The sequence below is a fragment of the Janthinobacterium sp. SUN118 genome, assembly GCF_030397695.1.
GTDB lineage: Bacteria > Pseudomonadota > Gammaproteobacteria > Burkholderiales > Burkholderiaceae_D > Janthinobacterium.
The window spans coordinates 1-115,343 of record NZ_JAPUBV010000002.1; the positions used below are offsets into that span (position 1 = coordinate 1).

At 64.7% G+C, this 115,343-nt stretch carries 96 protein-coding genes, 2 tRNA genes and 1 rRNA gene (1 of these 99 running past the window's edge); 54 read left to right on the forward strand and 45 right to left on the reverse strand.

Going from position 1 to position 115,343, the window contains the following annotated elements; genetic code table 11:
• Both O0880_RS15640 and O0880_RS15645 read right to left on the reverse strand, forming a co-directional pair.
• Positions 1-113 (reverse strand): 16S ribosomal RNA (locus O0880_RS15640); the annotation flags it as partial.
• A 380-nt stretch (positions 114-493) separates the two neighbouring features.
• Entirely contained in the window at positions 494-1,270 is a 777-nt protein-coding gene (locus tag O0880_RS15645; RefSeq protein ID WP_131689924.1) for an enoyl-CoA hydratase, read from the reverse strand.
• A 79-nt stretch (positions 1,271-1,349) separates the two neighbouring features.
• On the opposite strand from O0880_RS15645, the gene O0880_RS15650 reads away from it, so the two are divergent.
• Both O0880_RS15650 and O0880_RS15655 read left to right on the forward strand, forming a co-directional pair.
• Positions 1,350-2,654, forward strand: coding sequence for an MFS transporter (locus O0880_RS15650; protein WP_289887369.1), 1,305 nt, complete (start codon positions 1,350-1,352; stop codon positions 2,652-2,654).
• 136 nt (positions 2,655-2,790) lie between these two features.
• Positions 2,791-3,228 carry a universal stress protein gene (locus O0880_RS15655; protein ID WP_289887370.1) on the forward strand — a complete coding sequence of 146 codons (438 nt, stop codon included), beginning with the start codon at positions 2,791-2,793 and terminating at the stop codon, positions 3,226-3,228.
• Between the two features lie 31 nt (positions 3,229-3,259).
• Here O0880_RS15655 and O0880_RS15660 read toward each other — a convergent pair whose 3' ends face one another.
• Positions 3,260-4,363, reverse strand: a complete 1,104-nt coding sequence (locus O0880_RS15660; protein WP_354669893.1) for a murein transglycosylase A — start codon at positions 4,361-4,363, stop codon at positions 3,260-3,262.
• On the opposite strand from O0880_RS15660, the gene O0880_RS15665 reads away from it, so the two are divergent.
• Positions 4,353-4,688, forward strand: coding sequence for a hypothetical protein (locus tag O0880_RS15665; protein ID WP_289887371.1), 336 nt, complete (start codon positions 4,353-4,355; stop codon positions 4,686-4,688). The genes O0880_RS15660 and O0880_RS15665 overlap by 11 nt on opposite strands.
• A 28-nt stretch (positions 4,689-4,716) precedes the next feature.
• Here the strand turns inward: O0880_RS15665 and apaG are convergent, their stop codons facing one another.
• Positions 4,717-5,091, reverse strand: coding sequence for a Co2+/Mg2+ efflux protein ApaG (gene apaG, locus O0880_RS15670; RefSeq protein WP_071326722.1), 375 nt, complete (start codon positions 5,089-5,091; stop codon positions 4,717-4,719).
• 166 nt (positions 5,092-5,257) lie between these two features.
• Here apaG and rpe point away from each other — a divergent pair, with 166 nt between their 5' ends.
• From rpe to O0880_RS15705, 7 genes are all read left to right on the forward strand, one after another.
• Positions 5,258-5,932 (forward strand): ribulose-phosphate 3-epimerase, encoded by a 675-nt coding sequence (gene rpe, locus O0880_RS15675; protein ID WP_071325468.1) that lies wholly within the window; start codon positions 5,258-5,260, stop codon positions 5,930-5,932.
• Complete coding sequence (locus O0880_RS15680; protein WP_289887372.1) at positions 5,932-6,636, forward strand: phosphoglycolate phosphatase; 705 nt, start codon at positions 5,932-5,934, stop codon at positions 6,634-6,636. The genes rpe and O0880_RS15680 overlap by 1 nt, the downstream gene beginning before the upstream one ends.
• Before the next feature lie 260 nt (positions 6,637-6,896).
• Complete coding sequence (trpE, locus tag O0880_RS15685; protein WP_071325470.1) at positions 6,897-8,393, forward strand: anthranilate synthase component I; 1,497 nt, start codon at positions 6,897-6,899, stop codon at positions 8,391-8,393.
• A 1-nt stretch (position 8,394) separates the two neighbouring features.
• Positions 8,395-8,958, forward strand: coding sequence for an aminodeoxychorismate/anthranilate synthase component II (locus O0880_RS15690; RefSeq protein ID WP_289887373.1), 564 nt, complete (start codon positions 8,395-8,397; stop codon positions 8,956-8,958).
• 65 nt (positions 8,959-9,023) lie between these two features.
• Positions 9,024-10,067: an anthranilate phosphoribosyltransferase gene (trpD, locus tag O0880_RS15695; protein ID WP_289887374.1), complete on the forward strand. Its 1,044-nt coding sequence runs from the start codon at positions 9,024-9,026 to the stop codon at positions 10,065-10,067.
• A 32-nt stretch (positions 10,068-10,099) separates the two neighbouring features.
• On the forward strand, positions 10,100-10,900 hold the full coding sequence (trpC, locus tag O0880_RS15700; RefSeq protein ID WP_289887375.1) for an indole-3-glycerol phosphate synthase TrpC: 801 nt from the start codon (positions 10,100-10,102) through the stop codon (positions 10,898-10,900).
• A gap of 20 nt (positions 10,901-10,920) precedes the next feature.
• Complete coding sequence (locus O0880_RS15705) at positions 10,921-11,394, forward strand: energy transducer TonB (RefSeq protein ID WP_289887376.1); 474 nt, start codon at positions 10,921-10,923, stop codon at positions 11,392-11,394.
• Here O0880_RS15705 and O0880_RS15710 read toward each other — a convergent pair.
• The 10 genes from O0880_RS15710 to dkgB all read right to left on the reverse strand — a co-directional run bounded on the left by O0880_RS15710 (position 11,345) and on the right by dkgB (position 23,356).
• Positions 11,345-12,550 carry a GGDEF domain-containing protein gene (locus O0880_RS15710; protein ID WP_289887377.1) on the reverse strand — a complete coding sequence of 402 codons (1,206 nt, stop codon included), beginning with the start codon at positions 12,548-12,550 and terminating at the stop codon, positions 11,345-11,347. The two genes, O0880_RS15705 and O0880_RS15710, sit on opposite strands and share 50 nt — an antisense overlap.
• Before the next feature lie 105 nt (positions 12,551-12,655).
• Positions 12,656-13,849, reverse strand: a complete 1,194-nt coding sequence (locus tag O0880_RS15715) for a GGDEF domain-containing protein (protein WP_289887378.1) — start codon at positions 13,847-13,849, stop codon at positions 12,656-12,658.
• Between the two features lie 165 nt (positions 13,850-14,014).
• The gene (locus tag O0880_RS15720) at positions 14,015-15,814 is read right to left on the reverse strand and encodes a PDZ domain-containing protein (protein ID WP_289888120.1); all 1,800 of its coding nucleotides are present in this window, start codon (positions 15,812-15,814) and stop codon (positions 14,015-14,017) included.
• A 147-nt stretch (positions 15,815-15,961) separates the two neighbouring features.
• The gene (locus tag O0880_RS15725) at positions 15,962-16,540 is read right to left on the reverse strand and encodes a nucleotidyltransferase family protein (protein WP_289887379.1); all 579 of its coding nucleotides are present in this window, start codon (positions 16,538-16,540) and stop codon (positions 15,962-15,964) included.
• 13 nt (positions 16,541-16,553) lie between these two features.
• Positions 16,554-18,818: a xanthine dehydrogenase family protein molybdopterin-binding subunit gene (locus O0880_RS15730; RefSeq protein ID WP_289887380.1), complete on the reverse strand. Its 2,265-nt coding sequence runs from the start codon at positions 18,816-18,818 to the stop codon at positions 16,554-16,556.
• 10 nt (positions 18,819-18,828) lie between these two features.
• On the reverse strand, positions 18,829-19,287 hold the full coding sequence (locus tag O0880_RS15735) for a (2Fe-2S)-binding protein (RefSeq protein ID WP_071325478.1): 459 nt from the start codon (positions 19,285-19,287) through the stop codon (positions 18,829-18,831).
• A gap of 130 nt (positions 19,288-19,417) precedes the next feature.
• Positions 19,418-20,134, reverse strand: coding sequence for a DsbC family protein (locus tag O0880_RS15740; RefSeq protein WP_034785648.1), 717 nt, complete (start codon positions 20,132-20,134; stop codon positions 19,418-19,420).
• Between the two features lie 149 nt (positions 20,135-20,283).
• Positions 20,284-21,486 carry an FAD-dependent monooxygenase gene (locus O0880_RS15745; protein WP_289887381.1) on the reverse strand — a complete coding sequence of 401 codons (1,203 nt, stop codon included), beginning with the start codon at positions 21,484-21,486 and terminating at the stop codon, positions 20,284-20,286.
• A 102-nt stretch (positions 21,487-21,588) separates the two neighbouring features.
• Positions 21,589-22,521 carry an LLM class oxidoreductase gene (locus O0880_RS15750; protein ID WP_071326725.1) on the reverse strand — a complete coding sequence of 311 codons (933 nt, stop codon included), beginning with the start codon at positions 22,519-22,521 and terminating at the stop codon, positions 21,589-21,591.
• Between the two features lie 10 nt (positions 22,522-22,531).
• Positions 22,532-23,356, reverse strand: a complete 825-nt coding sequence (gene dkgB, locus O0880_RS15755; RefSeq protein WP_289887382.1) for a 2,5-didehydrogluconate reductase DkgB — start codon at positions 23,354-23,356, stop codon at positions 22,532-22,534.
• A 216-nt stretch (positions 23,357-23,572) separates the two neighbouring features.
• On the opposite strand from dkgB, the gene O0880_RS15760 reads away from it, so the two are divergent.
• Positions 23,573-23,648, forward strand: a tRNA-Phe gene (locus O0880_RS15760).
• Between the two features lie 131 nt (positions 23,649-23,779).
• Here the strand turns inward: O0880_RS15760 and O0880_RS15765 are convergent.
• Positions 23,780-24,319 carry a DUF2058 domain-containing protein gene (locus O0880_RS15765; RefSeq protein WP_071325481.1) on the reverse strand — a complete coding sequence of 180 codons (540 nt, stop codon included), beginning with the start codon at positions 24,317-24,319 and terminating at the stop codon, positions 23,780-23,782.
• 277 nt (positions 24,320-24,596) lie between these two features.
• On the opposite strand from O0880_RS15765, the gene O0880_RS15770 reads away from it, so the two are divergent.
• The 4 genes from O0880_RS15770 (at position 24,597) to O0880_RS15785 (ending at position 30,241) form a co-directional block, all read left to right on the forward strand.
• On the forward strand, positions 24,597-24,902 hold the full coding sequence (locus O0880_RS15770) for a PsiF family protein (protein ID WP_071325482.1): 306 nt from the start codon (positions 24,597-24,599) through the stop codon (positions 24,900-24,902).
• A 74-nt stretch (positions 24,903-24,976) separates the two neighbouring features.
• Positions 24,977-25,372, forward strand: coding sequence for an energy transducer TonB (locus tag O0880_RS15775; protein WP_289887383.1), 396 nt, complete (start codon positions 24,977-24,979; stop codon positions 25,370-25,372).
• 123 nt (positions 25,373-25,495) lie between these two features.
• Positions 25,496-27,748 (forward strand): EAL domain-containing protein, encoded by a 2,253-nt coding sequence (locus tag O0880_RS15780; RefSeq protein ID WP_289887384.1) that lies wholly within the window; start codon positions 25,496-25,498, stop codon positions 27,746-27,748.
• Positions 27,749-27,838: 90 nt separating this feature from the next.
• A complete protein-coding gene (locus O0880_RS15785; RefSeq protein WP_289887385.1) occupies positions 27,839-30,241 on the forward strand; it encodes a S9 family peptidase in 2,403 nt (800 codons plus the stop codon).
• A gap of 106 nt (positions 30,242-30,347) precedes the next feature.
• Here O0880_RS15785 and O0880_RS15790 read toward each other — a convergent pair whose 3' ends face one another.
• Positions 30,348-31,343, reverse strand: a complete 996-nt coding sequence (locus tag O0880_RS15790; RefSeq protein WP_289887386.1) for a cytochrome-c peroxidase — start codon at positions 31,341-31,343, stop codon at positions 30,348-30,350.
• A gap of 208 nt (positions 31,344-31,551) precedes the next feature.
• Between O0880_RS15790 and O0880_RS15795 the strand changes: the two genes are divergently transcribed.
• On the forward strand, positions 31,552-31,983 hold the full coding sequence (locus O0880_RS15795) for a hypothetical protein (RefSeq protein ID WP_289887387.1): 432 nt from the start codon (positions 31,552-31,554) through the stop codon (positions 31,981-31,983).
• 36 nt (positions 31,984-32,019) lie between these two features.
• On the opposite strand, the gene O0880_RS15800 is transcribed toward O0880_RS15795, so the two are convergent.
• Positions 32,020-32,790: a hypothetical protein gene (locus tag O0880_RS15800; protein ID WP_289887388.1), complete on the reverse strand. Its 771-nt coding sequence runs from the start codon at positions 32,788-32,790 to the stop codon at positions 32,020-32,022.
• A gap of 117 nt (positions 32,791-32,907) precedes the next feature.
• Between O0880_RS15800 and O0880_RS15805 the strand changes: the two genes are divergently transcribed.
• From O0880_RS15805 to O0880_RS15820, 4 genes are all read left to right on the forward strand, one after another.
• A tRNA-Phe gene (locus O0880_RS15805) sits at positions 32,908-32,983 on the forward strand.
• Between the two features lie 142 nt (positions 32,984-33,125).
• Complete coding sequence (locus tag O0880_RS15810) at positions 33,126-34,268, forward strand: serine hydrolase domain-containing protein (protein ID WP_289887389.1); 1,143 nt, start codon at positions 33,126-33,128, stop codon at positions 34,266-34,268.
• 225 nt (positions 34,269-34,493) lie between these two features.
• On the forward strand, positions 34,494-36,875 hold the full coding sequence (locus tag O0880_RS15815) for an acyl-CoA dehydrogenase (RefSeq protein ID WP_289887391.1): 2,382 nt from the start codon (positions 34,494-34,496) through the stop codon (positions 36,873-36,875).
• A gap of 71 nt (positions 36,876-36,946) precedes the next feature.
• Positions 36,947-37,192, forward strand: coding sequence for a DUF1059 domain-containing protein (locus O0880_RS15820; protein WP_289887392.1), 246 nt, complete (start codon positions 36,947-36,949; stop codon positions 37,190-37,192).
• Here O0880_RS15820 and O0880_RS15825 read toward each other — a convergent pair.
• Positions 37,189-38,409, reverse strand: a complete 1,221-nt coding sequence (locus tag O0880_RS15825; protein WP_289887393.1) for a TCR/Tet family MFS transporter — start codon at positions 38,407-38,409, stop codon at positions 37,189-37,191. The two genes, O0880_RS15820 and O0880_RS15825, sit on opposite strands and share 4 nt — an antisense overlap.
• Before the next feature lie 105 nt (positions 38,410-38,514).
• On the opposite strand from O0880_RS15825, the gene O0880_RS15830 reads away from it, so the two are divergent.
• The 4 genes from O0880_RS15830 to gdhA all read left to right on the forward strand — a co-directional run bounded on the left by O0880_RS15830 (position 38,515) and on the right by gdhA (position 43,772).
• Positions 38,515-39,153, forward strand: coding sequence for a TetR/AcrR family transcriptional regulator (locus tag O0880_RS15830; protein ID WP_289887394.1), 639 nt, complete (start codon positions 38,515-38,517; stop codon positions 39,151-39,153).
• A gap of 95 nt (positions 39,154-39,248) precedes the next feature.
• On the forward strand, positions 39,249-40,610 hold the full coding sequence (gene yegQ / locus O0880_RS15835; RefSeq protein ID WP_289887395.1) for a tRNA 5-hydroxyuridine modification protein YegQ: 1,362 nt from the start codon (positions 39,249-39,251) through the stop codon (positions 40,608-40,610).
• Between the two features lie 183 nt (positions 40,611-40,793).
• Complete coding sequence (locus tag O0880_RS15840) at positions 40,794-42,041, forward strand: DUF819 family protein (protein ID WP_071325493.1); 1,248 nt, start codon at positions 40,794-40,796, stop codon at positions 42,039-42,041.
• A gap of 387 nt (positions 42,042-42,428) precedes the next feature.
• Positions 42,429-43,772 carry an NADP-specific glutamate dehydrogenase gene (gene gdhA, locus O0880_RS15845; RefSeq protein WP_289887396.1) on the forward strand — a complete coding sequence of 448 codons (1,344 nt, stop codon included), beginning with the start codon at positions 42,429-42,431 and terminating at the stop codon, positions 43,770-43,772.
• A gap of 101 nt (positions 43,773-43,873) precedes the next feature.
• Here gdhA and O0880_RS15850 read toward each other — a convergent pair whose 3' ends face one another.
• A complete protein-coding gene (locus O0880_RS15850) occupies positions 43,874-44,431 on the reverse strand; it encodes a flavin reductase family protein (RefSeq protein WP_071325495.1) in 558 nt (185 codons plus the stop codon).
• 179 nt (positions 44,432-44,610) lie between these two features.
• On the opposite strand from O0880_RS15850, the gene O0880_RS15855 reads away from it, so the two are divergent.
• Both O0880_RS15855 and O0880_RS15860 read left to right on the forward strand, forming a co-directional pair.
• Positions 44,611-45,231, forward strand: a complete 621-nt coding sequence (locus O0880_RS15855; protein ID WP_071325496.1) for a head GIN domain-containing protein — start codon at positions 44,611-44,613, stop codon at positions 45,229-45,231.
• A 42-nt stretch (positions 45,232-45,273) separates the two neighbouring features.
• Entirely contained in the window at positions 45,274-46,071 is a 798-nt protein-coding gene (locus O0880_RS15860; RefSeq protein ID WP_289887397.1) for an enoyl-CoA hydratase, read from the forward strand.
• Positions 46,072-46,081: 10 nt separating this feature from the next.
• Here the strand turns inward: O0880_RS15860 and O0880_RS15865 are convergent, their stop codons facing one another.
• From O0880_RS15865 to O0880_RS15885, 5 genes are all read right to left on the reverse strand, one after another.
• The gene (locus O0880_RS15865) at positions 46,082-46,819 is read right to left on the reverse strand and encodes an AIM24 family protein (protein ID WP_071325498.1); all 738 of its coding nucleotides are present in this window, start codon (positions 46,817-46,819) and stop codon (positions 46,082-46,084) included.
• A 3-nt stretch (positions 46,820-46,822) separates the two neighbouring features.
• Positions 46,823-47,464, reverse strand: a complete 642-nt coding sequence (locus O0880_RS15870; RefSeq protein WP_289887398.1) for an AIM24 family protein — start codon at positions 47,462-47,464, stop codon at positions 46,823-46,825.
• 17 nt (positions 47,465-47,481) lie between these two features.
• Positions 47,482-48,099 carry an AIM24 family protein gene (locus O0880_RS15875; protein ID WP_198043804.1) on the reverse strand — a complete coding sequence of 206 codons (618 nt, stop codon included), beginning with the start codon at positions 48,097-48,099 and terminating at the stop codon, positions 47,482-47,484.
• Positions 48,100-48,254: 155 nt separating this feature from the next.
• On the reverse strand, positions 48,255-51,419 hold the full coding sequence (locus O0880_RS15880) for a S8 family peptidase (protein ID WP_071325500.1): 3,165 nt from the start codon (positions 51,417-51,419) through the stop codon (positions 48,255-48,257).
• A 2-nt stretch (positions 51,420-51,421) separates the two neighbouring features.
• Positions 51,422-52,120 carry an NF038120 family PEP-CTERM protein gene (locus O0880_RS15885; RefSeq protein WP_289887399.1) on the reverse strand — a complete coding sequence of 233 codons (699 nt, stop codon included), beginning with the start codon at positions 52,118-52,120 and terminating at the stop codon, positions 51,422-51,424.
• Between the two features lie 580 nt (positions 52,121-52,700).
• On the opposite strand from O0880_RS15885, the gene O0880_RS15890 reads away from it, so the two are divergent.
• A complete protein-coding gene (locus O0880_RS15890; RefSeq protein ID WP_289887400.1) occupies positions 52,701-53,630 on the forward strand; it encodes a histidine kinase in 930 nt (309 codons plus the stop codon).
• Positions 53,627-54,298, forward strand: a complete 672-nt coding sequence (locus O0880_RS15895) for a response regulator transcription factor (protein WP_289887401.1) — start codon at positions 53,627-53,629, stop codon at positions 54,296-54,298. The genes O0880_RS15890 and O0880_RS15895 overlap by 4 nt, the downstream gene beginning before the upstream one ends.
• Here the strand turns inward: O0880_RS15895 and O0880_RS15900 are convergent.
• Both O0880_RS15900 and O0880_RS15905 read right to left on the reverse strand, forming a co-directional pair.
• Positions 54,295-56,790: a TonB-dependent receptor gene (locus O0880_RS15900; RefSeq protein ID WP_289887402.1), complete on the reverse strand. Its 2,496-nt coding sequence runs from the start codon at positions 56,788-56,790 to the stop codon at positions 54,295-54,297. The two genes, O0880_RS15895 and O0880_RS15900, sit on opposite strands and share 4 nt — an antisense overlap.
• A 104-nt stretch (positions 56,791-56,894) precedes the next feature.
• Positions 56,895-57,356 (reverse strand): Lrp/AsnC family transcriptional regulator, encoded by a 462-nt coding sequence (locus O0880_RS15905; protein ID WP_071325505.1) that lies wholly within the window; start codon positions 57,354-57,356, stop codon positions 56,895-56,897.
• 99 nt (positions 57,357-57,455) lie between these two features.
• Between O0880_RS15905 and ilvB the strand changes: the two genes are divergently transcribed.
• Positions 57,456-59,210, forward strand: a complete 1,755-nt coding sequence (gene ilvB, locus O0880_RS15910; RefSeq protein WP_289887403.1) for a biosynthetic-type acetolactate synthase large subunit — start codon at positions 57,456-57,458, stop codon at positions 59,208-59,210.
• A gap of 85 nt (positions 59,211-59,295) precedes the next feature.
• On the opposite strand, the gene O0880_RS15915 is transcribed toward ilvB, so the two are convergent.
• Positions 59,296-60,165, reverse strand: coding sequence for an AraC family transcriptional regulator (locus O0880_RS15915; protein WP_289887404.1), 870 nt, complete (start codon positions 60,163-60,165; stop codon positions 59,296-59,298).
• Positions 60,166-60,300: 135 nt separating this feature from the next.
• Here O0880_RS15915 and O0880_RS15920 point away from each other — a divergent pair, with 135 nt between their 5' ends.
• The 5 genes from O0880_RS15920 (at position 60,301) to bamE (ending at position 63,902) form a co-directional block, all read left to right on the forward strand.
• Complete coding sequence (locus O0880_RS15920; protein WP_289887405.1) at positions 60,301-61,743, forward strand: cytochrome P450; 1,443 nt, start codon at positions 60,301-60,303, stop codon at positions 61,741-61,743.
• A 36-nt stretch (positions 61,744-61,779) separates the two neighbouring features.
• The gene (locus tag O0880_RS15925) at positions 61,780-62,241 is read left to right on the forward strand and encodes a GNAT family N-acetyltransferase (protein WP_071325508.1); all 462 of its coding nucleotides are present in this window, start codon (positions 61,780-61,782) and stop codon (positions 62,239-62,241) included.
• Complete coding sequence (locus O0880_RS15930; protein WP_071325509.1) at positions 62,238-62,597, forward strand: nucleotide pyrophosphohydrolase; 360 nt, start codon at positions 62,238-62,240, stop codon at positions 62,595-62,597. The genes O0880_RS15925 and O0880_RS15930 overlap by 4 nt, the downstream gene beginning before the upstream one ends.
• 211 nt (positions 62,598-62,808) lie before the next feature.
• A complete protein-coding gene (locus tag O0880_RS15935; protein WP_071325510.1) occupies positions 62,809-63,597 on the forward strand; it encodes a hypothetical protein in 789 nt (262 codons plus the stop codon).
• Complete coding sequence (bamE, locus tag O0880_RS15940) at positions 63,594-63,902, forward strand: outer membrane protein assembly factor BamE (protein ID WP_289887407.1); 309 nt, start codon at positions 63,594-63,596, stop codon at positions 63,900-63,902. Before O0880_RS15935 ends, bamE begins: the two co-directional genes overlap by 4 nt.
• Positions 63,903-63,992: 90 nt before the next feature.
• Here bamE and O0880_RS15945 read toward each other — a convergent pair whose 3' ends face one another.
• Positions 63,993-65,648 carry a PAS domain-containing methyl-accepting chemotaxis protein gene (locus O0880_RS15945; protein WP_289887408.1) on the reverse strand — a complete coding sequence of 552 codons (1,656 nt, stop codon included), beginning with the start codon at positions 65,646-65,648 and terminating at the stop codon, positions 63,993-63,995.
• A 441-nt stretch (positions 65,649-66,089) separates the two neighbouring features.
• Positions 66,090-68,234 carry a DEAD/DEAH box helicase gene (locus O0880_RS15950; RefSeq protein ID WP_289887409.1) on the reverse strand — a complete coding sequence of 715 codons (2,145 nt, stop codon included), beginning with the start codon at positions 68,232-68,234 and terminating at the stop codon, positions 66,090-66,092.
• 326 nt (positions 68,235-68,560) lie between these two features.
• On the opposite strand from O0880_RS15950, the gene O0880_RS15955 reads away from it, so the two are divergent.
• The gene (locus tag O0880_RS15955) at positions 68,561-70,177 is read left to right on the forward strand and encodes a M28 family peptidase (protein WP_289887410.1); all 1,617 of its coding nucleotides are present in this window, start codon (positions 68,561-68,563) and stop codon (positions 70,175-70,177) included.
• A gap of 147 nt (positions 70,178-70,324) precedes the next feature.
• Here the strand turns inward: O0880_RS15955 and O0880_RS15960 are convergent, their stop codons facing one another.
• From O0880_RS15960 to O0880_RS15970, 3 genes are all read right to left on the reverse strand, one after another.
• The gene (locus O0880_RS15960) at positions 70,325-70,741 is read right to left on the reverse strand and encodes an SRPBCC family protein (RefSeq protein WP_071325515.1); all 417 of its coding nucleotides are present in this window, start codon (positions 70,739-70,741) and stop codon (positions 70,325-70,327) included.
• 152 nt (positions 70,742-70,893) lie between these two features.
• Positions 70,894-71,592, reverse strand: a complete 699-nt coding sequence (locus O0880_RS15965) for a dienelactone hydrolase family protein (RefSeq protein ID WP_071325516.1) — start codon at positions 71,590-71,592, stop codon at positions 70,894-70,896.
• Positions 71,593-71,717: 125 nt separating this feature from the next.
• Positions 71,718-74,660, reverse strand: coding sequence for a DUF6701 domain-containing protein (locus O0880_RS15970; RefSeq protein ID WP_289887411.1), 2,943 nt, complete (start codon positions 74,658-74,660; stop codon positions 71,718-71,720).
• A 115-nt stretch (positions 74,661-74,775) separates the two neighbouring features.
• On the opposite strand from O0880_RS15970, the gene O0880_RS15975 reads away from it, so the two are divergent.
• Positions 74,776-75,780 carry a helix-turn-helix domain-containing protein gene (locus tag O0880_RS15975; protein WP_289887413.1) on the forward strand — a complete coding sequence of 335 codons (1,005 nt, stop codon included), beginning with the start codon at positions 74,776-74,778 and terminating at the stop codon, positions 75,778-75,780.
• Positions 75,781-75,792: 12 nt separating this feature from the next.
• On the opposite strand, the gene O0880_RS15980 is transcribed toward O0880_RS15975, so the two are convergent.
• Complete coding sequence (locus O0880_RS15980; protein WP_071325519.1) at positions 75,793-76,026, reverse strand: hypothetical protein; 234 nt, start codon at positions 76,024-76,026, stop codon at positions 75,793-75,795.
• 125 nt (positions 76,027-76,151) lie between these two features.
• A complete protein-coding gene (locus tag O0880_RS15985) occupies positions 76,152-77,258 on the reverse strand; it encodes an S-(hydroxymethyl)glutathione dehydrogenase/class III alcohol dehydrogenase (RefSeq protein ID WP_289887415.1) in 1,107 nt (368 codons plus the stop codon).
• A 270-nt stretch (positions 77,259-77,528) separates the two neighbouring features.
• On the opposite strand from O0880_RS15985, the gene O0880_RS15990 reads away from it, so the two are divergent.
• From O0880_RS15990 to O0880_RS16000, 3 genes are all read left to right on the forward strand, one after another.
• Positions 77,529-78,980 (forward strand): PQQ-dependent sugar dehydrogenase, encoded by a 1,452-nt coding sequence (locus O0880_RS15990; protein ID WP_289887418.1) that lies wholly within the window; start codon positions 77,529-77,531, stop codon positions 78,978-78,980.
• A gap of 131 nt (positions 78,981-79,111) precedes the next feature.
• The gene (locus tag O0880_RS15995) at positions 79,112-79,555 is read left to right on the forward strand and encodes a thioesterase family protein (RefSeq protein WP_034784316.1); all 444 of its coding nucleotides are present in this window, start codon (positions 79,112-79,114) and stop codon (positions 79,553-79,555) included.
• A gap of 52 nt (positions 79,556-79,607) precedes the next feature.
• A complete protein-coding gene (locus O0880_RS16000; RefSeq protein WP_289887420.1) occupies positions 79,608-80,393 on the forward strand; it encodes a transporter substrate-binding domain-containing protein in 786 nt (261 codons plus the stop codon).
• Here the strand turns inward: O0880_RS16000 and O0880_RS16005 are convergent, their stop codons facing one another.
• Entirely contained in the window at positions 80,394-80,936 is a 543-nt protein-coding gene (locus tag O0880_RS16005; RefSeq protein WP_071326730.1) for a DUF3016 domain-containing protein, read from the reverse strand.
• Positions 80,937-81,094: 158 nt separating this feature from the next.
• Positions 81,095-81,598, reverse strand: coding sequence for a DUF3016 domain-containing protein (locus O0880_RS16010; protein ID WP_071326731.1), 504 nt, complete (start codon positions 81,596-81,598; stop codon positions 81,095-81,097).
• Between the two features lie 438 nt (positions 81,599-82,036).
• Between O0880_RS16010 and O0880_RS16015 the strand changes: the two genes are divergently transcribed.
• Positions 82,037-83,548 carry a DUF3369 domain-containing protein gene (locus O0880_RS16015; RefSeq protein WP_071325523.1) on the forward strand — a complete coding sequence of 504 codons (1,512 nt, stop codon included), beginning with the start codon at positions 82,037-82,039 and terminating at the stop codon, positions 83,546-83,548.
• A 502-nt stretch (positions 83,549-84,050) separates the two neighbouring features.
• Here the strand turns inward: O0880_RS16015 and O0880_RS16020 are convergent.
• Positions 84,051-85,994 carry a GAF domain-containing sensor histidine kinase gene (locus tag O0880_RS16020; RefSeq protein WP_289887422.1) on the reverse strand — a complete coding sequence of 648 codons (1,944 nt, stop codon included), beginning with the start codon at positions 85,992-85,994 and terminating at the stop codon, positions 84,051-84,053.
• A gap of 181 nt (positions 85,995-86,175) precedes the next feature.
• Between O0880_RS16020 and O0880_RS16025 the strand changes: the two genes are divergently transcribed.
• The 5 genes from O0880_RS16025 (at position 86,176) to O0880_RS16045 (ending at position 93,916) form a co-directional block, all read left to right on the forward strand.
• Positions 86,176-87,726, forward strand: a complete 1,551-nt coding sequence (locus O0880_RS16025) for a C13 family peptidase (protein WP_289887423.1) — start codon at positions 86,176-86,178, stop codon at positions 87,724-87,726.
• Positions 87,727-87,768: 42 nt separating this feature from the next.
• Positions 87,769-88,149 carry a cation efflux protein, CzcI family gene (gene czcI, locus O0880_RS16030; protein WP_289887424.1) on the forward strand — a complete coding sequence of 127 codons (381 nt, stop codon included), beginning with the start codon at positions 87,769-87,771 and terminating at the stop codon, positions 88,147-88,149.
• Between the two features lie 106 nt (positions 88,150-88,255).
• Entirely contained in the window at positions 88,256-89,494 is a 1,239-nt protein-coding gene (locus O0880_RS16035; protein WP_289887425.1) for a TolC family protein, read from the forward strand.
• A gap of 10 nt (positions 89,495-89,504) precedes the next feature.
• A complete protein-coding gene (locus O0880_RS16040) occupies positions 89,505-90,710 on the forward strand; it encodes an efflux RND transporter periplasmic adaptor subunit (RefSeq protein WP_071325528.1) in 1,206 nt (401 codons plus the stop codon).
• A gap of 23 nt (positions 90,711-90,733) precedes the next feature.
• Positions 90,734-93,916, forward strand: coding sequence for a CusA/CzcA family heavy metal efflux RND transporter (locus tag O0880_RS16045; RefSeq protein WP_289887426.1), 3,183 nt, complete (start codon positions 90,734-90,736; stop codon positions 93,914-93,916).
• A 27-nt stretch (positions 93,917-93,943) separates the two neighbouring features.
• Here O0880_RS16045 and O0880_RS16050 read toward each other — a convergent pair whose 3' ends face one another.
• Positions 93,944-94,456 (reverse strand): hypothetical protein, encoded by a 513-nt coding sequence (locus tag O0880_RS16050; protein WP_071325530.1) that lies wholly within the window; start codon positions 94,454-94,456, stop codon positions 93,944-93,946.
• A 365-nt stretch (positions 94,457-94,821) separates the two neighbouring features.
• Here O0880_RS16050 and O0880_RS16055 point away from each other — a divergent pair, with 365 nt between their 5' ends.
• Positions 94,822-95,460, forward strand: coding sequence for a PEP-CTERM sorting domain-containing protein (locus tag O0880_RS16055; RefSeq protein WP_289887427.1), 639 nt, complete (start codon positions 94,822-94,824; stop codon positions 95,458-95,460).
• Positions 95,461-95,544: 84 nt separating this feature from the next.
• On the opposite strand, the gene O0880_RS16060 is transcribed toward O0880_RS16055, so the two are convergent.
• The gene (locus tag O0880_RS16060) at positions 95,545-95,781 is read right to left on the reverse strand and encodes a hypothetical protein (RefSeq protein ID WP_071325532.1); all 237 of its coding nucleotides are present in this window, start codon (positions 95,779-95,781) and stop codon (positions 95,545-95,547) included.
• A gap of 210 nt (positions 95,782-95,991) precedes the next feature.
• On the opposite strand from O0880_RS16060, the gene O0880_RS16065 reads away from it, so the two are divergent.
• Entirely contained in the window at positions 95,992-96,366 is a 375-nt protein-coding gene (locus O0880_RS16065) for a hypothetical protein (RefSeq protein WP_071325533.1), read from the forward strand.
• Here O0880_RS16065 and O0880_RS16070 read toward each other — a convergent pair whose 3' ends face one another.
• The gene (locus O0880_RS16070; protein ID WP_289887428.1) at positions 96,367-99,411 is read right to left on the reverse strand and encodes a CHASE domain-containing protein; all 3,045 of its coding nucleotides are present in this window, start codon (positions 99,409-99,411) and stop codon (positions 96,367-96,369) included. It abuts the gene before it with no gap.
• Positions 99,412-99,671: 260 nt separating this feature from the next.
• On the opposite strand from O0880_RS16070, the gene O0880_RS16075 reads away from it, so the two are divergent.
• From O0880_RS16075 to O0880_RS16095, 5 genes are all read left to right on the forward strand, one after another.
• Positions 99,672-100,547, forward strand: a complete 876-nt coding sequence (locus O0880_RS16075; RefSeq protein WP_289887429.1) for an AraC family transcriptional regulator — start codon at positions 99,672-99,674, stop codon at positions 100,545-100,547.
• Positions 100,548-100,654: 107 nt separating this feature from the next.
• Positions 100,655-102,775: a TonB-dependent siderophore receptor gene (locus O0880_RS16080; protein ID WP_289887430.1), complete on the forward strand. Its 2,121-nt coding sequence runs from the start codon at positions 100,655-100,657 to the stop codon at positions 102,773-102,775.
• An 8-nt stretch (positions 102,776-102,783) separates the two neighbouring features.
• Entirely contained in the window at positions 102,784-103,182 is a 399-nt protein-coding gene (locus O0880_RS16085; protein ID WP_289887431.1) for a cupin domain-containing protein, read from the forward strand.
• The gene (locus O0880_RS16090; protein WP_289887432.1) at positions 103,179-104,405 is read left to right on the forward strand and encodes a RhtX/FptX family siderophore transporter; all 1,227 of its coding nucleotides are present in this window, start codon (positions 103,179-103,181) and stop codon (positions 104,403-104,405) included. The genes O0880_RS16085 and O0880_RS16090 overlap by 4 nt, the downstream gene beginning before the upstream one ends.
• Before the next feature lie 46 nt (positions 104,406-104,451).
• Positions 104,452-105,135 carry a helix-turn-helix domain-containing protein gene (locus O0880_RS16095; protein WP_289887433.1) on the forward strand — a complete coding sequence of 228 codons (684 nt, stop codon included), beginning with the start codon at positions 104,452-104,454 and terminating at the stop codon, positions 105,133-105,135.
• Here O0880_RS16095 and O0880_RS16100 read toward each other — a convergent pair.
• Positions 105,119-106,021, reverse strand: coding sequence for a sterol desaturase family protein (locus O0880_RS16100; RefSeq protein WP_289887434.1), 903 nt, complete (start codon positions 106,019-106,021; stop codon positions 105,119-105,121). The two genes, O0880_RS16095 and O0880_RS16100, sit on opposite strands and share 17 nt — an antisense overlap.
• 102 nt (positions 106,022-106,123) lie before the next feature.
• A complete protein-coding gene (gene queC, locus O0880_RS16105; protein ID WP_071325541.1) occupies positions 106,124-106,837 on the reverse strand; it encodes a 7-cyano-7-deazaguanine synthase QueC in 714 nt (237 codons plus the stop codon).
• Positions 106,838-107,059: 222 nt separating this feature from the next.
• Between queC and O0880_RS16110 the strand changes: the two genes are divergently transcribed.
• Both O0880_RS16110 and O0880_RS16115 read left to right on the forward strand, forming a co-directional pair.
• Positions 107,060-108,955: an autotransporter assembly complex family protein gene (locus tag O0880_RS16110; protein WP_071325542.1), complete on the forward strand. Its 1,896-nt coding sequence runs from the start codon at positions 107,060-107,062 to the stop codon at positions 108,953-108,955.
• Entirely contained in the window at positions 108,955-113,379 is a 4,425-nt protein-coding gene (locus O0880_RS16115) for a translocation/assembly module TamB domain-containing protein (protein ID WP_289887435.1), read from the forward strand. Before O0880_RS16110 ends, O0880_RS16115 begins: the two co-directional genes overlap by 1 nt.
• Positions 113,380-113,454: 75 nt before the next feature.
• Here O0880_RS16115 and O0880_RS16120 read toward each other — a convergent pair whose 3' ends face one another.
• The 3 genes from O0880_RS16120 to O0880_RS16130 form a co-directional block, all read right to left on the reverse strand.
• Positions 113,455-113,694 (reverse strand): hypothetical protein, encoded by a 240-nt coding sequence (locus O0880_RS16120; RefSeq protein WP_071325544.1) that lies wholly within the window; start codon positions 113,692-113,694, stop codon positions 113,455-113,457.
• 24 nt (positions 113,695-113,718) lie between these two features.
• A complete protein-coding gene (locus O0880_RS16125; RefSeq protein WP_198043807.1) occupies positions 113,719-113,877 on the reverse strand; it encodes a hypothetical protein in 159 nt (52 codons plus the stop codon).
• Between the two features lie 63 nt (positions 113,878-113,940).
• Positions 113,941-115,343 carry the 3' portion of a prolyl oligopeptidase family serine peptidase gene (locus O0880_RS16130; protein WP_289887436.1) on the reverse strand. The gene runs 1,102 nt beyond the window's last position, so only the last 1,403 of its 2,505 coding nucleotides appear in the window; its start codon lies off the right edge, out of view; it ends in the stop codon at positions 113,941-113,943.

Genomic DNA, 115,343 nt, shown 5'->3' on the forward strand with positions numbered 1-115,343 from the left:
TACTCACCCGTTCGCCACTCGCCACCAGAGCAAGCTCCGTGCTGCCGTTCGACTTGCATGTGTAAGGCATGCCGCCAGCGTTCAATCTGAGCCAGGATCAAACTCTTCAGTTTAATCTCTGTTACTTTGCCGTTTTACCGGCACCATCATTTCTGATGGGTCGCTCACTCAAAAAACTGACAGGCTACTTCCGAAGAAGTATCCTATTTCATTATTTCTTGTGAACATTTGATATTTTAAGTATTACGCCAATCCGAAGATTGACGCTGCACCTACATCAAATGCCCACACTTATCGACTGTTAATTGTTAAAGAACTGTATTCGGTTACTGCTTTCGCGCTATTGACAAAGCGTTGTGTTTGTCAGCTGCGAAGAAGGAAGAGTATGAAGCGTTTGCAGCATTTCGTCAACCTTCTTTTTTACTACCCAGCCCCGGAAGGCCGTCCCTTTTGTGCCGCAAACTAGTGCGTCTCATCGGGGAGGCGAATCATATCAAAGACCGTCGAAGTTTGGCAAGCGCTTTTCCAGGAAAGCGTGCATGCCTTCTTTTTGTGCTGGCGTGCCGAAGGCGGCCTGGAACAAACGGCGCTCGTAGGCGACGCCATCGGTCAAGGTCGTTTCAAAGGCGCGGTTGACGCAATCCTTGATCATCATGGCAACCGAGGTCGGCATGGCGGCAATGGTCTTGGCGGCAGCCAGGGTTTCTTCCAGCAATTTATCGGCAGGCACGACGCGCGACACGAGACCGATGCGCTCAGCTTCTGCCGCGTCGATAGTACGTGCCGTCAACAGCAAGTCCATGGCCTTGGCCTTGCCGATGGCGCGCGGCAAGCGCTGCGTGCCGCCCGCGCCTGGCGTGACGCCGACCTTGATTTCCGGCTGGCCAAATTTGGCGCTGTCGGCAGCGATCAGGAAATCGCACATCATGGCCAGTTCGCAGCCACCACCCAAGGCATAGCCGGCCACCGCGCCCACCACTGGTTTGCGCACGCGCAAGATATGCTCCCAGTTGCGGCTGATGTAGCCCTGCGTAAAAGTATCTGGATATGTATAGTCGGCCATGGCCGCGATATCGGCGCCGGCAGCAAACGCTTTTTCGCTGCCCGTCAGCACGATGCAGCCGATATTGTCATCCGCGTCGAATTTGAGCAAGGCATCGCCCAGCTCATTCATCATATTGTCGTTCAATGCGTTGAGCGCCTTCGGGCGGTTCAGGCGGATAACCGCCACTTTGTCCTGGATGTCGATGATCAGGTCTTCGTATTGCATATGGTCTCCTCTGGATGAACACGGTAGCGACGATTGTAGCGGCTAATGGCAGCGGCGCGGCAGGCGCGCTGCTATTATTGTGAGCCTGATCACCACTTATATTGAGCGGCAAATTCTCTCCTCTTTCCTCCAGTCTTGCGCTAGTCGCCTGCGCGGCGACGGCAGCGCCGCCAGCGTCAATTTTCGCCGCCTGTGGTTCAGCAATGGCCTCAATTGCTTCGGCGCCCAGATCACCTCGCTGGCCCTGCCCCTGTGCGCGGTACTGCTGCTGCATGCGACACCGGAACAGATGGGCCTGCTGGTCGCCCTGCAGGCGCTGCCGTTCGCCCTCTTTGGCCTGCCCGTCGGCGTGCTGCTGGACCGGCGCAGCAAACACCCGATCATGCTGTTCAGCGAAACCATGTCGGGCCTGGCCCTGGCCAGCGTGGCCGTCGCGTATTGGTGCGGCGTACTATCGATGCCCTGGTTATATATAGTGGGATTCATTATCGGCACGGGCTTCGTCGTGGGCGGCGGTGCCGAACAGGTTTTTCTGACCTTCCTCGTGGGCCGCGATGGCTTGATCGACGCCCAGTCGAAATTTGCCGCGACAGAATCGGCCTCGCGCCTGATCGGCCCCGGCCTGGCTGGCGTACTGGTGCAAGTCTTGTCCGCACCGGTCGCCATCCTGTGCACGGCGTGCGGCTACCTTGTTTCCGTATGCAATCTGCGCGCCATGAGCGTGCGCGACCCGCGACCGGCGCCATCCGACAAGCACGCCCTGCGCGACATCGCCGACGGTTTGCTGTTTGTCTGGCGCGAGCCACTGCTGCGCGCGCTGGCCTGGGGCGCCGGCATCTGGCATTTCCTGTTTTACGCCAGCATGGCCTTGACGGTCCTGTTTGCCACGCGCGACCTGGGCATGAGTCCGGGCGTGCTGGGCATGACGCAGATGCTCGGCGGCGCCGGCGTGCTGCTGAGCGCCTTCATCGTCAAGCCGCTGACGCGCCGCTACGGCGCCGGCCGTACCATCCTGATCGGACTGGCGTCGACTTCGCTATGCTTTGCGTTGACGCCATGCATCCCTGCCCTGCTATTCGGCAGCGCGGCCGCCAGCGCCGTGGCCTATGCCATCCTGATGTTCTTTTTCGATTGCGGCGTGATGCTGTTCTTTATTCCCTACCTGGGTTTGCGCCAGAAGGTCACGCCGGATCCCATGCTGGGCCGGATGACCTCGACCATGCGCTTCCTGACGGTGGCGACGGCGCCGCTGGGCGCGCTGGCCGCCGGCTGGGTGGCCGAACACTTCGGCGTGCGCAGCGGCCTGGCCTGCATTGCGGCCGGCAGCATTGCGCTGACCATTGCCATGGTGTGGGGCACGCCGCTGCGTAGCGTGCGCACCTGAAGCGAAGAACGGGCATACACTGTGAAAGATTGCCTTGACGACACTATTCACGTCTAAGCCTGCGAGGTTTGATTTACATCAAGGTTTTGCTTGAGGTAAATCCATAAGCTGTCTGACATCACTTGAGGAGCACGCCATGTTTAACACCATCTTATTTCCCACCGACGGCTCGCCGCTGTCCGACAAGGCCGCCGAAACGGCCATCACCTTCGCGCAATTGAACAAGGCCAAGCTGATCGCCATCAGCGTGGTGCAGCCGTTCCCGTTTTCGCCGATGGCGGACGGCGGCATCGTGCTCGACGCCAGCCTGTATGAACAGCAAATGCAGGAAGCATCGCAGCGCGCCATCGACAAGATCAGCGTTGCCGCGCGCGCCGCGGGCATTCCCTTCGAGGGCGTCGTGGCCGTCTCGCCCAGCCCGCACGAAGAAATCGTCAACGCGGCGCAAACCTATCATTGCGACATCATCCTGATGGCTTCGCATGGACGCAAGGGCTTGAACAAGCTGTTCGTCGGCAGCGAGACGCAGAAAGTGCTGGCGCATACCCACCTGCCAGTCATGGTCCTGCGCTAAACCATCACCTTCCGGCGCCGCCAAGGCAACCTTAGCGCGCCGGCGCCTGCTTGGGCAGCAACACCCACACGGCGCCGCTCTGCTTCATGCGGCCCGCATTCTCCGCCGCTTCCGCGCCAAAACCAAAGAAGTAGTCAACACGGATGGGGCCGCGAATGGCGCCGCCCGTATCCTGCGCCATCACCAGGCGTTGCATGGGGATATCGCTATTGGCTTGCGTGGTCGACAGGAAGACGGGCGCACCGAGCGGCAGGAAGCGCGAATCGACGGCCACCGAGCGCTGCGGCGTCAGCGGTACGCCCAGCGCGCCTTTCGGCCCCACCTTCGGATCGGGCAAGCGCTCTTCCTTGAAGAATACATAGCTGGGGTTGGCATTGAACAATTCATCCTTGCGCGTGGGATGGCCGGCGATCCATGCCTTGATGCCCTGCGCGGACGCCTGGCTCAGGGTCAGCTCGCCCTTGTCGACCAGGTAGCGGCCGATCGACTTGTACGGATGGCCATTCTGCTCCGCATACGCCACGCGCACGGTTTCCTGGGTGTCGGTCAGCTGTACGCGACCGGAACCCTGTACTTGCAGGAAGAATGCCTCCACTTCATCATCAACCCACAGCAACTCCTTGCCGGTGACGGACGTGGCCCGCTCGATATCGGCGCGGGTCGCGTATGGCACGACTTTCTTGCCGACCAGCTTGCCGCGCAGGCGCATGTTTTTCAGTTCCGGATACACGCTGGCCAAGTCCACCGAAATCAGGTCATCCGGCACCTTGTACAGCGGCGTCTGGTATGGGCCGCCACGCTTGCGCGCGCCATGCAGCAACGGTTCGTAATAACCGGTCACCAAGCCAGTATTGACGCCATCGGCGGCCACGACTTGATTTGGCACAAAGAAAGTTTCGAAAAACAGGCGGATCGCCTTGTCGCTGTCGGCATTCACCTGGCGCGCGATCGTGCACGATTCCTTCCAGTCGGGACGCTTCACCAGCACGCCGCACGAAGCCATGAAGGCAGGCCAGGCGGCGCGCAAGTCATCGCGGGTCCAGCCAGGCAAGGCGGCAAACTTGGCGGGCACGAACGTGGGCGCCGCCGCATCCGTGGCATCCTTCGCTTCAGGCGTACCGGGCTTGGACGGCACGGGCTTGACGACGCTCGGGGCGATGGCGGGCGCCTTGCCGCCGGCGGCAGCGGGCGCCGTGGGCGGCGTGGTACAGGCAGAAAGGGCAAGCGCGACGGCGCCGATTGAAACGAGTAGACTACCGCGTGTAAATGCGCTGCGGGTATGGAAGCTGCGAGTAAATAACATAGGGGTGCGTATGTGGATCTTGATGATTGAGGCGTTGGTGGCGTTCTTCTTGCTGGTATTTATTGTCTGGTGGACCATGTATTCAGGCAAGAAACCCACGCCGCCAGCACGCAAACAAGTGAGCGAAGAAAAAAACGCCACTGAAAAACTGAAATGACAGGCGACGGCCCGCAGGCCTGACGCTCTTAATGCAGGGTGCGCGGCAGCGACAGCACGAATTCCGGAATGGCCGCCACGAACTGGTGCCCGTCTTCGGCCACGCAGAAGTACTCGCCGCGCATCGAGCCTTGCGGCGTGGCCAGCATGGTGCCGCTCGTGTATTCGAACTGCTCGCCCGGCTGCAGCAGCGGCTGGTGGCCGACGGCGCCCAGGCCGCGCACTTCCTCCACCTTGTCATTCGCATCCGTGATGACCCAGTGGCGCGAAATCAGTTGCGCGCCGACGGTCCCCGTGTTGACGACGCGAATCGTGTAGCTGAACACATGGCGGCCCTGCTCGGGCGCCGATTGCTCAGGCAGGTACTGCGTCTTGACCGTTACCGTAAATTCATAAGTCGCCATCATCGTTCCTATTCAGACATTGCCAGTCATATTGTGTGTCGCGCGCGCCTCACCGGGCATCGCGCGATGCGTATTCTGTGTTTCACCGTGCTGCAATCAGGCATGGCAGCGGCGTCAAGCGTAAAATAGCGCAACTTTGCATTTTCTATCCTTTGGCTACTTCACCATGACTACATTCCGTATCGCTCCCAGCATCCTGTCCGCCGACTTTGCCCGCCTGGGCGAGGAAGTGCGCAACGTCGTTACCGCCGGCGCCGACATCATCCATTTCGACGTGATGGATAACCATTACGTGCCGAACCTGACCATCGGCCCGCTCGTGTGCGAAGCCATTCGCCCGCACGTGCAAGTGCCCATCGATGTGCACCTGATGGTCGAACCAGTCGATCGCATTATCCCGGATTTCGCCAAGGCTGGCGCGAACATCATCACCTTCCATCCGGAAGCGTCGCATCATATCGACCGTTCGCTGCAGCTGATCCGCGATAACGGCTGCAAATCGGGCCTGGTTTTCAACCCGGGCACGCCGCTGCACTACCTGGAACACGTGATGGACAAGATCGACATCATCCTGATCATGTCCGTCAACCCGGGCTTCGGCGGCCAGTCCTTCATTCCGCAAGCGCTGAAGAAAATCGCCGAAGCGCGCCGCATGATCGACGAATCGGGCCGTGACATCATGCTGGAAGTCGACGGCGGCATCAAGATCGACAACATCGCCGCCGCCGCCGCCGCCGGCGCCGACACCTTCGTCGCCGGCTCGGCCATCTTCGGCAAGCCGGACTACAAGGCCGTCATCGACGCCATGCGCGCCGAGCTGGCAGCGGTAGCGGGCGCCTGATGCAAGCGGGCACGGCGAAGCACCATGTACTGGCCGGCGTGCGCGCCGCCATCATCGACCTCGATGGCACGATGCTCGACACCGTGCCCGATTTCCACGTCGCCATCAATGGCATGCGCGCCGAATTCGATCTCGCGCCCATCAGCGCCGACGCCATCGAGCTGATGGTGGGCAAGGGCTCGGAAAACCTGATCCGCACCGTGCTCGCCCTCGACTTCGATGCGGCCGGCGTGGAGCAGCGCTTCGAACAGGCGATGGAAGCCTATCAGCGCCACTATCTGGCCATCAATGGCCAGTACAGCACCCTGTACCCGGACGTGGAAGCGGGATTGGCGGCGATGAAGGCGGCGGGCCTGCGCCTGGCCTGCGTCACCAACAAGCCGATCGCCTTCGCCCTGCCCCTGCTGAAACTGAAAAATCTGGACCAGTATTTCGAGATCGTCTACGGCGGCGATTCGCTGCCGAGGAAGAAACCGGACCCGCTGCCGCTGCTGCAAGTGTGCGCGGACTTCGACCTGGCGCCGGCCAAAGTGGTGGCCATCGGCGACTCGTCGAATGACGCGCAAGCGGCCCGGGCTGCGGCTTGCCCCGTATTGACGGTACCTTATGGCTACAATCACGGACACTCTATACACGATACCGATTCCGATGGTATAGTAAAGACACTGCTCGAAGCAGCCCGTTTTATTAGCATGCAAAATTAACCGGCATACTGACCAAACCCAACACCATATCGTGAACACGTTTCTCATCAAAAAACACAATGTCACCCAAACCGGCTCGATTGAGGCCTGGCTTTGGCGACGCTGGCAATCCTGGCAGGCCTAAGGGCCGAGCCGTTACGATTGCTGCCGGCTGCACACGCGTACTTTGCGCATTTAGCGTGCACCGGCAAGTTTTTTGATAACCCACCGCAGGGTTTGTGCACTATGCACACGCATACCCTGACGGCATGGAGAGAAACATGACCGAACTCGAATTCAAATCGCTGGCCCAGCAAGGCTACAACCGCATCCCCCTGATCGCGGAAGCGTTCGCCGACCTGGAAACCCCGCTCACCCTGTACCTGAAACTGGCACAGGCCCAACAAGGCGGCAAGAACACCTTCCTGCTCGAATCCGTCGTCGGCGGCGAACGCTTCGGCCGCTATTCCTTCATCGGTTTGCCCGCCACGACCGTGCTGCGCAGCTATGGCAAGCGCACCGAAATCGTCAAGAACGGCGTCGTGATCGAAGAACACGAAGGCAATCCGCTCGACTTCATCGAACAGTTCCAGTCGCGCTTCAAGGTGGCCCTGCGCCCCGGCATGCCGCGCTTCTGCGGCGGTCTGGCCGGCTACTTCGGCTACGACACCGTGCGCCACATCGAGAAGAAACTCGCCGGCGGCGCGCCGAAAGACGACTTGAAGCTGCCCGACATCCAGCTGATGGTGACGGAAGAACTGGCCGTCATCGACAACCTGTCCGGCAAGCTCTACCTGATCGTGTATGCCGACACCACGCAGCCCGAATCGTTTTCGAAAGCGCAGCAACGCCTGAAGGACTTGCGCATGATGCTGCGCCGCGGCGTCGATGCCCCCGTCACCAGCGCTTCCGTGCGCACGGAAACCATCCGCGATTTTTCCAAGGAAGACTACCTGAAGGCGGTCGCCAAGGCGCATGAATACGTGATGGCGGGCGACCTGATGCAGGTACAGATCGGCCAGCGCATCCGCAAGCCATATGTCGATTCGCCGCTGACCCTGTACCGCGCCTTGCGTTCGCTCAATCCGTCGCCGTATATGTACTTCTATAATTTCGGTGACATGCAGATCATCGGCGCCTCGCCGGAAATTCTGGTGCGCAACGAAAAGACGGCGGACGGCGGCAAGAAAGTCACCTTGCGCCCGATCGCCGGCACCCGTCCGCGCGGCGCCACGCCGGAGCGCGACGCCGAGCTGTCGGCCGAGCTGCTGGCCGATCCGAAAGAGATCGCCGAGCACGTGATGCTGATCGACCTGGCGCGCAACGATATCGGCCGCATCGCCGAAACGGGCAGCGTGCAAGTCACCGACCGCATGGTCATTGAAAAATACTCGCATGTGCAGCACATCGTCTCGAACGTGGAAGGCAAGCTGAAGGATGGCCTGTCGAACCTGGACGTGCTGCGCGCGACCTTCCCCGCCGGCACCCTGACGGGCGCGCCGAAAGTGCGCGCCATGGAAGTGATCGACGAACTGGAAATCACCAAGCGCGGCATCTACGGCGGCGCCTGCGGCTACCTGTCGTTTGGCGGCGAAATGGATGTGGCGATCGCCATCCGCACGGGCGTGGTCAAGGACGGCATGCTGTACGTGCAGGCCGCGGCCGGCATCGTCGCCGACTCGATCCCCGAGATGGAATGGCAGGAAACCGAAAACAAGGCGCGTGCCGTGCTGCGCGCCGCCGAACAAGTGCAAGATGGCCTGGATGGAGGGTTTTAAGATGCTGCTGATGATCGACAACTACGACTCCTTCACCTACAACATCGTGCAGTATTTCGGTGAACTGGGCGAAGACATGCGGGTCTACCGCAACGATGAAATCACGATCGCACAGATCGAGGCGCTGAACCCGGACCGCATCTGCATCTCGCCCGGGCCGAAAGCGCCGGCACAGGCGGGCATTTCGGTGGAAGTGCTCAAGCACTTCGCCGGCAAGAAACCGATATTGGGCGTCTGCCTGGGCCACCAGGCCATCGGCGAAGCGTTTGGGGGCAAGGTCATCCGCGCCAAGCAAGTCATGCATGGCAAGACTTCCCTCATCGCGCATACGGGCGTGGGCGTTTTCAAAGGCATGCCCAGCCCCTTCACAGTGATCCGCTACCACTCTTTGGCGATCGAACGCGCCTCGCTGCCTTCCTGCCTGGAAGTGACGGCCTGGACGGACGACGGCGAAATCATGGGCGTGCGCCACCGGGAATTCGATATCGAGGGCGTGCAGTTCCACCCCGAATCGATCCTCTCGGAGCACGGCCACGCCCTGCTGAAGAATTTTCTCGAGCGCTGATTCCATGCGCACGCCCCGGCGTGCCGTCAGTGTCCTCCTGCGCCATCATTGAAGAAGGAAGCATCATGCCGATCACCCCACAAGAAGCCCTGCTGCGCTGCATCGAACACCGCGAAATCTTTCACGACGAAATGCTGTACCTGTTCCGCCAGATCATGTCCGGCGAAATGTCGCCCACCATGATCGCCGCCCTGACCGTGGGTTTGCGCGTGAAGAAGGAAACCATCGGCGAAATCGCCGCCGCCGCGCAAGTGATGCGCGAATTTTCCACCAAGGTGCCCATGGCCGACACCACCAACCTGCTCGACATCGTCGGCACGGGCGGCGACGGCGCGCACACCTTCAACATTTCCACCGCCTCGATGTTCGTGGCGGCGGCGGCCGGCGCGCGCGTGGCCAAGCATGGCGGGCGCAGCGTGTCGTCCTCGTCCGGCAGCGCCGACGTGCTCGACTCGCTGGGCGTCAACATCAACCTGCAACCCGAGCAGATCGCCCAGTCGATCGCGCAAACGGGCATCGGCTTCATGTACGCGCCGAACCACCACGCGGCCATGAAGCATGCGGCGCCCGTGCGCAAGGAACTCGGCGTGCGCACGATCTTCAATATCCTCGGCCCCTTGACCAATCCGGCCGGCGCGCCGAACATTCTGATGGGCGTGTTTCACGCCGACCTGGTCGGCATCCAGGTGCGCGTGCTGCAGCGCCTCGGTGCGCAGCATGCGATCGTCGTGTATGGCCGCGACAATATGGATGAAGTGTCGCTCGGCGCCTCCACCCTCGTGGGCGAGCTGGTCAACGGCGAAATCCGCGAATATGAAATCCATCCCGAAGATTTCGGCTTGCAGATGATCGCCAGCCGCAACCTGAAAGTGGCCGATGCCGTCGAATCGAAAGCCAAGATGATGGAAGCGCTGCGCGGCGAACCCGGCGCGGCAAGCGACATCGTCGCCCTCAACGCGGGCACGGCACTGTACGCGGCCGGCATCGCCAGCTCGATCGAAGATGGCCTGGCGCGCGCGCGCGCCGCCGTCAGCTCGGGCGCCGCCATAGCAAAACTCGACCAATTCGTGCAGGTGACGCAGCAGCTGGGCACCCCGGCGCAAGCATAACCTCCCGCCACCTTGATAGAACAGCGACCATCATGTCCGACATACTCGATAAAATCCTGGCCGTGAAAGCCGACGAAGTGGCCAAGGCGAAAGCCCATCGCAGCCTGGCCAGCCTGCGCGGCGACGTGGAAAACGACCGTGCCCTGCGCGCCGACCTGCGCAATTTCGAGGCCAGCCTGCGCCAGCATATCGGCGACGGCAAACCCGGCATCATCGCCGAAGTCAAAAAAGCATCGCCGTCAAAAGGCGTCATCCGTGCCGATTTCCGCCCGGCCGACATCGCCGCCAGCTATGCCGCCCATGGCGCGGCCTGCCTGTCCGTGCTGACGGACGAACAGTTCTTCCAGGGCACCGTGGACTACCTGAAGCAGGCGCGCGCCGCCTGCGCCATTCCCGTGCTGCGCAAGGACTTCATGGTCGACATGTACCAGATCTATGAAGCGCGCGCCATGGGCGCCGACTGCATCCTCCTGATCGTCGCAGCGCTCGACCATGGCTTGATGGCCGAGATGGAAGCGTGCGCCCACGAACTGGGCATGGGCGTGCTGATCGAAAGCCACGACGGTGAAGAACTCGATGCGGCGCTAAAGCTCAAGAGCGCCCTGATCGGCATCAACAACCGCAACCTGCGCACGTTTGACACGTCGCTGGAGACCACCATCGGCCTGCTGCCGCGCATTCCGCAAGACAAATTGATCATCACGGAATCGGGCATCCACAGCACGGCCGACGTCCAGCGCATGCGCGAGGCAAGCGTCCATAGCTTCCTCGTGGGCGAAGCCTTCATGCGCGCGCCCGACCCTGGCGTGGAACTGGAACGCCTGTTCGCCTGAGAAGTGGTAGTCTGGCGGTCATGAGACAGCTACTGACCGTCCTTGCCGCCGCCACGCTGCTGGCCGCATGCCAGAAGGCCCCCGCGCCCATCGCGCAGGCGCCAGCCAGCCCGCCGACGGCGAGCACGCCGCGGCCAGGGCCGGTCCAGCCACCGGCCACCATCGATGCCTACAAGCTGCTGGTGGCGCAGCAAATCATGGACGCCAATCCCCAGCATACCTTCAGCGGACGCCTGCCGCCCATGCTGCCGGCCATCGTCGTGCTGGACCTCAGCGTGGAACGCGATGGCAGCCTGAAAAATGTCCGCGTGCACCGTTCGCGCGACAACGAAGCGTCGAAGGCGGCGCTGGCCGCCGTGCGGCGCGTGCCCGCTGCCTTCCCGCCCGCAGCCCAATTGATGCGCGGCCGCGACAAGACGCTCGATTTCTCCGAAACCTTCTTGTTCAACGACGAGTATCGCTTCCAGCTGCGGACGTTGTCCGGACCACAGTAGTCACTTCGCAGACATCGACTTCGATGCGGTCGCGGCCATTTTCCTTGGCCTGGTACAGGGCCGCATCGGCGCGCGACAGCAACTGGTCCAGTTCCTCCTGCACCGACGCCTGGCAGGCGATGCCGATGCTGACCGTGCATGGCGGCAATCCCCGTCCATTCGGTTCGCGCAGCAGGGCGCGGATGCGTTCGGCCACGCCGAGCGCGTTGTGCGGCGCCATGTCGGGCATCAGCACGATGAATTCCTCGCCGCCAAACCGCGCCACGCAATCCGATTCGCGCAGGGCGCCGCCGATGATGGTGGCCACATGCGCCAGCACCTTGTCGCCCGTCGCATGGCCATAGCGGTCGTTGATCGACTTGAAAAAATCCAGGTCGATGCTGAGCAAGGTCAAGGGCCGGAGATTGCGCCGTGAATTGGCCTTTTCGCGCTCGTAGACATCGCCGAAACCGCGCCGGTTCAACACCTGCGTCAACGGGTCATGCGTCGAACGGCGCTCGAGTATCATCTGCAGGCGGCGCGTCGCCACCGTCATGAAGCCCACCGTCAGCAGCAGTGCCATGAAATTGGCCACCGCCAGGTAAATGCTGGCCAGCGTGCCCGTCACCAGCAAGTCCACGCTGGTGCCGCCATGCAGCAGGGCCGAGCAGCCGCGCGCCAGCACCACGCCCGCCTGCACCAGCATCAGGGAGCCGAAGAACAGGCTGGAAAAATGGCGTTCGCCGTACGCGTACACCAGCTGCGCCTGGCGCGCATAGAAAAAGAAAACAATGCAGGAAAAAACCGCCACGCGCCGCGAAAAGTCGGGCGTCACAAGCAGCCACCAGGCGATGCCGGCGGTGCCGAGGCAGCACGCCGCAAGATAGAAGCGCACGCTGGGCGCCTGCTCGTAGAATTTTTCCGTGCCCAGCATCGACAGGCCGATGCCCAGCATCAGGGTCACGTTCGCCCCCAGCAGCGCCACCGCGTCGGGCAGGGTGCCGCGCGCGCCAAACAGGAACGAGGCGCACACCAGCAGCAGCAAGCCGGCCGACCAGTGGCCCAGCCCATGCACCTCGCGCCGGAAGCTGCGGTACACGGAAAACATGACCACGCTCATGGCCCCGCACATCAGGGTCGTCATCAACATGATGGTGCGGGGGTCGAGAGTTTCCACGGTCTGGCAAAGTCCAAGAAATCAATAGGGACGCCTGTCCAACTCGAGACTACGATTTTGCAAGGCGCTGTAGAGCAATTTTAGTTCAGTTATGGAAAATTTAGTTCAGTGAAGGCAAATATGATGTTGCTGTTGCAACGATGCCGACGCCTTGTCCGCCACTTCGACACGGTCGCGTCCCAGCTGCTTGGCGCGGTACAACGCCTTGTCCGAACGCAGCAGCAGGCTGTCCAGCGTTTCCCCACCTCCAGCCTGGCAGGCGATGCCGATGCTCAGCGTATAGCGCGGCAAGCCGGCATCGGGGCGCGGCTGGCGCAAGGTGTCCTGGAGGCGCTGCGCCACCAGTTCGGCGCGCGCCAGCTGCGTATCGGGCAGCAGCACGACAAATTCCTCGCCGCCGAAACGCGCCACCGCGTCGCTGTCGCGCAAGACGCTGCGGATGACGCCGGCCACGTCGACCAGCACCAGGTCGCCCACGGCATGGCCATGGCGGTCATTGATGGCCTTGAAAAAATCGAGGTCGATGCTCAGCACGGCCAGCGACTGCTCCGCACGCCGCAAACGCGCGCTGACGCGCGCATGGAATTGAGCGAAACCGCGCCGGTTCAGGACGGCCGTCAGCGGGTCGTGGTTGGAGTGCTGCTCGAGTATCATCTGCAGACGGCGCGTGGCCACCGCCATGAAGCCGACCGGCAGCAGCAGGGTCATGAAAGCGAGTATCGCCAGATACAGGCTGTGGTGCGGGCCGCCATGCAGGATGTCGCTGCCGGCGCCCCCCTCTTGCAGTGCGCTCAAGCCGCGATGCAGCATCGACAGTGTTTGCACCAGGGCCAGCAGGCCAAAAAAAACCGTGGAAATATGGCGCTCGCCATGCCGCGCGATGACGAGAAATTGCGCGGCATGCAAGGCCAGCATGAGAAAGGAGAACAGCGCCACGCGCATGGCAAAGTCGGGGCGCAGGTACAGCCAGCACAGCATGACCAGCAGTCCCAGCAGCCACACGAGGTGAAACAAACGCCAGCTGGGGCGCACGCCATAGAAGCGCTGCGTGCCGATCAGCAGCATGCCGACACCGCACAGCAGGACGGAATTAGCCACCGGCAACAGGAGTTCCGGCACGATCAGGCTGCGCAAGGCAAACAGGCCGCTGGCCAATATCAGGCCCAGCATGCCGGTCACCCATTCGCGCAGCCCCTGCACACTGTGGGGGAAGCTGCGCTGCGCGGAAAACATCACCACGCACATGGCGCCCGTCATCAGGGTGGACATCAGGACGATGGTGGCGGGATCAAGTTTCACGGAGGAATCGGGACGGTCAACGGATGGATCGCGCCGCACATGCTTGCAGGCACGAGGAATTTCGTGCGAGAAATTGTACCGTGAAAAACAGGCTGGCAACCGCCGGCAGGGAAATCTTGTGCGTAGCACTATCCTCCCTGCCGGCCCAGGCAACAGATGCCAGAATTACGCGGCGCTTGGACGCTTCGGTCCCGTGGCTTTTTTCGGCGCCGGCAACAGGGCCAGGCTGACGCCCGGCACGCGGTCGCCCTGCAACACGGCCGTCAGCGTCATCAGCTCGTCACGGCGGAAGGCGTGGATGGCCACCTTGGCGCCGACCGCGTAGCGGCCCAGCAAGGTGTCGAGGTTGGCCGGGTTGCCCGTCACACGCAAGCCATCGACGGCCACCAGCACGTCGCCGGCCGACAGGCCAGCCAGATGGGCGGCGCCGCCCTGGTGCACCTGCGCCAGCCTGGCATCGTTGCCGTCGCGGCCCAGGTTGACGTCGAGGCTGGCCTTTTCCGCCTTGCGCGCATCGCTGTACTTGACGCCGAATGGCGCCAGCAGGCGCGCCAGCGGCACGTCGTCCGTGCCGCGGATGTAGCGCTCGAAGAACGGTTTCATGCGCGTGCCGGAAATCTCGTCGAACAGGGCTTCGACTTCGGCCGGCGTCACGCCGCGCGCTTTGCCCTTGTAGAAATCGCGGCCATAGCGCTGCCACAGCGCCTGCATCACGTCGTCCAGCGACTTCGCGCCATGCGTCTTGGTGCGCAGGGTCAGGTCGAAGGCCAGCGCGATCAGCGAGCCCTTGGTGTAGTAGCTGACGATGGCGTTCGGCGCGTTTTCATCCTGGCGGTAGTACTTGCCCCAGGCGTCGAAGCTGGAATCGGCCACGCTTTGCTTGTTGCGGCCGCTGCCGCGCAGCACGCTGTTGACGGTCTTGCCGAGCAGCTTGAAGTAAGCCGCCTCGTCGATCAGGCCCGCACGCACCAGCATCAGGTCATCGTAATAGCTGGTGAAGCCCTCGAAGAGCCACAGCAGCGGCGAATAGCTTTCCGCCTGCAGGTTGTACGGCGCGAAAGCGGCCGGCTTGATGCGCTTGACGTTCCAGGTGTGGAAGTACTCGTGGCTGCACAGGCCGAGGAATTTCAGGTAGCCGTCGCCGATTTCCGTGCTGGTCGACGCGGTCGTCGGCAAGTCGGCGCGCGCGCAGATCAGCGCCGTCGAGGCGCGATGCTCGAGGCCGCCATAACCGTCGCCGACGGCCATCGTCATGAACACATAGCGGTCCATCGGCGCTTTTTTCGTCTTTGGCTCGAAGAAGGCGATCTGCGTTTCGCAGATGGCTTTCAGGTCGCGGCACAGACGGTCCAGGTCCAGGTTCGGCACCTTGCCGGTGACGACGATATCGTGCGGCACGCCATGCGCGCTGAAGGTGGCCAGGGCGAAGTCGCCCATCTCCACCGGGTGGTCGATCAGTTCATCGTAGTTGGCCGCCTGGTAGCTGCCGAAGCCATAGCGCCTGGCCTTCAGTTCCGGCAGGGTGGTGGCGACTCTCCAGGTCTTGCAGGCCGCGTCTTTCGGCTGCAGGATATGCACTTCATGCGGCTCGGCCTCCTGGCCCAGCACGCGCAGGAACACGCTGGTGCCATTGAAGAAGCCGTGGTTCTGGTCCAGGTGGGCGGCGCGCACGGACAGGTCCCAGGCGTAGACGTCGTATTCCACCATCAGGGCGCCCTTGCACGGCGCGGCTTGCCACGAGTGCTTGTCCAGCTTGGTCAGCGCCACGGCCTTGCCTTCGGACTCGGCGCGGATGCTGACGATGTTGCGCGAAAATTCGCGGATCATGTAACTGCCCGGGATCCAGGCCGGCAAGGCAAATACCTGGCCGATGGCTGCCGGCGACTTGACCGTCAAGCTCACCTTGAACATGTGGCCAGCCAGGTCGGCCGCGGCGATGCTGTAGATGATGCCCGCAGCCGGCATGGTTTTCAATGCGGTTTTCGCCGCGGCTCTGCTTGTGACTTTGCCGCTCGCCTTGGCTCCCGCCTTGGCAATGATTTTCTTGATCGGTGCTTTCTTCATGTTTTCCTCGTGTCTGGCCTGTCTTCCCGGGAGCGCCACTGCCCCGCCTTACAAATCGTCAGGTGTATCAATATCGCGCAAGATGCCGCTGTCGTCCACCGCCACTTCGCGCACGGCATGGCTGCGCACGATGCTGCGCGCACCCTGGTCGCCGTCGAGCGCCAGCAGCAGCGGCAAGTGGACGGCGCTGAACGCGACGGGATTGCCGCGCCGGCCCTGGAAGACGGGCACCGCGATGCGCGCGCCATCGGCAATGGCGTTCGACAAGGCGGCGATTGTAGCCGCTTCCACCCAAGGCATGTCGCCCAGCGCGATCAGCCAGCCCGGCGCGCCGCGCACATGGTCGATGGCGCAGGTGAGCGAGGCGGCCATGCCCGTGTCGGCGTCATGGCAGACGCGCACTTCGCAGCCCAGCGCGCCCAGCACGCGCGCCACCTGCGTGTCGTCGGCGCGCACCACGGCCAGCACGCGCGGCAGGGCCGCCAGCATGGCGCTGGCCGCCGCCGCCGCCACGGGCAAGCCCGTGTACGGGCCGTCAGGCAGCGGCTGCAATAATTTATTCTGTACGCCGGAAGGGTCGAACCTGCGTCCCCTTCCGGCTGCCAGCAAGATGCCGACCGTACTCAAAAGACCACTGCCATCATGCGGTCGCCAGGTCGAACGGCAGCTTGCGCAGGCGCTTGCCCGTCAGGGCGAACAGCGCATTGGCGAATGCGGGCGCCAGCGGCGGCACGCCAGGCTCGCCCATGCCCGTCGGCGCATCACCCGAGGCCACCAGGTGCACTTCGATCACCGGCATGTCCGGCATGCGCGGCACGGGGTAATCGCCGAAGTTCTGCTGCTCCACCACGCCATCCTTGAGCGTGATGGCCGCGCCGGGAATCGTCATGCCCAGCGCCATCAGCGCGGCGCCCTGCACTTGCGCCTCGATCGTCAGGGGATTGACGGCCAGGTTGCAATGCACGCCCGCCCACACCTGGTGCAGCTTGGGCGCGCCTTCCACCACCGAGGCCGTCAGCACGTAGGCAACCACGGAATTGAACGATTCGTGCATGGCCACGCCCCAGGCTTGCCCCTTCGGCAGCTTCTTCTTGCCATAGCCGGACTTGGCCACGGCCAGGTCCAGCGCGGCGATGTGGCGCGTATGCTTGGCGTCGATCAACTGCTTGCGGTAGGCGACGGGGTCCATCTTCGCCACGTGCGCGGCCTCGTCGATCAGGGTTTCCATGACGAAGGCCGTGTGCGTCGAGCCGACGGAACGCCACCACAGCACGGGCACGTTCGCCTTGGCCGTGTGCACGGACAGCTTCATCGGCAGGGTGTACGGCTCGCCCATGCCTTCGACCATGGTGCCGTCGACGCCGTTTTTCACCATGAACGCTTCGAACGGCGTGCCGGCCATGATGGACTGGCCCACGATGGTGTGGTCCCAGGCAAGGATTTTTCCCTTGGCGTCGAGGCCTATCTGCGCGCGGTGCACATGCGATGGCCGGTAGTAGCCACCCTTGATGTCATCCTCGCGGCTCCACATCAGTTTCAGCGGTCCGCTCTTGCCCGCCGCCCGCCAAGCCTTGGCGACGTTGACCGCTTCGACCACGTAGTCGGACGACGGCACGGCGCGCCGGCCGAAGCCGCCGCCTGCCATCATCGTGTGCAGGGTGACCTGCTCGGGTTTCAGCCCGGAGGTGGCGGCGATTGCCGCCTGGTCGCCCGTCTGGAATTGCGAGCCGACCCACATCGTGCATTTGTCGGCCTGCAGGTCGACCACGCAGTTGAGCGGCTCCATCGGCGCGTGCGCCAGGTAGGGGAACTCGTAGACGGCTTCGATCTTTTTCGGCGCCGACGCCAGTTTCGCCATGTCGGCAGGTCTGGCGACGGTGCCCGGCGTTTTCGCCAGCGCCTTGAAGGCCGCCAGCTGCTGGACGCTGCTGACCTTTTCCACGGCGCTCGTATCCCACTCGATCGCCAGCGCATCGCGGCCCTGCTTGGCCGGCCAGTAGCCGTCGGCGATCACGGCCACGCCGCTGCCGCCACGGTCGGTCTTCACTTCCAGCACCTCGAGCACGCCCTTGATGGCCTTGGCCTTGCTGGCGTCAAATTTCGCCACTTTTGCGCCAAACACGGGCGGGCGCGCCACCACGGCCACTTTCGCGCCAGGCGGCTTGAAATCGATGCCGAACTGCTGCTTGCCGGTCGACTTGGCGGCCGCGTCGAGGCGCTTCACGGGCTTGCCGATGATGGAAAATTCGCGCGGATCCTTCAGCTTGACCGTGGCGGGCACGCTCTGGCGCATGGCGGCGTCGGCAAATTCGCCATAGGTCGCCTTTTGTCCGCCAGGCCCATGCAGCACGCCCTTGGCGGCGCGCACCTGGTCGGGACTGACTTTCCACTGCGCGGCGGCGGCGGCCACCAGCATGGCGCGCGCCTTGGCGCCGATTTCGCGGTACTGCGTAAACGAGTGGGCGATGCTTCCGGAGCCGCCCGTCATCTGCATGCCGTAAGCGGCATCCTTGTACTGCTCGCCGGCCGGCGCCAGCGCGCCCTTCACCGTCGCCCAGTCGGCGTCGAGTTCCTCGGCGATCAGCATGGGCAGGCTCGTTTGCACGCCCTGGCCAAATTCCAGCCGGTTTACCTGCACCGTCACCGTGTTATCGGGCGCGATATGCAAAAAGGCGTTCGGCGCGTACACGGGCTTGGCGGGGGCGCCATCGGCCGCCAGCGCCAGCTTGCCGGCGCCAGGCAGGAAAAAGCCCAGCATCAAGCCGCCGCCGGCCACCGCGCCAGCCTTCATGAAACCGCGCCGCGACACGCCATCGGCCACCGCCACCGGCGCCGACGCCAGCGCCGCGCCCAGGGTCACTCCGCCATGCTGCAATGCTTCCTGATTCAACCATTCGATACGCATGTCGCTCTCCTCAGGCCAGGGTCTTGGCCGCGTCCTTGATGGCTGCGCGGATCCGTTGATAGGTACCGCAGCGACAGATATTGCCGCTCATGGCGCCGTCGATATCGGCATCGCTGGGCGACTTGTTCGTGCGCAGCAGCGCCGTGGCGCTCATCACCTGGCCGCTTTGACAGTAGCCGCATTGCGGCACGTCGTGGCGCACCCATGCCGCCTGCACCGCCTTGCCGACCTGGTCGTTTTCCATCGCCTCGATGGTGGTGATCTTTTGCGCCCCCACGGAGGAAATCGGCGTGATGCAGGAGCGTATGGCCTGGCCATCGAGATGCACCGTGCAGGCGCCGCACAGGGCCATGCCGCAACCGAACTTGGTGCCCGTCATGTTCAGATTATCGCGCAGCGCCCACAGGATGGGCGTGGATGGATCGGCGTCGACCTGCGTGTCGCGTCCGTTGATATTCAATGTAATCATCTGCTGCTCCCCCTTTGAATTGTTATTGAGTCTACAAACAACACCTGATCATACGACAGCGGAAAAAAATGCAAAAAAAAAGCGCACCTTGCGAGGGCGCGCCGTCCAGCCTTCCTGGCGACAGCCCGGATTACTTAATGGTCGAGAATTTCTGTTCCAGCGTTTTCGCATCGACCGCGCCCGGGATGCGGCTACCGTCGGCAAAGAAGATGGCTGGCGTGCCCGAGACGCGCAATTGCTGGCCCAGGGCGAGGATTTTTTCATGCGGATTGGCGCACGTGGCGGCCACCGTAGCCGGCGCCTTGCCGTTCAGCATCCAGTCATCCCAGGCCTTGTTGCGGTCCGGCGCGCACCAGACATTGCGCGACTTGACGATGGAATCGGGCGACAGGATGTTGTACATGAAGGTGTAGACGGTGACGTTGTCGATTTCCTTCAGCGCGTTCTGGCGGAAGCGCTTGCAATAGCCGCAGTTCGGGTCTTCGAATACGGCGATCACGCGCTTGCCATTGCCCTTCACGGTCTTCATGGCCGAATCGAGCGGCAGGTCGGAGAACTTGATGCGGTTGACTTCGTCCAGGCGCACCTTGGTCAGGTCCTGCGACGTCTTGGCGTCGAAGACGTGGCCGACGAACAGGTATTGCGCGGCCTTGTCCGTGTACAGGATGTCGCCGCCCGTGCGCACTTCGTACAGGCCGCCGTACGGGGTTTCCTTGACCGAGTCCACCTTGGCGCCTTCGCCCAGGCGCGGCTCGATCAGTTTCTTGATGTTCGCTTCCGTTGGCGTTTCCGCGCCGGCGCACGACATCATCAGGCCCGAGGCCAGTACCAATGCGATTCTGCTCATTTTTATCACTATCACTTCTCCACTTGAAACGCCTGGCGGCACTGGCATCTGGCCCGGCGCAGTTATCTCTTTAACAAAACGATCGCCGCAGACCAGCTGCGGCGACCTTGAATTTTCACACCTGCCATTATCCAGCGATATCTTAAGACTTACTGATTTCCGAGGGCATGCGAAATCATTTTCCGCTTCAGGGCCGGCAATTTATCCAGCAAGTTTAATCCCAAATTGCGAACCACGCGCAGCGGTTCCAGATCGGCGCCGAACAAGCGCGCCAGGCCATCGGTGGCCAGCTGCATCAGCAGCACGTCTTCCTTGCGCGCGCGCGCATAGCGGGCCAGCACGCGCTCGTCGCCAATGCCGCGGTGCGCCTCGCGTTCGGCGATGGTCTTGACCAGCTGCGCCACGTCGGCAAAGCCCAGGTTCATGCCGTGGCCCGCCATCGGGTGCACCACGTGGGCGGCGTCGCCCACCAGGGCCACGCGCGGCGCCACCATGGCATGCGGGCGCATCAGGGTCAGCGGGAAGGCGCGCACCAGCTCCGGTTGCAGCGGCGTCAGCTTGCCCAGTTTGTCGTGGCAATAGGCGGCCAGGCGCGCAGCCAGGGCGTCGGCCGATTCGTTCATCAATGTATCAGCCAGCGCATCGGGTGCCGACCAGACCAGCGAGACGCGCTCGCCCGGCAATGGCAGCAGCGCGACGATGCCTTCGCTGCCCGTGAACCACTGGTGGGCCGCGCCATGGTGCGGCTTTTCGCAGGCGAAGTTGCTGACCACGCCGCGCTGGCCATACGCACGGTAATCGAGGCCGATGTCGCACTGGCCGCGCACCCAGGACTGGGCGCCGTCCGCGCCGACGACCAGCGCGCAGGTGATGGTGTCGCCGCCATCGAGGTGCACGACGGCCGAGTCATTCGTCCATTCCAGGCGGCTGGCGCGGCCCTGCACGACGTTGACGTTCGGCGCGAACTTCAGGGCGGCGTCCAGCGCCTGGCCCAGGTTGCGGTCTTCGACGATCCACGCCAGGGTGCCCACATGGGCGCCGTAGGCGTCGAAACCGAGTCCGCCCGCCTGCGCGCCGTCGCCGTTGACCAGCATGGCGTCGACGGGCGCCACCCGGTCGGCCGCCAACGCGCCCCACACCTTCAGCGACGACAGCAGCTGGTGCGCCGTGTGATTGAGCGCATACACGCGCATGTCCCAGCTCGGCTCGACCGGCTTGACGGCGGAAGCGGCTGCGGGCGCGCTGGCCGGGCATAACAGGGTGACGCTTTGTCCTGCCTGGGCAAACGCCAGCGCCGTGGTTTTCGCGATGGCGCCGTTGCCGACGATGCAAACGTCGCTGTGGCTATGCATGAAGCGCCGCATGGTAGGGGGAGTGGGACTGTTCATGCGGCCATTATAGCGTTTGCCCCACCGGTTTCAGATAGTCCGGAAGTACAGGACGCCTGCTCCAGGTCAAGCGGCGCCATGAAACACGGGCAATACGTGGTCCGCGATTTCCTGCAGCGCCTCGGCCAGCGGACGGCGGTTCTGCCGCAGCTGCAAGCCGATATGCCGCACGCCGGCTTCGCGCATGGCCTGCAATTCCGCGATCAGGCCATCGCGCCCCGTGCGCCCGCCGAAACGGAAACGCTGCAGCGGCATGGACGCATCCTCGTCCAGGTCCAGGTGGATGAAGCTGACGTACGGCTTGTCGCCGCCGGCCACGGCGCGCCACTGCGCCGCACGCCGCGCATGGTCGTCCGGCGTGCCCGGATAGGCGAGCCAGCCATCCATCTGCGCGCCGATCCAGGCCGGCGTTTGCTGCGCCAGCCCCGCCACCAGCAGCGGCAAGGGCGCCCCCGGCCTGGGCAGCAGGCGGATGCCGGGCGGCAGATGCGTCAGGCCCCAGTCGCGCAGCATGGCGACCTGCTCGCGGAAGGCGGCGCCGCGCTGCCCGAAGTCGCGGCCGAACACGGGATATTCGACGGGACGGTCGCCGCTGGCCACGCCCAGCAGCAAACGCCCGCCACTGAGCTGGTCGACGCTGGCCGCCGCCTTCAGGGTCAGTACGGGCTCGCGCAGGGGCAGCACGACGGCGGCCGTGCCCAGCAAGATGTTCTCCGTGATGCCGGCCAGGTAGCCGAGATAGGTAAACACCTCGAAGACCTGGGCCGCGTCGCCGAACGACGGGTCGTACAGGGGCACGTCGCGCAGCCACAGCGCCCTGAAACCGAGGCGGTCGGCCAGCTGCGCCAGTTCCGCGTGCCGGCGCAGGTCCGGCTCGCCCGGCACGCGGCTGGATGCCGCATTCGCCTGGCGCCCCGTGGACGACCAGTCATTATCGAGCGGCAGTTCCAGGCCGATGCTCAGACTCCCCTGCTGTCCCAGCTTGTGCATCGCAGTCATGGCGCCCATATCAATCCCACTGCGGCGCCAGGCCGTCCGGGTTGGCCAGGCGCTCGCCGCGCTCCAGCGTGGCCATCTGCGCCATCTCGTCCGGCGACAGGGTGACGCGCTGGAAATGCAGGTTCGCTTCCAGGTTGGCGCGTTTTGTGGAGGATGGAATCACGGCAAAGCCCTGTTGCAGCGACCAGCTCAAGGCCACCTGCGCCGGCGTCACGCCGTGCCTGGCGGCGATGGCCGCAATCACGGGATCGGCAACCACCTTGCCATAGGCGAGCGGCATGTAGGCCGTGATGTGGATGCCCTGACTGCGCGCGAAGTCGATGGCCTTGCGGTTTTGCAGGAAGGGATGGATCTCGATCTGCTGCGTGGCGATTTCCGCCGCACCCACCGTGGCGATGGCCTGCCGCAGCTGCGCGTTGGTGAAATTCGATACGCCGATGGCCCTGGTCAGCCCCTGCGCCTTGGCTTCCGCCAGCGCCGCCATGTACTCGGCGACGGGAATGGCGTCCTGTGGCGACGGCCAGTGGATCAGGGTCAGGTCCAGCTGCTCGAGCTGCAGCTTGTGCAGGCTGTCCTTCAGGCTGGGAATCAGTTTGTCGCGCTGCAGGTTCTCGATCCAGATCTTCGTCGTGACGAACAGCGCGTCGCGCGGGACGGGGCTGGCGGCGATGGCCTGGCCCACTTCGGCTTCGTTGCCATAGATTTGCGCCGTGTCGATATGACGATAGCCGACGTCGAGGCCCGTGGTGACGGAATCGATGACGACCTGGCCCTGCAGGCGGAAGGTGCCCAGGCCGATGGCGGGGATGGCGGTGTGTTGGGTAATGGCATTCATGCGGTATTCCTCTCTGATGGATTGCGATGCAAGGCGGGGCAAATAAGGCACCGCCGACCACGACACTATGCGCCCATCCTTTGTTGAGAAAAATACCGCTCACCTCAAATAATATTTGACCCACAAGCAAATAAACACAGACATCGCCGGAAAATCCAGGAAAAGTCGCCGCCAGCCCTTGCATTCGCGTTTTGGTCTGCTATAATTCGCCACCTTGGCCTGGTAGCTCAGTCGGTAGAGCAGAGGATTGAAAATCCTTGTGTCGGTGGTTCGATTCCGCCCCGGGCCACCAAGAATGCGCAGTACATATCAAAACGCCAACCTTCGGGTTGGCGTTTTTGTTTGTGGAGCACATAAAAACGGGCCGTTTCCGGCCCGCAGGGACTCCAGTCCGGCGCCGTCAGCGCCGGGCAAGCATCCCTCTTACCACATCAAATCATCGGGAATCTGGAACGCCGCGTACGGATCGTCCTCGTCCACTTCGGTGCTGGCCTGCTTCACGCGCACGACGATGGCGGCATCGCGTTCGGCGATCTTGTCGGCGATGATGCGCGGCACCAGTTCCACGGCGCCGCCCAGGCAGACGATCACCAGGCGGCCCGCCACCAGATGCGCCTGCACGGCGGCCGTCACGTAGATGCGCTCGATCTTGTTATTAAATGTAAAGTTGTACGGCACGTCGCCGTGGTTGCCCTTGCTCTGGCGGTTCTGTTGCACCAGCTGCGCGATCTGCGCCACGATGGCCTTCTGGTTCGCGGCCGCGTCGCGCTGGGCGTTCAGTTCGCGCGCCCGCTCGGCGTTCTTGCGCTGCGTCTCGAGCGCGGCCAGGCGCACCTCGTCGACGCTTTGCGTGCCGCTCTTGCGCTCGTCCTTTTTTTGCTTGCTCTTGTCCTGGTTGGCCAGCTTGACCTTCTTCTTGTCGACCAGGCCGGCCTTTAAAAACTGCTCTTGCAACGAGACCATAACTACTCCGTATTGAGGGTGCGCCGGCCAAGGCAGCGGCATCGGCCGGTGGAAAGACGCTAGCATAGCAAAAAAAGGCGCGCCCGCCGCCGCCGCATGGCGGCCCGGGCCAGCTCCGCGCCGGTATGGCGCCACGCCCTCATGCATCGGTAACAAAAAGACACACTCAATTGGATTTTTTGTTGATAAATGTCATATAGTTAGTTACGTTTTGCATATCGGCATTCCCATGCCGGTTGCATCCCCCTTCCCTAGCCCGCGTCTACAAGGATTTGCCATGAAACAATTAATCGCCCTCTGCATCGCCGCCGCGTTTGCCGGCTCTGCCTTTGCTGCCGCGCCGGAAGCGGCCCCTGTCGCCAAGACGGCGCAACAGTCGAAGATGACCACCTGCAATGCAGATGCCGCCGGCAAGAAAGGCGATGAACGCAAGGCGTTCATGAAGGAATGCCTGAGCGCCAAGCCGGCACCGGCCATGACGCAGCAAAACAAGATGAAGGCGTGCAATGTCGACGCCAAGGACATGAAGGGCGACGAGCGCAAGGCCTTCATGAAATCGTGCCTGAGCGCGCCCAAGAAATAAGCGCCAGCGCGCATTTCGCCCCACAGCGCCAGCCGGAAGGCTGGCGTTTTCATTTCCACCGTACGGAGTTCCTCTTGTCCTGTCCGCATTCCTTCTCCCCCTCTTCCGCCAGCAGGCTGCTGGCCACGGCTGGCCTGGCCGTCCTCTTGCAAGGCTGCAACACAACAACACCGGCGCCGAGCGCCACACCGGCCGTCGTCGTGCCGGCCAGCATGCCGGCCGGCTGCGCAGCGCCAGCCTGGCCGCTGGAGGCGAAACGGCACGGCGCCCAAGGCAGGGTCACGCTGCGCTTCACGGTGGAAGCGGACGGCAAAGTCAGCAAGGCGGCAGTCATCCGCTCCAGCGGTTATCCGGCCCTCGATCAGGCGGCCCGCGATGCGCTGGCCAAGTGCGTATTCAATCCCGAAACGCTGGACGGCAAGCCCGTCGCCAGCAAGGTAATCATGCCCTACCAGTGGATCAATGAATGACCGGCATTGAACGCTGGCTATCATGATTAATGATCAAGATGACATGAGGATTGATAGCGCGTAATATTTACTCAGCAGTATGAACGGCGCGGCAATAGCTCACCCAGGGGGAAGGACGGCAGCGTGGCGATATCGAGCGATCTCGCGCACTGGCGCGGCCTGGTCTTTACCCGCCTGCTGCAGGTGGTGTTGCTGCTTGGCATCGTGACTGCCATTCCCAGCGCGCTGCTGGCCGCGCGCGAAGCTATCTGGTCCATAGTCGCCCTCGACATACTGGCCATCGGCTGGATCGGCGTCATCTGGCATCTGCGCGCCATGCCCTACCGCTGGCGCGTGTGGCAATTCCTCATCGTCGCCTACCTGGTGGGCGTCGGCCTGCTGCTGAAAATCGGCCCCGTCAGCCAGATCTACATGATGATCATGCCCGTGCTGGCGGCGCTGTTGCTGGGCATGCTGCCAGCGCTGTCGACGCTGGCGCTGACCTCGCTGACCATCTTTTTCCTGGGCCTGCATCCCGACGTCGCCCTGCACATGCACGGCGTGCCCGATTCTCCCGTGCTGCGCGCGCTGATCGTGGCCCTGAACTTCCTGTTCATCGCCGCCGTGCTGACCCTATCCTGCGCCTTCCTGCTGCGCCACCTGGAACGCAGCGGCCAGGCCCTGTCGCAGCTCAACGCCGAGCTGGGCCTGACCGCCACGGCGCTGGCCCGCCTGAACGACATGGTGATGATCGCCGAGGTGGCCGACGCCCATGCCGGTACGGGCGCGGCGCCTGCCACGCGCATCATCTTCGTCAACGACGCCTTCGAACGCAGCAGCGGCTATGCGCGCGCCGAGGCGCTGGGCCGCAGCCTGCTGTTCCAGCAGGGCCCCGCCACCGATGCGGACGAACTGGCGCGCATCGCCGCCGCCATGGCCGGCGCCCAGCCGGCACGCGCGGAATTGCTGAACTACGACAAGAGCGGCAAGGCGTACTGGGTGGAAGTGGAACTGGTGCCGTTCACGGATGCGGACGGCAGGCAGACGCACTGGGTGGCCGTCGAGCGCGAAATCGACGAACGCAAGAAATCGGAAGCGGACATCCACCGCCTGGCCTTCTACGACGTGCTGACGGGCTTGCCCAACCGGCGCCTGCTGATGGACCGCATCGGCCACCTGCTGGCCGCCGCGCCGCGCGACCATACAATCAGCGCGCTGATGTTCATCGACCTCGACCACTTCAAGCACATCAACGACGCGCGCGGCCACGCCACCGGCGATGCGCTGCTGCGCATGGCGGGCGAACGGCTGGCACAGCTGATGCGCAAGGCCGACACGGTGGCGCGCCTGGGCGGCGATGAATTCGTCGTGCTGCTGGCGCACCTGGCCGCCGACGTCGACAGCGCCGCCCGCGCGGCGGCCCAGGTGGCCGAAAAAATCCGCGCCGCCATCGCGCGCGACTTCGATATCGGCGGCCAGTCCTACCACTGCTCGGCCAGCATCGGCGTGACCCTGCTGCCGAAAGCGGGCCAGCAGGCGCACGACCTGCTGCGCGAAGCCGACATCGCCATGTACCGCGCCAAGGCGGAAGGACGCAATGGCATCGCTTTTTTCGAGGCGGCCATGCAGGCGGGCCTGGAGCGCCGCCTGACCCTGGAACGGGCGCTGGCGCGCGCCCTCGATGCGGGCCAGCTGCGCATGCACGTGCAGCCGCAGGTCGACCGCCACGGTCGGGTGACGGGCGCCGAATTGCTGATGCGCTGGCCGCAGCCGGACGGCAGCCAAATCGCGCCCGGCGTGTTCATCCCCATCGCCGAGGAATCGGGCCTGATCGTCAGGCTCGGGCACTGGGCCCTGCGCGAGGCGTGCCGCGCCGCCACGCTGCTGGCGCAGGCCGGATCGCTCATCGCCGTGTCCGTGAACGTCAGTCCGGCGCAGTTTCGCCAGCCCGATTTCGCCGCCCGCGTGCAGGCCACGCTGGCCGAGCATGGCACGCCGGCCACCGCCCTGATCCTGGAACTGACGGAAGGCTTGCTGATCGACCAGCGCGACGCCTCGCTGGCGCGCATGCGCGAACTGGCAGCCCTCGGCATCCGCTTTTCCATCGACGATTTCGGCACCGGCTATTCCAGCCTCGCCTACCTGACGTCGATGCCGCTGTACGAGCTGAAAATCGACAAGCGCTTCATCCGCGACGCGCGCGACACGGCCATCGTGCAGGCGATCCTGGCCATGGCGCGCCACCTGGGCTTGCGCGTCGTGGCCGAAGGCGTGGAAACGCAGGAGCAGGCCGACTTCCTCACCGCCCACGCCTGCGACGGCCTGCAGGGCTACCTGATTGCGCGGCCCATGCCGCTCGACGACTTTGTCACCTGGCTGGCCCGACCCCGCTCTTAGCTTTCCGACATTTCCTGTATGAAACTCCTCCGCTAGAATACCGGCCTCATAGCCTGTACCTTCACCATCTCCTCGTTAAAGTGATCTCCGATGCGTCTGGTTCTTCCCCTGTTGGCCCCTTCCCTGCTGCTGTCTCTGCTGGCCGCCGCCCTTCCCGCCGTCAGCGCGGCCCCCACCACCACCGCCCCCACGCCGATCACGCTGGACCAGGCCATGGCCGATCCCGACTGGATCGGCACGCCCGTCGAAGCGGCATGGTGGGGCTGGAATGGCCAGCTCTACTACAAGCAGAAACGCATCGGCTCGCCCCTGCGCGACACCTATCAATTGCCAAACGCCAGCGCCAAGCTCAATAGCGGCAAGAAAGTCGACGATGCGCAACTGGCGAACCTCGACGGTCAGCAGATGGTGCTCAACCGCGCCGGCACGCGCGCCATCCTGCTGCGCAACGGCGACTTGTTCGAGCGCGACCTGAAAAGCGGCAGCTTGACCCAGATCACGCGCGGCGTCTCGGCCATCAGCGACCCGCAATATTCAAACGACGGCGCCGCCGTGCAGTACCGCAGCGGCACCGACTGGTTCAGCTGGAACCGTGCCGAGCGCCTGAGCGCCCCCGTCGCCCTGCTGCGCGCGGCCAAGGACCCGGACGCCAAGCCGGAAGCGGACGCCTTGCGCGAGCTGCAGCTGCGCCTGATCGTCAACCTGGCGCGCCAGAAGGAAGACCGCGAGGCGAGCCGCGAACGGCGCCAGGAAGAGCGCCGCCTGGACAGCACGCGCGCGCCGGAACCGCTCTACCTGGGAGACAAGGTGACGATTTCCGGCAGCGTCCTGTCGCCGGACGGCCGCTGGCTGCTGTTCGTCACGCAGGACAAGGCTGCCGAAAAAGGCAAGCTGGGCAAACTGGCCCGCTACGTCACGGAAACGGGCTACCCGGAAGCGGACGACGAGCGCACGCGCGTGGGCCGCAACATGCCCATCGCGCAAAGCCTGAAACTGGCCGACCTGCGCACGGGCCAGGTACGCGAGATCGGCTTCGACAGCCTGCCCGGCATCGCCACCGACCCGCTGGCCTCGCTGCGCGCCGAACAGAAGCTGGCGCCCCTGAAAGGCAACCGTGGCGTGCGCGTCGATGCGCAGCGCGACGGCATCGCCTGGACCGATGACGGCAGCAAGGTAGCCGTGCGCATCCGCGCCATCGACAACAAGGACCGCTGGATCGCCAACGTCGACCTGGCCAACGCCGCCCTGCTGCCCGTGCACCGCATCAGCGACACGGCCTGGGTCAACCGCCGCGCCGACGAATTCGGCTGGCTGCCCGACAATGCCACCCTGTGGTACGTGTCCGAGGAAAGCGGCTATGCCCACCTGTACACGAAGACGGGCGCCGCGCCGGCGCGCGCCTTGACCAGCGGCCAGTGGGAAGTGAGCGCCGTCGAATGGAGCCGCGACGGCAAGACCGCCTACTTCATGTGCAACCCGCAGGCGCCAGGCACGTACGAAGTGTGCGCCAGCACGGCCAGGGATGGCGGCGCGCGCGAAGTGACGAATCTGAAAGGCGTGGAAAACTTCGGCCTGTCGCCCGATGGCGGCAAGCTGTTGCTGCGCTATTCCACCAGCTATATGCCGGCCCAGCTGGCGACGGTTGCCGTCGCGGGCGGCAAGGCGACGATCCTGACGGATACGCGCAGCGACGCCTTCAAGGCGCGCAACTGGGTCATGCCGCAACTGGTGCAAGTGCCGTCCACGCATGGCGCGGCACCGATCTGGGCCAAGCTGTACCGCCCCGCCAAACTGGAAGCCGGTAAACAGTATCCGATCGTCATGTTCGCGCACGGCGCCGGCTACCTGCAGAACGTGACCGAGCGCTACCCTGTCTACTTCCGCGAACAGATGTTCCACAACCTGCTGGTGGAACAGGGGTATATCGTGCTCGACGTCGACTACCGCGCGTCGCTCGGCTACGGCAGCGCCTGGCGCACGGCCATCTACCGCCAGATGGGCCACCCGGAACTGGAAGACTTCATCGACGGCGCCAATTGGCTGGCTCGGCAACATCAGGGCGACATCCGGAACGTGGGCATCTATGGCGGCAGCTACGGCGGCTTCATGAGCCTGATGGCCCTGATGCGCGCACCGGACGTGTTCAAGTCCGGCGCCGCCCTGCGTCCCGTAACGGACTGGACCACCTACAACCACGAGTACACGGCGAACATCCTGAACACGCCGGACGTCGATCCGCAAGCGTATAAAATCTCGTCGCCGATCGAATACGCCGACAAGCTGACGGGCAACCTGCTGATTGCCCATGGCATGATCGACGATAACGTGTTTTACCAGGACTCCGTGCGCCTGTCGCAGCGCTTGATCGAGCTCAAGAAGGACAACTGGGAAATGGCCAGCTACCCGATGGAGCGTCATGGTTTCGTGCAACCGGAAGCGTGGTATGACGAGTACCGCCGCATCTATCAATTGTTCCAGAGAACATTGAAATAAACCGCGATGCCCGCTTGATGCGGGCATTTTTTTATGCCGGCGCATTCGGCGGCACGGAAGCAACGAAAGGGGGCAGACCCGCCGGGTCTGCCCCCGGGCCAATCACTCAGTCAAACGGCACGGGCCGCGGCGTGGTATCCGACGATGGCGGCAGGATCGGCAGCACGATGTGCGGCTGCTTGCCCGTCAGGGTTTTCAGGAAGGCCACCAGCTTGGCGTTCTCGTCCGGCGTAAACGTGCGGCCCAGCTGCAATCGGCCCATGACGTCGACGGCCTGCGTCAGGGTCGCCGCCTCGCCATCGTGGAAGTAGGGGTAGGTCAGCTCCACGTTGCGCAGGGTCGGCACCTTGAAGTTGAAACGGTCCCCATCCTTGCCCGTCACGGCCGAGCGCCCTTCGGCCGTCATCGCCGTCTTGTACGGTTCCACCACGCCCATCTTCTGGAAGGTGTTGCCGCCCACGGCAGGGCCGTTATGGCAGGCGATGCAGCCGCTCGACTTGAACAGCCGATAGCCGGCCAGCTCATCCTTCGTCAGCGCGCTTTTCTTGCCGCCTAGCCATTGATCGAAACGGGACCCGGGCGTCACTAGCACTTCCTCGAAGGCGGCGATGGCGCGCGTGACTTGCTCGATGGTCAGTTTATCCTGGCCAAACACGTGCCGGAATTCCGCGCGGTAGGCGGGAATCGAGGCCAGCACGTCGATGGCAAGCTCGTGCGTAAAAGCCATCTCGCCGGGATTGGCGATGGGGCCGCCCGCCTGCTCCTGCAAGTCCTTGGCGCGGCCATCCCAGAATTGCGCCACGTTCATGCTGGAATTGAGCACCGTCGGTGAATTGATGGGGCCGCGTTGCCAGTTGTGGCCGATCGACGTCTTGATGTTATCGGTGCCGCCCATGCTCAAGTTATGGCAGCTATTGCAGGAAATAAAGCCCGAGCGCGACAGGCGCGGGTCGAAAAACAGCTTCTTGCCCAACTCGACCATCGCCGGATTGCCCACCTTGGCGGCGACAATGGGCTGGATCGGTTCTTTCTCGGCGGCATGCAGGGGGACGCCGAATGCGAGGCTGGCGATGAAGAGGAAGGGGGATACGGTGCGGCGCATGGTCTAACTCCTGAAAACATTCCCGAATCGGCGGCGCGCGCCGGCGCGGGAATGCAGCGCGCCGGCCCGGTCGCCACCCGTACATCGCGGATTGGATGTTGATTTATATTAACTTTGACGAGTTGATAATGAAAATGACGGGGATCAAGGTTCTCGCCTAGCGCGAATCGTGCTTGCCATTTACGCAAGCGTGGCACATGATGAAGGCATGACGACATCCACCACCTCCGCCCTGCTGCGCGCCGCGTGCGCCAGCTTCCTGCTGCTGGCCGCCAGCGCCTGCGGCAGCGCCCCCACGCAAGACGATGCGCCGCCCGCTCCCGGCAATGCCGGTTTGCTGGCGCAAATCCAGGCGGAAGTGGGCGCCGCCGCCTGCGATTCCACCCAGCAATGCCAAACCATCGCCATCGGCGCCAAGGCGTGCGGCGGCCCCGAGCGCTACCTGGCCTGGTCCAGCAAAGTTAATGATGGCAAGAAACTCAAGGCACTGGCCCAGGCGCAAGCCGAAGCGAGCCGCAAGCAGCAGCAAGCCGATGGCATGATGTCGACCTGCTCCATCGTCACGGATCCGGGCGCCACTTGCGAAGCGGGACGCTGCGTACTGCAAAAGAACGGCCTGGGCGGCAACTCCGCGCTATAGCCGCTGGCGCAGCGGCTAGTGGGGGATTGCAACCTGTCAGGACTGCAGCTGCAAGGTCTTGACGATCCTGCTTTCCACCTTCTCGCCCGCGCCCGACATGGCGCTCTTGCTTTCCTTGCGCAGCAACAATAAGTGATCGCCGCTGACGCCGTACTGGCGCGTCTCGTCCGTTTTCTGCGTAAAGCTGACGACGACGAAGGCGCGCCCGCTCAAGTCGACATGAAAACGGCTGGCCAGCGGCGTGCCGTCGGCGGCGATCCACACGTCGATACCGCCGTCGAACTTCTTCACATACTTGCGGTCTTTCTCCGGCACCTTGTCGAGCGACAGGGTAAAACTGAGCAGGCGCGCCGGCTTGCCCTTGTAGCTGTCCATCTTTTCGCCACTGAACACGGCTTCGTCGATCTCGCGCGACAGGGCATCCGCCGCCGACACCATGGAGCGCAGCTCCGACGCCTTCATTTCCCCCAGCGCAAAGCCGATCGGCGTCTTGCCCTTCGGATCCTTCACCTTGGCGCGCTGCTCGGCCTCGACTTTCGCCAGCAAGTCCTTGCTGTAGAGCACCTGCAAGCCGGCCGGCCCGCCCTCGACGGCCACCGTGGCCTGGCCGCTATCCTCTTCCGCCTCCTTGCCCTCGCCCTCGCGGCGCCAGGTCTTCGATTCGACTTGCGCCTTGATCGGCGCTTGTCCCTGCAGCCGGGCCAGCGCCGCATTCAAATCGGCCAGCCCATCGGCCCGGGCCGTCCCGCACACCACGCTGAACAAGCCGCCCAGCACCAGCCATTGCACGCCATTACGTCGCTGCATCGTCGCATCCTCATGGTACATTGGGATGCCAAAACACCATGTTTTGGCCATCTGTTGCATTTGAACACAGCCAGCTCTGGTCAGGTGGAATCTCTTTCTGCTATAATTCGCCGCCTTGGCCTGGTAGCTCAGTCGGTAGAGCAGAGGATTGAAAATCCTTGTGTCGGTGGTTCGATTCCGCCCCGGGCCACCAAGAATAAAAAAAACGCCACCTCCGGGTGGCGTTTTCTTTTATCCGGCACCGCCGTTCGCGCTCCGGCAACACCATGCGCGTGATTTTTTTGTCACCGCCGAACCCATTGTGCGAGAATGCCCCTCCCCCCTGGACGGTGCGCATGATGACAAAATTCGCCGCAATCATAACTGGAACGACGTTCATGCTGGCCGCTTGCAAGCCGGCAGCCACGGCACCTGCGCACGACATTGCTGCCGCCATGAGCGAGACCGCGACCACCCTGCTGCAATCGAAACTGCTGCACGCGACCTCGATAGCCGTTGTTTATCGCGGCAAGGAATTCATTCTGCATCAAGGCGAGCTCGAAACTGGCAAGGCCAATCCGCCGAACGATACTACGCTGTATGAAATCGGCTCAGTCAGCAAAACTTTTGCCGGCCTGCTACTGGCGAACGCCGTGCTGGATGGGAAGGCGGCGCTCGACGATCCCATACAAAAGTACCTGGCGGCCGCCTATCCGAACCTGCAGTCGCAGGGGCAGCCGGTTCGCTTGCGCCATTTGATCACGCACACCAGCAATATGCCGGGCATGCTGCCATTGCAGGTGAACACCGTGTTGAAGGATTTCACTGCACACGCGACGCCTGCCAAGCTCAATGCGGCCTACGCCAACTATGGACAACGGCAATTCTGGCAGGACTTGCATACAGTCAGCATCAAAGGTCCGCTTGGCAAGGACTACGCCTATTCCAGCGCCGGCACCGAACTCATTGCGCATACGCTCGAAACAATCTACGGCATGCCCTACGAAGTCCTGCTCACGCAATTCCTCGCGCGCGAAGCCGGCATGCAAGATACCAGGCTGAGCATTACAGGCCAGGATGCCGGCCGGCTGGCGCCCGGCTACCATAGCGACAATCCCGTCATCACGACACCGATGCCGCAACTGCCCTGGGGCGCAGCCGGTAACCTGAAGTCGACCATGCCGGATATGGCGAAGTACCTGCGCCTGCAATTGAGCGCCCATCGCGCGGTCGTCGAATCGCACAAGCCGCTGGTACGCTTTCAGGACGACTTCAGCATTGGCTATTTCTGGAACATCGGCAGCAATCGCCAGTTGGGCACGCATTATGTGCACCATGGCGGCGTACCACGCGCGCAAGGCTACGCCTACGTCGTTCCCAAATATCAGCTCGGGGTCTTCATCATCACCAACCAGAGCGGCGACGCTACTGCCGGCGCCATGGAAAGCGCGCTGGCGCATATTTTCGACACGGTGGAAGCCATGGAAAGCGCGAAATAGGCCTGCCCCTGTGCTGAAAATCCTGGTGTCGCCGCTGCGATTCCGCCCAGGGCCACCAGGCATTCAGCAGCAGCTGGAAAAATATCAAAAAGCCAACCACCAGGTTGGTTTTTTTGTTTTCGACGTCGCATGGTACACTGCCGGCCATGGCCCCTATGCGCTGTACCGCACAGTAACATTCGGCAGATCGGCCTACCCTGTTCCTATTACACAGGGAGATATCGCATGCTCAAGATTGCTCTGCTGGTGGCCCTGCTGGGCCTGCTTCTACTCTTCGCGCCCGGCCCCGTGCGCCGCGCCCTGCTCACCCCGCGCCTGCTGGCGCTGTTCAAGCGCATCCTGCCCACCATGTCGGACACGGAACGCGACGCACTCGAGGCGGGCACCACGTGGTGGGATGCGGACCTGTTTTCCGGCCGGCCCGACTGGTCCAAGCTGCTCGCTTATGGACGCGCCTCGCTCACTGCCGAGGAACGCCACTTTCTCGACCACGACGTCGAGCGGCTGTGCGAATTGGTCAACGACTGGGAAACCCAGCAGGAGCAAGACTTGCCGCCCCAGGCCTGGACCTACATGCGGGAACACGGTTTCCTCGGCATGATCATCCCCAAACAATATGGCGGCAAGCAATTCTCCGCCTACATGCACTCGCAAGTGGTGATGAAGCTGTCGAGCCGCTGCTCGGCGCTGGCCGTCAGCGTGATGGTGCCCAATTCGCTGGGGCCGGCTGAACTGCTGCTGCATTACGGCACCGAGGAACAGAAGAATTATTACCTGCCGCGCCTGGCCGCCGGCGTCGAAATTCCCTGCTTTGCGCTGACCAGCCCGTATGCGGGTTCCGATGCGGCCGCCATCCCCGACCTGGGCGTGGCGTGCATGGGCATGCACGAAGGGCGTCCCACCCTGGGTTTCCGCCTCAGCTGGAACAAGCGCTACATCACGCTGGCGCCCGTGGCGACCTTGCTGGGGCTGGCATTCCAGACCAGCGACCCCGACCACCTGCTTTCCGGGGACGACACTCCCGGCATCACCTGCGCCCTGATTCCCGCCAGCCACGACGGCGTCGTGATCGGACGCCGCCACCATCCCTTGAACGCCGTATTCCAGAACGGTCCCACCTCGGGCCAGGACGTCTTCATCCCCATCGACTGGGTCATCGGCGGCCAGGCGCAAGTGGGCAAGGGCTGGCGCATGCTGATGGAATGCCTGGCGGCCGGGCGCGCCATTTCGCTGCCCTCGTCCAGCGTCGGCATGGGCAAGATGGCCGTGCGCGGCACCAGCGCGTATGCGGCCGTGCGACGCCAGTTCAACATGCCGATCGGCAAGTTCGAAGGGGTGCAGGAAGCGCTGGCCCGCATGGGCGCCAATCTGTACTTGATGGATGCGGCGCGCACCCTGGCCGCGCACGCCGTCGACCTGGGCGAGAAGCCGGCCGTCATTTCCGCCATCGTCAAATACCACGTCACGGAACGGGGCCGCGCGCTCGTCAATGACGGCATGGATATTCTCGGCGGCAAGGGCATTTGCATCGGTCCCAACAATTTCCTCGCCAGCGCCTACCAGCAGATTCCCATCGCGATTACCGTCGAAGGCGCCAACATCCTCACCCGCAGCCTGATCATCTTTGGCCAGGGCGCCATCCGCGCGCATCCGTATGTGCTCCGGGAAATGGCCGCCGTGGGCGAAAGCGACCACGCCAAGGCGCTACGCGATTTCGACGCGGCCTTCTTTGGCCACGTCGGCTTTGTGCTGGGCAACCTGGCCCGGGGGCTGTGGTACGGGCTGGGCGGCGCGCGCCTGGCCGCCGTGCCCGCTGCCGGCGCGCCCGAACTGGCGCCCTATTACCGCGCCCTGACGCGGCTGTCGACGGCGTTTGCCGTCATGACGGACATGTCGATGTTCGTGCTCGGCGGCGAACTCAAGCGGCGCGAGCGCCTGTCCGCGCGCCTGGGCGACGTGCTGTCGCAACTGTACCTGGCCTCGGCGGTGCTGAAGCGTTACGAGGACGATGGCAGGCCGCCGGCCGACTTGCCCTACGCGCACTGGGCGCTGCAGGACGCGCTGCTCAAGGCGCAGCAGGGCTTGACGGGCGTGCTCGAGAATTTCCCCGCGCGCGTGCTGGCCGCGCTGCTGCGCGTGCTGCTGTTCCCGTTCGGCCTGCCCCACCGCCCGCCATCCGATGAACTCGGCAGCGCGGTGGCGCACGCCATGCAAACGGCCGGCGCCGACCGCGAACGCCTGCTGGCCGATGGCCATGTCGCCAGCGAGGGTAGCCACGGCGGCGATCCGCTGGCCTGCGCCGACCGGGCGCTGGCCTTGCTGCCGGACGTGCTGCACATCGAAAAACGCCTGAAAGACACGCCCGAAGGCGCGGCCCTCAGGCACCTGCCGCAAAGCCTGCACGCCATGCAGCAGTGGCTGGCGGCGGCCAAGGCGGCAAGCTCGGTCAGCTGCCAGGAGCACAACACCTTGCTGGAATTTGCGCGCCTGGTCGATGGCCTGATCCAGGTCGATGATTTTCCGCCCGCTGTGGCGCCGCAGGCACAGGGCGGCGGCGCCGCGCACCGGCTGGATGACGAACCGGCTGGCGAGAGCCGCGCGGCCTAGGCCTCGCTGGTTTGCGGCCTATACTGAATTGAGCGGGTGCGGTGCCCGCTCAATTCAGAAAGGAGTCGATCATGACACGCAAATTCATCGATTGCCGGGAATTCCCTAGCGATATGCATTGCTCGGTGGCCATCTCAGCCGACAGCGAGGAAGAGCTGCTGGGCATTGCGGTAGAACACGCCGTCTCGGTACACCATCACCAGGATACGCCGGAACTGCGCCAGCAGCTGCGTCAGATGTTCAAGGATGGCATGCCGCCCGAACATCTGCCCATGACCGGGCAGACCGGCAGCAGCGGCGCCTCGCACGCGCACTAGCCAGCGGGGGCCGCCGCCGGCTTCTGCAGGCGCAAGCCCAGCACGAGGGGCACGAGGGCCGCATACACGACGATCACCGACAGCCAGATCGCGCCGGGCCAGTGCGCCCTCACGCCAAAATAGATGCTGGAAAACACCAGCGGACAGAAAACCGACGCCAGGCTCACGGCCGAGGCCAGCACGCCCTGGAACTGCCCTTGCAGGCCTACATCGACCTGGCGCGTCGCCAGCGATTGCAGGGCCGGCGCGCCGATGCCGCCCAAAGCGAACACGGGCATGATGGCAAAGATCATCCAGCTTTGGCTGGCGAACGCCATGACGACCAAGGCGAGGCAGGCGCAGGCGAGCCCCGCCAGGATGGTGGCCCGCTCGCCCAGCAGTTTCACGGCCGGGCCGGGCAAGTAGGCCTGGGCCAGCGCCTGGCATACGCCGAACGCGCCCAGCGACAGGCCGATCCACAGCCCGTTCCATGCGAAGGCGTCGTGGCCCCACAGCGCCCAGCACACGCCATACACTTCGCCGGCCGCGCTGAAGGTAAAGAAGATGACGGTGATCGGCAGCAAGCTCTTGTCCGAAAACACCCAGCGCAGCGGCCGCAAGGGGTTCAGCGCCGCCAGGTCGATCTTCCCACGCGTCGGCGTGCGCGAGGGGTGGCGTGATTCGGGCAGCAGATGCCAGGCCAGCAGCAGATTGCAGCCGTTCAACGCGGCCGCCGCCATGAACGGCAGGCGCAAGCCGTAGTCGCCGAGTGCGCCGCCCAGCACGGGACCGATGAGGAAGCCCGCGCCGAACATGGCGTTGAGCAAGCCGAAACGGCGCGCCCGCGTTTCTTCTGCGGAAATATCCGTGATGTAGGCGGTGGCCACGGAAACGTTGGCGCTCGTCAGCCCGGCGATGGCGCGCCCCAGCAACAGCATCCACAGGCTCGGTGCAAAGGCGAGGAACAGATAGTTGACGGCCGCGCCGGCCAGCGACAGCAGCAGCACGGGCCGCCGGCCCAGGCGGTCGCTCAGTGCGCCCAGCACGGGCGCGAAAACAAATTGCATCAACGCATACAGGGCCGTCATGACGCCGATGTAGGGCGCCACGTTGTCGGCATGCGTGACGTCGCGCAGCAGCGCCGGCAGGATGGGAAAGATCAGGCCGATGCCGACGGCGTCGAGCACGACGGTGGCGAAGATGACAGGCAGCGCCGCCACGGGAATGGATAATTTCATATACTCAATCTAAATATGTACTCAGTACATAAATAGTATACCCGGCCTTGCCGTGCCATCAATCGTTATCTGTACTCAGTACACTTCGTGTATGATCGCGGCAACATGACGATTCCTTCCGACCTCCGCTCCCGCAAACGCCTTGCCACACGGCAAGCCATCTCGAATGTCGCCACGCGATTGTTCTTCGTGCGCGGCTTCGACCAGGTGACGGTGGACGAGATCGCGGCGGCCGCCAGCGTGGGGCGCATGACGGTGTTCAACCACTTCCCGCGCAAGGAAGACATGTTCTTCGACCGCGAGGAAGAAGGCCGCGAACTGCTGCGCGCCGCCTTGCGCCAGCGCGACCCGGCCGTGGCACCCCTCGATACCCTGCGCCAGCTGGCGCACCGGCTGGTGACGGAAGACAGTCCCTACATCACGTTTTCCGCCGCCGGCCAAGGCTTCATCGCCACCATCGAAGCCAGCGACACCTTGAAAGCGCGGGCGCGGGCGATCCGCGACGAGCTGGCGCAAGTGGTGGCGACGGCGCTGGCCGAGAGCACGCAGAGCGAGGCGCACGATCCCCAGGCCCAGCTGGCGGCGCATCTGCTGCTGGCCACCTGGAGCACGGCCCTCATCGAGGCGCACCGCGCCTTCCGCCAGCATGGCGACGCGCAGCAGGCGAAAAGCCTTTTTCTCGCCATCGTGGAACGGGGCCATGCCGGCCTCGGCGCGGCCATGGCGGGCACGCCTTACGCCTGAGAAGTCCAGCATCGGCGCGGAATGGCAATTCCTTGACGCCAGACAAGGCGCCACGGCCCCAGCCCGCCTACAATCGCCGGCTTTGCCCTTCGCCCATGCGCCACGCTCCCGAACTCCTCCTGCCTGCCGGCTCGCTTGCCAAGATGCACGCCGCCTTCGACTTTGGCGCCGACGCCGTGTATGCGGGCCAGCCCCGCTACAGTTTGCGCGTGCGCAATAACGATTTTTCGACCTTGCAAGCCTTGCAGGAGGGAATTGATGGCGCACATGCGCGCGGCAAGCAGTTCTTTGTCGCCAGCAATATCTTCGCCCACAACGCCAAGCTGAAGACCTATCTGCGCGACATGGAACCGGTGATCGCCATGCGGCCCGACGCGCTGATCATGGCCGATCCCGGCCTGATCATGATGGTGCGCGACAAGTGGCCGGAGATCCCCGTCCACCTGTCCGTGCAGGCGAACGCCGTCAACTGGGCCGATGTGAAGTTCTGGCACCGCATGGGCCTGACGCGCGTGATTTTGTCGCGCGAGCTGTCGCTCGACGAGATCGAGGAAATCCGCCAGCGCTGCCCGGAAATGGAACTGGAAGTGTTCGTCCACGGCGCCCTGTGCATCGCCTATTCGGGCCGCTGCCTGCTGTCCGGCTATTTCAACCACCGCGATCCGAACCAGGGCACGTGCACGAATTCCTGCCGCTGGGATTACAAGGTGAAAAATGCCGCGGAAGACGCCAGCGGCGACCTCGGCGGCATGCAGGTGGTGCCGCTGGCATTCCACCAGGCGCTGGCCGAGGCCGACAACAACGCGTTTTCCGCCCTGCACCAGCAGCCGCGCCACCCGCTGGCCGACCAGCCCTACCTGATCGAGGAAGCGCAGCGCCCGGGCCAGCTGATGCCGATAATCGAAGACGAGCACGGCACCTACATCATGAATTCGAAGGACTTGCGCGCCGTCGAACATATCGAGCGCCTGGTCGCCATCGGCGTCGATTCGCTGAAGGTCGAGGGCCGCACCAAGTCGCTGTACTACGCGGCGCGCACGGCGCAGGTGTACCGCCAGGCCATCGATGACGCCGTGGCGGGCCGGCCTTTCGACATCGGTCTCCTGGGCCAGCTGCAAGGCCTGGCCAACCGCGGCTACACGGACGGTTTCTACCAGCGCCACCACACGCAGACGCACCAGAACTACATGCGCGGCGCCTCCGAGGCGGATCGCAGCCAGTACGTGGGCGACGTGCTGGACGTGACGGACGGCTGGGCCAGAGTGGAAGTGAAAAACCGCTTCGCCGTGGGCGACCGCCTCGAGGCCGTGCATCCGGGTGGCAACCGCGACGTCACCGTTACCCGCATGCTCAGCGATGACGGCAGCGAGATCCGCGTGGCGCCCGGCAGCGGCCACTTCGTGCGCATCGAACTCGACGGGGCGCTGGACAAGGCCTTGCTGGCCCGTTATTTGTAACCGCCAGTCGGCGGCGCGGGGTGGCGAGCAGTTTGTAAGTGTTTGATTTGACAAGAAAAATTCCGCCTGGCACTGCCTAAATAATTTGTTTAGGCTTCAACATTGCTATACGATACGGCCACCCTGCGCCCGGGGCCGTTATCGGCACCCGGTGCGTCCCTGACACGTTCACCGGAATCCCCGATGCCACCTGCCACTACCGCCCTGATCACCAATGACGCCGTCGTCCTCGGCCTGCTCGCCATGACCCTGGGGGGCGTCTTCTGGACGGCCGCCCGCTCCGACGGCTTCTGGAAAAAGTTCTACACCTATATCCCCTCGCTGCTGATGTGCTACCTGATACCGGCGTTGCTCAATACGTTTGGCATCATCGACGGCAACGCTTCCGGCCTGTACGCCGTGGCGCGCGACTATCTGCTGCCCAGCGCGCTGGTGCTGCTGTGCGTGGCCATCGATTTCGGCGGCATCATCCGCCTCGGCCCCAAGGCCATCATCATGTTTCTCACAGGAACACTGGGCGTGATGCTGGGCGCCCTCGTCTCGTTCGAAGCACTGCGCCTGATCCATCCGGAAACCGTGGCCGGCGACACGTGGCGCGGCATGACCACCGTGGCCGGCTCGTGGATAGGCGGCGGCGCCAACCAGGCCGCCATGAAGGAAGTGTTTGAAGTGGACGCCACCCTGTTTGGCCAGTTCGTCGCCGTCGACGTGCTGGTGGCCAACGTCTGGACGGCCGTGCTGCTGTTCCTGGCCGGCCGCGCGGGCGCCTTCGACCGCTGGACCGGTGCCGACCTGACGGCCATCAATGCGCTCAAGGACAGCATCGAAAGCTACCGCGCCCAGCACGCGCGCGTTGCCAACCTCACCGACATCATGATCATCCTCGGCGTCGGCTTGGGCGTGACGGGCCTGTCGCACTTCCTGGCCGGCCCCATCATCAGCTGGATCAGCACCCTGCCGGCCGCATGGCGCCTGCAGGATTACAGCCTGACGTCGACCTTCTTCTGGATCGTCGTGCTCGCCACCACCTTCGGCTTGCTGCTGAGCTTTACCCGGGCGCGCAGCCTGGAAGGCGCGGGCGCCTCGACCATCGGCTCGGCCATGCTGTACGTGCTGGTGGCCACCATCGGCATGCACATGGACTTGAAAGCCCTGTTCGACAAGCCCTTCCTTTTCCTGCTGGGCCTGATCTGGATCGCCGTGCACGGCGGCCTGATGCTGCTCGTCGCCAAGCTGATCCGCGCGCCCCTGTTCTTCATGGCCGTCGGCTCGCAAGCGAACATCGGCGGCGCCGCCTCGGCTCCCGTCATCGCCAGCGCCTTCCACCCGTCCCTGGCGCCCGTCGGCGTGCTGCTGGCCGTGCTCGGCTACGCGCTGGGCACCTATGGCGCCTACATCACGGGCTTGATCCTGCGCAGCATGGCGGGCTGATAGCGGTCCTGGCGTGTGCCAGGCAAGCTGCATGAGACGCGACAACGCCAGCCTGCGGGCTGGCGTTGTCATTTCTGCACGGGATATGGCGGCGACCGCTGCGTGCAAGCGCGCGCCTCTCGCCCGATGGCGGCAGTAACCGCCGGTAGCGCCACATGGCGATAACGGCGCGCCATGGCGTGCGCCAGCCTTCGCGTGACGCCGAAACGGCAGCGTCACTTGGTAGTGTTTCCAGGCAGACCAGTTCCCCTTGCAGCGGCCGCAGAAGCCCGCGGAAAACGCCCCACAATGTAGCAGAAACCCCTCAAAACCAAATTTCTGCACTATTTTCGTGCGAAATCTGCGATGATAGTTGCCCAAATAACCGATTACCTCCATGGAATTCTGATGAAATACGCATCTGCTCACGAGTATGTCCAGCATGTCGCCGCACGCAATCCAGGTCAACCCGAGTTTCTGCAAGCCGTCACCGAAGTCATGGAGAGCTTGTGGCCGTTCCTGGAACAGCACCCGAAATACGCGGAACAAGGCTTGCTGGAACGCTTGATCGAGCCGGAACGCGTGGTCATGTTCCGCGTCTCGTGGGTCGACGACCATGGCCAGGTGCAAGTCAATCGCGGCTACCGCATCCAGCACAGCATGGCCATCGGGCCGTACAAGGGCGGCATCCGCTTCCACCCGTCCGTCACCCTGTCCGTGCTGAAATTCCTCGCCTTCGAACAGACGTTCAAGAATGCACTGACGACGTTGCCGATGGGCGGCGGCAAGGGTGGTTCCGACTTCGATCCGAAAGGCAAGAGCCCGGGTGAAGTGATGCGCTTCTGCCAGGCCTTCGTGAGCGAACTGTTCCGCCACGTGGGCTCGGATACGGACGTGCCGGCCGGCGACATCGGCGTGGGCGGACGCGAAGTGGGCTATATGGCCGGCATGATGAAAAAACTCAGCAACCGCGCCGACTGCGTATTCACGGGCAAGGGCGCCAGCTTCGGCGGCTCGCTGATGCGCCCGGAAGCGACGGGCTACGGCACCGTGTATTTTGCCGAGGAAATGCTGAAAACGCGCGGCCGCTCGTTCGAAGGCATGCGCGTCTCCGTCTCCGGTTCGGGCAACGTGGCGCAATACGCGGTGGAAAAAGCCATGGCCATGGGCGCCAGGGTGGTGACCCTGTCCGATTCGAGCGGCACCGTCATCGACGAGGAAGGTTTCACGCCGGAAAAGCTGGCCATCTTGATGGAGATCAAGAACCACCTGTACGGCCGCGTCAGCGACTACGCCGAACGCACGGGCGCCCGTTTCGAGGCGGGAGTATCGCCATGGCATGTCCCGGTCGACATCGCCCTGCCCTGCGCCACGCAAAATGAGCTGGGCATCGACGATGCGCGCCGTCTCATCGCCAACGGCGTGCAGTGCGTGGCCGAAGGCGCCAACATGCCCACCACCATCGAAGCGGCGAAGGCCTTCGAGGCGGCCGGCGTGCTGTATGCGCCGGGCAAGGCAAGCAATGCGGGCGGCGTGGCGACGTCGGGCCTGGAAATGAGTCAGAACGCGGCGCGCATGTCGTGGCCGCGCGAGGAAGTCGATGCCCGCTTGCTGCAGATCATGCAAGGCATCCACGCCGCGTGCAAACAGTACGGCACGCGCGCCGATGGTTCCGTCAGCTATGTGGATGGGGCGAATATCGCCGGTTTCGTGAAAGTGGCCGATGCGATGCTGGCGCAAGGGGTCATCTGAGCGTAGGTCGGATTAGGCGCAAGGTGCCGTCATCCGACAAGCTTGCTGGCGCGGCCGGCGGTGGCGTCGGATTACGCGCGGCGTTGCCGCGCTAATCCGACCTACGACATTTCGGGCTTCATCAGGCTCTTGCGGCTGATCGTGCGGCCCGAGACCATGAACTCGCCATTGCCGCGGTAATGCAGGGTTTCGGGCAGCTTGGGCGAGGTGGCCACGTGGGCCTTCACGCACTCGAAGATGAAAAATCCCCCTTTCGGGTTGCCCGCCACCTGCGCCAGCTTGCATTCGAAGTTCGCGTAACACTCGGCGATCAGCGGCGCGCCCACCTGCTCGGCCGGCTGCGGCGTCAGGCCGAAGGCCGTGAACTTGTCCGTATCGGCGCCGCTGCAATTGCCGATAGCCACCACCTGATCGACCATGTCGGCCGTCGGCAGGTTGATCACGCATTCCATGCTGCGCTTGATCATTTCATAGCTGTGATTGGCGTCGGAAATGAAACAGCCGAGCAAGGACGGCGTAAATTCCATCAGCATGTGCCAGCCCATGGTCATGACATCGCTCTCGCCCTTCCACGTGGAACTGACCAGCACCACCGGCCCCGGTTCGAGGAAGCGGCGGATGTCGGCGACGGGATAATCTTCTTTGTGGTAATTTTTCATCTAGTCTTCCTGGACTTGGTAGGCCATAGCATAGACCAATGGCGCCATGCCGGGCGCGCGGCAGGCCAGCGGCGGCCTTGTCTCTTCCATGCCGCGATTTGTGCAGTTCATCGCAAATTTCTCCCTGCGGGAGAACTTGCGCCCTAGAATACACTGATCAACTATACAAGGAAATCGCCATGCGCCATCTGTTCCTGCTGTCCGTCCTCTCCCTTGCTTCCCTCGCCCATGCCGACGAGCAGACGCGCGCCGTGGGCGCCTTCAATGCCATCGATATCCGCGGCCCCATCAGCATTGAAGTCGAATCGGGCAAGGAGCAGAGCCTGCTGCTGCGCGGCGACCAGAAGTTCCTCAGCGGCGTCATCACGGAAGTGGTCGATGGCGAACTGAAAATCTCGATGAAGGACAAGAACATCAAGAAAACGGAGGGCGACCCGCGCGTCATCATCACCATGCCGACCCTGCGCAAGCTGATCGCGGAAGGCGCGGGCGAGAAGATATTGACCAAGCTCAATGGGCCACGCGTCGATATCAGCTACAAGGGCGCGGGTCGCCTGGCCGCCGACGGACAGGTCGACTGGCTGCGCCTGAAGGCGCAAGGCGTGGGCGAAGTCGATACGAAAGCCTTGCTGGCGAAAAACGTCGACGTCAATTTCGAGGGCATCGGCTCCGTCAAGGTGTATTCCTCGGGCGAATTGAACGCCGTCGTGCGCGGCATGGGCGAACTCACCTATTACGGCAAGCCGAAGATCGTGCACAAGTCGATCGCTGGCATCGGCAGCGTCAACGCCGCCAAGTAAGCTTTCCTGAAAAAACAAGGCCATCAGGCCACTGGAGACCGCATGACCGCAACACCGGATACCGAGGCGCCGCTCGTGCTGCGCGAGGACGAGGATGGCCTCGTCACCCTGCGCCTGAACCGCCCGCTGCAATTCAACGCCCTGTCCGAAGCCATGCTGGCGGCGCTGCAGGCGGAACTCGACCTCATCGCCGGCCAGCCGCACGTGCGCTGCGTGGTGCTGGCGGCCGAAGGCAAGGCCTTTTGCGCGGGCCATGACTTGCGCCAGATGCAGGCCACGCGCCGGCTTGCGTATTATCAAACCCTGTTCGCGCAATGCTCGCGCGTGATGCAGGCGATCCAGGCCCTGCCCGTACCCGTCATCGCCCGCGTGCATGGCATCGCCACGGCGGCCGGCTGCCAGCTGGTGGCCAGCTGCGACCTGGCCGTGGCGGGCGCATCGGCCCGCTTTGCCGTCTCCGGCATCAACGTGGGCCTGTTCTGCGCCACGCCATCGGTGGCCCTGTCGCGCAATGTGTCGAGCAAGCGGGCCTTCGACATGCTGGTGACGGGCCGCTTCATCGACGCCGACACGGCAGCTGACTGGGGCCTGATTAACGAAACGGTGGCCGACGCGGCGCTCGACGACGCCGTGGCGCGCCTGGCGCAGCAGATCATGGCGAAAAGCCCGACGGCCATCCGCTACGGCAAGGCCATGTTCTACCGCCAGCGCCAGCTGCCGCTGGACGACGCGTATGCGTATGCGGGCGACGTGATGGCGCGCAATATGATGGAAGAGGATGCGGAGGAAGGCGTTGCCGCCTTCCTGGAGAAGCGGCCGCCCGGCTGGGCGCGGCCTTGAGTAGCTGGGCTTAACGGCCGTCCTTCATCTGCTGCTGCACGGACAGGCTCAGCTTGCCCAGGTCTTCCTTGCCCAGCAGCGGCAATTGCGACAGCAGCTGCATCAGGGTGGAACTGCCCGTCACGTCCAGCTCGGACGACTGCACCAGCACCGTGCCGGCGCCCGTGAAGTCGATCTGTTTTTCCTCGCCCGACAGGGTAAATCCCGTCAGTGCGCCGGCCGCCGAGGCCCAGCCCTGCACGTGGGCATAATCGTAATGGTAGGAGGGGCTGGGGCAATCGGCCCAGCCCAGCACGGCCTGCTCGTCGACGCGGCACGGCAGTTCGAGGAAGTGCACGGGGCCGTTCGACGAGGCGATCACCTTGCCCGTGCCGATCATGGTGAGGTAGCCGGGCAGGGTCGATTCCTGGCAAATCACATCCTTCGTAAACCCCAGCAGGTTTTTCGCGCGGATGGTCATGTTGGCATTGTCCAGGTCATAGCAAGCCAGGTCGTTGCCATTGTCGCCGAGGATCAATTGGCCCTGCCCTTGCGCCACGACAAAGTGGTGGATGTATTTCGGCGCATTGAAGGCATTGCGCACGATCAGGTCGAGCACGCTGCTGCCCATGGCTTCGAAGCGCAGTTCGCCATAGAAGGCGATCATCTTGCCCTTGCGAATGAAGATCTGTTCCTTGACGTCGATGACATACGAAAAACGGTTCAGGTTATCGTTTTTCGGCAAGGTATCGGGGGTGTAAATCGTCATGGCTTACCTTTCGCTCGCTTGGATGTAGACCGTGCCCTGGCCTGTAAACTTCACCTGGTACGACTCGCCCGACGCCTGGCCGACAAAGGTCTTCCAGTTCAAGTCCGTGACGATGGTCGAACTCAGCTGGCCGGTGTGGCCGATATAGGCTTGCGGATCGACAAACACGGGCACGTCCGGCGTGACGGGCAAGCCGATGGCATTGCCGTCGGACAGGATCGCCACTTCGCCCGTGCCCTGGAAGGTGGTGGTAAACAAGCCCTGGCCCGTAGCCATGCCGCGCACCACGCCTTGCACGCCGCCCTGGTTGCCGAGGAACATGGTGCCGGCCGTCAGGCGCGCATCGAAGGCCAGCAAGGAATCGCTTTCCACATAGAAGGTTTCGCCGCGCACGGGAATGATGGTGACGAACAGGCCCGCGTGCGCGTAAAACACGCTGCCGCGGCCCGTGGCCGACATCAGCGCGTAGCCTTCATTGGTGACGGCGCGCATGGCCAGGCTTTGCACGCCCTGGCCCGCCAGGAACGAGCGGCTGAACGCGACGTCGCCCTGGTAAGACACCATGGTGCCCTTGCGCGCGAATACTTCTTCATTGCTGAGTTTTACCTCAAGCATCTTTTCATTGATTTGCTGATAGACAGGCATCACTGATCCTCGCTGGCTTAACGTTCGGCGGGCTGGATGAACACCACGCCCTGGCCTGTGAATTTATGCTGGTACGACTCGCCCGAACTCTGGCCGATCATCGTGCGCCAGTTGACGTCGAAGACGAATTCCTGGCGGATGTCGCCCTTGAAGCCGACGAAAGCGTCCGGGTCCACGCGCAGCGGGTGCGCGGGCGTCACTTCCAGCATGATCAGGTTGCCGCGCGAAATGACGGCCAGGTTGCCATGGCCTTCGACGGTGGTGGAAAACAGGCCCTGGCCCGAACTGGCGCCGCGCAGGCCGGCAAAGCTGGTGCCCGTCTTCAGGCTCGTGTCGTAGGCCAGCAGGCTGCTGCTTTCGATGGTCAGCTTTTCGCCCGCCAGCGCAATGACGGTGATTTCCGCCGCATTCTGCGCGAAAAACACGGTGCCGCTGCCGGACGCCTGCATCACCTGCATGCCTTCGTTCGTCACCTTGCGCTTGAGCGCGCCAAGGATGCCCTCGCCACCGAGCAGGGATTTTTCAAATTTGATGCTGCCCGTATAGGCGACCATGGCGCCGGCGATGGCCAGCACTTTTTCATCCTGCAGGCGCACTTCCAGCAGGCGGTCGGTATTGGTGCGGAAACTGGTCACGCGCGACTCCCCAAGAATGCCAGGCCACAAAGCCATGGCTGACCGACAAGATACCGGCGCCGCCGACGCCGCGCAAGCGCTATTCCTGGCGAACGGGGGCCGCCCATAAAAAAAGGCGTGCCCGGAGGCACGCCTTGCGCTCAATCAAGCCGCGTTTATTGCGCCAGCGCCTGCTTGTCGCCGCGCGCGTTCTGGAACAGCGGCACGGGATCATCGGTATTGACCTCGACCACCGTCACGCCCTGCACCACGCCAGCGACCTGGTAGCCGACGGCGCCCAGGTGGCGCTTGCCGGCCGCCAGGTTGGACCAGCCCAGGGACACGGAAGCCGTGCCGCCCGTGAAGGCCGTGCCCGGCATCAGCGCCTTGAAGCCGCCGTTGGCAACGCCCGGCGCCAGCACCCACGACGACAGCGTGTAGGTGGCCTGGCCGTTTTGCGGCGCAAAGCCGATCAGGCACACCTTGTACGTGCCGGCGGCAGGCAGGCGCAGTTCCACCATTTCATTGGAACTTTGATTGCCGCTGCTACGCACCAGCACGTTGGCGGCGTTGTACACCTCCATGTCGAGGTCGGTATTTTCGCCGCCCGAGGTTTCCGCGTCATAGGTGGCGAAGCGCGCGGCCAGCGTGCCCGCCGGGATCACCACGTTATGCACATTGACGCCCGTGCCGCCACCGGCCTTGCAGGCGGCCGATGCGGCGGCGCCCGTCGATGCCTGGCCGATCGTGCGCGTCTGGCGCACGGCTTCGATCAGGCCCGACTTGATGCCGACCAGCGGCCCCGTGAAGCCCGTGCCCAGGGTCAGCACCTTGCTGCCCGTGGCCGCTTCGCTGCTGACCAGCGGCGAGACGGCCAGTGCCGTGCCGCGCGCCGTCAGCGGGCTGCGCACCGTGTGCGTGCCATCCGTCCAGCTCAAGGCGCCATACACCCAGGTATCGGCCGGCGCCGTGGTGCGCGTCAGCTTGACCTGGAACTGCGCCTTGGCGCCCGGCGCCAGGTTCAGGCTCGCCGGGGTGACCGCCACCGTGTAGCCGGGCAGGCTGGCCGAGGCCGTGTAGACGGCGCTGCTGCTGCCCACATTCGTCACCGTGCGCGTCAGCGTTTGCGTGCCCAGCACATTGGCCGCCGTCAGCGACGGCAGGTTCAGGTTGTAGGCGGCGATGGTGCCGGTGGTGGCGCAATTGGCGGAATACTGCGTGCGGATATTCAGGCCGCACAGGAAGCGCGCATAGTCGATTTCCGACAGGTCATACACGAGGCCCGGATCGGCTGCGCTGTTGGGCGCGATATGGCCGGCGCCCTGTCCCCATGGCAACTGGCCCGAGGTCTTCGCCGTGGCATCCCACGACACGGAACCGTTCAAGCCGTCGGAATAGGTGCTGAACGCCGTCGTCATCAGCGCCGACTTGATGGCCGCGGGCGACCAGTCCGGATGCTGCTGCTTGAGCAGTGCCGCCACGCCGGCCACGTGCGGGCTGGCCATCGAGGTGCCGGAATAGAAGTCCCATTCCGCCACTGGCGCCACGCCGCCCGCCGCCACCGCATCGCGCTGCGCCTGCGTCAGGTCGGCCGTCACGCCGGCCAGCACGTTGGTGCCCGGCGCCGACAGGTCCGGCTTCAGGATGTTGGCGTTGGCCACGTTCGGTCCGCGCGAGGAACGGTCGCTGACGATAGGCGCCAGCACCGTGGTGTCGGCGATCGTATGCACTTCGCCCAGCGCCGCCGTGCCGTCGGGGTTGCCGGCCATGAAGGCTTTCAGCGCATCGCCCTGCGCCTGCGCCAGGTGCACGGTCGACAGCACGTGCGCCTGGTTGATGATGGTGTTGGCACCGCCGGCCACGTTGGCGATGATCATGCCCGCCGCGCCAGCCGTCTTCGCATTGCCGCTCTTGTTGACCAGCACGTTGCCGCCGCGGTCGCATACCAGCACCTTGCCCGCCACCTTCGCCGGGTCGAGATAGGCGGACGTGGCGTCGGCCGCGCCATAGCAGCGCAGCAGGTTGACGTCCGTCGGCGAGACGCCGGCCAGGCCCGCGTCGCGCGAGCGGATCAGCGGCAGCGCCGGCGTGTTCGCATTGCTCGAGGCGCCCTCGATCTTGCTGCCGTTGCTGAGGATGACATTGCCCGCATACAGGCGGTTATGGGTGGAGTTGGCCACCGTCGCCAGCCATGGGCTGATGTGCGACACGGGCGCCGGCACATCGGGCGCCGGCGTGGCCGGGCCGGAATTGCCGCCCGAGGTGGCGACGAAGACGCCCGCGTTGGCGGCGCCCAGGAAAGCCTGTTCCGTCGCTTCGTCAAACGCGCCGCCGCCCGCATTCGGGCCGATCGAGAAATTGATGACGTTGACGCCATCCTTCACGGCCTGGTCGATGGCGGCCACGCTGTCGGCCGTGGCGCAACCGTTGCGGCCCGTCGAGGCGGCCGTCCAGCACACCTTGTACGCGGCGATGCGGGCGCGCGGCGCCATACCCGACACCTTGCCCAGCGACACGCCGCCCGAAGTGGCGATGGCACCATTGTTGCCGCCGGCCGTCGATGCCGTATGCGTGCCGTGTCCGCCATGGCCCGTCAGGCCGGCCACGGAATCGCGCGGCGAACGGAATTCCGTCCAGTGCAGTGCCGACGTGGCGGCGCGGTAAAAGCGCGCACCGATCAGCTTATTGTTGCAATTGTCTGCGGAAAAGCCTTCGCCCGTCTGGCAGCTGCCCTGCCAGCTGGCCGGCGGCGCGCCATACACGACGTTATTGCCGCTGTGGCTGGGCACGCCATTCTCGTCGAGGCGGTCGGCAAACGCCGTGTTCTCGGGCCAGATGCCGCTGTCGACGATGCCGATGATGATGTCTTCGCCCGCATGCGTCTTGCCGCCCAGCTGTTCCCAGATGCCGCCCGGCTTGTCGAGGCCCAGGAAGCTGGGCGTGTAGCTGGTGTCGAGCTGCAGGATGGAGTCGGCGCTGATGTTGAGCACGGCGCTGTTTTTCTTCAGCGCCCGCACTTCATCGTCCGTCAGCAAGGCGGAAAAGCCGTTGAAGACGACGTTGTACTGGTGCGTGATTTCGGCCGCGCTGACGGTTTCGGCCACGGCGGCCTGTTTGGTGTCGAGATAACTGAGGTAAGCCTGCACATCGGCGGCGCCCACATTGATGCGCGCGCCGGGCGCCGGCTGGGTGGCGGCCAGGCCATCGACCTGGCCCGTGTAGCTGGCGGCCGGCTTGTCGGCCAGCTGCACGATGTAGGAGCGGCGTTCCTGGGCCTGTGCCGATTGGGCAAGGCTGGCTGCCAGCATGAGGATGGCGAGCGAGACGGGACGTAATTTCATGCTCAGGCTCCTTGCACGGTGGCGGTGGCGACGGCCTTGGCGGCGCGGCGGCGCGAGACCATGCCGATGGCGCCCAGTCCGGCCAGCAGCAGCAGGTAGGTCGACGGTTCCGGCACGGCGCTGACATTGATGTTGTCGAGCGCGAACTGGCCCTGGTTAAACGCGGGGAAGTCGAGCGAGTTGCTGCAAATGCCGCTCTCGTTGAAGATGCAGGCATTGAAAGTCAGGCCCGTAAAGGCGTAATTGCTGAAGCCGCTCAACAGCGAGGCGCTCTGGAAATAGTAATTGCCATCGCTGCCCTGGCCCGGGAACGCCAGCGAGGTATTGATCACCTGGCCGTTGGTCAGGGTGCCGCTCAGCTGCAGCTGGCCCCAATTCTGGTTCGGCAAGCCGGAGATGGGGGCGATGAAGGAATAGTCGAAACCGGTGAGGCTGAAAGCCTGGTGGTCGGCACGGGAAAAATTCACGCCGCCATCGTTGAGGATGGCCAGGTAGTTGCCGGTGCCGCCTTGCGGACAAGCGGCGATATCGCACGAGGATGTCGCGCGGCCATCGAGGATGGCGCCCACGCCGCTGACGCCGCCGCCAGCGGCCGTCGTCGGATCGGCAAGAAACAGCAGGTTGTAGCTCGACGTATTGAGCGTCTGGCCGCTTGCATAAATATCGGGTCGCAGCGAGTCGAAACTGATGACATCCGCCATGGCCGGTGCCGCGGATAGCAGCGCCAGCGTGGCAAGAGCGGAAAACAGGGTTTTGCGACCGCGGGTAGCGGATGGGTGAGGAGCGGCGGGCGATACCCGCGCTGCATACGATGAGCGATTCATTCTATTCCCTTGATTGTTGTGGATAGAGAGGTCGGCAGGTCTGTGCCCGCTTTCAGCTTTTTCACAAAAGTGTCAACAAATATAGCAAATCACATAAAACAAATAACATATTTTTAATATCGTTTATTTATTTTTTATCTAACTTCCCGAAACTTTGTTTTGTTTTCCCTATGAAAGTTTGTCCATTCTCGACGTTACATTCAAACAACAATTTCCTTGTCGTCAAACGTGCGCACCGGCATGCGGACACAACTTCGGATAAGCTCGAAAACCGCGCCTGGCGTCACGGCCGGATCGCGGCGCCACCTCGCGTCGGTGCGGCGCAGCGTCACATCGCGGTACACCTGTTCCATCCTGGAACAGGCATCACGGCCCCTTCGCGCGCCGGCCCCGCCCCACCACCGGTGGCATGAAGATTGCACAACCTCGGCATTACCGTGCTCAGGGAGCGTGCATCATGGAATACGATCAACTTGGCGCCCAGGCAAGCGCGCGCTCCCGGCCACGCCGGGCCGTTTTGCTGTGCGGCACGCTGGCGCTGGCGCTGGCATTTTTCCTGCTGGCCGCCAGGCTGGACCTGGCCGAGCGGCTGGCGCATGCGCTGCGGCGCCAGGAACACTGGCAACTCGATGAACTGGCCCTGAGCCTGCTGTTGCTGGCGTTGGCGCTGGCCGGCTGCGCCCTGTGGCGCGGGCGCCAGGTGGCCGACCTGCTGGCGCACAACCGCGCCCTGACGCAGCGCCTGCTGCGCGCCCAGGAAGACGAGCGCTGTGCGCTGGCCCGTGAATTGCACGATGAAGTGGGGCAAAACTGCGCGGCCATCCGCGCGGCCGCCAGCTACATCCTGCGCGCCGGTGCCGGCGACCAGGCCAATGTGCAAGCCAGCGCGGCCAGCATCGCCGGCGCCGCCGAAGCGCTGCACGCGATGGTGCGCAGCATGCTGCGCCGGCTGCGCCCGCCCGTGCTCGACAGCCTGGGCCTGGAAGCGGCCCTGCAGGCGCTGTGCGACGGCTGGACCGCGCAGCACGGCATCGCCTGCCATTTCGCGCCGCACGCCATTCCGGCCGACCTCGACGACGGCACGGCCATCGCCATCTACCGCCTGGTGCAGGAAGGCTTGACGAACGTGGCGCGCCACGCGGGCGCCCGCCGCGCCACGGTGGAATTGCGCGCCGATGCGCACGGCACCTTGCACCTGGCCATCGAAGACGATGGCCATGGCTTGCGCCAGGACAAAACGGAAGCTGGCGGCTTCGGCATGTTGGGCATGCGCGAGCGCGTGGCGGGCCTGCGCGGCCATATCCACTGGATCAGCGCGCTGGGCCGCGGCTTGCGCATCGAAGTGGCGATGCCACTGGCGGGCGTCGCGCCACGGTGGGCCGCATGAGCACGGGCATCGGCGTGGCCGCGCGGCCGATCCGCGTGATGCTGGTCGACGACCACCCGGTCGTGCGCTCGGGCTACCGCCGCCTGCTGGAACAGGACGCCGATATCGCCGTCGTGGCCGAAGCGGGCAATGGCGAGGCGGCGTATGCCTTGCATGGACAACACGCGCCCGACGTCTGCGTGACGGACCTGTCCATGCCCGGCATCGGCGGCCTGGAATTGCTGCGCAAGCTGATCGCCCGCGACGCCGGCGCCCGCGTGCTGGTGTTCACCATGCACGACACGCCCCAGCTGATCGCGCGCGCGCTCGACGGCGGCGCCTGCGGCTTCGTCAGCAAGCAGGCCGATCCGGAGCACCTGGTCGAAGCCGTGCGCGCCGCCCATGCGGGCCGCCGCTACCTGGACCCGCACAGCGCGCCCGGCGTGCGGCACGACACGGCCGGCGCGGAAATGCAGCGCTTGAGCAGCCTGAGCCAGCGCGAATTCGAAATCTTCCGCCTGCTGGCCCAAGGCCGCAGCGCCGCCGACTGCGCCCGCCTGCTGCACCTGAGCAGCAAGACGGTGGCCAACCACCAGACGTGCATCAGGGACAAGCTCGACGTGGCCGGTCCCGCCGCCCTCGTCCACCTGGCGCTGCGCCATCGCGTCATCGAACACATCCACCCTTAAAACGCGTAACGCATGCCCACGTTGATCGCGCGCGGCGCGCCGGCCGCATAAAAGGTCGCGTTGACCATCGGATATGCGCCCCCCACGGCCGGCAGCGGCCGGGCGGCGAAGTTGCCGTTGGCGTCGAAACCCGTCGCGCCCAGCTGGGCGGCCGTGGCGTACTTGCGGTCGAACAGGTTGCTCACCTGGGCAAACACGCTGAGCCGGGGCGTCAGCTGGTATCTGCCGTTCAGCTCGACCACGGCGTAGCCGCCGCTCTTGCCCGCGCCCAGGTAGGACGCGCCACCCGGCTGGTGCCGGTTGTTTTCATTGCCGCGCGCATACGCGCCCGACACGGCCGTCATGGCCAGCCCCAGCGTCCAGTCGCGTCCGCCCGCGTAATCCACGTGCGCCTTCAGGAGATGGCTGGGGGTGAGCGGGATACGGTTGCCGGGCGCGATGACGATATGGCCTTCCAGGCCGGGGGCTTCCGCGTCGCTGCTGCTGTTGGCGCTGCCGTTGACGGTTTCGCGGCTTTGGTACGTTGCCTGCAGCCACGTGTAGTTGACGCCGAAATCCAGTGCCCCCGCCTTGCCATCGAGCGCCAGCTCCACGCCCTGGTGACGCGTCTTGCCGAAATTTTTGAAGTAACCGAAGCCGGCCTGGTTGTCGGCCACGAACAGGATGTCGTCATGGTTTTCCGCGCGAAATACGCCCGCGCTCCACTTCGCCATGCTGCCCCACTGGCCGCGCACGCCCGCTTCCCACGTCTTCGTCACCACCTGTTTCAGGGGCGGGTCGCCGGCCATGGCGTTCGGCAATCGACATGGGTTCTCCGGGTCGGCGCAACCGAGCTCGATGGCCGTCGGCGTGCGGCTGCCTTCGTTGTAGCCGAGGTAGGCGCTGCTGCCCGCGGCCGGCGCGTAGGCCAGGCCGATGGCGGGATTGAAGCGGCTGTAGCGGTGGTCGCCGTCGAGCGAACCGCTGCCGCCGCCGGGCGTGATGGCGTCGCGGTTGCGCACCGTGCTGCGGTTGTAGCGGCCCGACACGGTCAGGGTCAGGTCTTGATTGAACGCCATGCTGTCGCTCGCATACACGCTCCATGTGCGCATGCGCCCGCGCAAGTCGACGCGGTTGTCCACGGGTGTGCCATCGTCGTCGATCTGCGTGCCGTCGGCAAAGAAATTGACGGGCGTGATGCTGCGGTCCGGATTCAGATAGCCGAACTGGCTGGTCTGGCGGAACGTGGCGTGGCTCGCGTCATGGGCGGCGCCGCCCGTGACGGCATGGCGCATGCCCGCCACGCCGGCCAGCCAGGTGAACTGGCCGGAAAAGCCATGGTTGTCCTGCTGCGTATGGCTGCGGTTGAGCATGCCGTTGCATTTCTCGGCCGGCTCGTCGTTCAGCAAGACATTGGCTATGCAGCGCCACTTGGGAAACGGCGTGTTGCCCGCGTTCGCCCCGCTGGCGGGAAAGCCCGCATAGCCGGCCGCCGCCAGGGCGGCCCGCTCGGCCGCGCCCGGCTGGTAGACGGACTGGTCCAACGACTCGTCGTTCAGGTCGCCATTAAACGTGTGCGTGTCGATCTTGCGGTAATACGCATTGCCGGACAACAGCAAGCTGTCGCTGGCCTGGTGCCTGGCCGTCAGGTTCAGCATGGTCGCCCTGTTCTGCGTCAAGTCCGGCTTCGTGTAGACGCTGCGGTAATCGCGCGCCAGCAGGCGCTGTTCCTGCAAGCCATTGCCCGTCAGCGCATTGTCCGCATGCGCCAGCGTGGCGGCGACCTGCGTGCGCGCATCGCTCCAGCCCAGCTTGCCAAAGGCCTGGCGCACGTCCGACGGCGAATCGTCGCGCCAGCCCTCTTCCTTGTAACGGTTGCCCGTCACATACCAGTGCCAGCCCTGCGCATTGCTGCCGCCGTGCTCGAACTCCACGCCGCGCCGTTGATTGGCGCCCAGGCGCGCCTCGACGGCCGTGCCGGGGCTGGTCCTGCCATCCTTGCTCTGGATGGCCAGCGCGCCGCCCAGGGTGTTCAAGCCGAACAGCGGGTTCGAGCCCGGCATCAGGGTCAGCGAGGCGATCGCCATGCGCGGAATCAAGTCCCAGCTGACGACGTCGCCAAACGGCTGGTTCAAGCGCATGCCGTCGAGATAGACGGAGAGGCCCTGCGGCGTGCCCAGCAATGGCGACGCCGTGTAGCCGCGGTAGCTGACGTCAGGCTGGAACGGGTTGTTCTGCACCTCGTTGACGACCACGCTGCCCAGGTTGCGGCGCAGAAAGGCCGACAGGTCCAGCGCGCCGCTGCGCGCGATCTGCTGCGCGTCGGCCGTCTGCACGGGCGCGGCGATGGCATCGCGCGCCTGCTCCACGGTGGGCAGCGGCATGCTGCCCGTGATGATGACGACAGGCAAATCGCCCGAGGTGGCCAGGTTCGCGGCCAGGCTGGCGGCAGCCGGCTCGGCGGCGTGCGCGTGGCACAGGGCCAGGGCGGCGGCAAATACGGTCGGTTTCATGCGGGTCCCCGTTGTATAGTGGTTTTATTACTGTCCAGTATCGGACAGCCACCAGGGGATGGACTAGGGAAAAACTCCCGCCGTGCAGCGTATCGACGGGATACTCAGCGCTGCAGCGGCAAATAGCTCTGCTTGAGCTGGCGCAAGACGAAGCTCGATTTGCTGTGGCGGATGCCGGGAATCTTGTACAGGCGCTCACGCAGCAGGCGTTCATAGTCGCGCGTGTCGCTGACGGCGATGCGCAGATAGTAATCGTAGTCGCCGGAAACAAGAAACGCTTCCAGCACTTCCGGGATCATGGCCAGCGCGTGGCCGAACTCGAACAGGGCCTGGTCGGAATGGTCGTCCAGGGTCACTTGCACGATGACGGTATCGGCCAGCCCCACCTTGGCCGCGTTCACGTTCACCGTGTAGCCCTCGATGACGCCGTCTTCCTCCATGCGCTTGATGCGCGCCCAGCACGGCGACGACGTCAGCCCCACCTTGGCGCTCAAGTCGTGCAGGCTGATGCGGGCATCCTGCTGCAGGGCCGTCAGGATGGCGAGGTCGAATTTATCGAGCTTCATTCTGCATTCCTCTATTTGAACAGCAAATTTTGCTGAATACGGCATTTTATACGAGAAAACCAGCAGCCTTTTCTGTGGCATCAGGCAGAAAATAAGGCCATGAAACCTGACCACGCCGCCCTCCTCGCCCCGCCCTCCTCTTCCCCTGCGCCGCGCAACGGTGCCAGCGTGCTGATCGACACCCTGCTGGCGCTGGGCGTCGACACCGTCTTCGGCTACCCGGGCGGCGCCGTGCTGCCCCTGTACGACGCGCTGCACGCGCAGCCGCGTTTGCGCCATGTGCTGGTGCGCCACGAGCAGGCGGCCGTGCACGCGGCCGAAGGTTATGCGCGCAGCACGGGCCGGCCCGGCGTGGTCTTCGTCACGTCCGGCCCCGGCATGAGCAATACCACCACGGGACTGCTCGACGCGCTGTGCGATTCGATTCCCGTCATCTGCATCAGCGGCCAGGTGGCCACCACCAGCATCGGCACGGACGCCTTCCAGGAATGCGACGCGCTCGGCATTTCGCGCCCCGTCACCAGGTGGAACCGGCAAATCCGCACGGCCGATGAAACGGCGGCCGTCGTGCGCGAAGCCTACGCGCAAGCCACGCAGGGACGGCCCGGCCCCGTGCTGGTCGACTTTCCCAAGGATCTGCAGCTGGCGCCCGTCGCGCACGGGGCAGCGCTGCCGCCCACCGCCGCCGTCGCCACGCCCCTGCCCGCGCTCGCCGACCTCGAACGGGCCGCCAGCCTGATCGCCGGCGCGCGCCAGCCCGTGTTCTATGGCGGCGGCGGCCTCATCAACTCCGGCCCCGCCGCCTGCGCCGCCTTCGGGCAACTGGTGAAACTGGCGGCCGCGCCGTGCACCCTGACCCTGCTGGGCCTGGGCGCCTTTCCCGCCTCGCACCCGGCCTTCCTCGGCATGCTGGGCATGCACGGCACGCTGGAAGCGAATCTGGCCATGCACCACGCGGACCTGATCGTCTGCGTCGGCGCCCGCTTCGACGACCGCGTCACCGGCAGACTGGACGCCTTCTGTCCCGGCGCGAAAATCATCCACGTCGATATCGATCCGGCGTCGATTGGCAAGGTGGTGCGCGCCGACGTGGCCCTGCGCGGCGATTGCGCGCCCGTGCTGGATGCCCTGCTGGCGCAGCTGCGCGGCCGGCTGCTGGCGGACCGCCAGCCGTGGTGGCAGCGCATCGACGGCTGGCGCGCGCAGGATTGCCTGGCGTTCGACGACACGCCGGACGTGATCGCGCCGCAGGCGCTGATGCAGCGGCTGCAGGCGGCGCTGGACGGGCAGGACGCCATCGTTTCCACCGACGTGGGCCAGCACCAGATGTGGGCCGCGCAGCACCTGCGCTTCGAGCAGCCGGGGCGCTGGCTGACGTCGGGCGGCGCCGGCACCATGGGCTACGGGCTGCCGGCCGCCATCGGCGCGCAGGTCGCCCACCCGGACCGCCGCGTGGTGTGCGTCAGCGGCGACGCCTCGATCCTGATGAATATCCAGGAACTGGCGACGGCCGTGCAGCACCGCCTGCCCGTGAAAGTGGTGCTGTCGAACAATGGCTACATGGGCATGGTGCGCCAGTGGCAGGAACTCATCCATGGCGGGCGCTACAGCCACAGCTTCACGGAAGCGCTGCCCGACTTCGTCGCCCTGGCGCGCGCGTTCGGCTGGCAGGCGCACACGGTGAGCCGGCGCGACGAACTCGACGCGGCGCTGGCCGCCTGCCTGGCATCAAGCGGCCCCTGCTTCCTCGACGTGCGCGTGCATGGCGAGGAAAACTGCTTCCCCATGCTGGCTCCCGGCGCCGGGCACCATGAGATGACTTTGTCCAAGGGAAAGGTGTACGGCGAGCGGTAGGCCGGATTAGCGGCAACGCCGCGTAATCCGACCTCCCCACCGACCGTGCCAACGTCGGCTTACGCTCCTCCGGCCCTTACCCGACCTACGCCCATATACGATAAACCCAGTAACTTTCATCGTCGCGGCTGGCGCGCGCCAGTTCGGTGGGACTCAGGCCCGTGATGGCGCGCACCTCGCGGCACAAATGGGCCTGATCGGCGTAACCGCCCTGCAAGGCGATATCGCTCCATGAGGCGTTGCCTTGCAGCATGGCCTCTCGCGCGTCGAGAAACGACTGTTCCGCGCGGCGCATGCGGCGCAGGGTGCGCATGGGCTGGCCGGCCCATGCCTTGATGCGGCGCTCGATATTGCGCGCGCCACTGGCCAGGCCCATCGATGCCGCCTGCACGCCCAGGCGGCGCACCCAGTCCTGGATGGCGCCGGCCGGCTGGTCGCCGCTCTTGCGCACCACCGCCCAGCGCGGCGCCAGGAACGCTTCCACCAGCGCGATGCGCGCCGCGTCGTCGGGCGCGGCCAGCACGGCGTCGGACAGCGCCAGCCAGTCGGCGTCGAACAGCGGTTCGAGCGGGCGCACCTGGTCGAACAGGACTGCCATGTCGATGCCCGTCAGCGCATGCAGGGCGGCCGGATACAGCATCACCATGAACGAGTGCACGGGACCTGGGTTGTAGCTGACCAGCGGATAGCCGCGCGGGCCGCTGAACAGGGCGGGCGGCATGCGCACCTGCAGCAGGTCGGGGCCGGGCGCCGCCGCCTCGACCTCGCCCGCGACGGTCCACAGCAGACAACACATGGGCGTGGCGGGAAAGCGGTTCAGGCGCTGCGCCGGCGGCAGCGGCGCGCAAGGCGTGGTGTCGCGCACGAGGAAGGCGCGCACGCAGGAAGCGAGCGCGGTGCGCGGCGCGATCAGGCGCGTGACGGGTGTGGCGGCGGGAGTCGGTGTGGAAGCCATGGCAACCATTGTAGCGGGATTTTTCGCCGCCCGACGATGTCGTAAACGTTCAATACAGGCAGGCCGCAATCGCGTAGAGTATGGTTATTGTTGCAAGCAATCCTCGTACTTTCACCGTATCGACAGGAGACGTTCATGCCGCCACTCGACCATGCCGCCGCGCCCGCCATCGCGCGGCCCTTGCGCCAGATCCGCCGCTTGCCGGGGCCGTTCGCCCTGCCCATCGTCGGCAACAGCCTGCAAATCAAGCTCACGCGCATCCACCGCGACGTCGAGCAATGGGTGCAGCGCTACGGCCCCTACCTGCGCGCCTGGTTCGGCCGCACGCTGGTGCTGGTGGTGGCCGACAGCGAGGCCGTCGCCGCCGTGCTGCGCGACCGGCCCGACGGTTTCCGGCGTCCGCTCAGCAGCTTCATCGTCTCCGAAGAGATGGGCGGCATCCCCGGCCTGTTCCTGGCCGAAGGCGCGCAGTGGCGCAACCAGCGCCGCATGGTCATGGCCGGCATGGCGCCGGGCGCCATCAAGGCCTACTTCCCGGCGCTGGTATCGGTGGCGCAGCGCCTGCAGCGGCGCTGGCATCTTGCCGCCACGCAAGGCCAGGCCATCGATCTCGATGGCGACCTGAAACGCTATACGGTCGACATCATCGCCGGGCTGGCCTTCGGCACGGAAGTCAACACGCTGGAATCGGGCGAGGACGTGATCCAGCGCCACATGGACGACATCCTGCCCGCCGTGGCGCGGCGCAGCCTGTCGATGTTCCCGTACTGGCGCTACGTCAAGCTGCCCATCGACCGGCGCCTCGACCGCGACGTGGCGGCCCTCTCCGCCGCCGTGGCCGACCTGGTGCAGCAGGCGCGCACGCGCATGGCGCACGATCCGGTGCGCCGCGAACGCCCGCCCAACCTGCTCGAAGCGATGATCGCCGCCGCCGACGAAAAGGACAGCGGCGTGGACGACCGCGCCGTGGCGGGCAATGTGCTGACCATGCTGCTGGCCGGCGAAGACACGACGGCCAACACGATTTCCTGGATGATCTATCTGCTGCAGCGCCATCCGCACAGCCTGGCGCGGGCGCGCGAGGAAGTGCGGCGCCTGGCGCCCGACGCGGCGCACTTCACGATCGAGCAGATGGATAGCCTCGACTACCTGGGCGCCTGCGCCAGCGAAGCCATGCGCCTGAAACCCGTGGCGCCCTTCCTGCCCGTTGAAGCGCTGCGCGACACGGTCATCGCCGACATCGCCGTGCCGGCCGGCACCCTCGTGTGGTGCGTGATGCGCAACGATACCGTCGCCGACGCCCACTTTCCCGACGCGCAGGCGTTCCAGCCCGAGCGCTGGCTGGCGCAGAGCGGCGAGGCGAACAACAAGCGCGCCTCGATGCCGTTCGGCGCCGGCTTGCGCACGTGTCCGGGACGCTACCTGGCCTTGTTGGAGATCAAGATCGCCATGGCCATGCTGCTGGGCAGCTTCGACATCGCCGGCGTCGACACGCCCGATGGCGGCGAGGCGCAGGAACTGATGGGCTTTGTGATGTCGCCCATCGGCCTGTCGCTGCGCCTGGCGCGGCCGCAGTGATACCATGGGGGCAATCTCCGTCTACCTGCTTTCACCATGCAAATTCTCCTGGAATCGCCGCAGCAAGCCGATGTGCAAACCCTGATCGCCGAGCTTGATGCCTATCAACAAACCCTGTATCCGGCCGAGTGCGTGTATGCGCTGGACCTGGCATCGCTGCCGCCGGAAACCCTGCTGTTTGCCGTCGCCCGCGATGCGGCCGGCGCGGCGCGTGCCTGCGGCGCCATCGTCGTCACGCCCGCTTTCGGCGAGGTCAAGCGCATGTATGTCCACCCGGACAGCCGTGGCCTGGGCCTGGCGAAACGCCTGCTGGCCCTGCTGGAAGAACAGGCGCTGGCGCGCGGCTGCCGCCTGCTGACGCTAGAGACGGGCATCCACCAGCCGGACGCCATCGCCCTGTACGCGCGCCACGGCTACCAGCGGCGCGGGCCGTACGGCGACTATCCCGACGATCCGTTCAGTGTCTTCATGGAAAAACCGCTGCAGGCCGCCGCATGAGCGCGCCCACCGACAGCCTGCTGGACATTCGCGCGCGCCTGCGCGCCTTTGCCGACGAGCGCGACTGGGACCAGTTCCACACGCCGAAGAACCTGGCCATGGCCCTGTCCGTGGAAGTGGCGGAACTGGTCGAGCACTACCAGTGGCTGGCCACGGGCGCGGATGCGGAACTGGACGAAGCGAAGCGCGCGGGCATCCGCCATGAACTGGCCGACGTGCTGATGTACCTGGTGCGCCTGGCCGACAAGAGCGGCGTCGACCTGCACGCGGCCGTGCTGGAAAAGATGACGCTGAACGCGCAGAAATATCCGGCGCAGCAGGTGCGCGGCGATGCGCGCAAATATAGCGAATACTAAGAACCTATCCCAGCAGATGAATACGTCCCCTGCCGGCGCCCCTCAGAAGCGGGGACTGCGTTGTTCGTCATTGCGTGGCTCGCCACGCGTCCTCCTCGCGCCTTGTCCGCGCTCCTGATCGACTGCCAGCAGAAGACGCTCCCTACGGGGATAGGCTCTGAGCCCCCCCACCCGTGCGTGGCCGCCGCGCAAAAAGGCGTAGCATCAAGCCATGCGTATTCATCTTTCACTGCTACTCGCCAGCTTGCTCCACGTCACTCTTGCGCTGGCGCAAACCGCGCCCGTGCCACAGGTAAAAGTGGACGCCACGCGCGACCCCGTGGACAAGTCTTACCGCAAGATGCTGCAGGGCGTGGACCGCTTCGAGCGCGACCATGCGCTGGCGCCGCAGGCCAGCCTGCGCTTTCGTCTGCTGCCGCGCCAGCCCGGCGTGGACATGACGGGCGTGCAGCTGCGCATCGCCGGCGACACGGTCAGCATTCCCCTGCCCCTGGCCGACGACAACAGCTTTGCCCCCGTGCGCAATGCGCAGGCCGCGCGCGAGGATGCCGTGCTGATCGCCAACCGCAAGGCCACCACCATGAGCTGGCGCGCGCAGGTGATCACACCCGGCTTGCCACCCGGCACGCGGCGCCTGGGCGACCTGCGCCTGGAATGCCGCGCCGGCATGGATTCCGGCCTGATCTCGAACGACCCGCAAATCATCGCCTGGCTCTCCAGCATGCTCTACAGCACGGACAAGGTGTGTTCCGAGCCGGACGGCAACTATTTATTCTTCACGGAGCGGCCCCTGTTCGGCGTCACCCTCGTGCATGGCGAGCGCCGCCTGGCCCTGCCTTTCACCATGCTGTACGCGGGCGGCGAACAAACCCCGGCCTCGCTGCCCTATTGCGATTGCCAGGTCTTGCTTGACCGCACGTATTACGCGCCCCTGTGGGACGCCGGCTGGCCCGACGATACCTTGCTGGAATTTACTTACATGGACGAGGTGGCGCCATGAAGTGGCTGACCGTATGTGCCCTGGCATTGCTGGCCGCCTGTTCCGGCACGCGTGCCTTGCAGGCAAGCAAGAGCGTACCGTACGCAACGCTGGAGCAGACGGTGCAGCCGGGCAGCAGCACGCGCGAGCAGGTGCGCGCCGCGCTCGGTGAAAGCACGTCCATCCGTTTCGACAGCGGCAATGAAGTGTGGATGTACACCTACCCGGCCGCCTCGGGCGCGCAGGGAGAGTATGTCATTCTGTTTGGCGGGGATGGGGTGGTGAAGAAGGTGCGCAGCGGTGAAGTGTACCGGGTGAAAAAATAAACACCCCCCGAAAGCGACAACCGGGCGGAATGCTCCCAATGGGAAGCATTCCGCTCACGCCGTGACTGCCCCCGGCACTCGATGGGGGAATCAGCGCGCCTTTAACAGCGCCCTGGTCGCCATGCCGGCGCCCACGCTGCGGCCCACGCCCGTGGCCTTGCGCTTGGGCGACGCTTTCAGCTTGAAGATGCCGATCGACTGGGCCACGCTGTTGGTGCGCTGCGCCAGGTTGGCCGCCGCCGCAGCAGCCTCTTCCACCAGCGCCGCGTTCTGCTGCGTGATGCCATCCATGTGGATGACGGCCTGGTTGACCTGGCCGATGCCCTGGTTCTGCTCGCGCGTGGTGGAGGAAATCTCGTCCATCACTTCCGTCACGCGGGCCACCGAGGCGATCACTTCCGTCATGGTGGCGCCCGCATTGCTGGTCAGCACGCTGCCCGCGTTCACGGTGGCGATCGAATGGTCGATCAGGTTTTTCACTTCTTTCGCGGCCGTCGCCGAGCGCTGCGCCAGGCTGCGCACTTCCCCGGCCACGACGGCAAAGCCGCGCCCGTGCTCGCCCGCGCGGGCCGCTTCCACGGCCGCGTTCAAGGCCAGGATATTCGTCTGGAAGGCGATGCCGTCGATGAGACCGATGATGTCGAGAATCTTGCGCGACGAAGTGCTGATCTCGTCCATCGTCGTGACGACTTCGCTGACGATGGTGCCGCCCTTGGCGGCGATGGTCGACGCCTGCGCCGCCAGGTCGTTGGCCGTCGCCACGTGGTCGGCGCTGTTTTGCACGGTGGACGTCAGCTCCTCCATGCTGGCCGCCGTCTGCTCGAGGCTGGACGCCTGCGATTCCGTGCGGCTGGACAGGTCCATATTGCCCGTGGCAATTTCGGCCGTGGTGATGCGGATATCCTCGAAGTTGGCGCGCACGTCGCCAATGATGCTGTGCAGGTTGATATTCGTCTGGCGCAAGGCGGCCATCAATTGACCCATGTCATCATCGCGCACCTTCTCGATGACGCCCGTCAAGTCGCCGCCGGCCATCTTGCGCGCCACCGTGATGGCGTCGCCCAGCGGCGCGACGAGGGAATTGTGCAGATGGGCCCAGAAATACAGCATCAGCGCCACGGCGGCGGCAGCAGCGCCGCTGAGCCAGCTGCGCGTGGCCGTGCTCGTGTCGCCGTCGATATTCCACACGGCGCAGCCGAGGATGGCCAGCACCACGCCAAACACGGCGCAATGCAGGGCGATATCCTGCGACAGGCTCAGCTTGCGCCATTCGGCCAGCTTGGCGGTCCAGCCCTGGCGCACGACGCGGCCATTGCGGATCGCCAGGTTGCCGGCATTGCCGTCCTTGAAACTTTTGTATAGCGCCGCCGCTTCGTTGATCTGCTCGCGCGTGGGCTTGGTGCGCACGGACATATAGCCGATCGGGCGGCCATTTTCGATGACGGGCGTGATATTCGCGAAGACCCAGTAGAAGTCGCCATTCTTGCAGCGGTTCTTGACCATGCCGGTCCACGGCATGCCGCTCTTGATCGTCTCCCACAGGTCGGCGAATGCTTCGACCGGCATATCGGGATGACGCAGGATATTCTGTGGCGCACCCAGCAATTCCATTTCGGAGAAACCGCTGACCTCAATGAAATACTGATTGGCGTAATTGATGTTTCCCTGTAAATCCGTGGTGGAAACAATCGTCATGCCTTCATTTAATACGTATTCATTCTGCGTGATAGGCGTGTTGACCCGCATCCGTCGCTCCTCTATTTTTTTCAACTAGCATAACAAAAAGATAAAAACAATATACCACATCAAGCAGCAGCGAGATATCGCCGAGATGACAGTGACGCCCGTCAAACAATACAATAAAAATCAATTATTTTATGTTTTAGGATTTACTTTGATTCAACTTGATTGATTTTATTGAAATTCAAAATTTTAATGGCGCGCGTATGAAATAATTAATTGAAAATTATTTATTGTTGTTGTAGGCAATAAAGACGGCGCATCGACCGATAAAAAGACGGCGATGTGCTGCCGCAATGGCGGCGCGCGCAGACACCTGCCAGCCAGCATAACGCGGCGACAAGGTTCGTTTCTTGAGGGAAAATAAAAAACTGGCGCAAACGCGCCAGCCAGGGATCTGTCTCCAATCCGCGACACAGGCGCCGGGGAGGCGCCTGCGGGGATGGATTACTTAAAGGTCTTGCGCGGCGACTTCGGACGCGGTGGCGCAGGCTTGCGCTCCGTCGTGCCATCGTCAAGGCTGATGCGCAGTTTCTGGCCCGAGACGATGACCGATTTCAGGTGGTCGAGGATTTCCGGCGGCATGCCTTCCGGCAAGTCCAGCACGCTGTAATTGTCGAAGATATCGATGCGGCCGATATGCTTGGCTTCCAGGTTCGCTTCGTTGGCGATGGCGCCGACGATATTGCTTGGCGTCACGGCGTGCTCGCGGCCCACTTCGATGCGGTAAGCCGTCACGCCCGGGCGTGGACGTTCCTTCTTCGGTGCGCGCACTGGCGCATCGCCCGCGTCGGCCGGTGCATCCTTGAATGCGGGCGCCGACTTGGCGGCGAACGGCTTGCGCGGCGCGGCTGGCGGCGCCAGGTCCGGTGCATCGCCATCGCGGCTGATGCGCAGTTGCTGGCCCGCCACCCACACGGTCTTCAGCTGGTCCAGCAATTCTTTCGGCATGCTGTCTGGCAAATCCAGGACGCTGTAGTCGTCATAGATTTCGATGCGGCCGATGTTTTTCGAATCGATGCCCGCTTCGTTGGCGATGGCGCCGACGATATTGCCCGGTTTGACGCCATGTTGATGACCTACCTCAATACGGAAAGTCTGCATGCCGGCGTCGGCTGGACGCGAAATGCGTTCCTTTTTCGGGAAGGCCGGGCGTTCGCTGCGCTCGTTGCGGTCGAAACGGTCGCCGCGTTCCGGACGGTCGTTGCGTTCGAAGCGGTCTTGGCGCACGGGACGGTCATCCTGCCATGTGGCTTGTTCGCGCGCCTTGTTCTTGTCCAGCAACAAAGGCACATTGCCACGCGCCATCTTCGCCAGGGCGGCGGCGATTTCGATGGCAGGGATATTCTGTTCGCGCTCGAAATCCTCGATCAGCGACTGGAACTGCTCCAGTTCGCCCAGGGCCAGGGTTTCGCTGATCTGTTCCTTGAACTTGGCGATACGCACGTCGTTGACGGCCTGGATCGTTGGCAGTTCCAGCATGCCGATCGGCTGGCGGGTCGAGCGTTCGATGGCTTTCAACAAGTTCTTTTCACGCGGAGTGATGAACAAAATCGCTTCGCCGCTGCGGCCGGCGCGGCCCGTGCGGCCGATGCGGTGGGTGTAGCTTTCCGGATCGTGCGGCACGTCGTAGTTGACGACGTGGCTGATGCGCTCGACGTCCAGGCCGCGGGCGGCCACGTCGGTTGCGACCAAAATGTCGATCTTGCCGTCTTTCAACTGCTGGATCGTGCGCTCGCGCTGCGCTTGCTGGATGTCGCCATTGATGGCGGCAGCCGAGAAACCGCGCGCCTGCAGCTTGCCGGCCAGCTCTTCCGTACCCAGCTTGGTGCGGGCAAAGATGATCATGCCGTCGAACGCTTCCGCTTCCAGGATGCGGGTCAGCGCGTCGAGCTTGTGCATGCCCGACACCAGCCAGTAGCGCTGGCGGATGTTGTCGGCCGTGCCCGTCTTGGCGGCGACCGTCACTTCGGCCGGATTGACCAGGTAGGTCGTGGCGATGCGCTTGATGACGGAAGGCATGGTGGCCGAGAACAGGGCCGTTTGATGGCCTTCCGGCGTTTCTTGCAAGATGCGTTCGACGTCGTCGATAAAGCCCATGCGCAGCATTTCATCGGCTTCGTCGAGTACCAGGGTTTTGAGCTTGGACAGGTCGAGCGAACCCTTGTCCAGGTGATCGATGACGCGGCCAGGCGTGCCGACGACGACGTGCACGCCGCGGCGCAGCGCCGACAGTTGCGGGCCGTAGCTTTGGCCGCCGTAGATCGGCAGCACGTGGAAGCCGGGAATGTGGGCGGCGTACACCTGGAACGCTTCGGCGACCTGGATGGCCAGTTCGCGCGTCGGTGCCAGGACCAGGGCTTGGGGTGAGCTTTGTTTCAGATCGATGCGCGACAGGATAGGCAAGGCGAAGGCGGCGGTCTTACCCGTGCCCGTTTGCGCCTGGCCCAGCACGTCGCGGTTGGCGAGCAATAATGGAATCGTGGCCGCCTGGATAGGCGACGGTGTTTCGTAACCGACATCCTTGAGCGCGCGAACCAGCGGCTCGCTCAGTTGAAGGTCGGAAAATAAGGAAATTGGTGTATCAGACATGAAATCACTCACAAGTTCGCTCGAATCGCCCAATGCGAAAGAGTGTAGCCGCTAGTTTACTCTTTACTGGACCTTACCGGGTGGCTGGAGGCCGCAGAACGCCGTTTTTTGCGGCATATCGGCCGAAAAAACCCGGAAACATCGGCGATCCGCACGCAATTGGCGCGTGCTTTTACCAATATTGAACGATATATAACAATACGGCGGCTACGTAAATTCCAGACTGCAACACTCATGGCGAACACGACGACAGGCACGGTCCCGGCCATGGCGATAGAGTAAGATTGCCGCTGCTTTGCTTTCCCGTATTCACTTTTGGAGTTGTCATGCGTTCCACCTTTGTCCTCGCCGCCAGCCTGCTCGGCACGGCTGCCCTCGCCCAACCGCTCGTCGCCGAAGCGCCGCTGCGCGCCCATCTGTCCTTCCTGGCCGACGATTTACTGGAAGGACGCGGCACGGGCCAGCGCGGCGGCGACCTGGCCGTGCGCTACCTGGAAACGCAGGCGGCCGTGATCGGCTTGCAGCCCTTGCAGGACGGCACCTACCGCCAGGCGCTGACCATCGTCGGCAGCAAGGCCTTGCCATCGAGCACAGTGACCTTCAGCGCGGGCGGCAAGACCTTGTCTCCCGCCTTCGGCAAGGACATCGTCTTTGGCGCCGCCAACGGCCAGGAACAGGTCGCGTTCGACGCGCCCGTCGTGTTTGCCGGTTACGGCATCCGCGCGCCCGAGGAACGCTGGGACGATTTCAAGGGTGTCGACCTGAAGGGCAAGCTCGTCGTCATGATGGTCAACGACCCGCAGCCGACCGCCGCCGAGCCGCAGCGCTTTGCCGGCAAGTCGCTGACCTATTACGGCCGCTGGGTCTACAAGTACGAGGAAGCGCTGCGCCAGGGCGCCGCCGGCGTGCTGCTGATCCACACGACGGCGTCCGCGTCGTATCCGTGGTCGGTGCCGGCCAACGGTTTCGGCCATGAACGCTTCAGCCTGGCTGGCGCGGGCAACGCCATGGAAGGCTGGCTGCAGGAAGACATGGCGCGCGCCCTGTTCCAGCAAGCCGGGCAAGACCTGGACGCCTTGCGCGCGCAGGCCGAAACGCGCGACTTCCGCCCCGTGGCGCTGGACGCCACGGTGAAAGTCCGGCTCGACAGCCAGATCCGCAGCATCGAACAATTCAACGTGGCCGGCATCGTGCCCGGCACCGACCCGAAGTTGAAGGACGAAGCCGTGATTTACTCGGCGCACTGGGACCATCTGGGCAAGGATGATGCAGGCAGCGTCCGCGCCGGCCAGAGCGACCATATCTACAACGGCGCCATCGACAACGCCTCGGGCGCGGCTGCCCTGCTGGCGATGGCGCAAGTGGCCGTGAAACAGCCGGCGCGCCGCACGCAGATCTTCCTGTGGCCGGCAGGCGAGGAAACGGGCATGCTGGGCAGCACGGCCTACACGCGCAATCCGCTGTGGCCGCTGGCCATGACGGCCGCCGACCTGAACCTGGACAGCATGAACTTCGTCGGCAAGACGCATGACATCGGCGTGGCCGGCGCCGAGCGCAGCAGCCTGTACGCGAGCGCCGGCAAGGTGGCCAAGCGCATGGGCTTGCGCCTGGCGCCGACCATTCCCGACCTGTCCGGCGCCTTTTACCGGGCCGACCACTTCGCGTTCGCCAAGGCCGGCGTGCCCGCCTTCAACGTGGGCTCGGCCGTGTTTTCCGGCGACGGTTCGTTCGACTTCGTCCGGCAGCCGAAGGAATCCAGCGAGCGCCTCGTCGCGTTCAAGAAGGATTACCACCAGGTCACGGACGAGTACAAGCCGTCGTGGGATCTGTCGGGCATGGTGCAGCAGGCGCAATTCACCCTGAATCTCGGCTATGAAGTGGCAAATGAGAAGAACTTGCCTACATGGAACAAGGGCGAAGCGTTTGGCAAGGTGAAGCGCTAAGGGTTCCTGAAATAAAAAAACACCGGCCTGTGCCGGTGTTTTTTTAAGCGTGCGAGACAAAATGCTCAGGGCCAGGCGTGTTGCCGAAGACAGTAAGCATGTACGGCGAGGCAACGCAACAACGCCATGGACTGTTTGTCAGGCGCTCTAGATCGCCATGATGCGTTTCAGGTCGACGAACGCCGTCTCGTACAGATGCTGGAAGGCGCCCACCATGACCTCTTCCACGCCTTCGGCCGCGTCGAACTCGCCCGACCACTCCGCCACGCACACATCCGCGCCCGGCTCGCCCGTGACGCGCAGGGTGGAACGGTAATTCTTGACGGGGATCGGGCCCGAGACGATGGTGTAGCTATAGCTCTTGTCCGCCTCGCTGTAGCTTTGCAGGCGTTCGGCGATGACGGCGCCGTCCGTGGTCTTCAGGCGGCGCACGCGGCCGCCATGTTCGGACAGGCTGGTCTTGATCGAGCTCGACCACTCAGCCAGCGACTGGAAGCCGCCGATAAAATCCCACACGCGTTCGGCGCTTGCCGCCAATGTTACAGAAACAATTACTTGGGCCATCTTTAATTCGGTTCCTCATCCAGGTTTGCCGGGCGTGGCGCCCGGCCGGCCGGAGTTGCCCGGCACAGCCGCTATTTTAGCGCCCATGCGGCTTCGCTGCTGGGCGCGTATCGACATGGACATGGGCAGCCGGCCGGCCTGGTGCGGCAGTCTTACAGGTTTTCCGCAAGGAAAATCAAGGAATTGCCGTGCGCCAGGGCGGCGGCACGCTGCTGGTAGCTGTCGCGGTGGGTACAGTTGAAACCATGCTCGGCGCCCGGATAGATATGGATTTCCACGTCTTGCCGGTCTTCGAAGCGCTCGGCGATCTTTTGCACGGCGTCCATCGGGATATGGCTGTCCTGGCCGCCGAAATGCATCAGCAGCGGCACCTTGATCCGCTCAGCCAGGTCCAGCTTGTTCTGGATGCCGCCGCCGTAATACGCGATGGCGACGTCGACCAGGCCCGCCGCAGCGGCCTGGAACGACAACCGGCCGCCGAAGCAGTAGCCGACCGAGGCCAGCTTGCCCGTCACTTCCGGACGCGCGCGCAGGGCGGCGACGGTGGCGGCGATATCGCCCACGGCGTGCTCGTTGTCGGTCGCCTGCATCAGTTCGACGGCGCGCTTCCAGCCCGCCGCGTCATAGCCCAGCTCGATGTGTGCGCCGGCGCGCCAGAACAGGTCGGGCACCAGCACCACATAGCCATCGGCCGCGTACTGGTCGGCCACGGCGCGGATGTGCTCGTTGACGCCAAAAATTTCCTGCAACAGGATGATGGCCGGCCCCTTGCCGACGTGCGGCACGGCCAGGTAAGCCTGGAAGGTGCCGTCCGGGCCGGCGATGTCGATCCACTGCGAAGTTGTACTCATGGAAACTCCTGTCTGAATGAGGGAAGGTGAGCGGGAATGCCACAGCCAGGCATGTTACTGGTTTTTCCCGCTTTCTGCCCCGGGCCGTCCCATGCGCACGATCTGCCTCAATACCACGCTACGCCTCAATACATTTCGCGCAGGTAAATCACGGGACCGGACTTGAAGACGCCAAAGACGACGATGCCCACCGTGCTGGGCAGATAAACCATGCCGGGCACGGACACCTCGACGCTGCCGACCTTGCCCGCTCCGGGCGCCTGGATGGTCAGCAGCTTATTCTTCGGCAACTCTCCCTTGTTGACGGTATAAGTACCGCCTTCCACTTGCAAGGCGGCGCAATCGAGGGTTTTCTTGCAATTGGCCAGCAACACCTGGGCCTGGGTAAACTTGCTGCCGCTGTCGGCCAGGTTGATGGACCACATCTTGCCGTCCCAGTACTGGGCTTGCACGGGCAGGCGCACGGGATAGCGTTCCGAACCATAACCATGCGGCACCATCAAACGCCCCGACAGCACGGTCAGCACGCCTTCCGAGCCGGCCGCCGCCGGCGCCGAACTGACGCTGGCGCCGCCGTTGGTGCTGCTGGCGCGCAACAGCACGTCGGTGGGCGCCACCATCACCGGCACGCCGCTGGCGCCGGGAAAGCGGTAGGCCAGCGCGGACCGGGCCACGCCCAAGGTGAATTTCGTGGCCGCGATGCTTGTGACGGTGGTTTGCGCATTGCTGCCATCGGTGAGCCGGCTGGCGCCCGGCGTGCCAGGCGGAAACAGCTGCTCGCCCTTCGCCGCATCCCAGCCCTGCACTTGCACGGCCGTCATGTAACTCGTGTCGCGGCCGTCAAAATTGAGCGTGCTCGCATTGGCCTGGTTCTGCGCCGTCACGCGCAAGCCGAAGGCCTGCCCCGAATACGCCGACACGCCCGCGGGCGGCACGCCGACCAGGCATTTCATGGCCGCCGTGCAGGGCGCGGCAAAGACGGCCGTGGGCGGCAAGTCCGTCTCGCCGGGCACGATGATTTCCGTCTTGTAGTGGTGGGGAATATAGAGCACATCGGCGCTGCTGCCCGTCGCCGGCAGCTGCGGCGCCGCGGCGCCCAGGTAGGTGGCCAGGCTGGCCGTGAAGCGTATCTGGCCCACTTCCGGCCAGCTCAGGTTAGCGGCCGTGCCGACGCCATTGTTATTGTTAAACGTCAGGCTGCCCGCCACGGCGGGATCGCTGAAACCGGGGAACACGGGGGCGACGATGGTGCGCCCCAGCTCCACCGTTTGCGCCAGCGTTTCGCGGCCAAAGTTGCGCGTCACCGCGCCCGCCGCGTTCAGGGCCGAGACGCTGATGCTGGTCGCGGGCGCCACCGGCAGCACGGTCATGCCGGCGCGCTGCGGCGTGGCGATGGCGCTGAAGGCGAAGGCTTTCGGTCCGACGATGACCGTGCCGGTGCCCGTCATCGTCAGTCCGCTGTCGCTGCCGCTGGTCGAGGCATAGGTGGCCGTCAGGCCCAGCGCACCCGCATCGGCGTACAGCAGGTTCGGCGTGGCCTGGCCATCGGCGTCGAACGCCAGCTGCACGGCGGCGCCGGCCGCGCTGCAGGCGCTGCCCGCATTGGCGCCCAGCGGCACGTACACATTATCCTTGTTCTGTATGCGCGCCGGCAGGGTGCCCGTGGTCGGGTTGGCGTAGGTGCAGCGCAGCTGCAGCGTCTTGGTCTGGCTGGCGAACAGCGGCACGCAGGCGCGCGGGTTCGACGCCGACGCCTGCAGGGCGCTGATGGCGATGCGTCCCTCCTGCTCCGCATAGCGGGGCGCGCCGCTGACCTGCAGCGCGCTCGTCACAAATGCCATCTGGCAATTCGTCAAGCTGTTGTCGACGCTGCTCTTGCACACCAGCGCACCCGTCGTGGCCGGCGTGCTGCTCAGGCCCAGGGCCACGTTGCCGGCCGCCGTCGTCTGCGCCACGCTGGAAACGGCCATGCCCGTGGCCGGCAAGCTGCCGTTGATCTGCGCCGTCGCGCCGCCCGGCGTCAGGGTCACTTGCGCCGCGCCCGTGTAGACGCTGCTGCAGGCGGCATCGGCGCAAGCCGTGACGGTCACGGGCGCCGGCGCGCAGGTCAGCGCCGCGGGCGGATGCGTGATCTGGAAATGGTGCGGCCCGGCCTGCGTGCTGGGGCCGCATTTCGGTCCCTGCGGCTCATTGAAGCCCCAGCCGCTGTTATTCGTCACGCAGCTGCACGGGTTGGACGGCGTGTACGCCTTGCAGGTGATGGTTTGCTGCACCCGGCCTTGCCAGCCCAGGGTGATGTGGTCGACCACGGCGTTGCCCGTGATATACGCGTTCGACGCATCCAGGGTGACGTTGCCGCCCTCCACATCGCCCTTGATGCCATTGCCCGAGGCGATCGTCAGCGTATTGCTGGCCTTGACGTCGCCCGTGACGAGCAAGCCCGACGCCTTCAAGTCGATATTCGGCGCCGTCAAATCGCCCGTCACCTGGCTGCCGGAACCGATGGTGATCGACGTCGTGGCCGTGATATCGCCCTGGATGCGGCTGCTGGCAGCCAGGATATTCACCGTGGCGCCGCTGATGGGCCCGTTGATGACGGAACCCGAGGCGATCTCGACTAGGCCCTTGGCGCTGATGCTGCCCGTCACCTTGACGTTATTCGAGCCCATCTTGATGGTGGTGGCGGCAATGCTGGCGCTGAGGGTCTGCTCCTGCGCCCCCATGCTGAAGGTGCCGCCCTCGGCCGTCAGGTTGCCGCCCGTCACCTTCAGGTTGGGCGGGTTGATATCCTTGATGTCGAGGTTGCCCTTGACCGTCAGCGCGGCGCTGCCGCTCATCGTCAAGCCCTGGTTGTACTTCATCGTCAGCGAACTGTTGACCGTCACGCCATACGCGCTGGCGATGACGACGACGTCCGTATCGCCCAGCGGCAAGGCGGCGCACGTGTATTGCATGCCGGCCAGGGTGCAGCCGCCGACGGCGTTGCCATTGAAACTCAGGGTGGCCGCCTGGACCAGGCCGGTCCATAGCAGGAAGAACAAACCGGCAAGGAAAGTGTATGCGCGCACGATATCCAGAAATCTGATGAGTGGGAAGCCAGCCGCCGCGTCGATTGTTCCATGCTAATCTACGCCATCGCTGTTGTTGCATTATGGCAGTATTTTTCACCCTCGCGCATATCGCATGATCAAGCAAAGTCCCAAAGAATTTCCCCTGCGCACGGTCGATATCATCGTCTATCCGGGCTTCAAGGCGCTCGAGGCCATCGGCGCCATGAAGGTGTTTGACTACGTCAATACCCATTTGCGCCTGCGCAAGCTGCCCGGCGGCTACGACGTGCGCATCGCCTCGACGGCCATCGGCCCGGTTGCATCGGACACCTTAATGTCGCTGCACGCGAGCAAGGCGCTCGACGCGCACCGCCTGCCCGACCTGGCCGTCATCGTCGGCTGCCACCATGTCGAACAAGTGTTGCACGACATCCCCGCCATCGCCGAATGGGTAGCCGAGGCGGCGCCGCGCATCGGCACCCTGGCCGCCCTGTGCACGGGCTGCTTTTTCCTGGCCGAAGCAGGCGTACTCGACGGCAAGAGCGCCGCCACCCACTGGAGCGCCGTGGACAGTCTGCGCCAACGCTATCCTTTGATACAGGTCAATGCCGATGCAATTTTCGTGCGGGAAGGTCGCATTTGGACGTCGGCCGGCGTGACGGCCGGCATCGACCTGGCGCTGGCCCTCGTGGAAGACGATTTCAGCCGCGATATCGCGCTGGAAGTGGCGCGCGACCTGGTGGTGTATCTGAAGCGGCCCGGCGGCCAGTCGCAGTTTTCCGTGCACCTGTCGAGCCAGATGACGACGCATCCCACGATACGCCAGCTGCAGGGCTGGATCATGGAACACCTGGGCGAGGAGTTGAGCGTGCCGCTGCTGGCGGCCAGGCTGGCCATGAGCGAGCGCAATTTCACGCGCGTGTTCCAGCGCGAAACGGGCACCAGCCCCACGGCATTCATTGAAACGGCCCGCTTCGAAGTGGCGCGCCGCTTGCTGGAAGACAATGTGTCCTCCTTAAAACAGGTGGCCGTGCAGGCGGGCTTGCACAGCGAGGACAGGCTGCGCCGCCTGTTTCAAAAGAAACTTGCCATCACGCCGAGCGACTATCGCGAACGCTTTTCCAGCACGGCGCGCTAGCCGGAGGAGGAATCAGCGCGGCTTGCCGTGACGTACGTGGCGCGTCGCCAGTTGGCGGTTCTGCCGGGCCAGCGGCGTAAACAGCAGCGCGCACAGCAGATACGTGGCCAGCAGCGCCAGCCAGATGGCGGGCGTGGCGAGGATGGCGGCCTTGCTCCACCATAGGGCCAGCAGGGAAGACAGGGCCGCGCCGAGGAAGACGGGCAGCATGCGGCGCAAAGTGGCGAGGTAGGCAGTGGCAAACATGAACGGCTCCCAAAGCAAGGCGGATGCCTTCACACTATCAGGGGCAGGCAGCGAAGTACAGCCTGCCGCCCTGCCCCGTCCGTCAAGTGTTGCGCAATGAGTACAGTCAGCTCAGCCCAGCACGCTTAATACAGGACGACCGAACGGATCGATTCGCCGCTCTTCATCAGGTCGAAGCCCTGGTTGATATCCTCGAGCTTCAGGCGGTGCGTGATCAGGTCGTCGATATTGAGCTTGCCTTCCATATACCAGTCGACGATCTTCGGCACGTCCGTGCGGCCGCGCGCGCCGCCGAAGGCCGAGCCGCGCCATTCGCGTCCCGTCACCAGCTGGAATGGCCGCGTGGAAATTTCCTGGCCGGCCGCCGCCACGCCGATGATGAAGGACTTGCCCCAGCCCTTGTGCGTGCACTCGAGCGCCTGGCGCATCAAGGTCGTGTTGCCCACGCATTCGAACGAATAGTCGGCGCCGCCGTCCGTCAGCTGCACGATGGCGTCGACGACATTCTCCACTTCGTTCGGATTGATAAAGTGCGTCATGCCGAACTTGCGCGCGATGGCCTGGCGCGCCGGGTTGATGTCGACGCCGATGATCTTGTCCGCGCCGACCATCTTCGCCGCCTGGATCACGTTCAGGCCGATGCCGCCCAGGCCGAACACGACCACATTGGCGCCCGCCTCGACCTTGGCCGAGAACAGCACGGCGCCCACGCCCGTCGTCACGCCGCAGCCGATGTAGCAGACCTTGTCGAACGGCGCATCTTCGCGGATCTTGGCGAGAGCAATTTCCGGCACGACGATGTAATTGGAAAACGTCGAGGTACCCATGTAGTGGAACAGCGGCTGGCCGTCGATGGAAAAGCGCGAGGTGGCGTCCGGCATCAGGCCGCGGCCCTGGGTCGAGCGGATGGCCTGGCAAAGGTTCGTCTTTTGCGACAGGCAGAACTTGCACTGGCGGCATTCCGGCGTGTACAGGGGGATGACGTGGTCGTCCTTTTTCAGGGTCGTCACGCCCGGGCCCACGTCGACGACGATGCCGGCGCCTTCATGGCCGAGGATGGCGGGGAACAGGCCTTCCGGATCGGCGCCGGACAGGGTGTAGTAATCGGTATGGCAAATGCCCGTGGCTTTCAGCTCGACCAGCACTTCGCCGGCGCGCGGGCCGGCCAGGTCGACTTCTTCGATGGTGAGGGGGGCGCCCGCCTTCCAGGCAATCGCTGCTTTCGTTTTCATGTGATGTGTTCCTGCTCGGTTTCAGATGCATCATTATCGGGCCCGCGTGGGCGCCGCGGTGCAGGCGACGCCGCGCTTGTCTGAAAACGCGGCGCATTTGTCCGATGGCGCCGCACGGTGCAGCAGCGCACGGAAGCGCGGCGGCCACGCGGAGTATGCTTGCGCAAGCTCAATCTTGCCGGCACAAAAACGCGCATTCTAAGCACAAGCCATGCTTCATGCGCCGTACCGGCCCGCTCCGCCATTCCGTCCTTGCCGCAGGAGACTGACATGCGCCATCCACGTTGCCGACATTCCCCCGCCTGGCAGGCCCTGCTGCTGGCCTGCTGCCTGGCCCTGCTGGCATCGTGTGGCGGCGGCGGTGGCCACACTCCGCAGGCCGCCGGCACCGGCAGCCTGAGCGTCAGCATCGGCGGCTTGCCGGCCGGCGTGGCGGGCGCCGTCACGGTCGGCGGCCCTGGCGGCTACCGCAAGACACTGACGCTTTCCGGCACCCTCGACGGCCTGGCACCCGGCGCCTATACGCTGGTCGCCGCCAGCGTGGTTCAGGGCACGGGCAGCCTGGCGCCCACGCCCGTGAGCCAGCAGGTGCAGGTGAGCGCCGGCGCCACGGCCAGCGCCAGCGTCGCGTATGCGGCGGCCGCGCCGCTGGCCCTGCGCCTGCAGGAGGTCGTGTCCGGCTTGAGCGCGCCCATCTTCCTCACGGCGCCGCCCGGCGACAGCCGATTATTCATCCTCGAGCGCGCCGGGCGCGTCCGCGTGGTGCAAAACGGCAGCCTGCTGGCGACACCCTTCCTCGACATCAGCACCCTGACCACCACCAGCGGCGAACGGGGCCTGCTGTCGCTGGCCTTCCATCCGCAATACGCGAGCAATGGCTATTTCTTCCTGTATTACAGCAACCTGGCCGGCGATATCGTCATCGAACGGCGGCAAGTGTCGGCCGGCAACGCCAACGTGGCCGATCCCCTGTCCGCGCTGACCATCCTCACCATTGCCCACCCCACGTTCGGCAACCACTATGGCGGCCTGCTCAGCTTTGGTCCGGACGGCTACCTGTATGCGGGCACGGGCGATGGCGGCAGCGCGGGCGACCCGCCCGGCAACGCGCAAAACACCAACGTGCTGCTGGGCAAATTATTGCGCCTGGACGTCAGCGCCAGCAGCGTAGCCCAGCCTTACGCCATTCCCGCCGGCAACCCATTTGCCGGCACGGCGGGCGGGCGCGGCGAAATCTGGGCCTATGGCTTGCGCAACCCATGGCGCTACGCCTTCGACGTGCCGGCCCAGCTGCTGTACATCGCCGACGTGGGCCAGTCCAGGCGCGAGGAAGTCAATGTGCACGCCGTGGGCCAGGCCGGCAACAACTATGGCTGGAACATCATGGAAGGCACGCAGTGCTACAACAGCAGCAGCTGCAACCAGGCGGGGCTGGTGCTGCCCGCCGTCGAATACGACACCGGCAGTGCGGGCAGCTGCTCGATCACGGGCGGCTATGTGTACCGGGGCGCAGCCTTGCCGGAACTGGCGGGGCAATACCTGTATTCCGACTACTGCAGCGGCTGGCTGAAAAGTTTCAGCTACAGCAATGGCGCCGCGTCGGCCGTGAAGGACTGGGGCATCGCCAACGTGGGCAATATCATGTCCTTCGGCCAGGATGCGCAAAACGAACTGTACATGCTCAGCGCCACGGGCACGGTGTACAGGATCGTACGCCAGTAAGCGTCCGAAATAAGCGGGTGCCAGCCGTACTGGCGGCACACGCCTGAGGCGGTGTTTTTCGACGGGACGCAGGGAACCGGCTAGAATTGGTTTTTTTCGCCGCGCTCCGCGCACCAGATCAAGAGAACACCATGGCCCGTTTGAAACTTGAATTTCCTGAAGACCAATACTGCTATTCCTCGCAACTGACGGTGCGCACGACGGACATCAATGCCGGCAACCATCTCGGCAACGATTCCATGATTTCCATGATTTCCGAGGCACGCGCGCGCTTCCTGTTCGAATATGGCGTGCGCGACATCGAAGCGGACGGCACCGGCATCATCGTCACCGACCTGGCCACCACCTACCGCGCCGAAGCCCATGCGCGCGACCAGCTGCTGTTCGAAGTGGGCGTCATGGATTTCAACAAATATGGCGGCGACATCACGTTCCGCATCACGCGCCCGCGCGACAACACCCTGATCGCGATGGCCAAGTCCGGTTTTGTGTTCTTCAACTATAAGCTCAGCCAAGTCGTGCCCATGGCGGAAGATTTCGGCAGCAAGTTTCCACAAGTGAACTGGATCGATTAATTCGCTCGCCATGCTGTATGCTTGCCAGGAAGATAATTAATTCTGGAGCGGCATGCGAGTACCTATACGGGCAGGACTGTGCCTCACCGTGGCGTTGTTGGGCGCCGTGCCGGGCGCCATGGGTGCGCCGCCAACCGTGATCCTGTATGGCGACGATGACTATGCGCCCTACAGCTACGTGGAGAACGGCGTCTTCAAGGGCATGTATGTCGATATCCTGCGCCAGGCGGCGGACAGGATGCCGGGCTACCGGCTGGAACTGCAGCCGCGTCCGTGGAAACGGGGCCTCGATGCGCTGGAAAAGGGCCAGGTCTTCGGCCTGTTTCCGCCTGGCCGCAAGACGGAGCGGTCGTATGTGCAGCCTTACTCGGCCATGCTGTACCGCGAATCGGTGGTGCTGTTCTGCCGCGACGCCGTCATGCGCACGCCGCGCACGCATTTCCCCGACGACTTTGCCGGCCTGACGATCGGCGTCAACGCCGGTTTCCTGCTGTCGGAAAAATTGATGGCGCCCGCGCGCCAGGGACTGCTGCGCCTGGAAGCGGCCAAGGGCAACGAGGCAAACCTGAAGAAACTCGCGCTGGGACGCATCGATTGCTACGCCAGCGACCGCGGCGCGGCGCGGCATACGGCGCGGCGGCTGCGCGGCGAGCTGGCCCGCCACGGCTTTGCCTTGCGCGAGGTGCTGGAACTGTCGTCCGAAGCCACCTATATCGCCTACAGTGCGCGCAACACGCCGGCCTACAAGGCCGATTTCATCGCGCAGATGAATGCCGCCCTGCTGGCGCTGCGGCACAATGGCCAGCTGGGGCGCATCGAACAGGCGTATCTGCGTTGACTAGCGGCGCTGCACTTCGCGCTGCTGCAAGGTCATGACGGGCTTGCTGCGTCCCTGCGGCTTGATGTCGAAGGTGTTCTTGAACCAGTCGTCGATCATCTGCTTTTCATAGCGCAGGGAGTCGCCGCTGGAATAGCGGTTGATGCGCTGCAAATACGACATATCGGACAAATACGCGTTGCCGCTGGCGATCACCTTGCCATTTTGCTCGAGCGCATAGCGCAGGCGCAGGCGCGGCCAGTCCGTGCGGCCATTCATGATGCGCAGGTCGGAAGCGCCACGCCGCGACAGGTCTTCATGGCCAGCCAGGTCGACGTCGGTGATCTCGATCCTGAGTTCCTGCCCAGGCCGCAAACTCTTGCCCAGGAACTGGAAATGCTCGGCCAGCCCGGCAAGCACGTCATCGCGGTCGCGCGTGCTGAACGGCACGTCCGTGTAATTGTCCGGCTTGTCGAAGTGCACCTGCACTCCCGCCCAGGCGCCGCTGCTGGCAAGCAATGCCAATGCGGCCACCCAGGTTTTCGTCGCGTTGGAAATACGCATATCCATTCCTTTCAGAAAGTCTCATAGACAGGCAAGCGCTACGCTGAACGCCATGGCTGCATCGCAGTCCAATATAACCCGAAGTGGAAATTTCCGTAGCGCAATACACACTGCTGCAGGCGAGTGGCCTGTGCGGCCATGCTCGCCCTTTGCTGCGCTTACTTGCCGGCCTTGGCCTTGGCCTTGGCGCCAAATGTCTTGGCGAACCAGTCGTCTATCATCAATTTTTCGTAGCGCAGCTTGTCACCCGTGGAGTACGGATTAATGCGCGTCATGTACGCCATGTCGGACAGGGCCGCGTCGCCACTGCTGATGACCTTGCCATCCTCTTCCAGCACATAATGCAGGCGCATGCCTGGCCAATCCGTGCGGCCATTCATGATGCGGATATCCTGGGTGCTGCGCATGGCAGGATTTTCACGCCCGGCGAGGTCCAGGTCATTGACGTCGATTTTCAGGTTCTGGCCTGGCTTGAGCGACTTGCCCAGTTTATCGAAATGTTCCGCCAGCTCCTTCAAGGCGCTTTCACGGTCGCGCTGCTCATATGGCAAATCGGTAAATTTCTCGGGTTGCTTGAAATTTACCTCGGTTCCCGCCCATGCCGCACTACCGGCAAGCAGGGCAACGCCCGCGATCAAGGCACACGTCATTTTCTTTTGCATGTTCATCCCTTTCAATAAATGGTGGTGGCCCGCAGGCCCTGTCTCTATTCCTTCAATATATAACCGCCTCGCCTCCCTCTGCATAAAATTCATACCTTGTTACCTTATTTATCAAAAAACAAGATCTGGCTTCAGCTATAACATATTTTTTCAGATTTATTGGCAATATTAATTAAAACGAAGTATTGTCTTGAAAATATAGTTGCCTAAGCGATAAAGTATAGATAGTGTCAGCGCCACGGATTTAAAGTGTCATTTTGATATTCGTGTTGCATGAATTGGATCAATTATTCTTGCTTGTTGTTAATACTTAGCTGTCAGTCTACAATCGACAAAATGCGCCCGAAAAACGCGCAACGCCGGTCATGGCGCACAGGAAATCCTGGCGCGGGCGTCTCAGCATTGCGTCAGTTATGCCTTTTAGCGGAACTCGCCCTTATGTCATTTTTGTCTTCAGCATCGCCCAAGTTACCTCCCTGGAAAGTCCTGCTCGTCGATGATGAACCCGACATCCATGACATCACCGAACTGACACTCAGCCGTTTCCGCCTGGAAGGCCGCGCCCTCAGCTTCGTGCATGCGTACAGCGGCGCCGAAGCCAAGCAGGTGCTGGCGCGCGAGGACGGCATCGCCCTCGTCTTCCTCGACGTGGTGATGGAGCGCGAAGACAGCGGCCTGGAAGTGGCGCGCTGGATGCGCGAAGACCTGGGCAACCAGTTCACGCGCATCGTGCTGCGTACGGGCCAGCCGGGCCAGGCCCCGGAAGAGCGCGTGATCGTCAACTACGACATCAACGACTACAAGGAAAAGACGGAACTCGACCGCACCAAGCTGTTTACCACCACCTTTGCCGCCCTGCGCGCCTACCGCGACATCATGAAGGTGGAAGAGGCGCGCCTGGCCCAGCTGCACTACCGCGAAGGCCTCGAGCGCGTCATCGCCGCCTCGGCGCACATCTTCAAGCAGCGCAACCTGCGCGACTTCGCCAGCGGCCTGCTGCAGCAGGTGGTGGCCCTGCTGCGCCTGGAAACGAGCATGCTGCTGCGCCTGCGCGGCGCCAGCGCCATTTCCGGCGAGCAGGATTATGAAATCCTCGCGCAGATCGGCGACCTGGACGCCGATGGCGGCATGCTCAGCCCTTCCCTGCTGTCGCAGCTCGACGATGCCAAGAGCAACAAGATTTCTCGCCTGCATGGCGACACCTATGTCGGCTACTTTCCCAACAGCAGCGGCAAGGCGTCCCTGCTCGTCTTGAAAGGCGTGGAAGAAATTTCCGACCTCGACGCGCAATTGCTGGAAGTGTTCTGCTCGGGCGTGGCGATCGCCTTCGACAACATCCTGCTGACGCAGGAAATCACCGATACCCAGGCCGAACTGATCCTGCGCCTGGGCGACGTGGTCGAATCGCGCTCGCACGAAGGCGGCAACCACGTGCGGCGCATGGCCGAAGTGTGCCAGCTGCTGGCGCAGGCGTCCGGCATGTCGGACGAGGAAACCATGGTGCTGCGCCACGCGGCGCCCATGCACGACATCGGCAAGATTTCCACGCCCGACGCCGTGCTGCTGAAACCGGGCAAGCTCGACGCGGCCGAATGGGAAATCATGAAGCAGCACCCGACGGTGGGCATGTCCATCCTCGACGGCTCGCAGCGCCCGCTGCTGAAGGCGGCCGCCGTGATCGCCCACCAGCACCACGAAAAGTACGACGGCAGCGGCTACCCGCAAGGCCTGGTCGGTGAAAACATCCATAAATACGCGCGCATCGCCGCCGTCGCCGACGTCTTCGACGCCCTCATGCACAAGCGCTGCTACAAGGACGCCTGGCCCCTCGAGCGCGTGGTCAGCTACCTGCGCGAAGTGAGCGGCAGCCACCTCGACCCGCAATATGTGGAATTGCTGATTGCCAACCTGGATGAAGCGCTTGCGCTGAATCAGCGTTTCCCGGATTAGCATGCGTACGTCGGATTACGCGGCTGCGCCGCTAATCCGACCTACGTGGCTGCTACAAGGACGCCTGGCCCCTCGAGCGCGTGGTCAGCTACCTGCGCGAAGTGAGCGGCAGCCACCTCGATCCGCAATATGTGGAGTTGCTGATTGCCAACCTGGATGAGGCGCTTGCATTGAATCAGCGTTTCCCGGATTAGCATGCGTACGTCGGATTACGCGGCTGCGCCGCTAATCCGACCTACGTGGCTGCTACAAGGACGCCTGGCCCCTCGAGCGCGTGGTCAGCTACCTGCGCGAAGTGAGCGGCAGCCACCTCGATCCGCAATATGTGGAGTTGCTGATTGCCAACCTGGATGAGGCGCTTGCATTGAATCAGCGTTTCCCGGATTAGCATGCGTACGTCGGATTACGCGGCTGCGCCGCTAATCCGACCTACGTGACTTCGGCCCAAGCCCCAAACACGGGCGTTCCGGGCCAGGCGTCTCCGGCCCGCCGTTTTCAGTTTTCAAGCGCTTTTCGGCTCCAGCGGAAAACGGATTTTATAGTGCAACCCCATCCCCGGCGCGCTGACCACCTTCACCGTGCCGCCCAGCGGCCCCGTCACCAGGTTGTACAGGATGTGCGCGCCCAGGCCGCTGCCGCCGGAACCGCGTTTCGTCGTGAAGAAGGGGTCGAACAGCTGGCCCAGGGTGGCGCTGTCCATGCCCATGCCGTCGTCGCTGTAGTCGAGTTCCAGCATGTCGCCGGCCGTCCTCGCGGACAGCTTGATCCTGCCAGGCTCGCCTTCGGCAAAGCCGTGCACGAGCGAATTGACCACCATGTTCGTGACGATCTGCGACAGCGCGCCCGGATAGCTGCGCAGCTGCACCTCGGGCGCGCAATCGATATCCACCTTGACGGGCTTGCCCTTGAGCTTGGGCTGCAGCGAGAGCAGGATTTCATCGAGGTACTTGCGCAGGTTAAAGCTGCGGATGTCGTCCGAGGACTGGTCCACGGCCACCTGCTTGAAGCTGCGCACGAGCGCCGCGGCGCGCTGCGTATTGGTGGTCATGATGCGCAGGGTCTGGTCGATGATGTCGAAAAACTGCCGCAAACCGTCTTCATCGAGCTGGCCGCCGTCCAGCTCTTCGCGCGTGAGCTTCAATTCCTGCACCAGGTGGCTGGTGGCCGTCACGCAAATGCCCAGCGGCGTATTGATTTCATGCGCCACGCCCGCCACCAGGCGCCCCAGCGAGGCGAGCTTTTCCTGGCGCACCAGTTCCGACTGCGCCTCCTGCAGCGCGTGCAGGGCGCCGTTCAGGGCCGCGTTCTGCTCTTCCAGCGCCGCCTTGGCGTGGCGCATGGCGCTGTCGGCCTGGATGCGCGCCATTGCCACGGCCACGTGGCTGGCCATGAAGGCCAGCACGTCCAGTTCCGCCTGGCCATACACGACGGACGTGTCATAGCTTTGCACGATGATCACGCCATACTTGCGCTCGCCCAGCAGCATGGGCGCGCCCATCCAGCTGGCGATGCCGACATTGCCCAGCGGCTCGTCCATCTCGCCGCTGGCCACCAGCGCCGCGTAGCTGTCCGCATCGAGCAGGCAGGCCTGGCGGCGCGCCAGCACATACGAGCTCATGCCGATGCCGTAATGAAAGCGCTTGACGGGCGCCTGCGCATCCTTTTCATCGACAAAATACGGGATCGTGATGTCCTTGTTGTCCGGGTGATACAGGGCGATGAGGAAATTCTTCGCCGTCACCAGCTCGCTGATGATGGCGTGCAGCCGCGCATACAGGGTCGTCGCGTCGGCCGCCTGCGCCGACAGGTTGGCGATTTCATACAGCGCGTGCTGCAGGTTTTCCGCGCGGCGCCGCTCGGCCACTTCGTGGGCCAGCAGGGCCGTGCGCTCCTGCACCGCCTTTTCCAGCCGGTCCATGCTTTGCATGCCCTGCAGGGCGCTCGACACGTGGGTGGCGATCAGCGCGAACAGGGCCTGGTCTTCCAGGCTGAAACGGTGTTCGGCGTCATAGCTCTGGATGACGATGGCGCCCAGCACCTGCTGCTGCTGGTCCAGCAGCGGACAGCCTATCCAGTGCTCGGCCGCCGTGCCGCCGCCCCAGGCGCCGCCATCGATGGCGCGCATGGCGTCGTCGTCCGCCGTCATCACCAGCTGCTTGCGGTTGACGATGACCCAGGCCGTGGGCGACTGCGCGGCGCTGGCCAGGCGCACGCCCACGTCCGGGTCGGGCGCGGCGTCGAATTCGTCGACAAAGTAGGGAAAGCGCACGAGACCGTCGTCGCGGTCGCTCAGCGCCACATAGAAATTGGCCGCATACATGATGCGCCCCAGCGCCGCGTGCACCGCCTGCAGGAATTCGCTGATATCGCTGCAGGTACTCGAGCGCTGCCCGATTTCCAGCAACACGGTTTGAACGGCTTCCAGGCGGCTGAGACGGCTTTCCATGGGTGTACTTGTGCCTTGTGTCGATATGTTCTGAAAATCAATATTATCAGTTCAGCCCCTGCTTGGCACGGCCTAAAACCAGGAAATTGCCTTGAGACAAGGCAGCACACGCCACGCCGGCATTTGCCACGCTGGCGATACAGTGGCAGACTAGGCCCTCCCTACAGTTCAGATCGTCCTCATGACCGCCACGCTCCGCGCCGCCCTTCGCCCCTATACCCTCGCCGGCCTGCTGGCGTTTGCCGCGCTGGGCATGCCGCCGCTGTGCGCCGCACCGGGCGCGCGGGCGCCGGCGGCGGAAACGGCCGATGGCGGACGCTATTTCGGCCCCCTCGTCGACGGCAAGATGCATGGCCAGGGCCGGCTCGAATACGCGAGCGGCGCGTTTTACGCGGGGGGCTTCGCGCGCGGCGTGTTTTCCGGCCAGGGCCAGCTGCGCCAGGCCTCGGGCGTGGAATACACGGGCGCCTTCCGCCAGGGCGCCTTCGACGGCCTCGGGCGCTACACCTCGCCCAAGGGCGAGATATACACGGGCACCTTCGTCAAGGGCAGCTTTGACGGCCCAGGCCGCTTCCAGGGCGCCGACGGCGCCACGTTCGAAGGCAACTTCCAGCACTGGCGCCCGCATGGCGCCGGCAAGCTGACCGACACCGACGGCACCGTCTTCGAAGGCCAGTTCGTGCAAGGGCAGGTGCTGGGCAAGGCCCGCGTCACGACGGCCGACGGCATCCACTATGAAGGCCCGCTGAAAGACTGGAAATTCGAAGGCGAAGGCGTGCTGCGCACGGCCGACGGCGACGAATACCGGGGCGGCTTCAAGAATGGCCAGTTCGACGGCAAGGGCGTGCTGCGCTACGCCGTGGCGCAGGCCGACGGCCGGCGCGAAGACAGCGGCAACTGGACGGAAGGGCAGCTCGACGACCCGGCCGCCGACAAGCTCACGCGCGACAACATCGAACTGGCCCTGTACGGCCAGCAATCCTTGCTGGAACGCACACTGGCCGGTGTATTGCCGCGCGACCCGGCGAAGAAGATCAATCTGTACCTGCTGGGCGTGGCCGGCGACGGCGCGCAGGAAGTGTTTCACCGCGAAACGAGTTTCGTGCAGCGCCAGTTCGACCGCGACCATGGCACGACGGGCCGTTCCTTGACGCTCGTCAATAGCCGCAACACGGTGGCGCAGCTGCCGATGGCCACCCTCACCAGCATCCGCGCCAGCCTCGACAGCCTGGGAGCGAAGATGGACAAGGCCAACGACATCCTGTTCCTCTTCCTCACCAGCCACGGCTCGCCCGAGCACGAACTGGCGCTGGCGCAAAACGGCATGGACCTGCACAGCCTGCCCGCGCAGGAACTGGCCAGCATGCTCAAGCACAGCGGCATCCGCTGGAAGGTCATCGTCGTCTCGGCCTGCTATGCGGGCGGCTTCATCGCGCCCCTGAAGGATGACAATACCCTCATCATCACGGCCGCGCGCAGCGACCGCACCTCGTTCGGCTGCGACGACCAGAACGATTTCACGTATTTCAGCGAAGCGTATTTCAAGGAAGCGCTGCCGCACAGCGCAGGCTTCGCCGAAGCCTTCGACAAGGCCAAAGTGCTGGTGCAGGCGCGCGAAGCGGCCGATTTCAGCGCGGGCGGCGCGGACGCGGAAGAGCATTCGGAGCCGCAGATGTTCCAGGGCAAGGCCATCGGCGCCCACCTGAAGGCGTGGCGCGCCCAGCCGCGTTAAGCACAGCACGGCCGCCCGCCTTTCTGTACAATAGCCGTCACCATGCGTAAATTCTTCCTCATTTTGCTGCTGTTCGTGCTTCCGCTCCAGATGTCCTGGGCCGCGGCGAGCGCGTATTGCCTGCACGAGGAAGGCAAGGCGGCGCAGCACCTGGGCCACCACAACCACCAGCACAAGGCGGAGGCCAAGGCCGATGCGGACAAGCAGCCAGCCGGCGACAAAAAAGTAGCTGACAAGCAATCCAAAGGCCAGCCGCACAGCGACTGCAACGTCTGCCATGGCATCGGCCATGCCTGGCTGCCAGCCGGCTCCAGCCTGCCCGTTGGCGACACGGCGTCCGTGAATGCGGACACGTCGCCCTTCTTTTACGCCTCCCACATCCCGGACGTTCCCAAGCGTCCCGACTGGTCGTCGGCCGCCTAGGCCGACGGGACGTCCCCTCTTGTTACCTGCCGCCACGCGCCCCTGATCGTTCCGGGCGCCAACCGGCGCGTCCCGTCGAATTCATTTCCATGTTCTGGAGAATTCGATGTACCGCTCCCTCTCTCTGTTATTGCTCTCTGTCGGCCTGCTGGCCGGCAACTTTGCCCACGCGCAAACACCGCCGGAACCGGCCGGCCCGCTGACCCTGCCCGCCGCGCTGGCCCTGGCCGACGGCGGCAACGCCACCCTGTCGGCCGCCCGCCATGAAGTGGCGGCACAGGGCGGCGCCCTGCAGCAGTCGCGCGCCCTGCCCAATCCGGAACTGCAAACCGTGCTGGAAGACACGCGGCGCGCCACGCGCAGCACCACCGTGCAGCTGAACCAGTTGATCGAACTGGGCGGCAAGCGGGGCGCGCGCATGGCCGTCGCCCAGCGCGGCGAAGACCTGGCCCAGGCGGGCCTGTCGCTGCAGCAAGCCGACACGCGCGCCGCCGTCACGACCGCGTTTATCGACGTGCTGGCGGCGCAGGAAGGCTTGCGCCTGGCCGACAGCGCGCAGGCGCTGGCCGCCCGCGCCAGCGACATCACGGCGCGCCGCGTCACGGCCGGCAAGGCTTCGCCCGTCGAGGAAACCCGCGCCCGCGTGGCCGAAGCGAGCGTCAAGCTGGAACTGAACCTGGCGCGCAGCGCCCTGGCCAGCGCGCGCCAGCGCCTGGCCGCCCTGTGGGGCAACGCCACGCCCCGCTTCACCGTGGCGCTGGGGCGCCTGGAAACCTTGCCGGACCTCCCTGCGGCCAGCGAGCTGGCGGCGCGCCTGCCGCAAGCGCCCGCCGTGCGCCAGGCGCGCAGCGCGCTGGCGCAGCGGCAAGCCATGCTGGACGTGGAACAGCGGCGCGCCACGCCCGACGTCACGGTCAGCGTCGGCATGAAGCGCTCGGAAGAGCTGGGCCGCAACCAGGCCATCCTCGGCCTGTCGCTGCCGCTGCCCCTGTTCGACCGCAACGCGGGCAACAAGCTCGAAGCACTGCGCCGCAGCGACAAGGCCAGCGACGAGCTGGCCGCCGCCCAGATCGCCGTGCAAACGGCCGTGGCCGCCGCCAGCGAGCGCCTGGCCACGGCCAGGCTCGACGTGGAAAGCTTGCGCAGCGACATCTTGCCGGGCGCGCAAAGCGCCTACGACGCGGCCAGCAAGGGCTTCGAATTCGGCAAGTTCGCCTTCCTCGATGTGCTCGACGCCCAGCGCACCCTGCTGCAAGCCAAAAACCAGTACCTGCGCGCGCTGACCGAAGCACAGCATGCCGCCGCCGACATCGAGCGCCTGCTGGGCGCGCCCGCATCCCTGTAAGGAATAATCCATGAAAATCAAACTCGACAAGAAACAAGGCGTCGCCATCGGCGCCATCGTGGCTGCCGGCATCGTGCTGGCTGTTCTGATCCTCGGCACGGGCGGCTCCGGCAGCGCTCCCGCCCCCGCCGCCAAAGTGGAAGAACACGGTGAAAAGAAAGACGAACACGGCCACGCGGAAGTCGAAGGCAAGCTGGAGCTGACTGCCGCGCAAGGCAAGGCGGCCGGCGTCGTCATCGCCACGGCCGCGCCGGGCCGCATCCAGACCACGGTGGCCCTGCCCGGCGAAATCCGCTTCAACGAAGACCGCACCGCGCACGTCGTGCCGCGCCTGGCCGGCGTGGTGGAAGCCGTGCAGGCGGACCTGGGCCAGCTGGTGAAGAAGGGCCAGATACTGGCCGTCATCGCCAGCACGGAACTGTCGGAACAGCGCAGCGAATTGCTGTCGGCGCAGCGGCGCCTGTCGCTGGCCCGCTCCACGTATGAGCGCGAAGAAAAACTGTGGCGCGAGAAAATTTCGGCGGAACAGGATTACCTGCAAGCCCAGCAAACGTGGCGCGAAGCGGAAATCGCCGTGCAGAACGCGCAGCAAAAACTCAGCGCGCTGGGCGCCAGCGGCGCCAGCAAAGGGCCGCTGAACCGCTACGACATCCGCGCGCCATTCGATGGCATGGTACTGGAGAAACATATCACCTTGGGCGAAGCCGTCAAGGAAGACGCCAACATCTTCGTCATCTCCGACCTGTCGACCGTGTGGGCGGAAATCGCCGTGCCGGCGAAAGACCTGGCCACCGTGCGCATGGGAGGCAAGGCCGAAGTCAAGGCCAGCGCCTTCGATGCCAGCGCGCAAGGCACGATCACCTACGTGGGTGCGCTGCTGGGCGAACAGACGCGCACGGCCAAGGCGCGCATCAGCCTGGCAAACCCCGCCATGGCCTGGCGCCCCGGCCTGTTCGTCAGCGTGGAAGTGGTGGCCGGCGAAGCCGACGCGCCCGTCACCGTGCTGACGCAGGCGATCCAGACGGTGGAAGACAAGCCCGTCGTCTTCGTCCAGCTCAAGGATGGCTACCAGGCCACGCCCGTGATCCTGGGCCGCAGCGATGGCACCTTGACGCAGATCAAGCAGGGACTGGCCGCCGGCACGCCGTACGCGGCGCAAGGCAGCTTCGTCCTGAAATCCGAGCTGGGCAAGGACTCCGCCGGGCATGAACACTGATCACGTGGACAAAGGAAACCATCATGTTTGAACGCTTGATCCGCTTTGCCATCGCGCAGCGCTGGCTGGTGATGCTGGCCGTGGCCGCCATGGCTGGCCTGGGCATCTACAGCTACCAGAAGCTGCCCATCGACGCCGTGCCCGATATCACCAATGTGCAGGTGCAAATCAATACCCAGTCCGCCGGCTACTCGCCGCTGGAAACCGAGCAGAGGGTCACCTTCCCCATCGAGACGGCCATGGCCGGCTTGCCGAACCTGGAGCAGACGCGCTCGCTGTCGCGCTATGGCCTGTCGCAGGTGACGGTGATCTTCAAGGATGGCACGGACATTTATTTTGCCCGCCAGATGATCAACGAGCGCCTGCAGGAAGCCAAGGAAAGCCTGCCGGCCGGCATCACGCCGAAGATGGGGCCCGTCTCCACGGGCCTCGGCGAAATCTACCTGTGGACGGTGGAAACGCAAGACGGCGCGAAAAAGCCGGACGGCACGCCGTACACGCCGACGGACTTGCGCGAAATCCAGGACTGGATCATCAAGCCGCAGTTGCGCAATGTCACGGGCGTGACGGAAATCAATGCCATCGGCGGCTACGCCAAGCAGTACCAGGTGGCACCCTACCCGGAAAAACTGGCCGCCTACGGCATCAGCCTGCAAGACGTGGTGACGGCGCTCGAACGCAACAATGGCAACGTGGGCGCCGGCTACATCGAACGGCAGGGCGAACAGCTGCTGATACGCGCGCCGGGCCAGGTGGCGTCGAAGGACGACATCGCCAACATCATCGTCGCCAACGTGCAGGGCGTGGCCATCCGCATCCGCGACGTGGCCGACGTCCTGATCGGGCGCGAGCTGCGCACGGGCGCGGCGACGGAAAACGGCCGCGAAGTGGTGCTGGGCACGGTCTTCATGCTGATCGGGCAAAACAGCCGCGCCGTCTCGCAAGCCGTCGACAGGAAGATGGTGGAGATCAACCGCAGCCTGCCGAAAGGCGTGCACGCCGTCACCGTGTATGACCGCACGGTGCTGGTCGACAAGGCCATCAACACGGTGAAGAAAAACCTGCTGGAAGGCGCCGTGCTGGTGATCGCCATCCTGTTCCTCTTCCTCGGCAATATCCGCGCGGCCGTCATCACGGCCATGGTGATTCCGCTGGCCATGCTGTTCACGTTTACGGGCATGGTGCAATACCACGTCAGCGCCAACCTGATGAGTCTGGGGGCACTGGACTTCGGCATCATCATCGATGGCGCCGTGGTGATCGTGGAAAACTGCGTGCGCCGCCTGGCCCATGCACAGCAGAAACTGGGGCGGCCACTGACCCTGCAGGAACGTTTTCACGAAGTATTTGCCGCATCGCAAGAGGCGCGCCGCCCCCTGCTGTATGGTCAGCTGATCATCATGGTCGTGTACCTGCCCATCTTCGCGCTCACCGGCGTGGAAGGACGGATGTTCACGCCGATGGCCCTGACGGTCGTCATCGCCCTGCTCGGTGCCATGCTGCTGTCGATTACCTTCATCCCCGCCGCCGTGGCGCTGTTTATCGGCGACAAGGTGGCGGAAAAGGAAAACGCCATCATGCGCGCGGCCAAGCGCTGGTATGCGCCGCTGCTCGACAAGGTGATGCGCAACACGCCCGTCGTCTTGACAGGCGCGGCGGTGGCCGTCGTGCTGTCGGGCTTGCTCGCCACGCGCATGGGCAGCGAATTCGTTCCCAGCCTGAACGAGGGCGACATCGCCATCCAGGCCCTGCGCATCCCCGGCACCAGCCTGACGCAATCGCTGGCCATGCAGCAGCAGCTGGAACGCAAGCTGATGGACAGCCACAAGGAAATCGCGCGCGTGTTCGCCCGCACGGGAACGGCCGAGATCGCCTCCGACCCCATGCCGCCGAATATTTCCGACGGCTACATCATGCTCAAGCCGCGCGATCAGTGGCCGCAGCCGAAGAAGTCGCGCGAGCAATTGCTGGCGGAAATCGAGGCGACGGCCAGCAGCTTGCCGGGCAACAACTACGAGTTTTCGCAACCGATCCAGCTGCGCTTCAATGAGCTGATTTCCGGCGTGCGCAGCGACGTGGCCGTGAAACTGTTCGGCGACGACATGGCCGTGCTCGACGGCACGGCGGCGAAGATTGCCGGCGTGCTGGGCAAGATCCCGGGCGCCACGGAAGTGAAGGTCGAGCAGACGACGGGGCTGCCCATGCTGACGGTGCAGATCGACCGCGAGCAGACGGCCCGCTATGGCCTCAACATTGCCGACGTGCAAGCGGCCATCGCCACGGCCATCGGCGGCCAGGAAGCAGGCACCCTGTTCCAGGGCGACCGCCGCTTCGACATCGTCGTGCGCCTGCCCGACAGCCTGCGCAGCGACCTCGAGCAATTGAAGCGCCTGCCCATCGCCCTGCCCCTGGGCGCGGCGGCGGAAGGCCGTGCCCGCTTCATCCCGCTCGGCGAAGTGGCCAGCCTGCAGGTGGCGCCGGGGCCGAACCAGATCAGCCGCGAAGACGGCAAGCGCCGCATCGTCATCAGTGCGAATGTGCGCGGGCGCGATATCGGCTCGTTCGTGGCCGATGCGACGCAACAGCTGCAGGCGCAGGTCAGCATTCCTCCCGGCTACTGGACCAGCTGGGGCGGCCAGTTCGAGCAGCTGCAATCGGCCACCAAACGCCTGGAACTGGTGGTGCCGGTGGCGCTGGCCCTCGTCTTCGTCTTGCTGTTTGCCATGTTCGGCAACGTCAAGGATGGCTTGCTGGTCTTTAGCGGCATCCCGTTCGCCTTGACGGGCGGCATCATCGCCCTGTGGCTGCGCGACATCCCCATGTCGATCTCGGCGGCCGTGGGCTTCATCGCCCTGTCCGGCGTGGCCGTGCTGAACGGCCTGGTGATGATCGCCTATATCCGCCAGCTGCGCGAACAGGGCATGTCCCTGCAGGACGCCATCCGCGAGGGGGCCATCACGCGCCTGCGGCCCGTCCTGATGACGGCCCTGGTGGCGTCGCTGGGCTTCGTGCCGATGGCCATTGCCACGGGCACGGGCGCCGAAGTGCAGCGCCCGCTGGCCACCGTGGTGATCGGCGGCATCCTGTCGTCGACGGCGCTGACCCTGCTGGTGCTGCCGCTCTTGTACCGGCTGGCGTACCGCCGGCAAGAGGAGGTGGAAATGCGCACCGCGCCCGAAGGCGCGGCGGTACAGCTGAGTAAATAGGGCGAGAGGCGCGCTACCGCAAGCGGCTTAACCCGGCCGGCGGTAGCCGCCTTCGATCCAGTTCGCCGCCGCAGTGGCATTGAACTTGAAGGCGGCCGAGGTGCGCACCTTGGCGATCTGTTCGCCGTCGGCGTCGTAGGCGCTCAGCTCGGCGTACGGGTGGTCTTCATCGGGCACGATGTCGAACATCACCTTCACCTGGCCCTCGTCGGTGGCGACAAACAGGTTCTTGTGCAGTTGCGCATGCAGCTGCTGTTCATGGCGGCGCAGCACTTCCGAGGCCGTCTTGACCAGCGTGTTGAAGGCGTTGACGTCGAGCGGCTTCGGGTTTTTCTTGTCGCGGCCCATGGTCCACGGCCCCACCAGGGCCGGTTCCGGTTCGCCATCCTTGATCATGGCCACGGCCCAGCCTTCATCTTCCTCATTCTTGATCACGCGCGCCGTCCAGCCATTGCCCACCCACAGGCGCGGTTCCTGGATCGGGGCGTCACTGTCCTGCGCGGACGGTTCGTCGGAAAAGGCGGAGAAATCGGTACTCATGGGGGTGCTCGTGGTGGAAGGTCGGGGCTAGCATGATAGTCGAAATCGGCCGCCCGTGCCGTCTTGCCTTGCCGTAAGCAGCCGCCCGCCATAGTCGATCCCGGCAATAAGGCAAGGAGACAAATTAGTAGACTTATTCTAGTGATCGGGCTTTGATATTGCTCAAGTAAACCTATTATTCATTTGCAATCTGAATTGTGTTTTTTATATTTCAAATATTGCATTTAGTAATGCTTGGCCACAAGAAATTTCCCCCATGCGACGCCCCTCGCCCCTGTACGCCGCACGCATCGCCACGCCAGGCACTCCTTTCGGTCATGACCGCTGTACACAATATATATACAAACATACTAGAGGGACTCAACATGAAAATCTTGACTACGCTGGCCCTGGCCACGCTGACGGTCGCCGCAGGTACCGCAAGCGCCGTCCCCACCTTCACTGCCGGCGGCACGGCCCTGGCAGGAGAAGGCCTCGTCACCTCCGTCGCCGGCGCCACGACGATCAACTTCAACGATGGCTTATTGCCAAGCAACTACACGGGTGCCGTGTTTACCAGCAACCACCCCAGCTATGCCGCGCAACCGCCCAACGATTTGACGGCCTTCTATTCCGTCGGCGTTTCCGATGGCCAGATCACGCCGGGGATGGCCACCTTCAGTGGCGGCCTCAGCTATTTTGGTTTCTACATGGGATCGCCCGACACGTATAACAGCATCGTCTTCACCATGGGCGACAGCAGCACGGTCGTCCTGACCGGTTCGCAAATGGCGGCACTGGGCGGCGTCAGCCCGAATGGCGACCAGTCCGTCGGCCTGTACATCAACGCCTGGGCCGGCGAAGGAGCGAAATTCACCTCGATCGCCTTCCACTCGCCGAACACGAACGCGTTTGAAAGCGACAACCACGCCTACATCGCCGCCGTACCGGAACCGGGCACGTATGCCATGCTGCTGGCCGGCCTGGGCCTGCTGGGTTTCATGCTGCGCCGCAAAGCGTCATAACACGGCCATGCGCAAGCCAAAGCCCGCGACGCGGGCTTTTTTCACGACCGGCCATCGCCTGGACGGCAACGCTCTGGAGCAGCCTCAACACATGGACATGGCGGGCCGGTTCGGCCACGTCAGCGGCGGGCCCGGCGGTATCCAGCGCGGGTCGATGGCCGGCAGCGGCGCATGGTAGTTGAAGGGCGTGATGATGATCGGCGGAATCGCCGATGGCGCGCCGACGGGCTCGGCACAAGACTGCGTGGCGCTGCGCTGGCGCGTGCTGCGATGGTCCAGGGGGGATAGCGATTGATCCCCGGTATCTGCAAACAAAAGCATGTTGCCCTCCTTGCGAGACTGAGGTATTCAGTATAGGACGGCTTGCGCGTATTACAAGAAAAGAAATCTTGTTCCCGATCAGCGTTTCCTGCCCGCCGCGACCTTCCATACCGTGAAAATGACCGCCTGTCGCACGCCGCTGGCGGCCCTCCCGGCGCGCCACTACAGTGTGACCATGCTGCAACCGATTCCCATCACACAGAGGCTGTCATGAAAAAAATTCTCGCGTTTTCCCTGATCTTCGTCCTCGCCTACATGTTGCTCGACAAGATAGGTTCCCACGATATGATCATGCACATCGACGGCGACGAAGTCGACGGCCCGCTGGGCGCCCTGTGCGCGCTGGTCTTCGCCGGTGGCGGCTTGCTGATCGCCGCCATCGCGCTGGTGTTCGCCGCCGTCGTCACGGGCGTGGTCCTGGCGGGCGTGGGCATGGTGCTGGTGGCCGTCGTCGCCTTTTGCGTGCTGCTGGCGCTGCTGCTCAGCACACCCGTGCTGCTGCCGCTGCTGATCCCCGTCGCCATCGTCTGGCTGCTGGTCAGCCGCAACCGCAAGCAGGCGCAAGCCCGCCAGCACAGCCTGTAATCACTGCGCCATGAACTTGCTGAGCACGCCGTCGCTGCCGCCATCGTTCTGCTCGATGCGGTTGCGCCCGCCCCGCTTGGCACGGTACAGCGCCTCGTCGGCGCGCGCCAGCACGGCGTCGCAATCGGCATCGGTGCCGGCCATGGCCGCCATGCCGATGCTGACCGTGACGGTGATCACGATGCCGCCGTCGGTGGTCAGCGCGCTGTCCGCGACGCGCCGGCGCAAGCGCTCGGCGAATATGGCCGCCGCCGGCAAATCCGTCCCCGGCAGCAAGATGGCGAATTCCTCGCCGCCCACGCGGCCCGGCACGTCGACCTTGCGCAGAACCTGGCACATCAGCGCGCCCAGATGGCGCAGCACGGCATCGCCGACGGCATGGCCATGGTCATCGTTGACACGCTTGAAGTGATCGATATCGAGCATCAGCACGCTGGCGCAACTGGCCAGTTCACGTTGCAAGCGGGCATGCTCATTTTCCAGCGCTGCCATGAACTGGCGCCGGTTCGGCAAGTTGGTGAGGAAGTCGGTGGTCGCCAGTTGCAGCAATTCCGCATTCATGCGCTTGCGCTCGGTGATGTCGAGCGATGACACCATGACGAAGTCCAGGCTGTCCGCATGCCCCGGCATCACCAGCAGGCTCAGTTCATTCTGCCGGACCGCGCCATCGAGACGCACGAAGCTGCTTTCGCACTCGTACAGGTGGGCGCCACCAGCCAGCGCCAGCAACGCGTCGCCAAAGCGCGGCAAGGCGCTGTCGTCGAAATTTTGCGCCAGGCCCAGGGCGCCACGGCGCTGGTCCTCCTCGTTGGCGCGCACCTGCGCCAGCGCGGCGCCATTCGCGTCGATGATGCGCACCAGCCCCGCCAGCCGCGGCAAGGCGGCCGGATCGGCCTGGAAGTAAGCGCCCAGGTCGCTCACGCCCGACGCCGTCAGCGCATCGAGCGCGGCGCGCACGGCCGACCAGTCCTGTTCCCACAGGGCCACGGGCGCATGGTCGTACAGGCTGCGGAAACGCGCCTCGCCGGCCCGCAGCGCCAGCGCCACCTGCGCCTGCTCGATGGCCATGCCGGCCAGGTGCGCCGCCTCGCCCAGGCGCGCCAGATGGGCCGCGCCGGGCAGCGCGGGCTGGCGGTGATACGCCATCAATACGCCCAGCAGCTTGCCCGAGCCGCCACGCACGGGTTCGGCCCAGCACGAGTGCAGCTGGGCCCGCCACGCCAGGTCCATCGTCCCCAGCTCATCGGCCTCGGCATGCAGGTCGGCGACGATCACGCGCTGGCCGGCGCGCAGCGCTTGCGCGGCGATGCCGTGCACGCCCTGCAGGGTGTCGAGGTCGTGGCCATGGCTGGCCAGGTTGAAAAACGCGGGCAAGCCCGGCGCCGCGCCCAGCACCAGGCGGTGGCGGCTCTCATCGAGCAGCAGGATGCTGCACAGCATGGCCGGATGGTCGGCTTGCACGCTGAGCACCACGCTTTCCAGCACTCGCTCGAGCGGCGCGCCCGTGGCCAGCATTTCCAGCACCTGGCGCCGCGTGTGCTCGCGCCGCTCCATCTGGCTGCGCTCGCTGATATCGCGGAAGGTCCACAGCCGCGCCTGCTCGTTACCCAACTGCATGCTGCGCACATATTGCTCGATCACCCGCCCATCGCGCAGGTGCAGCACGTCGCGCCGCTCGCGGTGGCCGTGCGGCGCATGGCCACGCGCGCCGAGGAACGGTGCAGCCTGCTCGAGCTGGCTGGCGACATGGCGCACCAAGGCCTCGCCATCGGCTTGCCAGTCGAGCGCATCGGGCACCTGCCACAAGTCGCGGAAGCGCCGGTTCGACGTGAAGATGCGGCCATCGAGGCTGTCGACGAGGATGCCGTCGATGGTGGAATCGAGGATGCTGCGCAGCATGGCCTGGCTGCGCTGGGCCGCGCTGGCCATCGCCAGCACGCTGGCCTGCCCCTGCTCGAGCTGGCCGGCCAGCTCGCTCGAGCGCGCCAGCGCCGCCTGCGCGCGGGCCCGGCTGGCCGCCAGCAGCCAGGCCGCCATGGCCAGCGCCACGCTGACCAGCACGCCCGTCCAGGCCACCGCCAGCGGCCGCTCCAGCAGCTCGCCATCGAAACCGGGCATGGCGCGCACGCGCAAGGTCCACGCGTGGCCGGCGATCGTGAGGGCCTGCCGCGACGCCAGCGCCGTCGACGCCTCCGCCGACAGCGCGCCCGGCAGGCTGTCGTACATGAGGGCCGCCTCGTCCAGCTGCGCGCCGTCGTAGATTTCCAGGTCCAGCTGGCGCGACGCCTCGCCGCCCACGCCCGCCATCAGGTCGCCCATGCGAAACGGCGCAAAGACCCAGGCCCGCAGCGCGGCGCGCCGCTGTTCCTGCGTGCCATGCGGCAAGCCATTCTCATACACGGGCAGCACGATCAGGAAGCCATACACCCCGCTATTGCCGCCATCCTGCACCAGGCGGATCTTGCCCGTCATGGCGGCCTGGCCCGTGTCGCGCGCCTGTTCCAGCGCCGCGCGGCGCACCGGTTCGGACAGGATGTCATAGCCGAACGCCAGCAGGTTGCTGTCGCTCAAAGGTTCCAGATACGTGATCGGCGCATGCCAGGCGCGCTGGCCCGGCGGACGCACGGCGTAGCCGGCATAGCCCTCGGCGCGCACGCTGGCCTCGTGCCGCGCGCGCGCGCTGCCGGGCAGCAGCGGCAGGAAGCCGACGCCGTGGATGCCGGGAAAATGACGGTCCACCTGCTGCACGGCCAGGTAGGCATGAAATTCGCCGCGCGTGACTTCCTGCGAGCTCGCATACAGGCCCTGCACGCCATGCAGCACCTGGATATAGGTCTGCATGCGACTGACGATACTGCCCACCAGTTCGCGCACGCGGAAATCAAAATCGGCCCGCACCTGCTGCTCGCTGGCGTCACTGGCGTTGCGCCAGGCGCCATACGTCAGGCCCAGGCACAGCGCCAGCACCAGCATGGCGCACAGGCGCGGGCCCACCCAGTGCGATACCGGCTTGGAAAACCACGACGAGGGCGCGCGTGTTTGCATGACGGACTGAAAGCTGAACGACAATCACACCGCGGCAGCGCCCGGAACGGCGCTGGCAGCGGGCTGAACAACTACCATCAGTAGTTGATGAGAATGATAGTACGTTACAGCAGGATGGCTTGCAATGCCGTATTTTGTGTAAAAAAGACTACATCTTGCGAAGTTGCAACTGAGTTTTCCCGGCATAAAGTCGTCGCCACCATAACTGATAATGATTCTCATTTATAATTATCATCCCGCTTCTCCTCCACGCCGCCAACATGCCCTCCCCGCCGCTTCTCCCCAACGACGCTTCCTGGCAACTGCCGCTGGCCACGCCCAGACTGGAACTGCGCGCCGGCACCCTGTCTTTTGCCGAGCCGGCGCACAGCATCGAGCACAACGAGGCAGGCCTGAAGCTGGTGCTGGTACTGGGCGGCCAGCTTGACTATCAATTGCAAAGCGGCGCCGCCGTCAATGTCGAAGGCCCGGCCTTCCACATCAGCCTGAGCGAAACGCCATTCGCCGTCAGCCACCGCTATGCCGCACGACAAGCGCTGCAGTACCTGAGCGTGCGCATGCCGATGGATGCCCTGCACGACACTTTCGGCGCCGAACTGGGTTCGTTGGCGCGGCGTATCGCCCCGGCCACGCGGCAGGCGATGGCGACGGCGAACGGGCGCGCCGGCAAGGTGCTGCAGGCGCTGGGCAGGCAGATCATGCTGTGCCCGCTTGCCGGGCCGCTGCGCCAGCTGTATTTATCCGGCAAGGCGCTGGAACTGACGGCCGCCGTGATGGACGGCCTGGCGGACACGCGCACGCACGCGGCGGCGCCCGGCACGCGACAGCTGCGCAGCCTGCAGCAGGCGCGCGACATCCTGCTGCAGCGCCTGCACGCGCCGCCCACCCTGCCGGAGCTGGCGCGCCTGGCCGGCACCAACGCCAGCACGCTGAGCCAGGGCTTCCGCCAGCTGTTCGGCACCAGCGTCTTCGCCTACGTGCGCGAGCAGCGGCTGGAACTCGCTTACCGCATGCTGGCGTCCGGCAACATCAGCGTGGCCGACGCGGCGCACGCCTGCGGCTATACGGACTCCCATTTCAGCAAGGTCTTCCGGCAGCGCTACGGCGTTTCCCCCAGCGACATGCGCTGCGCCTGACGGAATACGCGCAATCACCAGGAAAACAGCGGCAATCCTTAACGCGCCGGCACCGGCACTCCGTACCATATTGAGATTGATTCTCAATACGAAAGGTGCGGTTTTTCATGGCAATGTTTTTTCTTCCCCCACGCGGCCTGCGCTGGTCCCGGCATACCCTGCACCTCATGGCCGCGCTCGGCACCAGCCAGCTGGCGCAGGCGGCCGACGCGCCCGAGCCCGAGGCCAGCCTGCCCGTCATCGCCGTCACGGCCACGCGCGAAGCGGGCGCGAACATGGGCAAGACGGGCGCCTCGCTGAAGGAGACGCCGCAGTCGCTCAGCATCATCAGCCAGGAACGCATGCAGGAGCAAAACCTGCATACGCTCGACGATGTGCTGCAGCAAGCGACGGGCACCACCGTGCAGCCGTTCCAGCTGCTGACCACGGCCTACTATGCGCGCGGTTTCAAGATTGATTCCTTCGAGCAGGATGGCGTCCCCATACTGATGGGCAACATGGCCAGTCCCCAGCAAGACATGGCGATGCTGGAGCGCGTGGAAATCCTGCGCGGCGCCAACGGCTTGCTGCATGGCAGCGGCAACCCTGCCGCCACCGTCAACCTGGTGGCCAAGCGGCCGCAAAAGACCTTCGCCGCGCAAGGCGCGCTGTCGGCTGGCAGCTGGGACCGGCGCCGCGGCGAAGCCGACTTCGGCGGCCCCCTGAACGCCGCTGCCACGCTGCGCGCGCGCGTCGTCGCCACGCATGAGGAACGGGACTTTTTCTACGACGTGGCGCAACAGAACAGCAGCAACCTGTATGCCGTAGGCGAACTGGACCTGGCGCCCGGCAGCGTGCTCAGCGTGGGCGCCCAGAAACAGCGCATCCGTTCCATCACCAACATGGCGGGCGTGCCGCGCTATGCGGACGGCGGCGATATCGGCTTGCCGCGCTCCACCTATCTCGATGCGGCATGGGACCAGTTCGACTGGGATACCCAGCGCGTCTTCGCCAGCCTGGAACAGCATTTTGCCAATGGCTGGCAAGCCAAGGTGCAAGCGAATCACTTGTCCGGCGACTCCTTCCTGCAATACGCGGGCTTGTATGGCGCCGCGCGCCACGACCAGCGCCCGTCCTCGAGCGTAATGGGCGCCGCCTACCGCTTCGACAACCGCCAGAACAGCGTGGATGCCTACGCCAGCGGCCCCTTCAGCCTGGGCGGCCGCCAGCATGAGTTGTTGCTGGGCGCCAACGTCCAGCACACATCCAGCGAGCAGTTCTCGGCCAGCTTCCTGCCGCCGTTCAAAGGCACGTATGACGTGTTGCACTGGAACCCGTACGCGCTGGCGGAACCGGCCACCGGCGCCTATGCCTCGCGCGGCCCGACCACGGTCAGCCAGTGGGGCGCCTACGCCATGGCGCGTTTCCACCTGAGCGATGCGCTGACGGCCATCACGGGTGCGCGCCTGAGCCGCTGGAAGCAGGAAACGCGCACGGCGACAGTCGAACCGGACACCCAGCTGACGCCGTACGGCGGCCTGGTCTACGCCCTCTCGCCGCAATGGTCGGGCTATGGCAGCTACACCCAGGTATTCCAGCCGCAAAGCCAGACCAGCATCGACGGCAAGACGCTCGATCCCGTGACGGGCAACAACCTGGAAGCGGGCGTGAAAGGCACGCTGGCCAATGGCAGACTCGACGTGTCCCTGGCCGTCTACCAGATCCGCCAGAACAAGCGGGCCCAGGAAGACCCGAACTTCCCCTGCGCGGGCAACGTCTGCTACTACATCGCGGGCGGCGAAGTGCAGAGCCGCGGCCTGGAAGCGGAAGCGAACGGCCAGCTGACGCCCGACCTGAACCTGTCGGCCGGCTACAGCTACAACACGACGCGCTACCTGAAGGACGCCCAGTCGCAGGGCCAGGCGTTTGCCAGCTTCGCGCCCGCCCACATCGTGCGCGCGTGGGCCAACGCCACCCTGCCGTGGGGCGCGCGGCGCCTGAGCGCCGGACTGGGCTTGCAGGCGCAGAGCCGCTACAGCGTCACCTCGGGCGGCGTGACCCTGCGCCAGGGCGGCTATGCGCTGGCCAATGCCCGCCTGGGCTGGCGCATCGACCGCCATTTCACGGCCGCGCTCAACGTCAACAACCTGTTCGACAAACACTATTACCAGAGCCTGTCCGGCACGGCCTGGAACAACCGCTATGGCGAGCCGCGCAGCGTGATGCTGTCCGTGCGCGCCCAGTACTGAGGTCCCACATGAACGACGACAACTGCACCCTTTTCCCCCTCGACGGCCACCTGCTGGCGCTGCACGCCGACGCGCTGGCGCAGGCCATGCCCTACCATGCGCGCGGCAAGAGCCGCGCCGACTGGATCATCGGCGTCAAGCACGTCAGCGACGCGCAATCCGTGCATGGCGACCATTGGGAACGCCACCCGCGCGGCGATGAAACCCTGTGCCTGCTCGAAGGCAGCATCGAACTGGTACTGCAGGCGGACGACGGCGCGGAACGCCGCATCGCCGTGCAGGCGGGGCAAGCGTGCATCGTGGCGCGCGGCACCTGGCACCGGCTGCAGGTGCACGCCCCCGGACGCCTGCTGTTCATCACGCCCAGCATCGGCAGCGAACACCGCAAAGTGGGCGGTGCAGCATGAGGCCGGCGCTGCAGCGGGCCCACCTGTGGCTGATGGTCGCGGCCCTGTACTTCACGCAGGGCGTGCCGCTGGGACTGGCCATGGAAGCGCTGCCGGCCATGCTGCGCAGCGACGGCGCGCCGCTCGACAGCCTGGCCTTTTTGCCGCTCGTGGGCTTGCCCTGGGTGCTGAAATTTCTCTGGGCGGCGCAGGTCGACAACCGCTGGAATGCGCGCCTGGGCCGGCGCCGCAGCTGGCTGCTGCCGATGCAGGCGCTGGCCACCGCCTGCCTGCTGGGCGCCGCGCTGCTGGGCCTGTCCGCCGCCAGCGCGCCGCTGATCGTCGCCCTGGCCGCGCTCGGTTCGCTGGCCAGCGCCACGCAGGATATCGCCACCGACGGCATGCTGGCCGAACGCTTCGACGGCGCCGCGCTGGGCCGCGCCAATGCCTTGCAGGTGGGCGGCACGATGGTCGGCTTCTTCACGGGCGGCTCCGGGGTGTTGATGCTGTCGGGCATGTTCGGCCAGCGCGCGGCGCTGCTGGCGCTCGCGGCCATCGGCGCGGCCAGCCTGCTGCTCGTCGTGTCGTGGCGCGAAACTGCGCTCGGAGCCGCGCGGCCCGCTGCGGTCCCGGCCGCGCGCAGGGCCAGCTTGCGCGGCTTCATCGGCCGCCCCGGCGCGCCCGCGCTGCTGGGCATCGCCTTCCTGTCGTCGATGACGGCCGTCGCCGGCTATGGCCTGTCGAAACTGCTGCTGGTCGACGCCGGCTGGCCGCTGGAAGCCGTCGGCCAGGTGGGCATGGCCGGCGGCATGGTCACCGTGCTGCTGGGCTGTGGCGGCGGCGCCTGGCTGATCGGCCGCCATGGCGCCCGGCGCGTCTTCCTGCTGGGCATAGGTGCGTCGGCCGCCGCTGCCGGCCTGTGGCTGTGGCTGGCCGCCATGGCGGCGCCCATGCCGTCCAGCCTGGTCTGGCTGGCGACGGCGCTGGGCTGCTTTGGCGCCGGCTGCGCATCCGTCTCCATGCTGACCATGGCCATGCAATTTGCCAGCCAGAGCGGCCAGGCGGGCACGGACATGACGGCCGTGCAAAGCATGCGCGACGGCGGTGAAATCCTCACTTCGTCCACCCTGACGGGCGTGGCGGCCGCAGCCGGCTATGGCGGCAGCTTTGCCCTCGGCATCGCCTGTGCGCTGCTGGCCATGCTGCTGGCGCGCCGCCTGGCGCAGCAGCGCCAGCCGGCCTGAACGCCGTGCTGTACAGTGATGCCCATTACAGACTCAGGAGCATCGCTTGCTCGACGACCGCTGGCAGGGCACGCTGTGGCTGGCGCCTGACTTTGCCATCCTGCATGGCGAAGCGGGCGCCACGGACAGCCACGCCCATTATGCGCACCAGCTGATGCTGAGCACGGGCGCGCCCTTCACCGCAGAGCTCGACGGTAGCATCCATACGGCGCAGCGCCTGCTGGTGGCCAGCCTGCGCGCGCACGCCATCGTGGCCGCGCCGGCTCCCCTGTTCACCATCTATGCGGAGCCCCAATGCCTGGGCGTGGCGGCCCTGCTGGCGGCGCAGGACGGCGTGCACGAGCCCACGCTGGACAGCCTGGCCGCCGCACTGCAGGCGCAGCCGCGCCAGCAGCTGGCCGACGCGCGCCTGCAGCGGGCGCTGGACCAGGTCGATGCCTTGTTGTCCGGCAAAGTCAGCGCGGCCGCCGTGGCCGACGCGGCGCATTTGTCGCTGAGCCAGCTGGAGCGCCTGTTCAGTGCGCAGCTGGGCTTGCCCGTGCGGCGCCTCGTGCTGTGGCGCCGCCTGCGCCTGGCCATCCGCTTTATCCTGCTCGGCAATACCTTGACCCACGCCGCGCACGCGGCCGGCTTTGCCGACGCCGCGCATTTTTCGCGCACCATGCGCAGCCTGTTCGGCGTGCGCGCCGACCGCAGCTTGCGCCAGCTCAACGTCAAGCTGCTCGATTAAGCGCCGATTTCAAGCCGGCCGGCAATTCGGGCGCGCGCACGCCCTCTTCCGCGCGGAACGGCTCGAGCAGCTGCGCGCCATATGCGACGGGATAATCGGGGCGGCTGCCGATGCCGAGGTCATCGCCCGTCATGCGGTAGGCGGGGGCGTCGAAGCGGGTGCCCAGCAAGCGATCCCAGCAGGTAAAGAACAGGCCGAAATTCACGTCGCCTGCCGTACCGTATTTCATGTGATGGAAACGGTGCAGCGGCGCCCAGGCGAAGATCTGGCGCAGCGGGCCCATGCGCATGTCGACGTTCGCATGCTGCAGCAACAACTGGATGGCCACGGCAAACGCCAGCACGGCCATGACGCTTTCCGGGATGCCCAGCAGCAAGGGCAGCATGCCGCCCGCCGCTTCCAGCAGCAGGTGCAAGGGATGTTTCATCCAGCCATTGAAACCGTACAGGCGCCGCACGCTGTGGTGCACGGCGTGCAGTTTCCACAGGAAATAATAACGGTGGCTCAGGTAATGCACGACGGTGATGCCGCAGTCGGCGATGAGTATCGCCAGCAGCAACTGCGCCCAGAACGGCCAGGCGCCGGGCCAGCAATCTCCCAGCGCCATGTGTCCGGCCAGCAGGGGAAAGGCGGCCAGGCCCAGCAGGTACAGCGCTTCATTGACGAGCGCGTGCAGGCTGTCGCGCCAGCCATCGCCATGCGCATGGTTCCACGTGCCGTCATACGGCAGATAACGCTCGGCAAGAAAGGACGTCAGCAGGGCCAGCAGCAACAGCGGCGGCAAGACCCAGAACGCATGCTGGCGGTACGCCACCAGCCAGGTGGCGGCGCCGATGAAGCCGGCCCAGAACACGGGGCCGTACAGCGCGGCAAAGAGGGATTTCATGGCAAGGTTCTCCTGTGGCAAAAACCACAGCATGGCCGTCCTCCCTGCCGCGCCGCTTGAAGAAACGGCGCAAACTGCGTATTGGGCAGCTTACCTGGCAGCTTACTCGGCCGCCTTTTTCGCCGCGTATTGCTGGTAGCCGTTGGCGCGCAGGGCGCAGGCCGGGCAGGTACCGCAGCCATAGCCCCAGGCGTGCAGCTCGCCGCGCTCGCCCAGATAGCAGGTGTGCGTGCCGCTGCGGATCAGGTCGACCAGCGGCTGGCCGCCCAGGTCTTCCGCCAGGTCCCAGCTTTGCGCCTTGTCCAGCCACATCAGCGGCGTTTCCAGTTTCAGGCGCGTGTTCATGCCCAGGTTCAGGGCCACTTGCAGCGCCTTCATCGTGTCGTCGCGGCAATCCGGATAGCCGGAGAAATCCGTCTCGCACATGCCGCCCACGAGCACCGTCAAGCCGCGGCGGTAGGCCACGGTGGCGGCCACCGTCATGAACAGCAAGTTGCGCCCAGGAACGAAGGTGTTCGGCAAGCCGTTTTCCTGCATGACGATCTCGACGTTCTGCGTCATGGCCGTATCGGAAATGGCGGAAATCAGCGACAGGTCTATCATATGATCAGGGCCGAGGCGGCTGTCCCACTCGGGCGACTGCTGGCGCATCTGCTCGAGCACGCCGGGACGCACCGTCAGCTCGATCGCATGGCGCTGGCCATAGTCGAAGCCAATCGTTTCCACGCGGCTATAGTGCTTGAGTGCCCAGGCCAGGCAGGTGGTGGAATCTTGCCCACCGCTAAAGAGCACGAGTGCGGAGTCAGTTGCTAGCATAATTTCTTTCTTTTCAGTTTTATTCTGTCCAATAGTGCGCGGGGAAACATGATTCCCCGTGCAAAAAATACTTATTCGTCCGCCATCAGTTTACCTATTCCGGTAACATGCAGTCAGCATTTACTCATCTGGAGCACCATGTTTTCTGCACGACCCATACGGCACACAGCCGCCGGCAAGGCGACACGACCACGAATTTTGGCACAAGTAGTGACAAAAGTAATGGGTCAACTGACACTGGCGGCCGCCGGCAGTGCCATCCTGCTGTTTCCGCTCGCCAACGCCAGCGCGCAGGAAACCACGCCAGATGCCGCAGCAGACAGCGCCAGCGCCACGGAAGCGGCGCCGGCACCGCTGCAATACGAGGTCAAGGTCAACGCGCCCGGCGATCTCGATGAGTTGCTGGAAAAAAACCTGGACCTGGAACGCTTCCGCGGCAACCCGCGCATGGACCGCGAGCAATTGCAGCGCCTCGTGCGCGATGCTCCTGAGCAAGTTAAAAATCTCGTCGCCACGGCCGGCTATTACACGCCCGTCGTGACCGTGCGCGTCGACACGACGGGCGCCAAGCCCGTCGTCATCGTCGACGTCGAGCCGGGCGAAGCGGTGACCGTCGGCCAGGTCGAGCTGGAATTGCGCGGTTTCGATCCCACGCCGCCGCTGGCCGCCTCCGAACCCTACGATACGGAAGCGCTCAAGCGCAGCTGGTCCCTGAAGACGGGCAGCGTGTTTCGCCAGTCGGACTGGGAATCGGCCAAGCGCGCGCTGCTGCGCGAAGTGGTGCAGACGCGCTACCCGCGCGCCCAGCTGGTCGACACGCAAGCCGTGGTCGACCCGGAAACGCACAAGGTGTCGCTGCTGGTGGTGCTCGACAGCGGCCCCGAGCTGCGCTTCGGCGAGCTGCGCATCGAAGGCTTGAAACGCTATCCTGAAAGCATCATCCGCAACCTCGACAAGATCCGCCCCGGCGAGTACTACAGCGAATCGGCGCTGCAATCGTTCCAGGCGCGCCTGCAGGACACCGGCTACTTTGCCAGCGTGGAAGTGAGCGCCGACATGAGCAGCATCCTCAGCGAACAGATCGAGGCGGGCCAGGAAAGCCAGCAAGCCGATGCGGCCGGCGCCGCGCCCGTGGAAAAACCGGCCAACCGCGGCCCCGCGCCGCAACTGCCGCTGGTGGTGCGCGTGACGGAAAACAAGCAGCAAAACGTCAGCGCCGGTCTCGGTTTCAGTACGAACACGGGGAATCGCGCCCAGCTCAACTACGACAACCTGAACGTGTTCGGCACGCGCTTCAAGAGCGCGATCACGATGGAAACGAAGAAACAGGCGGCGCACGCCAACTTCTATTTCCCCACCACCGAGCGCGGCTACAACGACAGCGCGGGCGCCTCGTTCGAGCGCAGCGACATTTCCAATGAAATCACGGCCGTCACCACCATCTCGGCCAAGCGCAACTGGGGCGGCACCAACCTCGAGCGCAGCCTGACGTTCGAGTTCCTCAGCGAAGACAAGACCGTCGTCGGCCTGGAACAGACGCGCAGCAAGAGCTTGCCGCTGACCTATGCCATCACCAAGCGCAGCCTCGACAGCCTGCTGTTCCCCACCAAGGGCTATGTCATCAACGCGCAGGTGGGCGGCGCGCTGCTGCCCGTGCTGACGGACGAGCGCTTCGTGCGCGTGGCCGGCAAGGCCGTGTATTACCGGCCGCTCGGTGAAAAAGGCGAACTCATACTGCGCGGCGAAATGGGCGCGCTCGGCTCGAAAGAGAAGCGCGGCGTGCCGGCCGTCTACCTGTTCCGCGCCGGCGGCGACCAGTCGGTGCGCGGCTATGCCTACCAGGAACTGGGCGTGAAGGAAGGCGACGCCACCGTCGGCGGGCGCTACATGGCCACCGCCAGCGCCGAATACCAGTACTGGTTCAAGCCGAAATGGGCCATCGCCGCCTTCTACGACGCCGGCAACGCGGCCGATACCGTCAAGGCGCTGACGCCGAAATCGGGCTACGGCCTGGGCGGACGCTACCGCAGCCCCGTCGGCCCCATCAATGTCGACGTGGCGTATGGCCACGCCGTCCACGCCTACCGTTTGCACTTCTCTCTGGGATTCACTTTCTGATGTCCGATATTACTACCGAGTCCCCCAACGGCGCCGCGCCGCCGCCGGCGAAAAAGCCGCGCCGCTGGCTGCGCTACCTGCTGATCGCCGTCGCCAGCCTGGCCGTGCTGCTGGGCGCCGCCTTCTGGTTCCTGGGCCGCGAATCGACGCTGCAAATGCTGGTGCAAAAGGTGGCCAGCGCCAGCGGCGGCGAGATCGAAGTGACTGGCGTGTCCGGCTCGCTGTACAACCGCATGCACCTGGGCCACGTCAGCTACCGCAGCAAGACGCAGCACATCACGGCCGACAACATCGACATCAACTGGTCGCCGTTCCAGTTCTTCTCGGAAGGCATCGCCATCAGCGAACTGCACGTGGCCAGCCTGTCCGTGGAAACCACGGCGCCGTCCGACGAGCCGTCGACCATGCCCGCCAGCCTGGCCTCGCCGTTCAAGGTGGGCATCAGCGATGCACGCCTGGACAAGGTGACGCTCGTCAGCGCGGGCGGCAACACGGTGTTTGAAAAGATACATTTCACCTTGTCCGGCGACAAGACCCAATGGCAGCTGGAAGACGCCACGGCCCTGACGCCGTTCGGCCAGGCCGCGGCCAGCGCGACGATCGCCGCCACCCAGCCATTCAAGCTCAGCGGCAAGGCCAGCTTGACGCAGCTCAATCCGGCCGCCGGCGAAAAGCCGGCCGCCCTGGCCCTGCAACTGGCCGGCGACTTGAACGTGCTGAAGGTGACGGCCAAGGGCAGCGCGGGAGCGGCCACGGCCGACGCCCAGCTGGCACTGGCGCCGTTCGACCCCGTCATCATTCTGCGCTCGGCCAGCATCCGTGGCCGCAACATCAATCCGGGCAAGTTCGACGCCACCCTGCCGCAGGCGGACCTGAGCCTGGAACTCGATGCCGCCATCGACACGCGGCCTAACGCGCAGACGGTGTCGGGCAAGCTGGCCATCCTCAACCACGCCACGCCCGGCCCCATCGACCAGCAAAAGCTGCCGCTGCGCCAGTTCGAGGCGCGCCTGGGCGGCACCCTGACGGCCACCACGCTGGAGTCGGCCATCATCGACTTCGGCAACGCGGGCAAATTCACGGGCAGTGGCAAGCTCAACCGCGACGCCGCCGACGCCCCCATCGGCAATGCACAGTTGACCTTGCACACGGACAAGATCGACTTGCAGCATATCTACAGCAGCATCAACAGCACGAAGATCGTCGGCGACATCGTGCTCGACAGCGACGGCAAGACGCAAACCTTGCGCGCCAGGCTGGGCGAAGCCAAGCTGCGCCTGGACGTGGAAGCCACGCTGGCCGACTCGCTGGTGCAGCTGCGCAAGGCCACCTTGCAAGCAGGCAAGAGCAACGTCAACGCGACGGGCCAGATCAGCCTGAAAGACGCACAGGAATTCAAGGCTGTCGCCAGCGCCAGCCGCTTGAACCCGGCCGATTTCGGCGCCTTCCCCGTGGCCGACCTGAACCTCGACGTGCGCGCCAACGGCCACGTGGCACCGCAATGGCTGGCCAATGCGGACTTCACCGTACGCCCCAGCAAGCTGCTCGACCAGCCCTTGTCGGGCAAGGGCAAGCTGACGGCGGACGCGGCCCACTTCAGCGGCATCGACGTGCAGTTGGCGCTGGGCAAGAACAACGTGACGGCCAAGGGCAACTTTGGCGGCGCCGGCGAAAAACTCAACTGGAATGTCGATGCGCGCCAGCTCTCCGCCATACAGGGCGACTTGCTGGGCAGCGTGCTGGCCAGCGGCGTCGTGCAAGGCACCCTGCAGCAGCCGCGCACGAGCTTTGTTGCCGATGCAAAAGGATTGGGCCTCACCAGCGGCAAGCGTCCCGCGCCAGACAGCGCCATCCACGCCAGCGGCGAAGTGGGCTTGACGGGCCCCAAGAAAGAAGCGGAATTGAAAGTGGCGGGTTCCTTGCAAAAGATCAACCCGGCCGCCTTCGGTGCGGACTTGCCCAGTGGTAATGTGAATGCGGATTTCACCGGCAGCGGCCGCCTGACGAGCGACTGGCAAGTGGCCCTGAACCTGGGCTTGCGCGAATCGACCCTGCAAAACGCCCCGCTGGCCGGCTACGCCAAGCTGTCGGCGAATGCGCAACGCATCGACAGCGTCGATACGGAACTGCGCCTGGGCCCGAACAGCCTGCAAGCGAAAGGCGCGCTCGGCGGCGCCACCGACAAGCTGGCGTGGAAACTCGATGCGCCGCAACTGTCGACCCTGGGCCCGCGCTTTGCCGGCGTGCTGCATGCGGCCGGCGCCGTCTCGGGCAAGCTGGAGGCGCCCGCCGCGCAACTGACGCTCGATGGCAAGGATCTGACCTTCTTTGGCGACCAGCAATTGAAGGCCGTGAAAGGCAGCGCCAGCGTGGGCGCCGGCCAGGGCGCGCTCGACCCCATGGTCAGCGAGCTGGAAATCACGGGCTACAGCACGCCCACCTTCAAGCTGGCCAGCGCCCGCCTGGGCACCACGGGCACGCGCGGCAGCCATACCGTGAGCCTGACGGCGCGCAACGACGATTTCGACGCCAGCGTGCAAATCAAGGGCAGCCAGAGCGGCGCCAGCTGGATCGGCAGCATCGACAGCCTGCAAAACAAGGGCCGCTATGCGCTCGTGCTGCAGGCGCCCGTGCCGGTGAAAGTGGCCGGTCCGGCCGGCAGCGGCGTGGCGGGCCTGGGCCAGCCCGAGCAGATCAGCGTGGGCAACACCGTCATCAAGTTGCCGGCAGGTAGCATCACCATGCAAAGCCTGGCCAAGAACGGCCCGCGCTGGACCAGTGCCGGCCAGGCGGCCGGCGTGGCGCTGACCTATCTGGCGCAAGTGATCCCGTCGCTGCAAGCCAATGCGCGCAGCGACCTGACCCTGGGCGCGCAATGGTCGCTCGACATGCAGGTGCCGACGGCGAAGCAGAAAGAGCCGTCACTGGCCGGCATGCTGCACGTCTACCGCGAAAAAGGCGACGTGACGGTGGGCGTGGAACAGCCGCTGGCGCTGGGATTGCGTACCCTCGATGCGCGGGTGGATGTAGCGAACCAGCAACTGCGCCTGGCCGTAAAACTGGACGGCGCGCGCGCAGGCCAGAGCGGCATCAACGCCACCGTGCAAATGCTGGGCGGGCGCATCAGCAACGACAGCGCCCTCTCCCTGACGGGCACCACCAGCATCGATTCGCTGGCCTGGCTGGCGCCGCTGACGGGGCAACCCGGCCTGGAACTGGGCGGCGCCTTGAAGGTCGCCCTGTCCGGCAGCGGCAGCATCGGCGCGCCGCAATTGAATGGCGACATCAACGGCAGCAAGCTGCTGGTGAACTGGGCCGACCAGGGCTTGAAGCTGCGCAATGGCGTGCTGCAAGCCAAACTGGCGGGCGATCAATTGCAATTGCAGCGCCTGAGCTTTGACGGCGGCGACGGCAAGGTGCAGGCTGACGGCTGGGTACGCTTTGCGAATGGCGAAGCGAGCCTGGAACTGAAATTGATGGCCGACCGCCTGCAGGCGCTGTCACGCCCCGACCGCACGCTCGTATTGTCAGGCAACAGTACCCTCGTGCGTAACGACAAGCGCTTCAGCTTCGAGGGCAAGTTCAAGGCCAACCGCGCGCTGATCGAACTGGCGCCGCAAGACACGCCCACGCAAAGCAGCGACGTGGTGGTGCTGGGCAAGGAGGTCAAGGGCAGCAAGGAAGCGCCGTCGCTGCCCCTGAATATCGACCTCGAATTCGACCTGGGCAATGCCTTCCACCTGCGCGGCATGGGCCTCGACGCCGACCTGGCCGGCAATGTGCGCGCCAGAGTCATCAACCGCGCCGCGCCGCGCGTGACGGGCAGCATCCGCGTCGCCAGCGGCCAGTACGCGGCATACGGCCAAAAACTGTCCATCGAGCGGGGATTGATCAACTTCACGGGCGCCTACGACAATCCGGCCCTGAACATCCTGGCCGTGCGCAAGCGTCCCGAAGGCGAAGCGCTGTCGGAAACGAATGTGGAAGCGGGCGTGGAAGTGCGCGGCACGGCGCAGGCGCCGACGGCCAAGCTGGTCTCCACGCCGAGCGTCTCGGACAGCGACAAGCTGGCCTGGCTGATCCTCGGCCACGGCGCGGAAACGGCGGCCGGCGATGAGATGGCCCTGCTGACGACGGCGGCCGGCGCCCTGTTCGGCGGCTCCGGCGGCGGCTTGCAGGGCAAGCTGGCCAGTTCGCTGGGACTCGACGAAGTGGGCCTGTCGCAGGCGCAAGGGCTGGAAAGCACGGTCGTCACCGTCGGCAAGCGCCTGTCGTCGCGCGCCTACCTGACGTTCGAGCAAGGCACGAGCACGGCGACGAGCCTGGTCAAGCTGCGTTACAAGCTGAACCGCCGCATCACCTTGCAGTTCCAGACCGGCACGAACAATGCGTTGGACGTGTTGTACACCTGGGCATTTGATTAAATCAGGGGTCTGCCCCAGAACCAGCAACAACAAAGGGCGCCTCGGCGCCCTTTTCCTTGATCTGCCGCAAACGGCTTACTCGGCCACGTCGAGGCCGCGTTCGATCATGCCTTCGACATAGGCGCGCAGGTATTGTTCCAGCGCCGGGCCGGACAGCACGTTGGCCGTCAGCGCGCCGTGCGGCGAGCCTTTCAGCACGCCATCGTGGTACACGCGCGCAATCCATGCCACGTCCGTGCCGGGCGTGTAATCGAGTTCGTAGTCAAACGATTCGCCGCTGACCTTGCGTGTGTAGACTTCCTTGACAATTGCCATCTAAAACAGCCTTTCTTGACGAGATTAACTGGGGTGGGGGTGCGGCACGGGATCATCCTGCGGCACCGGGTGCACGGGCCCAGGCTGGTGCCCGGGCGCCTGCTGCGGCTCCGGCGCCGGCATCGGTTCATCGACAGGCGCCGGATCGGGCGCGCGGTGGGCATCAATGGCAAACGCTGACATGGCTGGCCTCCCTGCGGATAAGGACAAAGGAAGACCATACCACGAGATGCGCGCCGCCTGTCCCTATTTGCCTGCCGGCTTGACGTCGGCGGCCACCGGCTGGGCGTTCTTCACATATTTCTCCAGCCAGTTGTTGCTTTCGTACAGCATCTGCATGATCGATTCGCGCGCGCGGTAGGCGTGGCTTTCATTCGGCAGCATCACCAGGCGCGCCGTGCCGCCCAATCCCTTGACGGCCTGGAACATGCGCTCGCTCTGGATGGGGAAGGTGCCCGAATTGTTGTCCTGCTCGCCATGGATCATCAGCAGCGCATCCTTGATCTTGTCGGCATAGTTAAATGGCGACATGGCCTGGTAGACGGCCGGCGCCTGCCAGAACGAGCGCTCTTCCGACTGGAAGCCGAACGGCGTCAGGGTGCGGTTGTAGGCGCCGCTGCGGGCGATGCCGGCGCGGAACAGGCGCGTATGCGCAAGCAGGTTGCCCGTCATGAACGCGCCATACGAGTGGCCGCCGATGGCGATGCGATTGCGGTCGGCAACGCCACGGCGCACCACTTCCTCGACGGCCGCCTCGGCGTCGGCCACCAGCTGCGGCAGGTAGGTGTCGTTCGGCTCCTGCTCGCCATTGCCGACGATGGGGAACGATGGATTGTCCAGCACGGCATAACCCATGGACAGGAAGGCGGCCGGGCCCCAGTAGCTGACGGCATTGAATTTATACGGCGAGCCCTTGGTCTGGCTGGCGGCGCTGGCCGTCTTGAATTCCTGCGGATACGCCCACATCAGCGTGGGCAGCGGGCCGTCGCGTTTGGCATCGTAGTTCGGCGGCAGCATCAGGGTGGCCGTCAAGTCCACGCCGTCGGCGCGCTTGTAGCGGATCAGCTCTTTCTGCACGTCCTTCAATTGCGGCAGCGGATGGGGGAAATGCGTGAGCGGCGTCAGCGGTGCGGCGCCCTGCTTGAGGTTGCGCACATAGTAGTTCGGCTGCTCGGTCGGCGATTCGCGCGTCGACAGCAGGCGGTTGCCGTCCTCGTCCAGCACGGCCACCACGTTTTCATAGTAGGGCGCGGCGCTCTGGAACAGGCGTTCCTTTTTCTTCGTCGCCAGGTCCAGGCGGTCGATGAAGGGACGGTCGCCTTCGGCGGAAGCACCGGCGCCGTCGAGCAGGATCGCGTTATCAACGGAGATCAGCAGGCGCGGCAGGCCGGCCGCGTCGGCGCGCATGACGGGCTGGCCCGGATCGTTATAGCGGTCTTCGAACGAACCCGCGTACACGAGGTCGCCGGGCGTACCCGCCGTCGCGGACGGCTGGTCCGGATTGATGCGCCATTGCTTGACGGCGCGCGTCTTGTACCACGCTTCGCTGAGCAGGGCCAGGTCGCCGCGGCCCCAGGCCACGCCCGCATAGCGCGAACCCAGCCTGGCCAGCACGGCCGGCTTGGCCGTGAACGGCGCCGCCTGCGTGT

Excerpts from the sequence above, each read along its gene's own strand:
- O0880_RS15645 (WP_131689924.1), bottom strand. The coding sequence starts at position 1,270 with ATGCAATACGAAGACCTGATCATCGACATCCAGGACAAAGTGGCGGTT.
- O0880_RS15655 (WP_289887370.1), top strand. The coding sequence starts at position 2,791 with ATGTTTAACACCATCTTATTTCCCACCGACGGCTCGCCGCTGTCCGAC.
- apaG (WP_071326722.1), bottom strand. The coding sequence starts at position 5,091 with ATGGCGACTTATGAATTTACGGTAACGGTCAAGACGCAGTACCTGCCT.
- rpe (WP_071325468.1), top strand. The coding sequence starts at position 5,258 with ATGACTACATTCCGTATCGCTCCCAGCATCCTGTCCGCCGACTTTGCC.
- O0880_RS15680 (WP_289887372.1), top strand. The coding sequence starts at position 5,932 with ATGCAAGCGGGCACGGCGAAGCACCATGTACTGGCCGGCGTGCGCGCC.
- trpE (WP_071325470.1), top strand. The coding sequence starts at position 6,897 with ATGACCGAACTCGAATTCAAATCGCTGGCCCAGCAAGGCTACAACCGC.
- O0880_RS15690 (WP_289887373.1), top strand. The coding sequence starts at position 8,395 with ATGCTGCTGATGATCGACAACTACGACTCCTTCACCTACAACATCGTG.
- trpD (WP_289887374.1), top strand. The coding sequence starts at position 9,024 with ATGCCGATCACCCCACAAGAAGCCCTGCTGCGCTGCATCGAACACCGC.
- trpC (WP_289887375.1), top strand. The coding sequence starts at position 10,100 with ATGTCCGACATACTCGATAAAATCCTGGCCGTGAAAGCCGACGAAGTG.
- O0880_RS15705 (WP_289887376.1), top strand. The coding sequence starts at position 10,921 with ATGAGACAGCTACTGACCGTCCTTGCCGCCGCCACGCTGCTGGCCGCA.
- O0880_RS15720 (WP_289888120.1), bottom strand. The coding sequence starts at position 15,814 with ATGCCGGCTGCGGGCATCATCTACAGCATCGCCGCGGCCGACCTGGCT.
- O0880_RS15730 (WP_289887380.1), bottom strand. The coding sequence starts at position 18,818 with ATGCGTATCGAATGGTTGAATCAGGAAGCATTGCAGCATGGCGGAGTG.
- O0880_RS15735 (WP_071325478.1), bottom strand. The coding sequence starts at position 19,287 with ATGATTACATTGAATATCAACGGACGCGACACGCAGGTCGACGCCGAT.
- O0880_RS15740 (WP_034785648.1), bottom strand. The coding sequence starts at position 20,134 with ATGAGCAGAATCGCATTGGTACTGGCCTCGGGCCTGATGATGTCGTGC.
- O0880_RS15745 (WP_289887381.1), bottom strand. The coding sequence starts at position 21,486 with ATGCATAGCCACAGCGACGTTTGCATCGTCGGCAACGGCGCCATCGCG.
- O0880_RS15750 (WP_071326725.1), bottom strand. The coding sequence starts at position 22,521 with ATGACTGCGATGCACAAGCTGGGACAGCAGGGGAGTCTGAGCATCGGC.
- dkgB (WP_289887382.1), bottom strand. The coding sequence starts at position 23,356 with ATGAATGCCATTACCCAACACACCGCCATCCCCGCCATCGGCCTGGGC.
- O0880_RS15765 (WP_071325481.1), bottom strand. The coding sequence starts at position 24,319 with ATGGTCTCGTTGCAAGAGCAGTTTTTAAAGGCCGGCCTGGTCGACAAG.
- O0880_RS15770 (WP_071325482.1), top strand. The coding sequence starts at position 24,597 with ATGAAACAATTAATCGCCCTCTGCATCGCCGCCGCGTTTGCCGGCTCT.
- O0880_RS15785 (WP_289887385.1), top strand. The coding sequence starts at position 27,839 with ATGCGTCTGGTTCTTCCCCTGTTGGCCCCTTCCCTGCTGCTGTCTCTG.
- O0880_RS15790 (WP_289887386.1), bottom strand. The coding sequence starts at position 31,343 with ATGCGCCGCACCGTATCCCCCTTCCTCTTCATCGCCAGCCTCGCATTC.
- O0880_RS15795 (WP_289887387.1), top strand. The coding sequence starts at position 31,552 with ATGACGACATCCACCACCTCCGCCCTGCTGCGCGCCGCGTGCGCCAGC.
- O0880_RS15800 (WP_289887388.1), bottom strand. The coding sequence starts at position 32,790 with ATGCAGCGACGTAATGGCGTGCAATGGCTGGTGCTGGGCGGCTTGTTC.
- O0880_RS15810 (WP_289887389.1), top strand. The coding sequence starts at position 33,126 with ATGATGACAAAATTCGCCGCAATCATAACTGGAACGACGTTCATGCTG.
- O0880_RS15815 (WP_289887391.1), top strand. The coding sequence starts at position 34,494 with ATGCTCAAGATTGCTCTGCTGGTGGCCCTGCTGGGCCTGCTTCTACTC.
- O0880_RS15820 (WP_289887392.1), top strand. The coding sequence starts at position 36,947 with ATGACACGCAAATTCATCGATTGCCGGGAATTCCCTAGCGATATGCAT.
- O0880_RS15825 (WP_289887393.1), bottom strand. The coding sequence starts at position 38,409 with ATGAAATTATCCATTCCCGTGGCGGCGCTGCCTGTCATCTTCGCCACC.
- O0880_RS15830 (WP_289887394.1), top strand. The coding sequence starts at position 38,515 with ATGACGATTCCTTCCGACCTCCGCTCCCGCAAACGCCTTGCCACACGG.
- yegQ (WP_289887395.1), top strand. The coding sequence starts at position 39,249 with ATGCGCCACGCTCCCGAACTCCTCCTGCCTGCCGGCTCGCTTGCCAAG.
- O0880_RS15840 (WP_071325493.1), top strand. The coding sequence starts at position 40,794 with ATGCCACCTGCCACTACCGCCCTGATCACCAATGACGCCGTCGTCCTC.
- gdhA (WP_289887396.1), top strand. The coding sequence starts at position 42,429 with ATGAAATACGCATCTGCTCACGAGTATGTCCAGCATGTCGCCGCACGC.
- O0880_RS15850 (WP_071325495.1), bottom strand. The coding sequence starts at position 44,431 with ATGAAAAATTACCACAAAGAAGATTATCCCGTCGCCGACATCCGCCGC.
- O0880_RS15855 (WP_071325496.1), top strand. The coding sequence starts at position 44,611 with ATGCGCCATCTGTTCCTGCTGTCCGTCCTCTCCCTTGCTTCCCTCGCC.
- O0880_RS15860 (WP_289887397.1), top strand. The coding sequence starts at position 45,274 with ATGACCGCAACACCGGATACCGAGGCGCCGCTCGTGCTGCGCGAGGAC.
- O0880_RS15865 (WP_071325498.1), bottom strand. The coding sequence starts at position 46,819 with ATGACGATTTACACCCCCGATACCTTGCCGAAAAACGATAACCTGAAC.
- O0880_RS15870 (WP_289887398.1), bottom strand. The coding sequence starts at position 47,464 with ATGCCTGTCTATCAGCAAATCAATGAAAAGATGCTTGAGGTAAAACTC.
- O0880_RS15880 (WP_071325500.1), bottom strand. The coding sequence starts at position 51,419 with ATGAAATTACGTCCCGTCTCGCTCGCCATCCTCATGCTGGCAGCCAGC.
- O0880_RS15885 (WP_289887399.1), bottom strand. The coding sequence starts at position 52,120 with ATGGCGGATGTCATCAGTTTCGACTCGCTGCGACCCGATATTTATGCA.
- O0880_RS15890 (WP_289887400.1), top strand. The coding sequence starts at position 52,701 with ATGGAATACGATCAACTTGGCGCCCAGGCAAGCGCGCGCTCCCGGCCA.
- O0880_RS15895 (WP_289887401.1), top strand. The coding sequence starts at position 53,627 with ATGAGCACGGGCATCGGCGTGGCCGCGCGGCCGATCCGCGTGATGCTG.
- O0880_RS15900 (WP_289887402.1), bottom strand. The coding sequence starts at position 56,790 with ATGAAACCGACCGTATTTGCCGCCGCCCTGGCCCTGTGCCACGCGCAC.
- O0880_RS15905 (WP_071325505.1), bottom strand. The coding sequence starts at position 57,356 with ATGAAGCTCGATAAATTCGACCTCGCCATCCTGACGGCCCTGCAGCAG.
- ilvB (WP_289887403.1), top strand. The coding sequence starts at position 57,456 with ATGAAACCTGACCACGCCGCCCTCCTCGCCCCGCCCTCCTCTTCCCCT.
- O0880_RS15915 (WP_289887404.1), bottom strand. The coding sequence starts at position 60,165 with ATGGCTTCCACACCGACTCCCGCCGCCACACCCGTCACGCGCCTGATC.
- O0880_RS15920 (WP_289887405.1), top strand. The coding sequence starts at position 60,301 with ATGCCGCCACTCGACCATGCCGCCGCGCCCGCCATCGCGCGGCCCTTG.
- O0880_RS15925 (WP_071325508.1), top strand. The coding sequence starts at position 61,780 with ATGCAAATTCTCCTGGAATCGCCGCAGCAAGCCGATGTGCAAACCCTG.
- O0880_RS15930 (WP_071325509.1), top strand. The coding sequence starts at position 62,238 with ATGAGCGCGCCCACCGACAGCCTGCTGGACATTCGCGCGCGCCTGCGC.
- O0880_RS15935 (WP_071325510.1), top strand. The coding sequence starts at position 62,809 with ATGCGTATTCATCTTTCACTGCTACTCGCCAGCTTGCTCCACGTCACT.
- bamE (WP_289887407.1), top strand. The coding sequence starts at position 63,594 with ATGAAGTGGCTGACCGTATGTGCCCTGGCATTGCTGGCCGCCTGTTCC.
- O0880_RS15945 (WP_289887408.1), bottom strand. The coding sequence starts at position 65,648 with ATGCGGGTCAACACGCCTATCACGCAGAATGAATACGTATTAAATGAA.
- O0880_RS15950 (WP_289887409.1), bottom strand. The coding sequence starts at position 68,234 with ATGTCTGATACACCAATTTCCTTATTTTCCGACCTTCAACTGAGCGAG.
- O0880_RS15955 (WP_289887410.1), top strand. The coding sequence starts at position 68,561 with ATGCGTTCCACCTTTGTCCTCGCCGCCAGCCTGCTCGGCACGGCTGCC.
- O0880_RS15960 (WP_071325515.1), bottom strand. The coding sequence starts at position 70,741 with ATGGCCCAAGTAATTGTTTCTGTAACATTGGCGGCAAGCGCCGAACGC.
- O0880_RS15965 (WP_071325516.1), bottom strand. The coding sequence starts at position 71,592 with ATGAGTACAACTTCGCAGTGGATCGACATCGCCGGCCCGGACGGCACC.
- O0880_RS15975 (WP_289887413.1), top strand. The coding sequence starts at position 74,776 with ATGATCAAGCAAAGTCCCAAAGAATTTCCCCTGCGCACGGTCGATATC.
- O0880_RS15980 (WP_071325519.1), bottom strand. The coding sequence starts at position 76,026 with ATGTTTGCCACTGCCTACCTCGCCACTTTGCGCCGCATGCTGCCCGTC.
- O0880_RS15985 (WP_289887415.1), bottom strand. The coding sequence starts at position 77,258 with ATGAAAACGAAAGCAGCGATTGCCTGGAAGGCGGGCGCCCCCCTCACC.
- O0880_RS15990 (WP_289887418.1), top strand. The coding sequence starts at position 77,529 with ATGCGCCATCCACGTTGCCGACATTCCCCCGCCTGGCAGGCCCTGCTG.
- O0880_RS15995 (WP_034784316.1), top strand. The coding sequence starts at position 79,112 with ATGGCCCGTTTGAAACTTGAATTTCCTGAAGACCAATACTGCTATTCC.
- O0880_RS16000 (WP_289887420.1), top strand. The coding sequence starts at position 79,608 with ATGCGAGTACCTATACGGGCAGGACTGTGCCTCACCGTGGCGTTGTTG.
- O0880_RS16005 (WP_071326730.1), bottom strand. The coding sequence starts at position 80,936 with ATGCGTATTTCCAACGCGACGAAAACCTGGGTGGCCGCATTGGCATTG.
- O0880_RS16010 (WP_071326731.1), bottom strand. The coding sequence starts at position 81,598 with ATGCAAAAGAAAATGACGTGTGCCTTGATCGCGGGCGTTGCCCTGCTT.
- O0880_RS16015 (WP_071325523.1), top strand. The coding sequence starts at position 82,037 with ATGTCATTTTTGTCTTCAGCATCGCCCAAGTTACCTCCCTGGAAAGTC.
- O0880_RS16020 (WP_289887422.1), bottom strand. The coding sequence starts at position 85,994 with ATGGAAAGCCGTCTCAGCCGCCTGGAAGCCGTTCAAACCGTGTTGCTG.
- O0880_RS16025 (WP_289887423.1), top strand. The coding sequence starts at position 86,176 with ATGACCGCCACGCTCCGCGCCGCCCTTCGCCCCTATACCCTCGCCGGC.
- czcI (WP_289887424.1), top strand. The coding sequence starts at position 87,769 with ATGCGTAAATTCTTCCTCATTTTGCTGCTGTTCGTGCTTCCGCTCCAG.
- O0880_RS16035 (WP_289887425.1), top strand. The coding sequence starts at position 88,256 with ATGTACCGCTCCCTCTCTCTGTTATTGCTCTCTGTCGGCCTGCTGGCC.
- O0880_RS16040 (WP_071325528.1), top strand. The coding sequence starts at position 89,505 with ATGAAAATCAAACTCGACAAGAAACAAGGCGTCGCCATCGGCGCCATC.
- O0880_RS16045 (WP_289887426.1), top strand. The coding sequence starts at position 90,734 with ATGTTTGAACGCTTGATCCGCTTTGCCATCGCGCAGCGCTGGCTGGTG.
- O0880_RS16050 (WP_071325530.1), bottom strand. The coding sequence starts at position 94,456 with ATGAGTACCGATTTCTCCGCCTTTTCCGACGAACCGTCCGCGCAGGAC.
- O0880_RS16055 (WP_289887427.1), top strand. The coding sequence starts at position 94,822 with ATGAAAATCTTGACTACGCTGGCCCTGGCCACGCTGACGGTCGCCGCA.
- O0880_RS16060 (WP_071325532.1), bottom strand. The coding sequence starts at position 95,781 with ATGCTTTTGTTTGCAGATACCGGGGATCAATCGCTATCCCCCCTGGAC.
- O0880_RS16065 (WP_071325533.1), top strand. The coding sequence starts at position 95,992 with ATGAAAAAAATTCTCGCGTTTTCCCTGATCTTCGTCCTCGCCTACATG.
- O0880_RS16070 (WP_289887428.1), bottom strand. The coding sequence starts at position 99,411 with ATGCAAACACGCGCGCCCTCGTCGTGGTTTTCCAAGCCGGTATCGCAC.
- O0880_RS16075 (WP_289887429.1), top strand. The coding sequence starts at position 99,672 with ATGCCCTCCCCGCCGCTTCTCCCCAACGACGCTTCCTGGCAACTGCCG.
- O0880_RS16080 (WP_289887430.1), top strand. The coding sequence starts at position 100,655 with ATGGCAATGTTTTTTCTTCCCCCACGCGGCCTGCGCTGGTCCCGGCAT.
- O0880_RS16085 (WP_289887431.1), top strand. The coding sequence starts at position 102,784 with ATGAACGACGACAACTGCACCCTTTTCCCCCTCGACGGCCACCTGCTG.
- O0880_RS16090 (WP_289887432.1), top strand. The coding sequence starts at position 103,179 with ATGAGGCCGGCGCTGCAGCGGGCCCACCTGTGGCTGATGGTCGCGGCC.
- O0880_RS16100 (WP_289887434.1), bottom strand. The coding sequence starts at position 106,021 with ATGAAATCCCTCTTTGCCGCGCTGTACGGCCCCGTGTTCTGGGCCGGC.
- queC (WP_071325541.1), bottom strand. The coding sequence starts at position 106,837 with ATGCTAGCAACTGACTCCGCACTCGTGCTCTTTAGCGGTGGGCAAGAT.
- O0880_RS16110 (WP_071325542.1), top strand. The coding sequence starts at position 107,060 with ATGGGTCAACTGACACTGGCGGCCGCCGGCAGTGCCATCCTGCTGTTT.
- O0880_RS16115 (WP_289887435.1), top strand. The coding sequence starts at position 108,955 with ATGTCCGATATTACTACCGAGTCCCCCAACGGCGCCGCGCCGCCGCCG.
- O0880_RS16120 (WP_071325544.1), bottom strand. The coding sequence starts at position 113,694 with ATGGCAATTGTCAAGGAAGTCTACACACGCAAGGTCAGCGGCGAATCG.
- O0880_RS16125 (WP_198043807.1), bottom strand. The coding sequence starts at position 113,877 with ATGTCAGCGTTTGCCATTGATGCCCACCGCGCGCCCGATCCGGCGCCT.